95 protein-coding genes, 2 tRNA genes and 3 rRNA genes (2 of these 100 cut by a window edge) are annotated in these 115,343 nt (G+C 52.1%); 60 read left to right on the top strand and 40 right to left on the bottom strand.

The features are described from left to right. Positions 1-695: the 3' portion of a ZIP family metal transporter gene (locus ACH50O_RS17020; RefSeq protein WP_446808942.1), read on the top strand. 187 nt of this gene lie to the left of the window's left edge; the window shows 695 of its 882 coding nt (coding positions 188-882); the start codon falls outside the window, past its left edge; the stop codon is at positions 693-695. A gap of 429 nt (positions 696-1,124) precedes the next feature. On the opposite strand, the gene ACH50O_RS17015 is transcribed toward ACH50O_RS17020, so the two are convergent. Further along, entirely contained in the window at positions 1,125-2,591 is a 1,467-nt protein-coding gene (locus tag ACH50O_RS17015; protein WP_446808941.1) for a PEP-CTERM sorting domain-containing protein, read from the bottom strand. A 307-nt stretch (positions 2,592-2,898) separates the two neighbouring features. On the opposite strand from ACH50O_RS17015, the gene ACH50O_RS17010 reads away from it, so the two are divergent. From ACH50O_RS17010 to ACH50O_RS16960, 11 genes are all read left to right on the top strand, one after another. Then, a complete protein-coding gene (locus ACH50O_RS17010) occupies positions 2,899-5,067 on the top strand; it encodes a zeta toxin family protein (protein ID WP_446808940.1) in 2,169 nt (722 codons plus the stop codon). A gap of 116 nt (positions 5,068-5,183) precedes the next feature. Next, positions 5,184-6,953: a DUF1175 family protein gene (locus ACH50O_RS17005; RefSeq protein WP_446808939.1), complete on the top strand. Its 1,770-nt coding sequence runs from the start codon at positions 5,184-5,186 to the stop codon at positions 6,951-6,953. Beyond that, positions 6,923-8,602 carry a hypothetical protein gene (locus ACH50O_RS17000; protein WP_446808938.1) on the top strand — a complete coding sequence of 560 codons (1,680 nt, stop codon included), beginning with the start codon at positions 6,923-6,925 and terminating at the stop codon, positions 8,600-8,602. The genes ACH50O_RS17005 and ACH50O_RS17000 overlap by 31 nt, the downstream gene beginning before the upstream one ends. 637 nt (positions 8,603-9,239) lie before the next feature. Beyond that, positions 9,240-9,779 carry a hypothetical protein gene (locus tag ACH50O_RS16995; RefSeq protein WP_446808937.1) on the top strand — a complete coding sequence of 180 codons (540 nt, stop codon included), beginning with the start codon at positions 9,240-9,242 and terminating at the stop codon, positions 9,777-9,779. Continuing rightward, positions 9,772-10,332, top strand: a complete 561-nt coding sequence (locus tag ACH50O_RS16990; RefSeq protein WP_446808936.1) for a hypothetical protein — start codon at positions 9,772-9,774, stop codon at positions 10,330-10,332. Before ACH50O_RS16995 ends, ACH50O_RS16990 begins: the two co-directional genes overlap by 8 nt. Positions 10,333-11,275: 943 nt before the next feature. Then, complete coding sequence (locus ACH50O_RS16985; RefSeq protein ID WP_446808935.1) at positions 11,276-11,521, top strand: AbrB/MazE/SpoVT family DNA-binding domain-containing protein; 246 nt, start codon at positions 11,276-11,278, stop codon at positions 11,519-11,521. Positions 11,522-11,910: 389 nt separating this feature from the next. Next, positions 11,911-16,788 (top strand): MG2 domain-containing protein, encoded by a 4,878-nt coding sequence (locus ACH50O_RS16980; protein ID WP_446808934.1) that lies wholly within the window; start codon positions 11,911-11,913, stop codon positions 16,786-16,788. Positions 16,789-16,944: 156 nt separating this feature from the next. Next, positions 16,945-17,418, top strand: coding sequence for a DUF6932 family protein (locus ACH50O_RS16975; protein ID WP_446808933.1), 474 nt, complete (start codon positions 16,945-16,947; stop codon positions 17,416-17,418). After that, a complete protein-coding gene (locus tag ACH50O_RS16970; protein ID WP_446808932.1) occupies positions 17,363-18,382 on the top strand; it encodes a hypothetical protein in 1,020 nt (339 codons plus the stop codon). Before ACH50O_RS16975 ends, ACH50O_RS16970 begins: the two co-directional genes overlap by 56 nt. A gap of 186 nt (positions 18,383-18,568) precedes the next feature. Continuing rightward, a complete protein-coding gene (locus ACH50O_RS16965) occupies positions 18,569-19,819 on the top strand; it encodes a dicarboxylate/amino acid:cation symporter (RefSeq protein WP_446808931.1) in 1,251 nt (416 codons plus the stop codon). A gap of 336 nt (positions 19,820-20,155) precedes the next feature. Next, complete coding sequence (locus tag ACH50O_RS16960; RefSeq protein ID WP_446808930.1) at positions 20,156-21,388, top strand: PepSY-associated TM helix domain-containing protein; 1,233 nt, start codon at positions 20,156-20,158, stop codon at positions 21,386-21,388. Here ACH50O_RS16960 and ACH50O_RS16955 read toward each other — a convergent pair. Continuing rightward, positions 21,385-21,984, bottom strand: coding sequence for a Uma2 family endonuclease (locus ACH50O_RS16955; protein WP_446808929.1), 600 nt, complete (start codon positions 21,982-21,984; stop codon positions 21,385-21,387). The genes ACH50O_RS16960 and ACH50O_RS16955 overlap by 4 nt on opposite strands. 164 nt (positions 21,985-22,148) lie before the next feature. On the opposite strand from ACH50O_RS16955, the gene polA reads away from it, so the two are divergent. The 4 genes from polA to ACH50O_RS16935 all read left to right on the top strand — a co-directional run bounded on the left by polA (position 22,149) and on the right by ACH50O_RS16935 (position 27,807). Next, positions 22,149-24,887 (top strand): DNA polymerase I, encoded by a 2,739-nt coding sequence (polA, locus tag ACH50O_RS16950; RefSeq protein ID WP_446808928.1) that lies wholly within the window; start codon positions 22,149-22,151, stop codon positions 24,885-24,887. A gap of 22 nt (positions 24,888-24,909) precedes the next feature. Continuing rightward, positions 24,910-25,797 (top strand): MBL fold metallo-hydrolase, encoded by an 888-nt coding sequence (locus ACH50O_RS16945; RefSeq protein WP_446808927.1) that lies wholly within the window; start codon positions 24,910-24,912, stop codon positions 25,795-25,797. Between the two features lie 374 nt (positions 25,798-26,171). Continuing rightward, on the top strand, positions 26,172-27,215 hold the full coding sequence (locus ACH50O_RS16940; RefSeq protein ID WP_446808926.1) for a DUF262 domain-containing protein: 1,044 nt from the start codon (positions 26,172-26,174) through the stop codon (positions 27,213-27,215). Further along, positions 27,208-27,807: a HEPN domain-containing protein gene (locus tag ACH50O_RS16935; RefSeq protein ID WP_446808925.1), complete on the top strand. Its 600-nt coding sequence runs from the start codon at positions 27,208-27,210 to the stop codon at positions 27,805-27,807. The genes ACH50O_RS16940 and ACH50O_RS16935 overlap by 8 nt, the downstream gene beginning before the upstream one ends. Positions 27,808-28,147: 340 nt before the next feature. Here the strand turns inward: ACH50O_RS16935 and ACH50O_RS16930 are convergent, their stop codons facing one another. The 4 genes from ACH50O_RS16930 to ACH50O_RS16915 all read right to left on the bottom strand — a co-directional run bounded on the left by ACH50O_RS16930 (position 28,148) and on the right by ACH50O_RS16915 (position 32,948). Further along, complete coding sequence (locus tag ACH50O_RS16930; RefSeq protein WP_446808924.1) at positions 28,148-29,374, bottom strand: IS256 family transposase; 1,227 nt, start codon at positions 29,372-29,374, stop codon at positions 28,148-28,150. A 187-nt stretch (positions 29,375-29,561) separates the two neighbouring features. Next, the gene (gene mltB, locus ACH50O_RS16925) at positions 29,562-30,752 is read right to left on the bottom strand and encodes a lytic murein transglycosylase B (RefSeq protein ID WP_446808923.1); all 1,191 of its coding nucleotides are present in this window, start codon (positions 30,750-30,752) and stop codon (positions 29,562-29,564) included. A gap of 12 nt (positions 30,753-30,764) precedes the next feature. Then, the gene (locus ACH50O_RS16920) at positions 30,765-31,895 is read right to left on the bottom strand and encodes a PilT/PilU family type 4a pilus ATPase (protein WP_446808922.1); all 1,131 of its coding nucleotides are present in this window, start codon (positions 31,893-31,895) and stop codon (positions 30,765-30,767) included. A 15-nt stretch (positions 31,896-31,910) separates the two neighbouring features. Further along, positions 31,911-32,948, bottom strand: coding sequence for a type IV pilus twitching motility protein PilT (locus ACH50O_RS16915; RefSeq protein ID WP_446808921.1), 1,038 nt, complete (start codon positions 32,946-32,948; stop codon positions 31,911-31,913). 286 nt (positions 32,949-33,234) lie between these two features. Between ACH50O_RS16915 and ACH50O_RS16910 the strand changes: the two genes are divergently transcribed. After that, positions 33,235-34,644: an esterase-like activity of phytase family protein gene (locus tag ACH50O_RS16910; protein WP_446808920.1), complete on the top strand. Its 1,410-nt coding sequence runs from the start codon at positions 33,235-33,237 to the stop codon at positions 34,642-34,644. 120 nt (positions 34,645-34,764) lie between these two features. Here ACH50O_RS16910 and ACH50O_RS16905 read toward each other — a convergent pair whose 3' ends face one another. Next, positions 34,765-35,106, bottom strand: coding sequence for a TraR/DksA family transcriptional regulator (locus ACH50O_RS16905; RefSeq protein ID WP_446808919.1), 342 nt, complete (start codon positions 35,104-35,106; stop codon positions 34,765-34,767). A gap of 146 nt (positions 35,107-35,252) precedes the next feature. Here ACH50O_RS16905 and ACH50O_RS16900 point away from each other — a divergent pair, with 146 nt between their 5' ends. From ACH50O_RS16900 to ACH50O_RS16890, 3 genes are read left to right on the top strand one after another with little or no spacing between them, the layout of a single operon-like run. Further along, positions 35,253-36,158, top strand: a complete 906-nt coding sequence (locus ACH50O_RS16900; protein ID WP_446808918.1) for an AAA family ATPase — start codon at positions 35,253-35,255, stop codon at positions 36,156-36,158. Beyond that, positions 36,155-37,105, top strand: a complete 951-nt coding sequence (locus ACH50O_RS16895; protein ID WP_446808917.1) for a DUF58 domain-containing protein — start codon at positions 36,155-36,157, stop codon at positions 37,103-37,105. Before ACH50O_RS16900 ends, ACH50O_RS16895 begins: the two co-directional genes overlap by 4 nt. A gap of 38 nt (positions 37,106-37,143) precedes the next feature. Beyond that, a complete protein-coding gene (locus ACH50O_RS16890; protein WP_446808916.1) occupies positions 37,144-39,060 on the top strand; it encodes a transglutaminase TgpA family protein in 1,917 nt (638 codons plus the stop codon). Between the two features lie 167 nt (positions 39,061-39,227). Here the strand turns inward: ACH50O_RS16890 and ACH50O_RS16885 are convergent, their stop codons facing one another. Next, a complete protein-coding gene (locus tag ACH50O_RS16885; protein ID WP_446808915.1) occupies positions 39,228-39,491 on the bottom strand; it encodes a hypothetical protein in 264 nt (87 codons plus the stop codon). Positions 39,492-39,592: 101 nt separating this feature from the next. Here ACH50O_RS16885 and ACH50O_RS16880 point away from each other — a divergent pair, with 101 nt between their 5' ends. The 7 genes from ACH50O_RS16880 (at position 39,593) to ACH50O_RS16850 (ending at position 45,504) form a co-directional block, all read left to right on the top strand. Next, positions 39,593-40,513, top strand: coding sequence for an SPFH domain-containing protein (locus ACH50O_RS16880; RefSeq protein WP_446808914.1), 921 nt, complete (start codon positions 39,593-39,595; stop codon positions 40,511-40,513). Between the two features lie 2 nt (positions 40,514-40,515). Continuing rightward, positions 40,516-40,962, top strand: a complete 447-nt coding sequence (locus ACH50O_RS16875) for an NfeD family protein (RefSeq protein ID WP_446808913.1) — start codon at positions 40,516-40,518, stop codon at positions 40,960-40,962. Positions 40,963-41,012: 50 nt separating this feature from the next. Continuing rightward, positions 41,013-41,525: a hypothetical protein gene (locus tag ACH50O_RS16870; RefSeq protein WP_446808912.1), complete on the top strand. Its 513-nt coding sequence runs from the start codon at positions 41,013-41,015 to the stop codon at positions 41,523-41,525. Between the two features lie 725 nt (positions 41,526-42,250). Beyond that, positions 42,251-43,012, top strand: a complete 762-nt coding sequence (locus ACH50O_RS16865; protein WP_446808911.1) for a PEP-CTERM sorting domain-containing protein — start codon at positions 42,251-42,253, stop codon at positions 43,010-43,012. A 163-nt stretch (positions 43,013-43,175) separates the two neighbouring features. Next, a complete protein-coding gene (locus tag ACH50O_RS16860; protein WP_446808910.1) occupies positions 43,176-44,312 on the top strand; it encodes an efflux RND transporter periplasmic adaptor subunit in 1,137 nt (378 codons plus the stop codon). After that, positions 44,309-44,971 carry an ABC transporter ATP-binding protein gene (locus ACH50O_RS16855; RefSeq protein WP_446808909.1) on the top strand — a complete coding sequence of 221 codons (663 nt, stop codon included), beginning with the start codon at positions 44,309-44,311 and terminating at the stop codon, positions 44,969-44,971. The genes ACH50O_RS16860 and ACH50O_RS16855 overlap by 4 nt, the downstream gene beginning before the upstream one ends. Positions 44,972-45,096: 125 nt before the next feature. Continuing rightward, positions 45,097-45,504 carry a hypothetical protein gene (locus tag ACH50O_RS16850; protein ID WP_446808908.1) on the top strand — a complete coding sequence of 136 codons (408 nt, stop codon included), beginning with the start codon at positions 45,097-45,099 and terminating at the stop codon, positions 45,502-45,504. 11 nt (positions 45,505-45,515) lie between these two features. On the opposite strand, the gene ACH50O_RS16845 is transcribed toward ACH50O_RS16850, so the two are convergent. Next, entirely contained in the window at positions 45,516-46,265 is a 750-nt protein-coding gene (locus ACH50O_RS16845; RefSeq protein ID WP_446808907.1) for a hypothetical protein, read from the bottom strand. A 172-nt stretch (positions 46,266-46,437) separates the two neighbouring features. Then, positions 46,438-47,352, bottom strand: a complete 915-nt coding sequence (locus tag ACH50O_RS16840; protein ID WP_446808906.1) for a DMT family transporter — start codon at positions 47,350-47,352, stop codon at positions 46,438-46,440. A 302-nt stretch (positions 47,353-47,654) separates the two neighbouring features. Between ACH50O_RS16840 and ACH50O_RS16835 the strand changes: the two genes are divergently transcribed. The 5 genes from ACH50O_RS16835 (at position 47,655) to ACH50O_RS16815 (ending at position 51,829) form a co-directional block, all read left to right on the top strand. Further along, positions 47,655-48,860 (top strand): ABC transporter permease, encoded by a 1,206-nt coding sequence (locus tag ACH50O_RS16835; protein WP_446808905.1) that lies wholly within the window; start codon positions 47,655-47,657, stop codon positions 48,858-48,860. Between the two features lie 2 nt (positions 48,861-48,862). Then, the gene (locus tag ACH50O_RS16830) at positions 48,863-50,062 is read left to right on the top strand and encodes an ABC transporter permease (protein ID WP_446808904.1); all 1,200 of its coding nucleotides are present in this window, start codon (positions 48,863-48,865) and stop codon (positions 50,060-50,062) included. A 239-nt stretch (positions 50,063-50,301) separates the two neighbouring features. Further along, positions 50,302-51,168, top strand: coding sequence for a hypothetical protein (locus tag ACH50O_RS16825; protein ID WP_446808903.1), 867 nt, complete (start codon positions 50,302-50,304; stop codon positions 51,166-51,168). 124 nt (positions 51,169-51,292) lie between these two features. Beyond that, positions 51,293-51,568, top strand: coding sequence for a late competence development ComFB family protein (locus ACH50O_RS16820; protein ID WP_446808902.1), 276 nt, complete (start codon positions 51,293-51,295; stop codon positions 51,566-51,568). 60 nt (positions 51,569-51,628) lie between these two features. After that, entirely contained in the window at positions 51,629-51,829 is a 201-nt protein-coding gene (locus tag ACH50O_RS16815) for a hypothetical protein (protein ID WP_446808901.1), read from the top strand. 88 nt (positions 51,830-51,917) lie between these two features. Here the strand turns inward: ACH50O_RS16815 and ACH50O_RS16810 are convergent, their stop codons facing one another. From ACH50O_RS16810 to speE, 4 genes are all read right to left on the bottom strand, one after another. After that, on the bottom strand, positions 51,918-52,613 hold the full coding sequence (locus ACH50O_RS16810; protein WP_446808900.1) for an OmpA family protein: 696 nt from the start codon (positions 52,611-52,613) through the stop codon (positions 51,918-51,920). 35 nt (positions 52,614-52,648) lie between these two features. After that, positions 52,649-53,086, bottom strand: coding sequence for an exosortase system-associated protein, TIGR04073 family (locus ACH50O_RS16805; protein ID WP_446808899.1), 438 nt, complete (start codon positions 53,084-53,086; stop codon positions 52,649-52,651). Positions 53,087-53,258: 172 nt separating this feature from the next. Beyond that, complete coding sequence (locus tag ACH50O_RS16800; protein WP_446808898.1) at positions 53,259-54,173, bottom strand: diguanylate cyclase; 915 nt, start codon at positions 54,171-54,173, stop codon at positions 53,259-53,261. Between the two features lie 274 nt (positions 54,174-54,447). Beyond that, entirely contained in the window at positions 54,448-55,293 is an 846-nt protein-coding gene (gene speE, locus ACH50O_RS16795; RefSeq protein ID WP_446808897.1) for a polyamine aminopropyltransferase, read from the bottom strand. A gap of 83 nt (positions 55,294-55,376) precedes the next feature. Here speE and speA point away from each other — a divergent pair, with 83 nt between their 5' ends. From speA to ACH50O_RS16775, 4 genes are all read left to right on the top strand, one after another. After that, the gene (speA, locus tag ACH50O_RS16790) at positions 55,377-57,203 is read left to right on the top strand and encodes a biosynthetic arginine decarboxylase (RefSeq protein ID WP_446808896.1); all 1,827 of its coding nucleotides are present in this window, start codon (positions 55,377-55,379) and stop codon (positions 57,201-57,203) included. A gap of 119 nt (positions 57,204-57,322) precedes the next feature. Beyond that, positions 57,323-58,180, top strand: coding sequence for an NAD(P)-dependent oxidoreductase (locus tag ACH50O_RS16785; RefSeq protein ID WP_446808895.1), 858 nt, complete (start codon positions 57,323-57,325; stop codon positions 58,178-58,180). A gap of 23 nt (positions 58,181-58,203) precedes the next feature. Further along, positions 58,204-59,523 carry a UDP-glucose dehydrogenase family protein gene (locus ACH50O_RS16780; protein WP_446808894.1) on the top strand — a complete coding sequence of 440 codons (1,320 nt, stop codon included), beginning with the start codon at positions 58,204-58,206 and terminating at the stop codon, positions 59,521-59,523. A gap of 931 nt (positions 59,524-60,454) precedes the next feature. Beyond that, the gene (locus ACH50O_RS16775; protein ID WP_446808893.1) at positions 60,455-61,111 is read left to right on the top strand and encodes a DUF4145 domain-containing protein; all 657 of its coding nucleotides are present in this window, start codon (positions 60,455-60,457) and stop codon (positions 61,109-61,111) included. Between the two features lie 335 nt (positions 61,112-61,446). Here the strand turns inward: ACH50O_RS16775 and ACH50O_RS16770 are convergent, their stop codons facing one another. Together ACH50O_RS16770 and ACH50O_RS16765 are read right to left on the bottom strand one after the other, a co-directional pair. Continuing rightward, complete coding sequence (locus ACH50O_RS16770) at positions 61,447-62,841, bottom strand: amino acid permease (protein ID WP_446808892.1); 1,395 nt, start codon at positions 62,839-62,841, stop codon at positions 61,447-61,449. Between the two features lie 13 nt (positions 62,842-62,854). Next, on the bottom strand, positions 62,855-63,610 hold the full coding sequence (locus ACH50O_RS16765) for a pentapeptide repeat-containing protein (RefSeq protein ID WP_446808891.1): 756 nt from the start codon (positions 63,608-63,610) through the stop codon (positions 62,855-62,857). 301 nt (positions 63,611-63,911) lie between these two features. On the opposite strand from ACH50O_RS16765, the gene ACH50O_RS16760 reads away from it, so the two are divergent. From ACH50O_RS16760 to ACH50O_RS16745, 4 genes are read left to right on the top strand one after another with little or no spacing between them, the layout of a single operon-like run. Continuing rightward, the gene (locus ACH50O_RS16760; protein WP_446808890.1) at positions 63,912-65,351 is read left to right on the top strand and encodes a UbiA family prenyltransferase; all 1,440 of its coding nucleotides are present in this window, start codon (positions 63,912-63,914) and stop codon (positions 65,349-65,351) included. A 3-nt stretch (positions 65,352-65,354) separates the two neighbouring features. Beyond that, entirely contained in the window at positions 65,355-65,720 is a 366-nt protein-coding gene (locus ACH50O_RS16755; protein WP_446808889.1) for a hypothetical protein, read from the top strand. After that, positions 65,717-67,381: an ArnT family glycosyltransferase gene (locus tag ACH50O_RS16750; protein WP_446808888.1), complete on the top strand. Its 1,665-nt coding sequence runs from the start codon at positions 65,717-65,719 to the stop codon at positions 67,379-67,381. The genes ACH50O_RS16755 and ACH50O_RS16750 overlap by 4 nt, the downstream gene beginning before the upstream one ends. A 15-nt stretch (positions 67,382-67,396) precedes the next feature. Beyond that, entirely contained in the window at positions 67,397-67,861 is a 465-nt protein-coding gene (locus tag ACH50O_RS16745; protein WP_446808887.1) for a DciA family protein, read from the top strand. Positions 67,862-68,062: 201 nt separating this feature from the next. On the opposite strand, the gene lpxC is transcribed toward ACH50O_RS16745, so the two are convergent. The 21 genes from lpxC to ACH50O_RS16640 form a co-directional block, all read right to left on the bottom strand. Continuing rightward, entirely contained in the window at positions 68,063-68,989 is a 927-nt protein-coding gene (gene lpxC / locus ACH50O_RS16740) for a UDP-3-O-acyl-N-acetylglucosamine deacetylase (RefSeq protein WP_446808886.1), read from the bottom strand. 108 nt (positions 68,990-69,097) lie between these two features. Then, the gene (gene ftsZ, locus ACH50O_RS16735; RefSeq protein ID WP_020483770.1) at positions 69,098-70,258 is read right to left on the bottom strand and encodes a cell division protein FtsZ; all 1,161 of its coding nucleotides are present in this window, start codon (positions 70,256-70,258) and stop codon (positions 69,098-69,100) included. A gap of 23 nt (positions 70,259-70,281) precedes the next feature. Continuing rightward, positions 70,282-71,508, bottom strand: a complete 1,227-nt coding sequence (ftsA, locus tag ACH50O_RS16730; protein WP_020483769.1) for a cell division protein FtsA — start codon at positions 71,506-71,508, stop codon at positions 70,282-70,284. A 20-nt stretch (positions 71,509-71,528) separates the two neighbouring features. After that, entirely contained in the window at positions 71,529-72,272 is a 744-nt protein-coding gene (locus ACH50O_RS16725; RefSeq protein ID WP_446808885.1) for a cell division protein FtsQ/DivIB, read from the bottom strand. After that, the gene (locus ACH50O_RS16720) at positions 72,259-73,209 is read right to left on the bottom strand and encodes a D-alanine--D-alanine ligase (RefSeq protein ID WP_446808884.1); all 951 of its coding nucleotides are present in this window, start codon (positions 73,207-73,209) and stop codon (positions 72,259-72,261) included. The genes ACH50O_RS16725 and ACH50O_RS16720 overlap by 14 nt, the downstream gene beginning before the upstream one ends. Continuing rightward, a complete protein-coding gene (gene murB / locus ACH50O_RS16715; RefSeq protein WP_446812166.1) occupies positions 73,206-74,084 on the bottom strand; it encodes a UDP-N-acetylmuramate dehydrogenase in 879 nt (292 codons plus the stop codon). Before murB ends, ACH50O_RS16720 begins: the two co-directional genes overlap by 4 nt. After that, positions 74,084-75,511: a UDP-N-acetylmuramate--L-alanine ligase gene (murC, locus tag ACH50O_RS16710; RefSeq protein ID WP_446808883.1), complete on the bottom strand. Its 1,428-nt coding sequence runs from the start codon at positions 75,509-75,511 to the stop codon at positions 74,084-74,086. The genes murB and murC overlap by 1 nt, the downstream gene beginning before the upstream one ends. Next, entirely contained in the window at positions 75,508-76,572 is a 1,065-nt protein-coding gene (gene murG, locus ACH50O_RS16705) for an undecaprenyldiphospho-muramoylpentapeptide beta-N-acetylglucosaminyltransferase (protein WP_446808882.1), read from the bottom strand. The genes murC and murG overlap by 4 nt, the downstream gene beginning before the upstream one ends. Beyond that, positions 76,569-77,735: a putative lipid II flippase FtsW gene (ftsW, locus tag ACH50O_RS16700; protein ID WP_446808881.1), complete on the bottom strand. Its 1,167-nt coding sequence runs from the start codon at positions 77,733-77,735 to the stop codon at positions 76,569-76,571. Before ftsW ends, murG begins: the two co-directional genes overlap by 4 nt. After that, positions 77,729-79,099 carry a UDP-N-acetylmuramoyl-L-alanine--D-glutamate ligase gene (gene murD, locus ACH50O_RS16695; protein WP_446808880.1) on the bottom strand — a complete coding sequence of 457 codons (1,371 nt, stop codon included), beginning with the start codon at positions 79,097-79,099 and terminating at the stop codon, positions 77,729-77,731. Before murD ends, ftsW begins: the two co-directional genes overlap by 7 nt. A 2-nt stretch (positions 79,100-79,101) precedes the next feature. Then, a complete protein-coding gene (gene mraY, locus ACH50O_RS16690) occupies positions 79,102-80,184 on the bottom strand; it encodes a phospho-N-acetylmuramoyl-pentapeptide-transferase (RefSeq protein ID WP_446808879.1) in 1,083 nt (360 codons plus the stop codon). Then, complete coding sequence (locus ACH50O_RS16685; protein ID WP_446808878.1) at positions 80,184-81,545, bottom strand: UDP-N-acetylmuramoyl-tripeptide--D-alanyl-D-alanine ligase; 1,362 nt, start codon at positions 81,543-81,545, stop codon at positions 80,184-80,186. Before ACH50O_RS16685 ends, mraY begins: the two co-directional genes overlap by 1 nt. After that, the gene (locus tag ACH50O_RS16680; protein WP_446808877.1) at positions 81,542-83,002 is read right to left on the bottom strand and encodes a UDP-N-acetylmuramoyl-L-alanyl-D-glutamate--2,6-diaminopimelate ligase; all 1,461 of its coding nucleotides are present in this window, start codon (positions 83,000-83,002) and stop codon (positions 81,542-81,544) included. Before ACH50O_RS16680 ends, ACH50O_RS16685 begins: the two co-directional genes overlap by 4 nt. Then, positions 82,999-84,726, bottom strand: coding sequence for a peptidoglycan D,D-transpeptidase FtsI family protein (locus tag ACH50O_RS16675; RefSeq protein ID WP_446808876.1), 1,728 nt, complete (start codon positions 84,724-84,726; stop codon positions 82,999-83,001). The genes ACH50O_RS16680 and ACH50O_RS16675 overlap by 4 nt, the downstream gene beginning before the upstream one ends. Continuing rightward, positions 84,727-84,999, bottom strand: a complete 273-nt coding sequence (gene ftsL / locus ACH50O_RS16670) for a cell division protein FtsL (protein ID WP_446808875.1) — start codon at positions 84,997-84,999, stop codon at positions 84,727-84,729. Then, entirely contained in the window at positions 84,999-85,928 is a 930-nt protein-coding gene (gene rsmH, locus ACH50O_RS16665) for a 16S rRNA (cytosine(1402)-N(4))-methyltransferase RsmH (protein ID WP_446808874.1), read from the bottom strand. Before rsmH ends, ftsL begins: the two co-directional genes overlap by 1 nt. A gap of 5 nt (positions 85,929-85,933) precedes the next feature. Beyond that, a complete protein-coding gene (mraZ, locus tag ACH50O_RS16660; protein ID WP_446808873.1) occupies positions 85,934-86,401 on the bottom strand; it encodes a division/cell wall cluster transcriptional repressor MraZ in 468 nt (155 codons plus the stop codon). 369 nt (positions 86,402-86,770) lie between these two features. After that, complete coding sequence (gene gpsA / locus ACH50O_RS16655; RefSeq protein ID WP_446808872.1) at positions 86,771-87,772, bottom strand: NAD(P)H-dependent glycerol-3-phosphate dehydrogenase; 1,002 nt, start codon at positions 87,770-87,772, stop codon at positions 86,771-86,773. 5 nt (positions 87,773-87,777) lie between these two features. Continuing rightward, the gene (gene secB / locus ACH50O_RS16650; RefSeq protein ID WP_446808871.1) at positions 87,778-88,251 is read right to left on the bottom strand and encodes a protein-export chaperone SecB; all 474 of its coding nucleotides are present in this window, start codon (positions 88,249-88,251) and stop codon (positions 87,778-87,780) included. A gap of 27 nt (positions 88,252-88,278) precedes the next feature. After that, positions 88,279-88,719 (bottom strand): rhodanese-like domain-containing protein, encoded by a 441-nt coding sequence (locus ACH50O_RS16645; protein WP_446808870.1) that lies wholly within the window; start codon positions 88,717-88,719, stop codon positions 88,279-88,281. A 37-nt stretch (positions 88,720-88,756) separates the two neighbouring features. Further along, positions 88,757-89,068 (bottom strand): ArsR/SmtB family transcription factor, encoded by a 312-nt coding sequence (locus ACH50O_RS16640; protein ID WP_446808869.1) that lies wholly within the window; start codon positions 89,066-89,068, stop codon positions 88,757-88,759. Positions 89,069-89,474: 406 nt separating this feature from the next. Between ACH50O_RS16640 and ACH50O_RS16635 the strand changes: the two genes are divergently transcribed. Beyond that, positions 89,475-90,716 carry a murein hydrolase activator EnvC family protein gene (locus ACH50O_RS16635; RefSeq protein WP_446808868.1) on the top strand — a complete coding sequence of 414 codons (1,242 nt, stop codon included), beginning with the start codon at positions 89,475-89,477 and terminating at the stop codon, positions 90,714-90,716. A gap of 37 nt (positions 90,717-90,753) precedes the next feature. Continuing rightward, on the top strand, positions 90,754-92,118 hold the full coding sequence (locus ACH50O_RS16630) for a S41 family peptidase (protein WP_446808867.1): 1,365 nt from the start codon (positions 90,754-90,756) through the stop codon (positions 92,116-92,118). Positions 92,119-92,224: 106 nt separating this feature from the next. On the opposite strand, the gene ACH50O_RS16625 is transcribed toward ACH50O_RS16630, so the two are convergent. Further along, complete coding sequence (locus ACH50O_RS16625) at positions 92,225-92,680, bottom strand: DUF934 domain-containing protein (protein ID WP_446808866.1); 456 nt, start codon at positions 92,678-92,680, stop codon at positions 92,225-92,227. Continuing rightward, positions 92,667-94,319, bottom strand: coding sequence for a nitrite/sulfite reductase (locus ACH50O_RS16620; protein WP_446808865.1), 1,653 nt, complete (start codon positions 94,317-94,319; stop codon positions 92,667-92,669). Before ACH50O_RS16620 ends, ACH50O_RS16625 begins: the two co-directional genes overlap by 14 nt. A gap of 212 nt (positions 94,320-94,531) precedes the next feature. Here ACH50O_RS16620 and nhaD point away from each other — a divergent pair, with 212 nt between their 5' ends. The 3 genes from nhaD (at position 94,532) to rpmE (ending at position 98,031) form a co-directional block, all read left to right on the top strand. Further along, positions 94,532-95,839 (top strand): sodium:proton antiporter NhaD, encoded by a 1,308-nt coding sequence (nhaD, locus tag ACH50O_RS16615; protein WP_446812165.1) that lies wholly within the window; start codon positions 94,532-94,534, stop codon positions 95,837-95,839. 250 nt (positions 95,840-96,089) lie between these two features. Continuing rightward, the gene (locus ACH50O_RS16610) at positions 96,090-97,481 is read left to right on the top strand and encodes an AmpG family muropeptide MFS transporter (RefSeq protein ID WP_446808864.1); all 1,392 of its coding nucleotides are present in this window, start codon (positions 96,090-96,092) and stop codon (positions 97,479-97,481) included. Between the two features lie 349 nt (positions 97,482-97,830). After that, positions 97,831-98,031 (top strand): 50S ribosomal protein L31, encoded by a 201-nt coding sequence (gene rpmE / locus ACH50O_RS16605; RefSeq protein ID WP_081607938.1) that lies wholly within the window; start codon positions 97,831-97,833, stop codon positions 98,029-98,031. 69 nt (positions 98,032-98,100) lie between these two features. Here the strand turns inward: rpmE and ACH50O_RS16600 are convergent, their stop codons facing one another. Then, complete coding sequence (locus ACH50O_RS16600) at positions 98,101-100,464, bottom strand: penicillin-binding protein 1A (protein ID WP_446808863.1); 2,364 nt, start codon at positions 100,462-100,464, stop codon at positions 98,101-98,103. Between the two features lie 212 nt (positions 100,465-100,676). On the opposite strand from ACH50O_RS16600, the gene ACH50O_RS16595 reads away from it, so the two are divergent. From ACH50O_RS16595 to rrf, 15 genes are all read left to right on the top strand, one after another. After that, complete coding sequence (locus ACH50O_RS16595; RefSeq protein ID WP_446808862.1) at positions 100,677-101,738, top strand: pilus assembly protein PilM; 1,062 nt, start codon at positions 100,677-100,679, stop codon at positions 101,736-101,738. Beyond that, positions 101,738-102,310, top strand: a complete 573-nt coding sequence (locus tag ACH50O_RS16590; RefSeq protein ID WP_446808861.1) for a PilN domain-containing protein — start codon at positions 101,738-101,740, stop codon at positions 102,308-102,310. The genes ACH50O_RS16595 and ACH50O_RS16590 overlap by 1 nt, the downstream gene beginning before the upstream one ends. Further along, on the top strand, positions 102,307-102,933 hold the full coding sequence (locus ACH50O_RS16585; RefSeq protein WP_446808860.1) for a type 4a pilus biogenesis protein PilO: 627 nt from the start codon (positions 102,307-102,309) through the stop codon (positions 102,931-102,933). Before ACH50O_RS16590 ends, ACH50O_RS16585 begins: the two co-directional genes overlap by 4 nt. Then, a complete protein-coding gene (locus tag ACH50O_RS16580; protein ID WP_446808859.1) occupies positions 102,930-103,487 on the top strand; it encodes a pilus assembly protein PilP in 558 nt (185 codons plus the stop codon). The genes ACH50O_RS16585 and ACH50O_RS16580 overlap by 4 nt, the downstream gene beginning before the upstream one ends. Before the next feature lie 2 nt (positions 103,488-103,489). Next, positions 103,490-105,730 carry a type IV pilus secretin PilQ gene (gene pilQ, locus ACH50O_RS16575; RefSeq protein ID WP_446808858.1) on the top strand — a complete coding sequence of 747 codons (2,241 nt, stop codon included), beginning with the start codon at positions 103,490-103,492 and terminating at the stop codon, positions 105,728-105,730. 141 nt (positions 105,731-105,871) lie between these two features. Then, positions 105,872-105,997, top strand: a complete 126-nt coding sequence (gene lptM, locus ACH50O_RS16570; RefSeq protein ID WP_446812164.1) for an LPS translocon maturation chaperone LptM — start codon at positions 105,872-105,874, stop codon at positions 105,995-105,997. Positions 105,998-106,000: 3 nt separating this feature from the next. Continuing rightward, on the top strand, positions 106,001-107,248 hold the full coding sequence (lysA, locus tag ACH50O_RS16565) for a diaminopimelate decarboxylase (RefSeq protein WP_446808857.1): 1,248 nt from the start codon (positions 106,001-106,003) through the stop codon (positions 107,246-107,248). Between the two features lie 7 nt (positions 107,249-107,255). Further along, a complete protein-coding gene (gene dapF, locus ACH50O_RS16560) occupies positions 107,256-108,086 on the top strand; it encodes a diaminopimelate epimerase (RefSeq protein ID WP_446808856.1) in 831 nt (276 codons plus the stop codon). Next, positions 108,083-108,772, top strand: a complete 690-nt coding sequence (locus ACH50O_RS16555; protein ID WP_446808855.1) for a DUF484 family protein — start codon at positions 108,083-108,085, stop codon at positions 108,770-108,772. The genes dapF and ACH50O_RS16555 overlap by 4 nt, the downstream gene beginning before the upstream one ends. Before the next feature lie 5 nt (positions 108,773-108,777). Continuing rightward, on the top strand, positions 108,778-109,671 hold the full coding sequence (gene xerC, locus ACH50O_RS16550) for a tyrosine recombinase XerC (protein ID WP_446808854.1): 894 nt from the start codon (positions 108,778-108,780) through the stop codon (positions 109,669-109,671). A 400-nt stretch (positions 109,672-110,071) separates the two neighbouring features. Beyond that, positions 110,072-111,605: ribosomal RNA gene (locus ACH50O_RS16545) — 16S ribosomal RNA — on the top strand. 60 nt (positions 111,606-111,665) lie between these two features. Further along, a tRNA-Ile gene (locus tag ACH50O_RS16540) sits at positions 111,666-111,742 on the top strand. Positions 111,743-111,857: 115 nt separating this feature from the next. Further along, positions 111,858-111,933 (top strand) — tRNA-Ala (locus ACH50O_RS16535). A 320-nt stretch (positions 111,934-112,253) separates the two neighbouring features. Further along, positions 112,254-115,148, top strand: a 23S ribosomal RNA gene (locus tag ACH50O_RS16530). A gap of 148 nt (positions 115,149-115,296) precedes the next feature. Further along, positions 115,297-115,343, top strand: a 5S ribosomal RNA gene (gene rrf, locus ACH50O_RS16525) (it continues 69 nt past the right edge of the window). Together the 16S, 23S and 5S rRNA genes with 2 tRNA genes alongside form the textbook arrangement of a ribosomal RNA operon.

Genomic DNA, 115,343 nt, shown 5'->3' with positions numbered 1-115,343 from the left:
AAGTGCCGGTCGAAGACATGCCTACGCTGTCGGCCACCATCCTGGCCGGCATCCTGTTGTTTTTTGTATTGGAAAAACTGTTGGTCTGGCGGCACTGCCATTCCCACGCCTGCGAAGCCCACGGCGAAGAATCGCATAATGAACAACATCAGCACGCCCATGCACACGGCCATAGCCATTCAATCCAGCCGGCCGGTCATCGTCCCGCCGGCATGTTTATCATTCTTGGCGACAGCATCCACAACTTCGTCGATGGCGTATTGATCGGCGCGGCGTTTTTAACCGACGTGCAGTTGGGTATTGTCACCAGTTTGGCTGTGGCCGCGCATGAGATTCCGCAAGAAGTTGGCGACTTCGCCATTCTGCTGCATAGCGGTTACAAGCGCGGCGAAGCCTTGTTCTATAACATCCTCGCCAGTTTGAGTACGGTGGTTGGCGGGATATTGGCGTATTTCAGCCTCGGCGACCTCCACCATATCCTGCCGTATTTTTTAACCTTGGCGGCCTCCAGCTTTATCTATATCGCGGTTGCCGACTTGATCCCGTCACTGCACCAGAAGACAGACATCAAAACGTCGTTGCAGCAGATTGGTTTTATCCTGGCGGGGGTAGTGTTGATTTTGGTGATGCAGGGGGTCGCGCATCGGTTTGAAGGGCGTAGTGTTGAAATGATTGATCAATCGAATACGGTTTGAGCGTCGTCGGGTGGTGTTTAGTGTCCATGCGGTGAATTGCTTTTGATGTGTCGCTGGAGCGACGGGTGTTTAGAAGTCGGGTCTCGGCCCGACAGCCGAGATACTTTCTTTTGCACCGCCAAAAGAAAGTATCCAAAGAAAAGGCGGCCCGGATGCCGCTTAGCTCACGCGGCACATCCCTGTGCCTCGCCCTTCGGGTGCTGCGCATGCAAATCGGCAATCCTGCCGATTTACCCGTTCAAAAACTCCGGTGCTCGGCGCGGCATACGGGAGATACTCCGTCCCAAGTGTGCTGGAGTCGCTCCGGATAGCGAAGCGTATTCGGAGGAATGATGGATATTCCAAGCATCGCTTACTCCACTAGCAATAGCGATACGCCGAAAGATTTAATATGCGTCCGATTACGCTACCCTAATCGGCCCCAAGGCCCTAGAGCGCAGAACGTTTTCTAGATATTCCAAAGCCAACCAATGCCGACCCAAACAACCAAATTGCGCTTGGTAGCGGAACAGCCGTAACGGCAAATGGAGAAAGGCTATCTGTATAAACTGTAATGGTATGGTGGGTTGGATCGACTATGCCACCCAGATTTTCCCAGGTACCTTTGCTATCTTTCCAGTGGAATACTCTTAACAAAGATTCGTCTATATCGCTCAGCAGATTGTAGTCATAGCCGAAGGTCAATTTCAGCAAGCCTTGAAACTCGCCTTCAAAATCGACGTTGAAAAGCTGTAGTTTTCCTCCAAGTATTGGAAATGTTGGTGCGCCGATTTCGCCTTCGTTAACCAATGTCTGGATACTACTTGCGTCTTCCTGATGGTAGCTAATAAAAAACTGGCCATCACTGTGGGACCCCTGGAATTCGTAATCCAATCCGCCGATTTCGGTAGCTCCGCCGTTGCCGCTGCCGGAGTTATTGTTAGAATCCACTTGCCAGCCAGTCAAAAGGGTTAGCATTACAGTCAGAGACTTGGTTTCGCCTGGAGCGAGATTATTCAAGTCCCATCGTTCGGCGCCCGCCACCCAGCGATTTGCCGGCGCAAAATTGTCTTGATTATTAAGGTTGTTCGCCTCGATCGATAAATGGGTGCCGACGCTGGGTTTGCCGATAGCATGATCGTCGACACCCTCAATACCATAATGACCTATTTCGACGGCAGAAGGCGCCAATGTGCTGCTAAAGCCTATATAGTCACGCTGTCCACCGCTGCTGTTAGTGTCGACGCCATTCAGTGTAATGTCGTAACGATAGTCCGAATAAGCGCCGGCATAATTACGATTGTCGAAAACACCTGATTGGGATTCTAAGCCGTGCAATAGCTGGAAGAACTGTAAATTATTAATCGTGTCCGTCGTGGTGTTGGTAATGCTGTATGACTGGAGCAATACATAACGGTTTGATAACAATGATTGTCCACTGCCGCTGGATGCGGCACTGACGCCCATCGGCGTCCCGGTCACGGTATCCACCAGGCGGAAGGTCTGATCAATCTGTAGGTCGGAATTGGCAATCACGGATTTCGCTTCTATTGCTGAATTCAATCCGTCCGCACTATATGCTGTGATCGAAGTAGGTGTTTTTGTTGTAAAAGTCGAATTGGTTGTCCAATCAGGAAAACTGAAGTTTGGTTCCAACCAGTTTGGTGTCACAGTTGTGTTGCCTTTACTGTAGCCAATTGCCGCGCCCCACTCCCCGGAAAGGTATTCGCGTCCCACGAAGCCAGGGGTATGATCGAGCAAGTAATCAGAATAACCGGCATCCGTTAGCGAAATGTCCCAATTAGGATTGCTTAAAGTGGTCCAATTCCAGTCGGCATGGGCCGTCCCACCTAAACATACTGAGATTAAACTGGCTGCGAATAGTCTGTTTGGTATTTGCGTCAGGGAATGCACCATGGTTTTCTCCGGAAGAATAATTAGTCCTTATCAATTGTAAGGTTTAAGGTGATTATTATCAAATTTGTGAGGTATCTCTAGTTTTTACCTACTGAGATATAGCCAAAACACGACGGGACCCCCGGTCACTTCAGCGTCATTGTTTTCGTTGACTGTTGGCTCGATGGACGAAAACCAAGAATGGCTTTCGTGAACCGGCAATAAACCCAGTCGTTGTATCAACGACGCATAACCAATTCCCTCCTTCCCAATATCCAGTTAAGATCGCCCCATAAAACAATAACTATAAAAAATAAGAGGGTGGATCATGCAAAACCCCAGCCGGAACATTCCGGGTTATAAACCGCTAAAACGCCTGCGCACCGCGTTGGCCATCGCTCAAGGCGCGGGGTTGTTGTCTACTTTGCTGCAAGAGCTGGAAATCACCGTCTCCCACGACCAGACCAAGCGCGTCACTTACATGACTGGCTTGTACTCGCGCATTCATCGCGAGATGTTCAGCGATTGGAAGGAGCAGCCCACCGTCACTCACCGGCCCGGCACCATGCCGGATGCCGGCAAGCGCAAACAGTTTCGTGAGGCGATCGAGCGGCTGGTGCTGGATGGTGACAGCAATGCCGACAGCGCGATTTTCGATAATAACGGTTTTGTGATCCAGAGTGAGGACATCGCCGAGCGGCTGGCCAGCTTTTATCATTCCTTGCGGGTGATTCGGCCCTATGGTTACGGTAACCGTATGACCCTGGATTTTTTCATTTCCGCACTCGGCAACCTGCCGGCTTTCAAGGCTGTGTATGAACAAGGGATTGATTTTCGACGTTTAACCGCCGACGACGTTACAGTACTGCACGACCACAGCAGCCAACACCGGGCATTGAGCAGGGCGTTTGCTCATGCGCTGGATCCCAGACGGATTAAAAGCCTAAACAACCGGGCCAACCGCTACGGCAAATGGCCGGAGAACAAACGTTTTGTCCTGGGCATCCCGTTTCTGTCGCATATCACCGGTGACGGTGTGGAATGTCTAATCACCGTGACCGGCGGCCTGGTGCCGCTGAGCAGTATTACCGCCGAGCAACTGATTGCCGGCCAACATTTCGCCGACAATCCCTTAAGCGTGTCCGAGCATGTCATTGGCTACTTGCCGGGCACCGAAGATTTGCGCGCACCCGGCAAAAACGAGATCGACGCGATTCCCATCCGCGAAGACGGCGTTGCGCCCTTGTTTTGCTTGGACGTGAACATGCTGACCGGTTTGCGTTCCCCCAGCCAAGCCGAGTTGATCGATTTACTGAAACAATGCGCCGGCGAGCAGGCCAACTTGTTTTTATTAGGGGACAACCAAGCCCTAAAACAAAAAATGCTGATCGCTGCCCGCAGCGAAACCCGTTTGCGCCGTACCGTGGAAATTGCCTACGAGCGTTTAGGTAAGATCACTCGTATTTTATTGGCCGCCCGCGACGCGATTTTCGCCGGCAAAACCCCGGTCGATCAACCGCAGTTTTTGATGAGTATGGGCGGTGCCGGCGTCGGCAAAACCGCAATCGAGGAAATCGCCACCGCCCTCTGCGGCGACAATTTCGTCATTGCCTCCTTGGACGAATTTAGAAAACTTAGCGATTTGTACCGTCTGCTGACCGCCGCCAATCACCACAGCGACGACTACGTTTACGTCGAGCCTTTTGCGAACCGACTGCGCGACTTGGTAGCGCAGCATGCCCGCGAGCTGCGCATCAATATTTTGTACGACGGCACCGGCATCCCCTACTCTCCGCGTTATTCCAAAGCCATCAAGCATTTTAAGGCCGCCGGCTTTCGCACCCAAATTGCCGCCGTCGATGCGTTTTTGGTTAAGCCTATAGGCCGTGAACAAGAACTGTCGCGTTCCGGCGTCATCGGCAGCGTCAAATCGCGTTTTGCAGCCACCGGTCGGGCTTTGCCGTGGGTGGTCACCATCGATAAGCATATCCGCTCCCCTCAAGAATTTCTTAATGCCTTGGAGGATACCGCGCTGGCGAAAATCTCACTGTTCGCCAACGACGGCGAGCGCGACCGGCACTATTTGGTAGCGGAAAGTTTTTTGTGCAGCGATGCCGAATTGGAACAGTTACAACAACAGCAACTGGCTGGCGACTTGGTCGCACATTTACAGCAATTGATCCGTCTGCACCCGGATTCGGTATTGAAAAGCCTGGCCGGCAATTGCGACACCCAATTGACCGCGCTGATCGCCCGCAATCCGGACTTGAGCGAAGACAATGTCGGATATTTAATCTACAAAGGCAGCGAGGGCAATCGGGTATTGCTGATTTATCATCTGCGGCGTTTGATTGATTTTGTGGAAAAACGCCAGCTCAACCCTAACGCCTCCGGCGAAGACGGCTTGTTGCATAAACCGGTGGCGCTGGCGTTTCACATCGATCCACAAGCGAGAGATGCCTCGATTACCCGATTGCAGGGCAGCGTGGAGACGTAATACTTTGGTTCTTTACAATTAGGCTTTTCAGAAACCGTTCAGCAGATTTGCCGTTAGCCGATTTGCTTGCTACATTTCCAGCACTGATAAAATCCCATAGCCCGATGGAGGCCTCGATGCGGATACCTCATTTGTTCGATGCCCGCCGGCTGGGCCGCTTTGCCGCCACGCTGCTGGTTTTATCGACTCAAAGCTTCGCCGCGTCTAGCGACGATCCGGATATTCTGGCCCGGCGCGGTCAGCAACGGCCCATGGCCACAGGCCCCGCAGTAGCGCCAACCCTAACTTTAAGCAAGCCAGCCGGCGGTTGGACCAGCGGTCTGCAGATCACTGTGGCCGGCACCTGTTCCGACCCGACAGCCGATCCGATTGTGGTGAATATCAATGGCGTGCGCTATTACGTGCGCAACGCCAATGGCAGCTTCTCCCGCGCGTTTCCCGCCGCGAAGGGTAAAAATACCGTGATTACCGAATGCGCCAACAGCGCTGGTGTTGCCAAGGCTTCCACCACAGTCGATGCGGTAATTGCTTCGATTGGTTTAAAAGTGGTGCTCACCAGCGATAGCGACGGCGTGTATACCGATTTACATATCTATGAGCCGGACAGCAGCCATGTGTATTGGGCCGACACCAATTCCAACAGCGGCGGCATCTTCTTTTTAAATCAAAACGGCGACAACTTCGACCAACCCGGCTACGGGCCTTATTTATATGTGCATCCGGCGCCACCGCTTGGCGTGTTCCGCATCGACACCAATTACTGGCCGGGCGGCGCGGTGCAGCATACCTTGGCCAATCTGGATATTATTTTGGATGAAGGTTTACCCACGGAAAGCCGGCGCCGGGTGCAAAAACCCTTGGCCCGGCCCGGCGAAACCAAAACCCTGGCTTACGTCGTGATCCAAGGCAATCGCCAGCCCGCGAAAATCTATGTGCCTGGGCAGGATGCCGAGCGCGACATGCCGGTGGAAGTGCGGGAATACATCAAACACGAACCCAAGCGCGAAGGCGAGGCTGAGGACAGTTCGGAAGAATTGGGTTACCTGGAGCCGTCCGCATCAGGAAATAACGCAACTCCCTCTGCTGCAGAAGGACTTGCCGCACAAACTAAAACAGAACCCTCTCCCTCCGGGAGAGGGCAGGGTGAGGGTTTGCAAATAAAAGCCTTGCCTTATTTGATCCCCCTCACCCCAACCCTCTCCCTTGAGGAGAGGGAGTCGTCACAACAGCCCAAAGAGGGCGGTGGCGTGGGGCATGTAAACAGGCAAACCTACTTGCTACCGCAAGACGCCGATGCGTTGCGCCAAGTCGTCACCGACGTAGCCCTGCTGCAAGCCCGCAAACTCAGCCCGCTCTGGGAACCCAAACAACGCGACTGCGCCGGTCTGGTGAGATTTGCTTACCGCACCGCTTTAGAACCACGCGACGCCAGCCGCACCGCGAAACTCGGTGTGCCGCCTAAACTAAAATTGCCACCTTTATCCGAACAAGCCCGCAAAGCCATACCTGACTATCCGCAAATCTGGCAAACCGGCTTGCACAATGGTCAACCGCGCTATGGCCATTTCGCCGACGCAGAAACCCTGATCGGCTACAACTTTCGCTTGAAATCCCGCGACCTGGCAACAGCAAAAAGCGGCGATTTGCTGGTGTATCAAAAACCCTTAATTAATGACGAACCCTACCACCTGATGCTGTTCGCCGCCGGCCATCCGGAAAATTTGGCCGTCTACCACAACGGCGCACAAGGCGCAGACGCCCAAGTGCGCGTGGTCAGCGTCGCCGAATTATTGCAATCGCCCGATCCGGTGTGGGTCCCCCGCCCGGAAAATCCCTATTTCCTTGGAGTGTACGAATGGAACCGCTTAGCCCCGCAAAACGCCTGACCGTGATTGCCTCGGCGGCGGTGCTGACTGCCACCGCCGGCATCGTCGGCTATCAGGATTACTCCCGGCAACCTCTCAGCCGTTTGATGCGCGCCGGTCTGCCCTTGCTGGATTTGACCGTGAAATTGCGCGATTCGGCTAATAACGACGTGGATGCCGGCACCTCGCTGGTCGGCAGCAACGATGTTGTGCCGGCGGGCGACGATCATTGTCCCGCCTTGACCGGCGGCGATGTCGGCTCCGGTACCACGATGGACGCCACCGTAAAGCGCCCGGCCGATTGTCCGAAGCAGGCGACCTGGTATGTAAAAAAACATCCGGTGGCCTTTACCCTTAACTTTAATCAGGGCGAAGCGTTTTTAAACTGGTGGGATGCGCAGCCGCAAGTGCAAAGCTTGGTCGGCAATCGCTTCGTGCAAGGCCTGTTTTTCGGCTTGCTGCAAAGCCTGAAAGTGAAAGCCGAGCAACTCAACCTGGAAGGCCTGCAAGGCGAATTTCTGGCGCAGCTGCTGCGCGATGCCGTCGCCGCCAATGCCGAGCTGCATTACGACATGGCCCATGCCAGCCAGGGCTGGGTCATCAGCTACTCGCGTAGCGACAGCCAGTTTGCCGATCAAGCCATGCCGGCCTTGGCTGGCGTGTTGGCGACCAGCGGCTATCGTCTCAACAGACTGCCGGAACCGATCCTGGAAGCCCGTATCGGTTTGCAAAAACTGTTTTTCACCCAGTTCCGCGAACGGATTTATCTGGCGCAAAGCCTGGAAGCGTTATTGAACGTGATCGACAGCATCGCCCCGCAAAGCCGCCGCAGCGATGCGCCCTTAAGTTTGACGCTACGATCCGAAGCCTTTATCGATAATTTGCTGCCGGCGCTGACCGGCACACCGACCTATCCGCTGCAATGGGATTTTGCGTTAAAAGACGGCCAACTGGGCACGCTGAACCTGCCGGCGGCTGCCTGGCAAAACCAATTGCACGGACAATTGTTCGAAGGCGTTTTAGCCAGTATCCCGCATGATGCCTTTGCCGGCGTCGCCGCCAGCCTGGCGCTACCGCCCGATTTAACCTTAGAAGATTGGCAAACACTGGCGGCAAACGGCCCGTCTAGCAATCCTCCCAGCACCGAGCCGGCTGGCGTCGGCTTGGTTTGGGATTTCACCGCCGACAGTCCGACCGGCGCGATGGGCATCATCGTCGCCAATCCCCAGCAACCGCAAGCCAGTGCCGCTTACGCGCAATATTTGAAAACCCCGGACTTGGGCGCGGAATGCGCCGGCGGCAGTTTGTTCCTGGCTGCCAGCTCGGAAAGCTTGCTGACCCGGATGAAAGACGCTTGCAACAAACAATCTTTGAGTCCCCTGGATTGGCAACGCGGCATTGAAAAACAACGCTGGCAAGCCGCGCAATTGACTGCTTTCGTCAATCCCGGCGCGGCGGTGCGCGAACTGTTTTTGGCCGGCGGCGCAGGTAACGCGCAGGAAACCAATGAGTTTGCCCCGCGTTGGCAGCAAGACTATGAAGCCGCCAAGGCCGCGATGCGGCAGGAGGGGGATAAATTGTTTTATGGCTTGCCGATTTTGAGTTATGCGGGGCGGGTTGAGAATGCTTCTGCAGGGGCAAAGCTAGAAGGGAAGTTAGTATCCCAATAGAGTTGTTTCCGTAATATAGATCGTTAAGCTTCAGCCCAGTAAGGTTGTCGATAAATATTCAGGAAGAAAACTTTGAATGCCGGAAATAAGTCCGTATCAGGCCAAAACTTATCGGACGACTCTACTCGCAGCAAGGAGCGGCAAATAGCACGTAAAGGCGATTCCGTTGGGATGCCGATTTGGGCAAAACTGGGTTAAAAATAAAGTGAGGGTTGTACGGTCCAGGTGTGGAACTATGACCGAACGCTTTCGTGGCAAGTCTGATTGAAGGGGGATTATCGGCCCACAAGAGACAGTCGCTGTAATTTCACCAATGACTGCTCATTGGTTTGTAGCTGACATGATATAAGATGAGTATAGGCGATAGCCGAACCCCATCACGATAGCCGTAAATATAATAAACAAAGTTATGTTAAAAACTGCTATCAATATTTATGATGTATAGCAACATACATTGATGGGTTTCGGCTATCGCCTCTACCCATCCTGTGTGCTTGGCTCCGATGGTATAAGGAAGGAAAAATCATATGCCGGTCAAAATTGGCAAGACAACGTTTATTCACATGTAGGTATGCTGTTAACAGCTTGATAACATGTTATGCATACCTGAATAGTTACTAGATTAGAGTAGATACTGATGAGTAAAAAAGATTTTGAAGACTTATTGACAAAACATGAAATAAAATCTGAAGAAAAAGAGATTGACTGGCAATCAGAAAAAAGCGAGTGGCTTAAGTTTATAGGTCAGTTCTATGATTTGCTAGAGGAATGGTTATCCCCTTATCAAAAGCAGGGAAAGGTTTCGTATGCATATAAAGAACTTCAATTAACAGAAGATTACATCGGTACTTATACTGTAAAAGCAATGACGGTTGATTTTGCTGGACAAAAACTAACCTTTGAACCTATAGGTACGTTGTTAATTGGCACCAAAGGCAGAATTGACATGGAAGGTGTGAAGGGACGAGTTCAATTTATTCTGGCCGATAAAAACAGCAAAGGAATGAAGATTAGCGTGGCTATCTCTATTGATGGTGAAACGCCAAAAGGTAAAGAACCTCAAGAAATACCAGATTGGACTTGGAAAATAGTATTAAGAGAGTCCCGTAAAGTTTCGTTTGTAGATTTTAATGAAGAGAATTTCTTCAATGCCCTGATGGAAGTTGTAAATGGCTAGAAGGAAAAAGACTTCATTTACAAATAAGCATTCCACAATAGAAGATATTGAGAGGTACTACGTTGATAGTGAGGGCTCCTTAAATTCATATTATGACATTGATTTTGAATCAGGTGAAATATCCGCTAAGTTCATTGGATATTCTAAAGAGGAAGTATTTAATGAACTAAAGGAAAGAAAAGAAACGCTAGATAGAATGTGTTCCCTTGAATTGCTTGCAGCAATTGAAGCTAGAGTAAAGATTGATTACATTATTCGCGGCCAAGATAAACTAAGAGATGAATTTTCCAAGAAGATGAGGGTCATCTACGATAGTAAAGAAAATAGAGCGTCGCTGAAGGACGATATAATTGCTCTATGGCGCTCAGAACTACCTGAGCACAAAAAAAGGTTCGATAATTTAGCTCAAGCACTCGACTATAGAAATTGGTTGGCCCATGGCAGGTATTGGCAGCCGAAGAGAGCGCCCCATATACATAAATACGATTACCTATCAATATATTCTCTAGCCGAGGATGTTTTAGAAAATATAGCGCTACTGGAAAGTGCATAACCCGCGTAAGGCGGAACGCATCGCGGTTCCGCCGTATGGTGGCGTCTGATTGGCGGATCGCCTATCGGCATCCGCCCTACGGCCCTGGTTATGGCCGATAGTCGCGCAAGCCTGCTAACAATACATCGATCCATTGCATTCCGGTGTTGGTGGTATGCGGGGCCTGATTTTCTTGATGGGGATAGGGTTTTCCCCCTAGTTCGCACGCCTTGAAGCCTCGCGTTAATCGCATCGTGCTATTCGCGACTGCTTCGTTTCCTTGGGCTCAAACTCAATCGAGTTGCGCGCGAGGCATTTTGCCTCGCGGGCGAATCAATTTGCCTCGCCCGCAAGGCTTTTAGGTTTATCTGCGCGGCTTGGCAGGCTTGCGCGCAAACTAAAAAGTCTTGCGACGATAGCAAAAGACTTCGCGCGCGAGCTTAAACGTGTTGCGCGCAAGGCTTTTAGGTTTATCTGCGCGGCTTGGCAGGCTTGCGCACAAGCTAAAAAGTCTTGCGACGATAGCAAAAGACCTCGTGCGCGAGCTTAAACGCTTAAACGCTTAATGAGCTTTTGGTCGGACTCCGTGCACCATTGGCAGACACAGCCGGATGGAGCTGCCCGCTGGTTCCGCTCCCACACACCCATGCCGTGAAGTTAAGCCGTTCGTGGTCGACCGCATGGATGCAGACGTTGTGTACGCAGGAGAGTTGCCGAGAATCTGTCGAACCATGGTCGGCGTAAGCATTCACCCTTCGACACGTTCAGCAGCCTTAGGGCATCAAGGCGAATGGTTAAGCCTTAACTTAATGGTGTTGCCGGGAGGGCTAGAGTGAGCGAATCAATACACCGAAATTCGACGTGTATTAAAAGACATCGAACAGTAATGATCATTTTGGCGTTTGCGCTTTATGGCTGAAAACGCGAAAATCCATTTAATTCCATTTTTTCGAGAATAGCCGACATGCCAAGCTTATCCAGTCACGGCGACGTCAATATTCCGGACACCCTTATTCATGCTCTGGGACTAAAGCCCGGTGTTGAGTTGATCTTTGAGCGCCAAGGCGACGCCATTGTCATGCGACCAGTGAAAACCGCCACGCTTTCTTGGATTGAAGACGGCCCCAAAATCCTTGGCCATTCCGGGTCTACGGTCAGTCTGGAGGAAATGGAGGACGCTATAGCCAAAGGTGCGGTGCAGTCGTTGTGATGGCGGTTTTTGCACATTGGCAAGGGTTGCCGAATGTCATCATTGAAGATGCCGCCGCGTTACGAACGGCGATTACCTGGTGCCGGGCCGGGCTTGAATTTGCAGATGCGTGACATTTGGCGGCATCAACACAGTGCCATGCGTTTGTGACATTTGATGATCTTAAATTTGCCCGTCGCGCCCAACGGCTTAATTTGTTGCCCCTTTGCGAAATACCTAAATAGCGCGGCAAGCTGCGGTGTAGTGTATTCGTCCGGTCAGAACTGAGACGGGTATTCATTTTCGCCGATAAGCGGCTATTCTACAGCGAGCGACGAGCGCGATGAGCGTCTCGGGTGGTAAGCAAAAGAATCCAATACGTTAAAAGTCATTAGCCGGGAGACGGGCACATGCACAATTTTATGAAGGCACTCGCGCGCAAATCTTTGGCGGCGCACGCTCTTGGCTGCTTACTATTAATCACGCCATTTTGTGTCCTCGCCGGCAGCCCGTTTTACCTCACCGCCGAACGCAGCTTCACCAACACCGAAGCCCCCAACATCCGCCTGGATTACACCCTCACCGACCAGCCCATGCTGATCCGGGTGCTGAAAGCCAATAACCTGGAAACCTTTCTGGATGGCCAGTTCAACGTCAGCCGCAGTTACGAGCAGCCGGTCAGCGAGCTCAATCCCGGCCATTATTTCGCCAAAGGCCTGAACAATGCGCAATCGCCGTTAAAGTTGTTGCGCGGCATGCTGGATGTCGAGTTTCGCAAATCCTTAAAAGAAACCAACTTCAGCGGTTCGGTGCTGACCGTCACCGAAAAACCGTTGGTGTCGGTGCCGCAGCAGGTTTTAGTCGCGGCGCCGAAAGGGTTTACGGTGGTGAAAGAGAGTTATCTGGATTTGCTGCGCAACGGCCAACAAACCCACGACTTGGGCTGGTGGTTTAACGAAGATACCTGGAGCGAGCAGCGCTACAAGGTCCGCCAAGTCGCGCTCGACCCATTGCCGGACGGGATTTATTTGCTGCAAGCGGTGCAAGGCAAGAACGAGGCGCAATGTCTGATTCAGGTCAGCAGTCTGGCGGTGCAGGTCAAGCAATCCAGCGAGCAGTTGCTGGTGCGGGCGATGAACCGCGATTTACAGCCCCTGGCCGGTGCCAAAGTCAGTTACCGCGATGGCCGTGGCCACTGGCAAACCTTGCCGGCCAGCACCAACGCTGCCGGCGAACTGAGCTTTAACAATCCGGATGGCGTGTTGGACGGTAAGTTACTGGTGCGCGTGGACGCGTCGGCAGCTAAACCCGGCGAAGCGGCGCGTACCGCATTGACCGCTACCGATTTTCTGCCGACTCAAGCCAAGGACGACGCGGTATTCGTGATGACCGACCGGCCAATCTTCAAACCGGGCGAGACTTTTTTCTACAAAGGCATCGTCCGAAATTTGCAGGACGGCCAGTTGCGGATTCCGGCTTTTCAATCCAAACAAACCGACGTATCGTTGATTCGCGCGGACGGCAACGCTACCGGCTTGCAAGGCCAGACCCAGCTTACCGATTTTGGCTCGTTTTCCGGCAGCTTCGATCTCGATCCCAGCCAGACGCCGGGCTTGTATCGCTTACTGGCCGAGATAGACCACAAAGCCTACGGCGGCGAATTTCGGGTGCGCGATTACATCAAACCGACGTTTTACCTGGAATGGCTGGATCGCAGCCAGGTGGTGCAAGCAGGTCAACCGTTTAAGTTAAAATTCCGCGCCAAACGCTACAGCGGCGGCGTGCCGCAGAACGTCAAATTCGAAGTATTTCTGTACCGGAAAAAATTCGAAGCGCCGCAATTTGTCACCGAAGCCGGCGCGGGTTTAACCGCCGGCAACGACTATTTCGGCCAGGTTAAATCCGCCGCGCCATTGACCCAACCGCAACGACTGTACAGCTCGATCGAAGAACGCCAAGCTGTCGATGCCAGCAACCCTTGGGAAACCGCGGCCAAGCTGGATGAAAGCGGCGACGGCAGTTTCGAGTTCACCGTGCCGGCCTCGGATAAAGAAACGCCCGATCAGGAATGGATTTATTCCTTAATGGTGCGCGCCCAGGATGCGGCCGGCGGCAATGCGATTTTGACCGACAGCATTTACGCCACCTTGTCCGAAGCGCAACCGGCAGTGCGTTTTAACAAAACCGTGGCGGCGGTTGGCGATCAGGATTTGCAATTGCTGTTGCAATCCAGTTATGCCGATGGCAAACCAGCCGCCAAAGCCGGCGGCGTGGTTGATGTGATGCTGGAGCAACCCGGCAGCGACAAGCGCAGTCTGGTGAAACTGGATTTTGCGACCGACGAGCGCGGCCAGCAAAAATTGACCATTCCGGCTTTAAAAGAATTTGGCCGGCTCACCGCCGTGGCCCGCTTAGAAAGCCTGGATGGCCGGAACTTGAACCATCCGGCCAGCTCCCAACCCAGCACCTTAATCGTCGCCGGCAGCGGCGGCGAAGCGGTGGCTGATAATCCGGAACTGGAACTGTACACGCCCACCACCATCCTCAGCCCCGGCGAACAAGCCAAGGTATTTGCCTTATTGCCCAAGGCTTGGGGCAATAACGAAAGCGGCGCTATCTGGGAAACCGTGGCCGGCGCGCGTTTGTTTGATAGCCGCAGCGCGTCAGCTCAAGGCCGCAGCCGCTGGTTTGAAGTGACCGCCAAGCCCGAATACGGCACCGGTTTTTACCATACCGTGACCGTGCCGGTGGCCGGCGGCAAGTACAAGGAACAAACGCTGGGCTTTAGAATCGTGCCTTGGGAAAAGCGGTTGCAGATTGCCATCGAGCCGGAAAAAGCCGAAACCGAGCCGCTGAAACCCACCAAGATCAAGCTGCAAGTAAAACGTGCGGACGGCAGCCCGGCAGCGAACACCGAAATCGCGGTGTCCATCGTCGACCGCGCCGTGTATGCGGTGCAAGCCGAATTCCGACCGGGCATTTTCGACTTTTTCTATCCGCTGCAACGCAGCAATTTAGCGACTTTCTATTCAGACGATCTGCAAGGCTACGGTTACGCCGACTTGCTGCGCAAACCCAATTTCTCGCTCAGCGCCTTGAAGAGCCAAAGCAAGTTGGCGAAAAAAGCCATGCGCGATACCGCCGGTTGGTTTCCGCATGTTGTCACCGACGCCAAAGGCACTGCCACTATCGACGTAGACATGCCGGCGAATGTCACCGAATGGCTGGTCACGGCAGTAGCCAGCGACAAAGATGGCCGCATCGGCGAAACCACCGGCCAGTTCCGCAGCGTCACCGACGTGGCGGTGGATATGGTCGGCCCGCAATTTTTAAGGCAGGGCGACGAGGTGGACGTGGCAGTCAAACTGACTAATCACTTGGCCCAGCCGGTAAAACTGGCCGGCAGCATCAGTTTGCCTGACGTTTTGCCTTTGCAAAGCGGCGAAACCGCACCGCAAGCTGAACTGGCAGCCAAAGCCGAGCAATTATGGCCGTTACGTTTAAGCGCCAACGACCGGCAAGGTGCACCGGCATTGAAGGTGGCGTTGACTGCGCCGGCTGGTGTGCGAGTCGGTGGTGCCGAGGAATTTGAGATTCCGTTAAAAGCCGCCGCTCTGCCACAGGTTTACAGCAGTAGTCAGCAGGACAATCTGCTACGTATCGATTTGCCTGCACAATCTCAGCCTCGGCAAGTAACGGTACGGGTCAATTCCGGCCTGCTGGGCGCCGCCCTGCAAGCGGCGTCCATGCTGGTGCAATATCCTTACGGTTGCACCGAACAACTGGCGCACAGCACCGTGCCGAATCTGGTGTTACTGGATTTGATCGAGCGCGCCGGTCTGAAGCCCGAGCAATTAGGGCCGTTGGAAAAGACTTTGCAACGCGCCAAGCAAAACGCTGCCTTGGGAGTACGAAAGCTGATTCAAAACCAAAAATCGGATGGCGGCTTTGCCCTATGGCCCAGCGACAGCGAAGCCACCGTGCCGGTGACTTTGATTGCGCTGCAGACCCTGAAATACGCCAACGACCTGCAAGTGGAAGGCGTGAATAACGCCTACTTCAAAGCCATGGATTGGCTGAACAATCACGCCGAAAGCAATACGGTAGCGGATGGTTTTGTGTTGAGCGGCTTTGCGACGGTCGGTTATGCCTATAACGCACCGTGGCAACAGCAGGCCGATTTTGTCGAAAAAGTGCTTGCCAATTCTAAGGCTGGCGCGGGCGAATTGGTCGCCGCGCTGCGTATCGTCAAGGCTTACGAAAATCAAAACTGGCACAGCTTCAATCAGCAGTTTAAAGACCGGCCGCAGCTGAAAAACGATCTGATCAAACGCTTGCAACTGGCGCTAGATGTTTTTGATCCAGCCAATTATCAGCAGCAACGCGGCGAGCTGTATAACAGCTTGGGCTTTGGCTTTGGTACGCCCAGCTTGATCTCCGCTGGCCTGGGCGCGTTAAACGATGCCCAGGCCTTGCCGCCGGCGCTCGAAACCAAGCTGAAACGCTTGCTATTGCAAATCCAGCAAAACGGCTACTGGCAATCGACTTACGATACCGCGCAAGTAATCTTCAACAGCCGCGAATTGTTAACTAAGGAAGCGGCGGCAGCGGCCAAGCAGAGCGCCCGCAGCATTTTGGTCAGCAGCAAGGACGGCTTTGCTTTCGGTACGTTGCAACGCATCCCCGGCGGCTATCTGGGCAACTTCAACCGCTTTGGCGATAGCCCGGACCTAAGTGAGCTTCATCTCGCCGAGCTGAATGCCGACGAAATCGCCAACGCCACCGTCAGTGTCGAAGTGCCCTATCCAGCCGTCGCTGCCCGCGCCGTCGGTCTGGAGGTGCAACGCAACTTCCGCCGCATTACCGCCAAGGGCAGCGAATTGATTGACATGAGCCAGACCTTGAAACCCGGCGATGTGGTGGTCAGCGAAGTGCGCGTCAAACGCAGCGCCGACGCTGGCCTGCCGGCACCCGGCAGCGAGTTTGTGGTGATCGAAGACGGCATCCCCAGCTTAGCGGAAGGCCAGGAAAACGATGAAACCTATCTGGCAGACGCCAAAATCCAGCCCAAAGACGACAGTTACTGGGCCAACATCAAGGAAACCCAACGCTACCCGGACCGCATCGTCCGCGTCGCCAAACTACAAGCCGGTGGCGAGTTGACGGTGTATCAAGTTTGGCGCGTCGCCAGGGCCGGCAGTGCCGCGATTCCGCCGGCTAGCGGGTTTGATATGTATAACGAGGCGGTGCAGGGGAATAGTTTGGCGGGGCGGGTGAGCGTCAGGTAGGGCGGATGCAGTTAGTTGGGGGCGATCCGCCAATTTACTAACATTATTCGGTAGACTCTCTAGCGCGCTCCACCATACGAAAGTAAATTCCCCCCGGGTTACGCTGAATTTTACCGTGCTACAATCGTTTCGATTAAATCACTACAGGGATTCGTAATGACAATTCCCGCTTTAGATGCCAGAGGATTGCTACCAGAAGGTATACACGACTCCACGTTTAAGGATGTCCAAATTGCTTTTTGTTTTAATGCCTACCGAGAGCAGCTATGGCATGATGTGATGAACGGACTTAACCAAGAAAAGATTCCGCAGTCGAATGCGTTTCCTCTTTTCATTGCCGGCAGTTTTTTATCAGATAAGCCGACCCCTAGCGATATTGAAATGGCTATTCAGTTAAATTCCGAAAATTTCAACCTTCCAGGAGCCTCTAGACTTTTTCAATTGAATGAAGCCGAGCACCATAGACTTAAAATAGGTTACAGGTTGGACTTTTACGCTTATATTGGAGGGATAGGTAATGATTTCAGTCTATTCTTCCAGTACGTTGGAGAGAAAACAGCCGAATCCAAAAAAATTGAACCCAAAGATAAACGCGGAATTATCAGGATTAGATATGACAACATGGGTTGATAATGTGCACAGCAAAGCCTACTTGGTGCATGAACAAATCATGGCCGCTAAGGAAGCGGAACGCTTGTCGGGAATCGACACATCCGGTATGCAACAACGTTATTGGGTGTTGTTGGAAAAATTGTTTTCAGATGATTTGCCGCTGGCAAACCTGATGGATAAGTCGGACATTCTGCTTCATGCGGAAGGCCCAGCGGCCACCGATGCGCTTCCTACTTTGCAGGCCGTCAATTGGCTGTGCCATACCGCCGAAAAACAATTGCGTGCACTGGCTAAAGCCACATTCGATTTAGCCAACGTTCATGTTGGAAACCTTGCAAATAAAATCGACCTTCGCTTGACTGGCTTAGCGCCGGGCAGTGTATATGTAGGCTTTAAAGTTCAAGCCGACGAAACGTCAGACCTGATCGACGGCGCTTCCGAACCGGTCTTCAAGCTAATCCGGGATACCATTTCCCAATTACCCGACATTCCCGGCTTTATTGGCGATGAATTCATAAATTCAGGTATTAATGAAGCCATTCCAGATTCAGCCATACGGGATGCCATGTTGAATGCCGCATTGCATTTAGCTCCGACTGGACGTATAGGTATTCATACGCTGGAGTTGTCCTCGCCACTCAGCCACAGACCAAGTGCCGAACTCTCTCAACGCGAACGAGTAGTTATTCGCGAGGCGTTACGCCGGCCCAAGCTCATATCTCCAAAACCTGGTACCTTTGTTGGCGAGATTCGCGAAATCGACCTTGACGCTAAACGATTTCACTTGCGTAACGTCAAGGATTACGGCACGTTGCGCTGCATCTTGCCGGATCATTATCAGGATACTGATTACAAAGGTATCCTGGGTGATACCACCAAAGTGACAGGACATTACGAAACCGACAAAAACGGACGCCCCCGTTTGTTGCTCGTTGAACATATACAACGCATTGATCAACCGCTTCAGCGCGATTGGGTTTAAACGCTAAATTTTCGCCTTAAGCCTGAAAGCATATTACTCCCCATTTAATTTGGCGTAATAAGGTTATCGTCTATTGCACCCTATGCATCAGCAACCGATGAATAAAGCCTAGCGGCGATAAATCAAGCAAAATCCCCGCAAAACCCATAAGATCAAGCCATCCCGGCTGACTTGTTCAATAACTCCATGAAAAATCATCACAAATTACTACTGAGTTTAGTGCTCGGCGCTTGCGCCGGCTTGATCTGCCATGGCTTTGCCGACAACGAAGCATTGCAGATTTTCAACCGCTATTTGATGGAGCCCATCGGCCAAGTCTTCTTGCGGCTGATTTTCATGATCGTGGTGCCGATGGTGATGAGCGGTTTAATGCTGGGGGTGTATCAACTCAGCAATCATCACGGTTTGGCGCGGGTGGCCAGGCGCACTTTGTTTTTTACCTTGTTGGCCAGTTCGGCGTCGGTAGCGGTGGGCATTTCGCTGGTCAATCTGGCGCAGCCAGGGGTGGGGCTGGATATTTCGCAGATGTTGGGGGATAACGCCGGCTTGAATAAAATCCAGCAAAACGCCGCCCAAGCCAAGCCGGTAGTGCAATCATTGTTGGAGATCATCCCGAAAAACCCGTTCGCCAGCGCCACCCAGGCGTTGGAAGGCGAGATGCTGTCTTTGATGTTCTTTTCCTTGGCCTTTGGCGCGGCGCTGGCGGCGACCAATGGCGACAAGCCGTCGCGCTGGGTCGGTTTATTGGAAGAAACCTATGCCGCTTGCCTGCTGGTCGTCGATACCGCGATGAAGCTGGCGCCGATTGCCGTGTTTGCGTTGGTGTTTCAATCGACTTTCAAATTCGGGCATCACATTTTGTTTTCCTTGGGGTTTTACGTGCTGGTGGTGGTCACCGGTTTACTGCTACAGCAAGTCGTGGTCTACAGCATGCTGTTGCGGTTTTTTACCCGTATCAAACCGCTGAGTTTTTTCCGGCAATGCCGGGATGTCTATTTGTATGCCTTTGCCACCGCCTCCTCCAATGCCACTCTGCCGCGCTCGCTGGAACTGGCTGAGCAGGAGTTGAAGCTTAGGCCGGAAGTAGCGCGCTTCGTGTTGACGATAGGCTCCACCGCCAATCAGAATGGCACGGCATTGTTCGAGGGCATTACCGTACTGTTCCTGGCTCAGGTCTACGGCGTGGATTTGTCGCTGGGGCAACAGGTACAGGTGGTGTTGATGTCGATATTGGCCGGCATCGGCACCGCCGGCGTTCCGGGCGGCTCCTTGCCCTTGATCATGATTTTGACCCAACAGGTGGGGATTCCGGCGGAAGGTATGGGTTTGATCTTGGGTGTGGACCGCTTTCTGGATATGTGCCGCACCACTTTAAATGTTAGCGGCGATTTGGTTATCGCGGCCTTGGTCGATCAGCCGGAACCTGAGCAGGCTTGAGGGTAAGCTACAGACTAAACGGCGTTATATCATGCAGAAAATTAGATTTTGTTGATGCCTCATCGAATCTAAAAAGCTATTGAGGCAAACCACAGTGTCCCCGCACAATTGATAGCCTTAGCCGGGACTAGATAGTGCTTGAGCTGCTAGCAAACATCCAACGGTATGCTGTGCCTTTACCAATCCCTCTAAAAGGTGGGAGCCCAATTTAACCAGCGAATAACTTGTAAATCACCGGTTTTCTGTCTACCTGTGGTGGGGATTTTACTGTCTCATACGTCTTATCCGATGATGGCAGGCACTTTGCCGGCTTGAAATGGAAATCCTGGAGTCGCTATGAAAAATCGCCCCTTTTGGGTAGTTGTACATCGTTACGCCGGTCTGGCGATGACGGTTTTTTTAATCATCATCGGCCTGACCGGCAGTCTGCTGGCGTTTTACAGCGAATTGGAACACTGGATCAGCCCACAGTTATCCGCGCCGGCCTCGGCTTTACCGCGTTTGAGTCCGCCGTTATTGAAGGCTCGGGCCGAACTTTTGGTGCCGCAAGGCAAAATTAATTCGGTCTGGCTGGAACACGATGCCGCGCATATCGATGTGACACCGCAGACCGACCCGGCTACGGGTAAGCCTTACGAACTCGGTTTTACCCAGCTGATTCTCAACCCCTATACCGGCGAAGAACTGGGTCGCCGCAGTTGGGGCGCGATTTCCGAAGGCTTAATCAACCTGATGCCTTTCATCTACAAGCTGCACTATTCGTTGGCGCTGGATGAAATTGGCGGTTGGATTTTAGGCATTACCGCGCTGGTGTGGACGCTGGATTGTTTTGTGGGTTTTTATCTGACGCTGCCGGCAGCGAAAAAAACCAAAACTGTCGCGGTTGCCGGCGAATCCCGTTCGTTTTGGCAGCGCTGGGCAGCGGCCTGGAAAATTAAATGGCAGGGGGCGAACTATCGAATCAACTTCGATCTGCATCGGGCCGGCGGCTTGTGGCTGTGGGTTATGTTGTTGCTATTCGCCTGGTCCAGCGTAATGATGAATCTGTCCGACGCAGTTTACGCGCCGGTGACGCGGGCGGTGTTCACCGACTATCACGAACCCTGGATCGATTTTCCCGATCTTGAAAAACCGCTGGAACAACCGGCGGTTGCCTGGACCGATGCATACCGTATTGCGGTTGAGTTGATGGAACAGGCGTCCAGGCAACAGGGGTTTGTGATCGAGGTGCAGCAGGGGTTTCGCTACAATCCAGCCAAGGGCTTTTATGTGTATAACGTGCGCAGCAGCGCGGATGTCGAGGAGAAGCACGGCAGCACCCGCATGGTAATAGATGCGAATACCGGCACCCAAAAAATGTTGTTGCTGCCCACCGGCCAGTATGCCGGCAACACCGTCACCAACTGGCTGGCGGCCTTGCACATGGCCGATGTGTTTGGGATGCCTTACCGGATATTCGTTTGTCTGCTGGGATTAGCGATAGTGATGCTTTCGGTAACAGGCGTGGTGATCTGGCTGAAAAAACGTCGGGCCAGACTGCACAGCGCAGCTTTGCGGGTAGGCGCTTAAGAGGCCGTTTGCGAGGCGTCTTGCGGTTTTTGTTGCAAATAACTCAGGACATCTTCGTTGTCGACGCGCTCGTAAATCTCTTCGACGGCGATGCTGATGTCTAAGGATGTAAAGCTAATCCGGTCGCCGAGATAATAGTAAAACGATTGCCAGTTGTGAGCCCGGCTAAACACTTGAATCTCGCCTTTGTCTTGTTCTATCAGAACATATTCCTGCAGGCTTGGAATGTTCTGGCAGCGCAGGCGCTTCAGGGATTGGTCGAATTTGCGGGTGGTTTTGGACAGTACCTCGATGAGGATAGTAGGCGCGGTTTTATAATAAGGATCTACATTATCCTCGTTGCAAACCACCATCACGTCGGGATAGAAAAAATCGTCGGCCACGCGTAGCTTAATGTCGGATATCAGCGTTCTACATGGCGTGCCTTTTAGCTGTTGTTTCAGTTCGCACGCAATATTGCCAGCTATCAAATTATGATTGGAGCTGACATCAGGCATTCGATGAGGTTTCCCGTCTATTAGCTGGTGCTTGATGTCGGCCAGTAATTCGCTCCGAAGATATGCTTCAGGGCTAATGCGGTGCTGGGGAAATACCATAGCTGAACTCAAGGGGAAATCGGGTTGAAAGTACTGGCGCAACATAGTCGATTGCCGGCATGCCAGTCAAGCATCCGCGCCGCGGACTGGTAATATCGCACTTGCAGACGTTAGCTTGGCCCTGTATCTTTGCGACAACCCTACTTGTTGTTTGTTGACTCTACATGTCCGATTCCGCCCCTAACAAATTGATCCTGGTCGACGGCTCGTCGTTTCTGTTTCGCGCCTTCCACGCGGTACCACCGCTGACCAATGCCCAGGGCGAGCCGACCAATGCGGTCTATGGTGTGTCCAATATGCTGCGCAAACTAATCAACGATTACAACACGCCCTATATCACGGTGGTGTTCGATGCGCCGGGCAAGACCTTTAGGCATGATTTATACGATCAATACAAAGCTCATCGACCGCCGATGCCGGACGATTTGCGGGTGCAGATTGCGCCCTTGCACGACTTGATCCGCTCACTGGGTTTGCCGCTGATTATCGAACACGGCGTGGAAGCCGACGACGTGCTAGGTAGTCTGGCGCAAAATGCCGCGCGCCAGGGTTTTGAGGTGATTATTTCCACTGGCGACAAGGACATGGCGCAGCTGGTGAACCAGCAAATCACCCTGGAAAACACCATGACCAACACCCGCATGGATATTCAGGGGGTGCAGGACAAATTCGGCGTGAAGCCGGAGCAAATCATTGATTATCTGGCGCTAATGGGCGATGCGGTGGATAACATCCCCGGTGTGCCGAAAGTCGGGCCGAAAACCGCCGCCAAGTGGTTGCAGGAATACGAGACGCTGGACAATCTGATCGCTCGCGCCGACGAGATCAAGGGCAAGATCGGCGACAATTTGCGTGAGGCCTTGGGCCAGTTACCGCTGTCTCGCGAACTAACCACCATCAAATGCGACGTGGCTTTGCATTACAGCCTGGACGATTTGAAGCGTAAGGAGCCGGACATGGCCGCGCTGAAAAACCAGCTGGGCCATTTGGGTTTTAGCAGCTGGCTAAAAACTTTGAATGGCGATACGGCGCCATCCTCGGTAGCACCGACAACAGCGGAAAAGCCGCTTGAAGTGGTAGAACCAGCACCGGTCAGCAAGGACTACCAAACCATCCTCAGCCAAGCCGATTTCGATACCTGGCTGGAAAAGCTGCAAAAAGCCAAGCTGTTTGCCTTCGACACAGAAACCACCAGCCTTAATTACAGTGACGCGCAAATCGTCGGCGTGTCGTTTGCGGTCGATGCCGGCCAGGCCGCCTATCTGCCGGTGGCGCATGACTATCCCGATGCGCCAGCTCAGTTGGATCGGCAAGCCGTTTTGGACGCCTTGAAACCCTTGCTGGAAGACCCGAACAAAGCCAAGCTGGGGCAAAATCTGAAATACGATAGCCACGTGTTGGTCAATCACGGCATCGCGCTACGCGGCATCCAACACGACACGATGCTGGAATCGTATGTGTTGAACAGCACCGCGACAAAGCACAATATGGACGATCTGGCCAAGCATTACTTGGGCGTGGACACCATTCATTTCGAAGATGTGGCCGGCAAGGGCGCCAAGCAGATCGGCTTTGCCGAAGTGGCTATCGAACAGGCCAGCGAATACGCCGCCGAGGATGCCGACATCACCCTGCGCCTGCATCAAACCCTGTCCGCACAATTACAGCAGCATCCCAGTTTGTGGGCCTTGTATAACGAGATCGAAGTGCCGCTGATCAGCGTATTGGCGCGTATCGAGGAAAACGGTGTGCTGATTGATAGCGCGATGCTGGCGCAGCAAAGCTTGGAGCTGGCGAACCGGATGATAGGCATCGAACAACAAGCGCACGATGTCGCCGGCTCGGCGTTTAATCTCGGCTCACCCAAGCAGATTCAGGAAATCTTGTACGACCGTTTAAATTTGCCGGTGCTGAAGAAAACCCCAAAAGGCCAGCCCTCCACCGACGAATCGGTGTTACAGGAACTGGCGGTGGATTACCCCTTGCCGAAGCTGATTCTGGATTTTCGCAGCATGAGCAAACTCAAATCCACATATACCGACAAGCTGCCGCAACAGATCAACGACCGCACCGGTCGTGTACATACGTCGTATCATCAAGCGGTGGCTGCCACCGGGCGCTTGTCGTCGTCCGACCCCAATCTGCAAAACATCCCGATTCGTAGCGAGGAGGGTCGCAAGATTCGTCAGGCCTTCATCGCTCCGCCCGGTTATAAAATCGTCGCCGCCGACTATTCGCAGATTGAGTTGCGGATCATGGCCCATCTATCCGGCGATGCCGGCCTGCTGGCGGCGTTTTCGCAAGGCGTGGATGTGCATAGTGCCACGGCGGCGGAAGTGTTTGAAGTAGAACTGGAGCAAGTCACCCACGATTTGCGCCGCTCCGCCAAGGCCATCAATTTTGGTCTGATCTACGGCATGTCGGCGTTTGGTTTGGCGCAGCAACTGGGCCTGCCGCGCAATCAAGCCCAGGCTTATATCGACCTGTACTTCAGTCGTTACCCCGGCGTAAAACAGTATATGGACAACACCCGCGAACTGGCCAAGCAGCAAGGCTATGTGGAAACCATTTTCGGCCGCCGTCTGTATTTGCCGGAGATTAATTCCCGCAACGCGGCGATGCGCCAGTACGCCGAGCGCACCGCCATCAACGCGCCGATGCAAGGCACCGCCGCCGACATCATCAAACGGGCGATGCTGGCTTGCGATGCTTGGGTAGTAGCGGATAACCCGGACGTGAAAATGATCATGCAAGTTCACGACGAACTGGTATTCGAAGTGGCGGAAGCACGCTTGGCGGAACATATGGAAACCATCCGCCGCATCATGTCCGGCGCTGCCGAGCTGCATGTACCGTTGCTGGTGGAAATCGGCAGCGGCGAGAATTGGGACGAAGCGCATTGAGCGTTGCGGAGGCTGTTAGGCCATGAAATTCAAGTTTTGGGGCGTGCGCGGCTCCATCGCCACGCCGGGGCCGAGCACGGTCAAATATGGCGGCAACACCACTTGCATCGAAGTGACCAGCAGCGCTGGTGATCTCATCATTCTAGATGCCGGCACCGGTATCCACGCGCTGGCGCAGAGCTTGCCCAAACAAGCACTGACCGCGCACATCCTGATTACCCATACCCATTGGGACCATATTCAAGGTTTGCCGTTTTTTCTGCCGATGTTCAAGTCCGGCAATATCATCAACATCTACGGCGGCCTGGAACCCTTGACCCGTCAAGGCATAGAGCGTGCGATGCACGTGCAATTGCAGCACAGCTATTTTCCGATCAGCGAAGCGCAGTTAAATGCCGAGGTGCGGTATTTCACGCTGAAGGCTAATGCGCCGATTAACGTAGGTAGCGTGCGCGTGACGCCGACCGTGCTGAATCACCCGGTTTACAACTTTGGCTATCGCCTCGACGATGTCGATGGCAGTTCCCTGTTTTTTACCGGCGATTACGAACCGCAACTCAATCCTTATCAGCCGGACCACCCGGGCTACCCGGCCATGCAGGAACTGATCGAGCAAAAGCACGAGGAAGTGATTGCGGCGATGGCTGGCGTCGATGTCTTGATCATGGACAGTTCCTACACAGACGCCGAATATGCCGACCGACATGGTTGGGGCCACGGCACTTACCGCTCGGCGATGAATTTCGCGGCACAGGCTGGCGCTAAAAGATTGTTTTTGACGCATCATGAACCGACGCGGAGCGATGCTGATTTGGAGGCGATTTTTGCATCGCTTTTACAGGCTGGTGAGAGTGAGGTTTCGGTTTGTTTGGCGAGGGAGGGGGATTCGTATGATTTGCCGTTTGGGTAAGATTGGGTTTTGTGTCGCTGGCGCGACGGGTTATTTGTAAGTCGGGTCTCGGCCCGACAACCGAGTAACTTTTCTTTGTTTGGCCAAAGAAAAGTCACCAAAAGAAAAGCCACCCGGATGCCGCTTTTATCCTGCGCGCCGAAGCTTTTATCGAGGGTCGGCAGAAGGGGCTTCCCAGCCCCTCCGCCGACGCGCCGCATCCTTGCGGCGCCCCTTCGGGCTGTTCTCAATAAAAGCTCCGGTGCTCGGCGCGGCATACGGGATGACACACTCCAACGGATGGTTTGTTTTCATGAAGTTTATTTTGGTAGACTGGACAAAGCAAAGCCCTTACTACATTAGTATCGTAATTCAAGAAAGAAATAGGAATAATCATGACAGAGCAGAATGGACATAAAACCCTAAATTTATATCCAATAGATTATCCTTTTGAGACGTTATACAACCGAATAACCGCAGAAAAACCGAAACTATTACTTGACCCCGATTTTCAAAGAAAATTTAAATGGGATAAGGATGGTTGGGAGAGATCATCTAAATTTATTGAATCATGCCTAATGAGGATTCCTTTACCTTCCTGCTATTTTGCTGAGGACGAAGAGGGCAGGCATATAGTAATCGATGGCGTTCAACGATTGACAACAATAGTTCGGTTTTTTGACGATAAATTTGCCTTAGAAGGACTTACCATGTTCAAGGAACTGGAGGGCAAAAAATACTCAGAACTTGGCGAATATCAAACTGAACTTGAAGCAACAACAATTAGATGCATTGTACTTAGAAGAGAAAACCCGAAACATCTAATAAGAGAAATATTTTCAAGACTTAATCAAGGTGCAGTAAGGCTATCCGATCAAGAAATAAGACATGCATTATACAATGGCTCTTTCAACGACTTATTGACAGAATTAGCTAAAAACCCTGTAATAAAAAATTTTGGACTTGGCGAAACAGGTGTCGCGCCTAAAGATAATCTTGAAGCAGAAGAACAAGTACTCAGATACTTCGCGCTTAAAGGAGACCTAGAAAACTATCAAGATAAACTAGCAAAGTACCTTGATTCATTTATGAGTCAGAATCAATATTGCTCAAATGAGAACATCTCTAGCTACAGAACTGACTTTGAGTCAACTTTAGAAAAATGCGTTTTAATTTTTGGCGAGGATGTATTTAAAGATACCTCAAAGAGAAAAAAGCGTCAGAGCATGGTTTATTACGATCTTTTGATGTACAGCCTTGGGCAAGTTGATCTAGAAACACTTCGAAACAAAAAAGTAGAAGTAAAAGAAAAGTTTTCTGAATTATGTAAACTATCCGGATTCCAAAGAACCTTATCGGCAGGGTTGCAAAATAAGGCATCCATTCTAAAGCGCAGAAAACTGTGGAGCGATTTGTTGTCAGAGGCGTTAAATGGATGAGCAACAAATTTACGAAAAATATGTAGATTTGCTTAACTCCTTAATGGATATTATCAACGAGTCTCAAAAGAGACTTCTTTCCGACAACCCAGACCCTCTATTTCAACAGCACCTGAATTTTTTCATAAAAGCTTATCTAATAACCATGTGTACTTATTTAGAGGCGTTTTTAACAGATATAGCTTTTATTCGAATTGAAAAAATCGCACATAAACTTCAAAGCACTTCGATCCCTCACAACATTGTGAAATGGAGCTTTTCTAATCTATCCAAAGATAGAATCGATGGACTGGAAGAGTTCAAAGACCTTAGCATATCCATTAAAAAGGACGATCTTAATGACCATCTCTCTGGAAATATTGATAAAACTATTAATACGTTTAAAAAAATTGGGCTGAACTTAATTTCTATACCAGGATTCGCAGACAATAAAGACCAAATAAATTCAATTGTCAGCAAAAGAAATAAGATAATTCATAAAAATGATGATGCATCCGATGTTTCAATGGTTGATTTAATTAATCACATCAACACTCTAATCAAGTACATGGATTCAATAAAAACAATAGTTAAGACAGAAAATTCCAAGTGAACGCAAAACCATAAAGCACAATTTGTAGGGCGCCAATCGGCGTTGCCGTATGCACCATATAATGGTCTCTATGCATGCGCCGCATTACGCTATTGTTAATGCGGCCTACAAAACTTCGTAAACGTTTAAGCTGTTTCAGATTTCACGCAGGGTTTTATCCCGTATGCCGCGCCGAGCACCGAAGCTTTCGTCGGGAATAGCCCGTAGGGGCGATGCAGGGATGCATCGCGTTGACGAAGGGGCAGGAAGCCCCTTTCGTCAACCCCCGACGAAAGCTTCGGAGCGCAGGAGATAAGCGGCATCCGGAGGGTGTCCTGAATTTTGTGTAAACGGGATTTAATTATCGATTGGGCATCCTGTCTTCAAACTGAATGCTAAACCGATTCAACGCGGCTTTCCAGTCATGCAAAGGCATGGTCCATTTTTTACTGATATTCATCAGGGCCAAATAGAACAATTTCGACAAGGCTTCATCACTGGGAAATGAACCGCGATTCTTGGTGATTTTCCGCAAACTCATGTTGACCGACTCAATGGCATTGGTGGTGTAAATGATGCGGCGTATCTCCGGCGGATAGTCGAAAAAGGGGATGATCCGATCCCAATTGCGTCGCCAAATTTGGGCAATCGGTGGATAGGCATCGTTCCACTGCACCTCGAACTCAGCCAGCTTCTGCTCCGCCTCGGCGACGGTGGCTGACTGGTAAATCTGTTTGAGATCGGCGGCGATCTGTTTGCGCATTTTCCAGCCGACATAGTTGAGGCTGTTGCGGACCAAATGCACGATGCACAGTTGAACGGCTGTGTGTGGATAGACGGTTTCAATCGCTTCGGGAAAGCCTTTCAAGCCATCGACACAGGCGATGAAGATGTCTTGGACGCCGCGGTTCTTGAGGTCGGTGACGACTTGCAACCAAAACTTGGCGCCCTCGGTTTGAGCTATCCATAAGCCCAGCACTTCCTTTTCGCCGTTCATATTGACGCCAATCGCCAGATAAACAGCCTTGACCCGCACTGCACCGGTATCACGCACTTTGACGTGGATGCAGTCGAGATAAACGATGGGGTAAATCGGATCGAGCGGTCGCGATTGCCAGGCTTTCACTTCCTCAATCACGGCGTCCGTCACTGAGGAAATCAAGCTCGACGACACTTCAGTGCCATACAGCTCTTCCAGGTGGCTCTGGATTTCCCTGACCGTCAGCCCTCGGGCATAAAGCGAAATAATCTTGTCGTCAAAGCCCGTCCAACGGGATTGGTGTTTGCCAATGATTTGCGGCTCGAACTGACCATGACGATCACGTGGAATCTCAATCGGCAATGCGCCAAAATCACCTTTCAGCGTTTTACGGCTTTTGCCGTTGCGCGTATTCCCCGTAGCATTACTGACAGACTCATGCTTGCCATGCCCCAGATGTTCGGTCATTTCAGCTTCTAAAGCCCGCTCCACCAGCGCCTTGGTGAGTTGTTTCAGCAGGCCATTTTCGCCCAGCAGGTCTTCCGGTTTTTGATAGCCGGACAATAAGGTATCGATTAGGTCAGTTGGGATAGATTGGGTTTCGGTCATGGTTACTCCTCAAAGTAAGGGCAGTGTCCTGCCTAATGACCGTTTACACAAAAATTCTTACACCCTCGGCATCCGGGCCGCCTTTTCTTTGGTTACTTTCTTTTGGCGGAGCAAAAGAAAGTATCTCGGCTGTCGGTCCGAGAACCGACATTAAATTAAGCCGTCGCGCCAGCGACACAAACACAAACTACCCAGCAATATCACGTCCCCCCGCCACCCTCTGATACCCCCTCTTAATCGCCAACGCCAACTCATGCACCGCCATCGCATAATGCGTGCTCTGGTTATACCGGGTAATCGCGTAAAAATTGGGGTGCCCCAGTAAATACTCGTCTTTACTTTGATGCCTAAGCAACAACAGCCGCAACGGATAATCGCAATTGCAAGTACCGTCCGGCTCTATGCCGGCTTTAACCAAGGTATCCAAAGGATAAGCATGGTCCGCGCCCGGCTCCAAACTGTCAATGCCCGCAAAGCTTCCGCGCGTCCGCGAGACGATGGGTTGGCCGGCTTGCCAACCGTGTTGCGCAAAATAATTCGCCACACTGCCGATCACGTCTTCCGGGTTCCACAGGTCGCGGCGGCCGTCGCCGTTAAAGTCTACCGCCCACTGCAGAAAGCTGCCGGGCATGAATTGGCCCAGGCCCATCGCACCGGCGAAGGAACCGACCGGTTTGCCGGGGTCCAGACCTTCAGTACGGCTCATCACTAGAAAGTTTTCCAGTTCGCTGCGGAAGTATTCGCCGCGCCGCTGATAGTCAAAGCCCAAGGTCGTCAGCGCGTCGATGACTCTATGATTGCCGACGAAGCTGCCGAAGGTGGTTTCCACCGCCATGATGCCGAGGATGTATTCGGCCGGTACGCCGTATTGCTGGCTGGCGCGTTGCAGCGTTGCGTGATGCTGTTGCCAGAAGCTGATGCCGGCGTTGATATGGCGGTCGTCCAGAAATTGTGCGCGATAGCGGGTCCAGCCGCCTTTGCTGGGTTTGCCTTTGATGCCTTGGTCGGATTTGGCCAGATAATCCAGCGTCCATTGTTTACGTTTGGCTTGCGAGAATAGGCCTTGCAGATACTCGCGGTTGAAACCGTGTTTCTGCACCATCTGTTCGATGAATTGGCTTAAAGCGGGGTAACCGGCGTAATCGCCGCTGACTGCCGTGGCATGGTAGCTGCCGACGCTGGCGAACGGCCGCAGGTCGGGCGTGGCTTGGCGCGACTGGTTGGGTGCGGTTTGTTGAGTAGGCGTGCGGACGTGATTATTGGTCTTATCGCCGGCCGGCGGCTGCGAGGCGCAGCCTGCCAGCGATAAAATTAACAGTGCCGAACCGGCGTTTTGTAGTGAAACTTTACAGGTACTAAAAGTATACAAGCGAGCCATATCCAGGGTTGTTTAATAAAGACTGCCTCCCTCTTCGTCGTTCTCGGCCAGGGTCATGCCGGCGGTTTCGAAATTGACGTTCTCGGCTCCCAGTTTGATCATCAGGCGTACCTCGTTACGGGAGTCGGCAGCGTGTAAGGCGTCATCGTAACCAATTTTACCGGCTGTATACAGATCGTAAAGCGCTTGGTCGAAAGTCTGCATGCCGTGCTCGCGCGAGCTTTTCATTAATTCTTTTAATTTATGCACTTCGCCCTTGCGGATCATGTCGGATGCCAAGGGGGTATTCAGCAAAATTTCGATGGCCGGGTAGCGGCCCTTGCCGTCGGCGCGTTGAATCAGCTGCTGGGCGACGATACCGCGCAAGTTCAGCGATAAGTCCATAAACAGTTGGCTGTGCATTTCTTCCGGGAAAAAATGCAGGATGCGGTCTATGGCTTGGTTGGCGTTATTGGCGTGCAAGGTGCAGACGCAGAGATGGCCGGTTTCGGCGAAGGTAATGGCGTGCTGCATGGTTTCGCGGGTTCTGACCTCGCCGATAAGAATCACATCCGGCGCTTGGCGCAGGGTGTTTTTTAACGCCACCTCGAAGGATTCGGTATCCAGTCCTACTTCGCGCTGGGTGATGATGCAACCCATGTGCGGATGGATGAATTCGATCGGGTCTTCGATGGAAATAATATGGCCGCTGCTGTTTTCGTTACGGTGCCGAATCAGCGCCGCCAACGAGGTGGATTTACCGGTGCCGGTGGCGCCGACGAACATTACCAAGCCGCGTTTGTACATGATCAGTTCTTTTAGCGCCGATGGCAGATGTAAGTCCTCCGCGCTGGGAATAGTCGTTTCGATGCGGCGCAATACCATGCCGGCCGAGTCGCGCTGGGTGAAAGCGCTGACCCGGAACCGTCCCAGGGCGTGGGCGCTTAACGCAAACTGGCATTCGCGGGTATTTTCAAATTCGTCGCGCTGGCGTTGCGACATGATGCTGAGCACCAGCATCATGGTTTGTTCGCTGTTTAATATGGTTTTGGATATTTCAACGACTTTGCCGTTGATTTTCATCGACGGCGGCCGGCCGGCGGTGATGAATAAGTCGGACGCTTTTTTTTCCACCATTAGGGCCAATAGGGCTTTAAAGTCCATGACGCCTCCTAAAATTTAACGGAACATGTCTTTGTTGACGGCTTTAACCATCGCGCCTTTCGCGGTAATCAGGCCTTTATCGACCAACTCCTTCAGATTTTGGTCCAGGGTCTGCATGCCGTCCTTGCGGCCGGTTTGGATCGCCGAATACATTTGCGCCACCTTGGCTTCGCGGATCAGGTTACGGATGGCCGGGGTGCCGACCATGATTTCGTGCGCGGCTATCCGGCCGCCGCCGACTTTTTTCAACAGGGTCTGCGAGATAACTGCCTGCAAGGATTCGGACAGCATGGCCCGGATCATGTCTTTTTCCGCTGCCGGGAACACGTCGATGATCCGGTCTATGGTTTTTGCCGCCGAGGTGGTATGCAGGGTGCCGAATACCAAGTGGCCGGTTTCCGCTGCGGTCAAGGCCAGGCGGATGGTTTCCAAATCCCGCATCTCGCCGACCAGGATGATGTCCGGGTCTTCCCGCAGCGCCGAGCGCAAGGCTTCGTTAAAACCCAGCGTATCCCGATGTACCTCGCGCTGGTTGATCAAGCATTTCTGGCTTTCGTGCACGAACTCGATAGGGTCCTCAACCGTCAGGATGTGCGCGTAATCGTTGGAATTAATGTGATTTACCATCGCCGCCAGCGTGGTGGATTTACCGGAACCGGTCGGGCCGGTCACTAGAATCAGGCCGCGCGGTTTGGTGCATAACTCCGCGAAAAACTTCGGCGCATCCAGTTCTTCCAACGTCAGCACCTTGGACGGAATAGTCCTGAATACCGCGCCGGCGCCTCTATCCTGATTGAAGGCATTGACCCGAAAACGGGCCACGCCGGGCAGCGCGAAGGAAAAGTCGGTTTCCAGAAACTCCTCGTAATCGCGGCGCTGTTTGTCGTTCATGATGTCGTATATCAGCGCGTGAACTTCCTTGTGATTTAAGGACGGAATATTGATGCGGCGGATATCGCCGTCCACCCGAATCATCGGCGGTAAGCCGGCGGAAAGATGCAAGTCGGAGGCTTTGTTTTTGACGGAAAATGTCAATAGTTCGGCGATATCCATGATTTATGTCCCGGCAATAAAAGGAATGATCGTCGGCAAGGATAGTACACAATTGGTAAACCGAGCGGTTTATTCGCCGATCCCGCAACGGCTCCGGAGCCGGCTATAACGACAGTGGCTTCTTGGTTATCCGCAAGACTGGTGGCGGTTGTAAGAATTGCGTAACAAATCACATTTATCATCGAATCGCAGCCGATGAATTGTCGGTGCGTCGGTGGGAAATCGCCTGATCTACAGCGATTTACTCAAAAAAACTCTATCGTCCACAAATTTTTTTAGCGCAATCATGAAAAAAACACTGCTTTCTTCGTTCATTTTAACTTGTTTGGCGGGGGCTGCTTCGGTGCAGGCCGCACCCACATTGTTAGCGGTCGGTACCTTAAGTAATCCAACCGATTTATCAGGCTTGAGCGGCACGCTGGAATCCGGCGACCCGGCGAATATCCTGGGCGGCATCGGTTCGGGGTTAGCTTATGCCGGCAACAACACCTTCCTGGCGTTGCCGGATCGCGGTCCGAATGCTACGGCTTGGGCCGGTGGCGCCAGTGTCGACAATACCACGTCCTATATTTCCCGCTTCCAAACCGTTGCCATGAATTTGGTGGCGACGCCTGGGACTTCGGCGTTTACGTTGACGCCAACCCTGACGCAAACTACCTTGTTGTATAGTCCGACGGCACTGAATTACGGTGCGGTGACGCCGTCGATTAACAGCAGCAATAAATACTATTTTGAGGGCCGTTCGGACAATTTCGCTGCCGGCTTGTCCACCAACCCCAACAATGCCCGCCTGGACCCAGAGGGCATTCGGGTTTCCAATGACGGCAGCAAAGTCTATATTTCCGACGAATACGGTCCTTATGTTTACGAGTTCGACCGCGCCACGGGGCAACGTACTCGCACCTTCAACTTGCCGGCGTCTTTTGCCGTCGGCAATCTGTCGTCGCAAGGTGCTGCCGAAATCAGCGGCAATACCAGCGGCCGTGTAGCCAATAAAGGCATGGAAGGTTTGGCGATTACGCCGGACGGTAAAACGTTGGTCGGGTTTGAACAAAGTCCATTGATACAGGACGGCGGTGACGGCGGCCGAACCAATCGTATCGTCACCATAGACATTGCGACGGGTAATACGACGCATCAATATGTTTACGACAACAAGGACGGTTCCAAAACCTACAATAGCAGCGAACTCCTGGCGATCAACGATCACGAGTTTCTGGTTCTGGAGCGCGACGGTAAAGGCTTGGGCGACGGCTCGTCCGCCGCGGAGAAAAAACTGTTCAAGATCGATCTGGGGAACGCCACCGATATCGGTCCGTTAGGCATCAGCGGCGAATCCAATCTATTGAGTTATGCGGTTGGTAAGTCTTTGTTCCTGGATATCAAGGCTGAGCTGGTCAACAAGGGCATTGCTGTCACCTCCATTCCAGCCAAACTGGAAAGCGCCAGTTTTGGCGACGACGTCATCAACGGCTTGGGCCAAAAACTGCATACCTTATGGATAGCTAACGATAACGATTTTGTGGCCGGTGTCGCCGGACCGAACAAATTCTTCGTCTTCGGCTTTACGGATGCCGATTTGGCCGGCAGCTCGCTGCAATTGCAACATGTCGCCGCAGTCCCCGTGCCCGGCGCGGTCTGGTTGTTTGGTAGCGCATTGCTCGGCATGATGGGTCTGCGCCGCAACAAGGCCTAAAACGCTTGGTCGGCGGCTTTGAATGCCGCCATGGCGATGAAAAGCCCGGTCCGGTACCGGGCTTTTTTGCGTTTTAAGAGGCCGGGCGAAATAGGCGGGGCGCTTGCTTCGCGGAAAAACTCAAGGCCGTTGCTTGTGTTCCGCGCAACGAACGCATAGATTCGCATAAGGCAGTACCGCCAAGCGTTCCTTTTTTATCGGTTCGCCGCAGCTCAGGCAAATCCCGTAAGTGCCGGCATCGATGCGGGACAGGGCTTGCTTGATTTTTTCGACTTCGTTCCGGGCGGCATTGCCCAGCGCATCCAAAACTTCGTCGTTTTCGGTTTCGGTAGCCTGTTCGGAAAAATCCTGATCCAACGGCTTGTCAATGTGCCTGACGTCGGCGGTAATTTTTCCCAGTCTATCGTCCAGTTCTTCCAGCATGTTCAGCAACTGGTCGCGAACTTCCTCATATTCTTTCATGGCACTCTCCGCAGCGGGGCTGCATGGTCTGTTAACCGGTCATAACGGGCCGGGCGGTTAATCTCTGGTTTATACAATGAAGCCGATGGCAGGTGCAACCAAGCTGATCTATACTCGAAGCATCGACATTTCTTGCCTTTTGCACAATGGACCTTGCTCTCGATCGTTTACTCGCGGCCGCCAATCAAATCATTCTCGGTAAACAACTACAAATTCGGCTGGCGGTCTGCTGTTTGCTGGCCAAGGGGCACTTGCTGATCGAAGATATACCCGGTGTCGGCAAAACTACCTTGTCGCACACTTTGGCGCGCTTGTTCGGTCTGGAGTATCAACGGATTCAATTTACCAGCGATATTTTACCGGCCGACATCGTCGGCTCCTCGGTATTTGATGTGCATCAGCAGCTTTTCAGTTTTCATCCCGGGCCGATATTCAAACAAATGATTCTGGCCGACGAAATCAACCGCGCCACGCCCAAGGCGCAAAGCGCGTTGTTGGAAGCGATGGAAGAGCGGCAGGTGACCGTGGAAGGCCGCACCTATCCCTTGCCGCAACCGTTTTTTGTCATCGCCACCCAAAATCCGGCCCATCAAATCGGCACCTTCCCGTTGCCGGAATCGCAAGTCGACCGGTTTTTGATGCGCATCGAATTGGGCTACCCCAGCCGTCAGGCCGAACGGGAGTTGCTGAGCGGTCAACCTCGGCATGTATTGATCGACGAATTGCCGGTGGCGTTACTGCCCGCGCAATTGGCCGGCTTGCAACAGGCCGCGGCCGAGGTGCATGTGGCACCGGCCTTGCTGGATTATCTGCAAGCCATTCTGGCTTTTAGCCGCCAATCCACCGATTTTACCAGCGGCCTATCGCCGCGCGCCGGCCTGGGCTTGTTGGCCGCCGCCAAGGCTTGGGCTTTTATCGACAAGCGCAATGCGGTGTTGCCGGAAGATCTGCAAGCTGTATTGCCGGCGGTGGCAGGGCATCGTTTGAATGTGGGTGCCAACGATTCGGCGGCCATCGTTGCCCCCATCCTGAAGCATGTGCCGGTGCTTTGAGCGAAGCGGCATTATCCTTAAAACAGCGCTTTAAACTGTCGCGCTTTTTTCGCGGCGAGGCGCCGGTCGCCGGGCCGATTGTGTTGACGCAGCGGCGGGTGTTTATTTTGCCGACGCAACGCGGTTTGGCTTTTGTACTACTGATTTTATTGCTGGTGCTGATTGGTTTTGTCTACAACAACAATCTGGCCTATTTACTGGGATTTTTATTGGCCAGCATTTTTTTCGTGACCATCCTGCACAGCTTCAAATCCTTGGCAGGCTTGACGATTCAACCCGCCCGGCAGCAAGCGGTGTTTGCCGGTCAGGCCGGGCCGTTTAGTTTCCAAATTAGCAATCCGGGTTCGCAGCCGCGTTTTGCTGTCGATCTGGCTTTGCAGTCCGAGCTGTCTATCAGCTTAGCCGCCGAGCAAAGCCAAACCGTTACGCTATATCAGCCCACCCGGCAGCGCGGCTGGCAACCGCCGGGTACGCTGACCATTTCCAGCACCTATCCCTTGGGATTGTTTCGGGCCTGGGCGCCCTTACGTTTCGATTGCCCCCTGTTGGTGTATCCCAAACCGGCCAGTCGGCAACTGCCGTTTCCGGAAAGCAGCGGCGGTCAGGATAAGCCCGGTCAAAACCGTCGCAGCGGCGACGAGTTTGATGGGGTAAGAGTCTATCAGCGCGGCGATGCGATTCGGCAAATCCATTGGAAAGCCTTCGCCAAAGGCCAGGGCGTGCACAGTAAATATTACAGCGGCGCCAGTGCCAGCGAATTGTGGCTGGATTATCAACAGACGCCTGGTCATCATTTGGAAGAACGCCTCAGCCAGCTGTGCCGTTGGCTGGTGGACGCCGAACAGGCCGGCTTGCGCTACGGATTGATGCTGCCTGGTTTGCGTCTGCCGCCGGACAACGGCGCCGCGCATTACCGTAACTGTCTGCAAGCCCTGGCGCTGTTTTGAGCATGGCGTTTCTGCCTTCCACGAGATTGATGTTGTTTATGCTGAGTTCGATCGGGCTGATCACGCTGCCGCATGCCTGGCATATCCCGCCGCTATTGTTCGGTTTTTTTACGCTGATGCTGTTGTGGCGCCTACTCGGCGTGTGGCGGCCAAATTATTTACCGAGTCGGCTTACAGTATTTTTATTGATGTTGGCGGGCATCGGTTCGCTTTACAGTCAGCAGCATTCGGTATTTGGTCGCGATGCCGGCACCGGTTTGTTCGTGGTGGCGCTGGGTTTGAAGTTGCTGGAAATTCACGGTAAGCGCGATGTGTATGTGATCGTTTATCTGGCTTTCATCGTTGCCGTCACGCAGTTTTTGTACGAAGAAAGTATCTTGATGGCGCTTTACATCCTGCTGGTGTGCGGGGTGTTGCTGGCTACTTTGATCACGCAAAACAGCCAGACGCCGCAAACCCTGGCGGCCTTAAAAACCTCGGCGGCAATTATTCTGCAAAGCTTGCCGCTGGCCCTGGTGTTGTTTGTGTTGTTTCCGCGCCTCGAGGCGCCGCACTGGAGTTGGCTGGACGATGATACCCATGCCAAAAGCGGACTGAGCAATACCTTGGAGCCAGGCTCGATTGCCGAACTGAGTCTGTCGCCGGAACTGGTGTTTCGGGTCAAATTCGACGGCGAATTGCCGCCGCCCGCCCAGCGCTATTGGCGCGGACCGGTTTATGCCAATACAGACGGTGTGCGCTGGCGGGCGCCGCCGGTGTTAGGCCGAGAGAATAATCCGGATCAAGCTGTTTTTACTGGCGCGACTTACGATTACACGCTAATGATGGAGCCGCAAAAACAGAGTTGGGTGTTTGCGCTGGAGATGCCCACGCAGTTTGCCGGGGGTTTGCGCCGCAATGGCTTATATCAGCTAATCACTAACAAAAATCCCGGTGACCGCGCAGAGTATCGGCTTAGCTCTTCCCCTGGCTATAACACCGGCGGTATCAGCAAAACCGAGCGCCTGGAGAATCTGCAATTACCCGGAAAACCGTCGGACAGAGTGGTCGAGTTGGTTAAGCAGTTACAAGGCAAGCAGGCCCGGCCGGAGGTATTCATCGGTAATTTGTTACAACATTTTCGCCAGGAAAATTTTCATTACACCTTAAGCCCGGAGCCCATGCCGGACCAACCTATTGAGACTTTTTTATTCGAACGCCGCGCCGGTTTTTGCAGCCATTACGCTACGGCCTTTGTGTATTTACTACGGGTGGCGGAGATTCCGGCGCGGGTAGTGGGCGGTTATCAAGGCGGGCAGATCAATGAGGTTGGCGGCTTTCTGGAGATCAGGCAAGCCGACGCCCATGCTTGGGCGGAAGCCTGGCTGGAAGGGCGCGGTTGGGTCAGATTCGATCCGACTGCCGCCATCGCCCCGGAACGCATCGAGCGCGGCGTGAATGTGGATTTACAAATCGCCAGTGGCGCGGTGAATTTCAGTCCGGTGCAACTCGATGCCGAGACTTTATCGTGGCTGCAACGTGGCCGGCAGCTTTGGCAAAGCGTCGACTACAACTGGCAACGCTGGGTCATCAATTACGACACCGTCAATCAGAAGGCGTTTTTACAGAGTTTGGGGATAGATAGTTTCGTCAAGCTTGGCTACTGGCTGTTGAGTAGCGTGGCTGGCATTGGCGGTTTAGTGGCCTGGCGCTTGCTGCGGCCTAACATGCGCCGCCAAGACCCTGCCCTGAGGTTATACCGGCAGTTTTGCGCCAAGTTGGGTAAAGCGGGGATTGAAGTCGATGTCGGCGATGGCCCCAAGACCCTGGCCGAACGTGCCGTGAACCGACGCCCGGATTTGGCGGAGTCTATAGAACGGATTACCGAGGTTTTTATTCGTTTGCGCTACCAAGCCGACAACAAAACCAGCGATTTGCAGGTTTTAAAAACGCTGGTCGCGAGCTTTCGGGTTTAACTATAACTTTCTCTCTCCAAATTTCGGCACATCTGCTCCCTCTCCCTCCGGGAGAGGGTTGGGGTGAGGGAATCAAAAAAGCGGAATTTGAAGTGCAATGACTATAGATCGAGTAGCTGCGAATTCATGCGCACTGAACATAGGTCGAATAAATTGGACCCTACGGACTAATGTAAATCCGGCACTTCTTCACCCGCTTTTTGCGCGGGTTGTTTGGCTGCGGCGGCGGCTTGTTCCTGTTGTTTTTGTTTATTGCCTTCGCCGAACATCACCGCACCGGCCATGAATATGGCGCCGGCGATGGCCATGATAGGCAGACGGCCGGGTTTATCCATCCACAGCAGTATCCACTTGGGTTTGATCATGCCGACGACCAATATAATCACCGCCAAAATCATTACGTTAAAACTGTAGTAGATCAAAGTATTCATGAATCGGAACCCTGTTTCCAGCAAGTTAAAGAGACATACATTATTATTAGCCGCGTGACCGTTGGCAATACACAATTCATTTTCACAACTTAGGAGGCGCTATGGGCGGCTTTGGTTTATTCGCAATAATGTTGTTGGTATTTGCGGTTTTGATGGTGTTCATGAGCGTTAAGTCCGTGCCGCAGGGCATGGAGTACACCGTCGAACGCTTCGGTAAATATACCGCGACTTTGACGCCCGGCTTGAATATCATCATGCCTATCATCGACCGCATCGGTCGCAAGCTTAACATGATGGAACAGGTGCTCGACGTGCCGTCGCAGGAAGTCATTACCAAGGACAACGCGATGGTGCGGGTTGATGGCGTGGTGTTTTACCAAATCATGGACGCCGCCAAGGCCGCTTACGAGATTACTTTCTTGGATATGGCCATCATCAATCTGGTGATGACCAATATCCGCACCGTGATGGGATCGATGGACCTGGACGAATTATTGTCGCGCCGCGACGAAATCAACGCCCGCCTGTTGAATGTGGTCGATGAGGCTACTTCGCCTTGGGGCATTAAAGTCACCCGCATCGAAATCAAAGACATCGCACCGCCCAAGGACTTGGTGGATTCCATGGCCCGGCAAATGAAGGCCGAGCGGGAAAAACGCGCGCAAATTTTGGAAGCGGAAGGCTTGCGGCAAGCGGAGATTTTGCGCGCCGAAGGTATGAAGCAGGGTGCGATTCTGGACGCCGAAGGCCGCAAGGAAGCCGCGTTCCGCGACGCCGAGGCTCGCGAACGGCTGGCGGAAGCCGAAGCCCGCGCCACGATGATGGTGTCCGAAGCCATTGCCAAGGGCGATGTGCAGGCCATCAATTACTTCGTGGCGCAAAAATACATCGAATCTTTGAAAGAAGTCGCCTCAGCCAACAACAGCAAGCTGATCTTCATGCCGCTGGAAGCATCCAGCGTCATCGGCGCGCTGGGCGGCATCGGCGAACTGGCTAAAGAAGCGCTGAATAAAAAGGCTTAATTATGTTGGAGCAAGACATCGTGTTTTGGTACTGGTGGGTGTTGGCGGTCGGCTTTTTGGCCCTGGAAATCGTTGTTACCGGTTTCTTTTTCCTGTGGCTGGCGGTGTCGGCGTTCATCGTCGGCGCGGTAGTGCTGTTAGTGCCGGCTACACCGTTCAACGTGCAACTACTGATGTTTTCCTTGCTGGCGGTGTTGTCGGTGCTGGCCTGGCGCAAATACGCTCGCACCCGCGCTGTCGAAGCCACCGATCATCCCTTGTTGAACCAGCGCGGGGCGCAGTACATCGGGCGGACTTTTTTTCTAATTGCACCTATCGAGAATGGTCAGGGCAAGATTAAGGCCGATGATACGGTTTGGAAGGTGCACGGGGAGGATTGCCCGATGGGGGCTAAGGTGAAAGTGGTGGCGGTTAAGGGGACGGTGTTTGAGGTGGAGGTTTGTGAGTGAATGACTGCAAAACAATTCCAAAAATAATTTCACTAACTTAAAGAACAGCAATGCAACTAAGATTTCCAATTTCTGAAGTACAGCAATGGGCGAACAAATACAGTTACCCAAGATTAGAGACGGAGTTAATGGGCATTGCACCAGCTATACAAGAAGCGGGATTTTTGACAAAAAACCAATTACAAGATGTCTGCACTTGGAAATCCCCAAGGAGTGCTGGGCACGTTGCCAACAACGATGAAGAGTTTGTAAAGGAAGTAACGGGATTTGCACTAAAAACGCCAAATATGAGAGCGGCTATTGAAACCCTTACTATTATCGACGGTGTTCGCTGGCCGACAGCCTCAGTAATTTTGCACTTATTTCATCGAGAAAATTACCCTATATTGGATTTCCGCGCACTTTGGTCAGTTAAAGAAGAGGTACCTAAGCAATATGATTTTGATTTTTGGCGTAAATTCTTTGAATATTCTAGGCAGTTGGCAAATGAGGCAAATGTAACCATGAGAGTTCTTGATCGCGCTTTGTGGCAGTATTCAAAATCAAATCAGCCAAGCAATTAATGATTCCAAAAGGTTGCTATTTTTGTAGCTAAGGAACCTCTGATTAATTCGCTATAGCGTATTTAGGGCTCAATTAAATCAATGACTTGTGCTGCTGTTTTTCTTGAAAAACTGAATTAATCAGAGGTTCCCTAAGCGAATTTGAAGTCTTGCAAAAATAATGTGTCGCTGACGCGAACGCTGAATTTAATGTCGGTTCTCGGACCGACAGCCGAGATACTTTTGCTACGAAAACCGTCCATGGTTTTCGCCCTGCGGGCCAGCCTGTCGGCTGTTCAAATTCGCTCCAGGCGAATTTGTGCGTCGCCAAAAGAAAGTATCCAAAGAAAAGGCGGCCCGGATGCCGCTTACTCCCTGCGTTCCTCGCTTTCGTCGGGGGCTGACGAAAGGGGCTTCCTGCCCCTTCGTCAACGCGCCGCATCCATGCGTCGCCCCTGCGGGCTAATCCCGCCGAAAGCTCCGATACTCGGCGCGGCATACGGGGGAAACCCCGTTCCACGGGACAGCTCTTCGAATTGATTTTGATGCTCAAACCCGCGTAGCGCCGATTAGCGATAGCGCAATTGAGGATATGTTTTTGGGGCATGGTGCCAATATTTTTTCTAAATCGAATTGGAAACGTTCGGCGGGCAGTTTTAATAAGGTGCAACCGATTGGATTAGTTAGCTAAAATGGTACCAGTGAGAATTATGTTAGAAGTTAATTTTATTTTTTGAGGAGGTGTCATGAAACATTGGGTGTTATTTGCTTTGGCGTCTGCGCTTATTGGTAATGCAGAGGCTTCGTCGTCAGTGGTTGGCAGCTGGTTCGGTCAGAATCTTGGGCAATCGCAAAGTACGATCGTGGCCACTTTTCTGCCGAATGGCGAGTTCTTTTTATTCAACCAAGGAAATAGTTTGCTTGATCCGGGCGGTCAGAGTGGATTGGAATATGGAACGTATAATTGGGATAGCGCGACCGGCTCATTTGGCGCCACGGACTCGATAAGTACGGTAGGCGGATGGATTTCGGCGCCGGATATTTCCAGTTTGTCGGTCGTCGGAAATATCTTATCGGTCAACAACGGCGCGGCTACTCTGAACAGTATTCCGAATGTTGATAATTCAATTTTTGGAAACTGGTATCTGGAAAATACCGGAAATATTCAAGGTTCGGCAGTTGTCTCGTTTCTTCCTAGCGGTGTTTTTTTTCTTGCCGAAGTGGGCGTTACTGACGCATTCGGACACAGCGGAATAGAAACAGGAACTTTCACATGGGATAGTTCGACCGGTGCTTTCGTTCCTACAGTGACATTGGATACCAATGGCGGTTGGGGCTTTTCCGATTCCGGTCAGATCACAGTCGCGGTAACCGGCAATCAAGCTCAATATACTAATTCCGACGGCGTGTTTAATGTCGCGCGCATTGCGCCGGTGCCGTTGCCCTCCGCCGCCTGGTTATTTATGTCCGGGTTGCTGGCGTTTTTCTGGCGTAGAGAGAAAGCGTAGCTTGGTCGTGTGGGTGCGTTTGTGCTCACACGGATTCTGCTTCATGGCGCCATGTGCTGCTATGGCGCTTCAAGATTCGTAAGCCGAGTTTCAGCGCACCGCTTGGCAATAGGCTGTTGTCGATGTAGGCTACCGATCTACTTCTTATTCGTTCAGCCGCTCCATGAACAGCAAAACTCTGATCGTTGCCGCCTTGCTGATAGTCATCGCTGCACTATTTTTCTACAGCCGCCGTCCGCAGCCGGTCGAGGTGGAAGCTTATACCTTGGCGGAAGGCGAGGTGCGGGCGACGGTGGCGAATACTCGGGTGGGGACCATTAAAGCGTGCCGGCGGGCGTATCTGGCACCGGCGACGGGCGGACAGGTGGCTGAGTTGCGGGTTAAGGAAGGCGATAAGGTCAAGCAAGGGCAGGTGTTGCTGGAAGTGTGGAACCAGGATTTGAAAGCCCAGGTGGTTTTGCAAAAAGCCCAAATCAATGCCAGCCGGGCCAGCGCCGAACAGGCTTGTCAGTTGGCGGGCGGTGCCGAGCGGGAAGCGGCACGGATGACCGAATTGCAAAAACACAAAAACGTGGTTTCGGTAGAGCAGGTGGATAAATCGGTAACGGGTGGTAAGTCGCAGCGCGCCGCGTGCAAAGCCGCGCTGCAAGCCATTGATGTGGCCGAGGCGCAATTGGACTTGGCGGAAGCGGCGGTGCAACGCACTTTGGTAAAAGCGCCGTTCGACGGCACGGTGGCTGAAGTCAATGCCGAATTGGGCGAGTTCGTCACGCCGTCGCCGCCGGGGATTCCGACCTTGCCGCCTATCGATTTGCTGGATGTCAGTTGTTTGACTGTCTCGGCACCTATTGACGAAGTGGATGCGGCAAGTATCAAGGCCGGCATGAGCGCGTGCGTGTCGCTGGATGCGTTTCCGGATAAGCGCTGTTCAGGTATCGTTACCCGCGTGGCGCCCTATGTGTTGGAAAAGGAAAAACAGGCGCGCACGGTGGAAGTGGAAGTGACTTTGCGCGACCCCAAGGATCTGGCGGAATTGTTGCCGGGTTACAGCGCCGACATCGAAGTGTTGCTTAGCCAAAAAGACCGCACGCTGCGCCTGCCGGCCGAGGCGATTCTGGAGAATCATCGCGTTTTGTTGATAGACGCAGACAATGTGCTACATGAGCAAAGCTTCCAGCCCGGCCTGTCCAACTGGAGTTTCACCGAAGTGCTGTCCGGGCTGAAGGCAGGAGACAGTGTGGTGACTTCGATCGGCAAGGAAGGCGTGGCGGCCGGCGTGATGGTCAGCGTCAAGCCATGATTCAACTGAGTGGTATTCGCCGGGAGTTTCAGGTGGGCGAGCAAACCGTGCAAGCCTTGAACGGCATAGACCTGTCCATCGGCCGTGGCGAGTATGTATCGGTGATGGGGCCGTCCGGGTCCGGCAAATCCACGCTGTTAAATATTGTCGCGTTGCTCGACCAGCCGTCGTCCGGCCAATATTTGTTAAACGGCACCGATGTCACCCGGCAAAGCGATGACGAACTGGCGCGGATTCGCCGCGACAATATCGGCTTTGTATTTCAGTTTTTTCATTTGATCCCCCGGCTCACCGCCGCTGAAAATATCGAAATGCCGATGATCCTGGCCGGCGTCGACAGTAAACAGCGCAAGCAGCGGGTGTTACAGGCGCTGGCCTCGGTGAATTTGCTTGATCGCGCCGAACACAAGCCCAATCAATTGTCCGGTGGCCAGTTGCAGCGGATAGCGATTGCCAGGGCGATGATCATGCAGCCCGGCATCCTGTTGGCCGACGAGCCTACCGGCAATCTGGACAGCAAGTCCGGGCAGGACATCATCGAATTGTTGGAAAATCTGAATCGGCAAGGCGTGACCTTGATCATCATCACCCACGATCAGAGCCTCGGCGGAAGGGCCACGCGGCAACTGCGTATCGTCGATGGGCGGCTGGCTAGCTGAAAAGGCAGATTTTTAACACTTTTGCGGGCGGAAAAGACTCAGAAAGCGTAACTTTGTCGTTAGTGTGTTTTATTGCTGTGCGATACTCTCGCCAAAGTAAGAGCGCCGGTAGGTCAGGAGGAAGCATGCAACGATACCGATTAAGTTTTTGTAACGCCATAAAGCTTGGCGACGATATAGCAGAGCTTATCGTTGACGAGGGCGTGGAATTCAATTTGGCCAGGGTTGACGAATATCATGCCTGGATTGCCGGGCATTTGCAGAGTCCTTATCTGTTGTTGGTGAACAAATTAAATGCCTATAACTACGATTTTGCCTCGCAAATAAGAATAGGCACTTTGCCAGGCATCAAAGCCGTGGGGTTTGTGGTGTATAGCAAAATCAGCAAGCTCGGTACCCAAGTCATGCTGTCCATGCCCAGAGACGCCAACTGGGTTTACCGGATCTTCGACAATCGCGACGAAGCGTTAAATTGGTTGGAAAGGCAGCGGGAAATCGTTATGCCGGCGCCGAAGACAACAGGCGTTTATTAGGTACATCCGGATTAATCGTTTGGTTCGGTTCTGTTTGACGGCCAATGCAGCGGTATCCACATCTGATACAGACTGAGTAAGACTTGAAAATTCAACGACAAACCCATTAACGCGCCGCTAATCACCAACAAATAAGCAAACGACGGGGTTTCCCGGGTTAAATACCAGGCAAAAATATCGGTCAGCATGCCGAGAAACGGCAGCCCGATAGTCAGTCGTTTTAACCATACCGGTATTTCGCACAGGACGAACAGTTTGCCTACCATGTACAAAATAAAGGCGATGCCGAACAGATGAATATGCGAGACGCGAATCAGGGAGGGAATAGACGCGCCGCGATCGGCTTCGGTTAATTTCACCACTTGCTCGTAGCTGGTTAGCGGCGGGACCCGCATGCCACTGGCCGGGGAATGGCAAATTTGACAATCGCGCTGCAGAATCGGCGCCACTTGGGCTTCGTAAATCGCGGGTTGTGCGCCGGATTCTATCCAGTCCAGAATAACGGTTTTGTCTGCCGCCGACTTGAGGTTGCCGGCCATGGGACCGTTAATGGCCGCCGCCAGCCGGGTTTGCTCGGGGCTACCGTGATAGGCGATGGCGATATCGGCGACCGAGATGCCGGGATTGCCGTCGCGGCCTTGATGGGAAAAATAAATTTGCCCCAGCGAAAACAAATAGCCGATGGCGATGCTGAGCAGAAAAAAACTGTTGAGTATGCGTTCCGAAATAGAAATGTCGCTGAAACGTTGGCAGCTGCGCATAAGACACCTCACCGCTTTCCCAAGATAAGCAAAACGCAGCAATATATATGCCTCGGCGTCAGCCCGTTAAGTACGCGGTTTAGGCGTGAAGCCGGGTGAAAATAGTCAGCCGCGATGGTGCAAGTTGCACCGCTGTAGCGCAAAGCCAACAAATTTATCCGGTTTGCACTGCTTAGCGCAAAAACGGCAACAACACCCCAAACAGCAGAATTAAGGCGGCGCCTAACAAGGCTGTTTGCCCGGGGATCTGATCGAACAAGGTAATACTCCACGCCAGACTCAACACAGGTGCTAAATAGCCGATGGAACTGACCAGGGCCGCCGGTGCCGACTGATACGCGCGGGTCATGTAATGCTGGGCGCCGCTGCCGAACAGGCCGACTAATAGTAACAAGCCCCAGCTTTCCGGGTTGCCCGGCATGCGATAGCCAAACCGGGAAAAATACAAAGCGTGGACGAACAGGCCGACCAGACAAAAATAAAAAATCACCGTTTGCGGCGTATTGCTGCGTCCGGCGCGCGCAACCATCAAATAGGCCAGAGCGGACAGCAAACCGGCCGATAAGGCCATAACTTGCCCCAGCAGGTTATGGCTGTTGTGGGTATCGAATAGTAAGGATACGCCGCCGAAAGACCCCAAAATGGCGAGCCAGACCAGTAGCGAGTTTTTCTGGCCCAGCACCAGCGGTCCCAACAGCATCACGAACACGCCGCTGCTGGCGGTGAGAAATGCACTTTCGCCGGGGCCGATGCGGGGGATGGCCGCAAACGACAGCATCAAGGCTGTACTACCGAACAAGCCGCGCAGCCACAGTGAAACGCGGCAATCGCCGAATAAGCCGATCAGCTTGCCGCCGAGCAAGGCGGGAACGGTCAGAATCAGCAAATTGGTCAGGATGCGGATACCGCTTACCATGCTGGACGGCAGCGCCGCGTCGAATAGGGAAATGGCGTAAGCGCTGGCATTCATCAGCGAAAACAGCAAGCAGGCAAACAGCATATATACCAAGCCGAAACGGTTGCTTGTGGGGGCGAGGGTTGGTTTGGCTGCCGGATCGGGTTGCGGCTGATCTGCGTTTGCGGGCACGGGTGTTTGGATGGGTTACGGTCGATTTATTGGGCCTTCATTAACGGTCGGGCCGAATTAATCGTGCCCGGCGCCGGCGGACTATCTTCTGCGGTGCCGCGCTTATAGTAAACCGTTATGCTCAGGATTTGTTTTTGGCGATTTATTAAACAGAACCGGAGCCGGAAAAATGTCCCGCGCCCCAGGCCGGCGGCTATTCAAGCATACCCCGGCTCGACATTTTTTTCCCGGCAGGCATTTCGGCGCTGGGTATTACAGCCGGTTCCGGCTAAACTGCCAGATAACCTTGATACCCAATCGCCATGCTCAGTCAAGATCTGCTCCTACAGGCCGGCAAAGCCATCCAGACCCAGCCCTTACGCGCCGCGCTGATTATTTTGGCGATGAGCATAGGCGTGGCCGCGGTCAATGTATTGACCGCATTAGGCGACAGCGCCCGCAATTATGTGGTGCACGAATTCGAATCGCTGGGCACGCATCTGGTCATCGTCCTGCCCGGCCGCACCGAAACCACCGGCGGCCATCCGCCGCTGTTCGGCGAAACCCCGCGCGATTTAACGCTGGACGATGCCGTCGCCTTATTTCGCAGTCCGCAGGTGGCTGCGATTGCCCCGGTCAGCATCGGCTCCGCGCCGGTGTCGGTCGGCGGCCTGGAGCGGGAAACCAATATCATGGGCTCCACGCACGCTTTGCTGCGCGTTAGGCATTTGGCGATGGCTCAAGGCCAATTTCTGCCGGAGGCCGATGCCGATAAGGAAATCTCGGTTTGCGTGATCGGTAAAAAAATCAGTGAAGATTTATTCGCGCATCAACAAGCGGTGGGTCAGTGGTTGCGCATCAATGACCGGCGGTTTCGGGTGATTGGCGTACTGGCAAAGGAAGGGCAATCGATAGGCACCGGGTTTGACGAATTGATTATCGTGCCGGTCGCCTCCGCGCAAGCCTTGTTCGACAGCCATTCGTTGTTTCGGATTTTAATTGAGGCGCACTCGGAAGCCGCGATGTATAAAGCTGTCGACGAAATCCGCAATATCATCAAGCTGCGGCATGAGGGTGAGGATGATGTGACGGTGATTACCCAGGACAGCGTCGTCAACACTTTCGATAAAATCCTCACTGCGCTGACCTTTACCGTGGCCGGCATTGCAGCGGTTAGTCTGGCGGTGGCCGGGGTGCTGGTGATGAACGTGATGTTGGTGAGCGTTAGTCAGCGTACTGCCGAGATTGGTTTGCTGAAAGCCTTGGGTGCGACACAAGGCCAGTTGCAACGCTGGTTTCTGTGCGAAGCGGCCTTGCTGTCCCTGGCCGGGGCGCTGGTTGGCAGCGTGATCGGCCAGTTCGGGATTTTAGTGTTGCAGTGGCTGTACCCCGGTTTTCCGGTCGCACTGCCGGTTTGGGCCAGACTGTCGGCCTTGGCCGTGGCTTTGGTAACCGGTTTGCTTTTCGGCGTGCTGCCGGCGCGCAAGGCGGCCCGGCTGGACCCTGTCGCGGCACTGGCGCGGCGCTGACGATGAACTGGCTGGACCTTTCCAAGCTGGCGCTGCGAAGTATTACCAGCCATAAACAGCGCTCCTTGCTGACCGCCCTGGGTTTGATCATCGGCATCGCCGCCGTGGTGATTCTGACCTCGATAGGCCGGGGTATTCATCGTTTCGTATTGGCGGAGTTTACTCAATTCGGCACGCATTTAATCGCGGTCTATCCCGGTAAAACCACTACCTTTGGCTTATCCGGCGCGACTATCAGCACGGTACGGCCCTTGTCCACTGCCGATGCCGCTAATCTGGAAAATCTGGACCATGTGCAGGCGGTGATGCCGATGGTGCAAGGTAACGCCCGCATCGAAGCCGGCAATAAACAGCGCCGCGCCAATGTGTTTGGGGTCGGCTCCGCTTTGCCGCTAGTTTGGCAGTTGAACGTCGCTAGCGGCCGATTTTTGCCCAACGAAGGGCCAGATAACCCCCGTGCCTTTGCGGTGTTGGGTAGTAAGATGCGCGCCGAGTTGTTCGGCAATCTCAGTCCCTTGGGCCAGCGCATCCGCATCGGTAGCGACCGCTTTCGAGTGATTGGCGTGATGCGGGCCAAAGGCCAGATGCTGGGTTTCGACCTGGACGATACCGTATTCATCGCCAGCGGCAAGGCGATGGAGATGTTCGATCGGCAGAGTCTGATGGAAATCGATCTGCTGTACAGCAACGAGACCAGCGCGGAAACCGTCGAGCAAGCCATCAAGCGCCGCTTGATAGCTCGGCACGGTAGCGAGGATTTTACCATCGTCACGCAGAACCAGATGTTGGAGAAAATGGACTCGGTATTGAGCGTGTTGACGCTGGCGGTGGCGGCACTGGGTAGTATTTCGTTGCTGGTCGGCTCGGTCGGTATCTTGACTATTATGACCATCGCTGTGTCGGAACGGGTGTCGGAGATCGGTTTACTGCGAGCCATCGGTGCCGAGCGCGGTGTGGTATTCAGGCTGTTTCTCGGCGAAGCCTTGCTGCTGAGCCTGGCCGGTGGGGCGGGCGGGGTGTTGCTGGGGGTGTTGCTGGTGCAATTGGCCGCCGCTTTTATCCCCGCGTTGCCGGTACAACTGGCCTGGAGCTATATCGCCGCCGCGTTCGCGATTTCCTTGTTTATCGGCGTTGCCGCCGGCGTGATCCCGGCCGTCAAGGCTGCCAGGCTGAATCCTTTGGAGGCCCTGAGGGCCGAATGAATTAGACGATTTATTCGTTATAAGCATGATTTCACCGCGCATTTCCAACTGTTCGCCACGTACGGTAGCGAGGGTAATCGTTTTTGTTTAATAATAGCCTCGAGACTCAGTGGCTCGGTTTGCTTTCAAGCTTGCCGTATCTTGCATATCGTCACAAGCTCACGGTAGACGGGACGCTCTCAATTGGAGAATCAACATATGTTTGATTTTAATATTTATAAATTTCAGGGATTTTGACTATGAAAAATTTTAAAAAATCTGTAGTGCTCGCCGGTGGTTTATTGTTGGCGATTAATGCGGAGGCCGCCTTTAGTTCAACCACACACGCAACGGCTTTGATCGATTGGAATTCGCTACAAATTCGCACGATAGGGGTGGATGGCGTCAATCCAAGCTACACGATATTCGGACAAAGCTCCAGTTCCAACACAAATACCAGCGATTGGCTGAATTGGTCCGCCGCAACCTCAACATCGGGCCGGAAATTTGGCGTCAGCATCAGCGGCGATGAGGTTGGTAACGGCTCCGCTTCGGCCAGCCGCAGCGCCAGTTTGTCGATTTCCGGCAATGGTTTTCTGATGATGTCCGCCAAATATTCCCTGGATGCGGCAATCGATGGTTTCAACAGCAGTTGTACGTGGTGGACATGTGATTCAAATGCCGCCAATGTGTCCGTTAGTTTCGATTTAACCAATTATACCAACGGCAACAATCAGCAATCGCATGTCCAGAAGCGTATCGATTTGGGGAATTCCTGGGTTTCGCCGCTAACAGCGGACAAAAAAACGGGCACCTTGTTGGTCGGCGTCGCGGTTAACGACGGCGATTTGTTAAATTTCTCCAGCAGTGTTTCCGCATATGCCAAGGAAGTTTTGAGCAACTCAGTCGATAATTCCGGTGGTGGCCTTGTGCTTAGCAGTGGTGGTGGAAACATTTCCATTGGCGGCTCGGTTGTTACCTTGGCTAATTTTGCCCATAACATTACAGTACTTCCCGTCAGCGCCGCCGTCACCGCAGTACCGCTCCCCGGAGCAGTCTGGATGTTCGGCTCGGCATTAGTGGGATTAGTGAGCTTTGGTCGGCAACGCCGGGCATTGCTTGCTTAGCCTTTAGTAAATGGTTGAGGCTATTGCCAAGCGGCAATAGCCTTACCGACGAGATTTAGCCGAATAGATAGGGTATTCTCGGCTATGCTTACCTGGCGATTTTAACCAACGCCAGGAGACCTTTATGCTGAATATTAGTAACTATTACGAGCGATTGGTTATAGACCAACTCTGGAAACTAGGCGAGCAGGCCGAAGAACCCTTCAGTCAGGCATTTCAGGAAGATGTGGCTTGTCTGGCGTTAAACCAATTGCCGCCCTGCTACGTGCGTAACGCGATCGATAAGGGTATACATGTTAGCGACAAGCAATATCAGGAGATGGTAGCGGCGGTGGATGCGGCGCTATCGCAGGCTATCCAACAAGTTTTGCGCCGGCCCAGAGAGCATAGGAATGACTGAGGTTTTGCAATACCTGTCTTGGAATTCGGAAACTTCCTCCAATCGTTTTTCGACTAAGTTATGAAAAATTCTTTGATACTGCTGCCGTTGCTTTGTGGTTTGATGGCCTGCGATTCTTCGCGGCCGCAGAATACCTCGGCCGACGATCAGCATAAGCAACTTTACAATGCTGTTAAGCAGCCTTTGGATCAGGCCAAGGACGCGGAGAAGCAGATTTTCGAAGGGGCGGACCGGCAAAAGAAGCAAGCCGAAGAGATGTAATGTTAGGCGAGGCTTGAATAAGCCAGTGTTCTTCAATCCTCGCCTAAAAACCTGCCCCCCATTGTCGGTGGCGGGACAGTCTATCGATTTACTTCAATTTTGGGCAATCCAGATAATCCGGATGCGCCGTGAGCACGACGGCAACCCGATTATTTTGATCGGCGGTGTTATCGGGGCCGGCGGCTTCGCCGGTTGCTTTCACAACCAGTTGAGAAGCTTTGGCGCCATGGTCGATCAGCAACTGGCTAACGGTTTTGGCCCTTCTTTCGGATAAGGCCTGATTAGCCGCCGGTTTGCCCACTGTGTCGGTGGAAGCGGTCACAGTGGCCGAGGCATCGGGATGTTCGTGCAAGAAATGACCGATGTGGCCTATGCTGTCTTCCTTGGTTTTAAACGGTATGTGGCTGCCGGTTTTGAAGTAGGCCACGGTTTCATGAATGGTTTCTGCGTGATGGTGATTATGTGAATGCACCTCTGTCAGCCATTGGCAATACTCTTTTTCTGAGGCCAAAACATGTGCCGCGGCTGATTTTGCGGCCTCTTGCGCTTTTAGACTCTCGTCAATGTTCCAGTAGTAATCGTTTTGCCAGTGTTTCAGCACATGGTTGGCCGATTTTAAGTCTTGTTCAGCCTTTGACGCGTGGAGCAAGGCTTGACCGTAATGGCCTTTGGATGCGGCATCAATTTCAGCGCTGAGTCCAGCCACATCTTTTTTCGGAGTGGAACAGGCGGTCAGCGATAGAGCCAGAACGGCAAGCGGGATGTATACGTATTTTTTTTTCATGATCTTATCCTCTAAATCGAGCGGTATCGTCCGCGTTACTTGCCATGATCCAGCGTGTCGGAATAGCCGTGATCCAACGGGCCGAAATGCGTCCAGTAGCCGGGGAAATGCAGGCCGAAGTAACGGGTATCTTCGCTAAAACGGTCCCAGACGTATGGCGGAGAGATAAATTCATCGGTGGGTATCGGCGAGGCAATCAGTTCCGCTACACCTATCAGGGTGCGGCTGACTGTGTGAGTCACGCCTCGGAGCAGACCCCAGGTCGAGCCAAGCAGGATGTTTTCGTCGTGAGTGATGTTGACGACGTTTTTAGGGATTTCGATAAAACTAAAGGTGGTGTTAGCGAAGCCTTGGCTAACTCTGGAAGTGAACCCTCCCAGATAACTCGGGTGGTTTTCGTCCGCATTTGCCGTTTGGCTTGCCAATAATGCACCAGACAACAAGCAGGTGGTAAGGAATTTGTTTTTATTCATGTTAGATACTCCCATTGTGTTGCAAATATAATTCCGCCTCGCCCGGTAAGCATAGCAGCGAAATGCCGATAACACTGGAAATCCGACAGTAACTCACGGTGCGGATAAATGCAAATACCATGTAAAGCTAGCGGTTTCGATTCCGCCAAGTTAATCAGGCTATGAATAGCGACTATCGAATGTCTATTTCAACCCGATTGCGGCCGTTTTTCTTGGCGCGGTACAAAGCGTTGTCGGCGGTCTGGATGATGGCTTCCAGCGAGGAGTCTGAGGCTATTTGATGCGAGCAGAGCCCTATGGAAATAGTGGTGGGGATGGTAAAGCTTTGATATTGAAATATGTGGTGCATTACCGTCAGTCGAATTCTTTCCGCCAATGCAGCGCAGGCGTCCGCCGAAGCGTCGCGTAGCAACATGATAAATTCTTCGCCGCCGTAGCGAGCCAGTAAATCTTCCTGCCGCATTTCCGCTTGCAGAATTTTGGCTAAATCTTTTAGAACCTGATCGCCGGCAAGGTGACCAAAATTGTCGTTGGTCAGTTTAAAGTGGTCAGCGTCGCACATCATCACTGTCAGCCGGGCTTGGTTGCGTTTACAAAAAGCCAGTTCCTGCTGAGCCCGTAAAATGAAGGCATTGCGGTTTAGCACATTAGTCATCGAGTCTATATTCGCCGCCTCGTAAAGCGCCTGTTCCAGCTTTGCCTCGCTGAATTTTTTATAATCGATTTTCAAATAGGTGTCGCCGATGCGGATCCGGTCGAGCAACTCGATTTTGTGTTTGACCACGCGTTTGCCGTTGACGTAAGTGCCGTTAGTGGAATTTAAGTCTTCCAGCAGGATATGGGTGCGATGCACGGACAGCATGCCGTGGCGCCTGGATATTTTGGGATCTCGAATCATAATGTCGGCGGCCGGTTCACGGCCGAACACATGCTGGCTACTATGCAATTTGAACTGTTTGCCTTGTTCGCTGCCGGTTAAAACGACCAGATACGGTTCAAGTTCCGTAGCGTCGCGACTGCTTTCCGATAACTTGCCCACCAAGGTATCGGCTAAGTTATGTTGAGTTTTGTCGGGAGGTGTCGTCATCGGCTTAGCTCTAATCGTCCCCTGTCGTTTGCCATTGAAATGAGATTGAGGATATCCGTTCCAATCCAATAGTTGGCTGCATTACGCGGAATGTAGGCTCGCTGCGGTAAAACTGTCGGCGAATCCTTGCCGGCCCTGCAGTGTCGCAGATAGCCGGAATGCTATCAAGCCGGCCACTGTCGAATCGCCCGTTCGGCCAAGCCATTTGCGGAGATGGCCGTGTTGGTGCGAGGAGAAAAGCCGAAGCATTCCAGCTTCGGCTTCACGATGAAATTTAAACGAAGGCTTTTTTGAAAAACTCAGGCATTGCCAGGCTGGCTTTGTGGATGTCGCTATTGTAATAAACCGTGTCAAAGCCCTTCTTGGCGGCATCCTGCTCGCGGAATTTAGACAGATCGGTTTTGCTGGCCATTGTGGCGCTCCACCAGCCCGACGGATAAATGCATTGCGGAAAGAATACAGTTTGGAAGTTTGCAAATCCGCCGGCTTTCATCTCCTCGCGCATTTCCTTCAGGATTTTCATATGCAGCAAAGCCGATTCGCTTTGTTGCACTACAATGCCGTTCTCGCTCAAGGCTCTGTAGCAATCTTTATAAAAATCGGCGCAGAACAAGCCTTCGGCGGGGCCGACCGGGTCGGTGCTATCGACGATAATGATGTCCACGCTGTTCGGCGCGGCGTCTTTCACCCATTTAATGCCGTCGATGAATTTCAGATCGGCGCGCGGATCGTTGTTGGACTCGCACAGTTCCGGAAAATAGATTTCCGCCAAGCGGGTGACGCGTTCGTCGATGTCGATTTGCACCGCTGATTCAACGCCGGGATGCTTCAACACTTCGCGGAGGGTGCCGCAGTCGCCGCCGCCGATAATCAACACGTTTTTTGGATTGGGATGGGTAAACAACACCGGGTGGCTGATCATCTCGTGATAAAAGAAATTATCGCGGGTGGAGACCATGGTGCAGCCGTCGATCACCATCAGATTACCGAATTGTTCGGTTTCGTAGATTTCCAGAAACTGAAATTCGGATTGCTCCTCGTGGAGTTTACGGGTGATTTTTAATGAAAAGGCGGTACCGGTAGCGGTTTGCGCTTCGCTGAACCATTGGTCGTCGAGCATGATGAAGTCCTGTAAAAAGTCATATAACGTTCATCATTATACTTTAGAATTTCTACCTCTTTATGACAGTCCGAGTAGAACGCGTGCCAATACAACCCTGGTCGATTGAACAGTCCAAACAGCTTTACGCTATCCAGCAATGGGGTAACGGTTATTTTTCGATTAACGACCAAGGCCATGTTTGCGTGAAACCGCAAGCCGATTGCGCCACCGAAATCGATCTGTTCGACATTGCCCAAGCCTTGCGGGACAAGGGTTTGAATTTTCCGGTGCTGGTGCGCTTTACCGATATTTTGCGCGACCGCATTAGGCAGTTGCAGCAGGCATTCGATCATGCGAGAGCCGCGTATTCTTACAGAGGGCATTACACGCCGGTTTATCCGATCAAGGTTAATCAGCAAGGCAATGTGGTGGAAAGCATCGTTGCCGCCGAGCATATCGGCCTGGAAGCCGGCAGCAAACCGGAATTGCTGGCGATTTTGGGTCTGGCAAAGCGCGGCGGCACCATCGTTTGTAACGGTTACAAAGACCGGTTTTATATCCGCATGGCCTTGATGGGGCAGTTGATGGGTCTGTCAGTGTTCATTGTCATCGAAAAACCGTCCGAGCTGGAGATGATCATCGAAGAAGCCGCTAAATTAAAGGTAACGCCTTTGATCGGTTTGCGGGTGCGGCTATCGACCATCAGCGCCGGCAAATGGCAAAACAGCGGCGGCGAAAAATCCAAATTTGGTTTGCACGCCAGCGAAGTCTTGCAACTGATCGCCCGCCTGAAGCAATTGGATATGCTGAATTGTTTGCAGCTGATGCATTTTCATATGGGCTCGCAGATCGCCAATATCCACGACATCAAATTGGCCTTGAAAGAAGCTGGCCAGTTTTATCTGCAATTGCATAAACTCGGCGCCAATATCACCACGGTGGATGCCGGCGGTGGCTTGGGTGTGGACTACGACGGCAGCGGTTCGCGGCGCGAATGCTCGATCAACTATAGCGTGAAGGAGTACGCGGAAAACATCGTTCGCGCCTTTGCGGAAGTGGCCCAGCAACACGGATTGCCGCAGCCCAATATCATTACCGAATCCGGCCGGGCCATCACCGCCCACCATGCGGTATTAATTACCAACGTCACCGAAGTGGAAAGCCTGCAAGGCGCTGCGGCGGCAGTGCAGATTAGCGGGCAGAATATCGCCGAGGCCTATCACAATGCCCAATTCAACATGGCCGAAGCCCGTGCCCAGTTCGTGCAAGGTGATTTGTCGCTGACCGAGTTGGCGGAAGCAGAAAAGCATTACGTGAGTTTATGTCAGCAAATTCAGCGCGAGTTGAACCTGGATAATCATCATCACCGGGAAATTTTGCAGGAATTGGACGAAAAGCTGGCCGACAAGGTGTTCTGCAATTTTTCCTTGTTTCAATCGATGCCGGACATTTGGGGTATAGATCAGATTTTTCCTATCATGCCCATCCATCAGCTGGAACAACAGCCCGGCCGGCGCGCGGTCCTGCAAGATTTAACCTGCGATTCCGACGGCCGTATCGATCAATATGTCGATCATCAAAATATCGCTAACACCATGCCGCTGCATAGCATTGCCGAAGATCAGGATTACCTGATCGGCTTTTTCATGGTGGGTGCTTATCAGGAGATTCTCGGCGATATGCATAATTTGTTCGGCGACACCCATTCGATCAATATCGAACTGGACGAACAGGGTTATCGTTTCGGCGATTTCATGGAGGGCGAGGATGTCAGCGAGTTGCTAGACTACGTGCATATCAATACTGAAGCCTTGAAAACGGCTTATCGGCAAAAGCTCGATGGCAGTGGCTTGTCGGTCGAGCAAAAGCAGGATTTCGAGCGGGAACTGCTGACCGGATTGAATGCTTATACCTACCTGGAAAAATAAGCGAGGCGATAGCAGATTCGGCATTGCAACAGCATGCAGCCCTGTAAACCGGCGGCACGGTCTGCCGTTGCCGGACTAAGGCGCTATAATTGCCGGGTTAACACTATGGGGGATGTGATATGCAGGTAGGATTGATCGGATTGGGGGCAATGGGCCAGGGTATGGCACGCAATCTTGCCAAGGCCGGATACTTGACTGCAGTTTACAATCGTACCCTGAGCAAAGCCGAGGCGTTAGCGGCGGAATTGCAAATCCAGGCACGCGAAAGTATCGAACAGCTGGCTACTGAAACAGACCTGCTCTTGATATGCGTGTCGGCAGACAAAGACGTGTTGATGGTGGTGGATGCTATCGCCAAAACTATCAGGCCGGGTTGTGCGGTGGTGGACATGTCCACGGTTAGCAGCGAGACTGCAACACTGGCGGCAGCCAAACTGAAAGAAAAACAAGCGGCTTTCCTCGATGCCCCGGTGTCGGGCGGCGTGGAAGGGGCCAACAAGGGCACGCTGGCGATGATGGTCGGAGGCGAAGCCGATGTGCTGGAACGAGTGCGTCCGGTACTGGCGGCGATGACAGCCCGTATCGAACATCTCGGTGGTGTCGGCGCTGGACAAGCTTGCAAGGCAGTGAACCAAATCATGTGCGCAGGGATTAACCAAGCAGTGACCGAAGCCTTGGCCTTTGCGGAGGCCCAGGGCTTGCCTATGGCGAAAGTAATAGAGATTATCGGCGGCGGTGCGGCCGGTAACTGGTTCTTGCAGCATCGCGGTAAGACCATGACCCAAAATCAATTTGCGCCGGGTTTTAAATTGGCGCTTCATCATAAAGACTTAAAAATTGCCCAGCATATGGCGCAGCATGCCGGCGTGGGTTGTCCGTTGACCGTCGCCACGCTGGCGGATTATGCCAAGCTGATGGCAAAAGGTTATGGCGACGAGGATATTTCCGCGTTGTATCGGTTGAAACAGAAACGATAATTCTTAGTTTACAAGGTGTAACAATGAAAATTACAGTGTTTGGCAGCGGTTATGTGGGATTGGTAACGGGCGCCTGTTTGGCCGAAGTGGGCAATCAAGTGCTGTGCATGGACGTCGATCAGCGCAAAATCGACCAACTCAAACAAGGCATTATCCCGATCTACGAGCCGGGTCTGGACGAGATGGTCAAGGACAACGTCGCCGCCGGCCGCTTGAGCTTTACTACCGATGTGAAGGAAGCCGTGGACTTCGGTTTGTTTCAATTCATCGCCGTCGGCACCCCGCCGGACGAAGACGGCTCCGCCGATTTGAAATACGTGCTGGCGGTGGCGAAAAGCATCGCCGAACATATGAACGATTACAAAATCGTGGTCGATAAGTCCACCGTACCGGTCGGCACCGCCGATAAAGTCAAACAGGCGATTAATGCCGTATTGACCGAGCGCAGTCAGGACTTGGAGTTCGACGTCGTCTCCAATCCGGAGTTTTTGAAAGAAGGCTCGGCGCTGGACGATTTTATGAAGCCGGACCGGATCATCATCGGTACCGACAATCCCAGAACCGCCGAGTTGTTGAAGGCGTTGTACGCGCCATTCAACCGCAGCCGGGAACGGGTAATCACGATGGACATTCGTTCCGCCGAGCTGACCAAATACGCCGCCAACGCGATGCTGGCCACCAAAATCAGCTTTATGAACGAACTGGCCAACTTGGCGGAAAGATTGGGCGCAGATATTGAAAACGTCCGCCACGGCATAGGCTCCGACAGCCGTATCGGTTACAGCTTTATCTATCCCGGCTGCGGCTATGGTGGTTCCTGCTTTCCAAAAGATGTCAAAGCCCTGGAACGCACCGCTCGCGATTACGGCTATCAAGCCGAACTGCTCAGCGCGGTGGAAAACGTCAACGACCGGCAAAAACATCGTTTGTTCGAAAAAGTCTCCGCACATTACCCAAGCGGCGTAAAAGGTAAAACCTTTGCGTTGTGGGGGTTGGCGTTTAAGCCCAACACCGACGACATGCGCGAAGCCCCCAGCCGGGTCTTGCTGGAAGCCCTGATCGATGCCGGCGCGACAGTGCGAGCCTACGACCCGGAAGCGATGGAAGAAGCGCAGCGCATCTACGGCGAGAAAGCCGGTCTGGTGTATTGCGCCAAGCAGGCCGACACCTTAAGCGATGTGGATGCGTTGATCATCGTCACCGAATGGAAACAGTTCCGCAGCCCGGATTTCGATGACTTGGGCCGCTTGTTGAAAGACAAGGTGATATTCGATGGGAGGAATATGTACGAGCCGAGGTTGGTGAGGCAGTTTGGGTTGCAGTATTACGCGATTGGGCGTTGATTAGTTTTTTATTGGATTCCGTTCGAGTTGAGTTTGTCGAAGGGCTATTGAGGTTAAGGTGTCGCTGGCGCGACGGCTTGATTTAATGTCGGGTCTCGGCCCGACAGCCGAGGTACTTTCTTTTGCTCCGCCAAAAGAAAGTACCCAAAGAAAAGGCGGCCCGAATGCCGCTTTTTTCCTGCGCTCCGAAGCTTTTATCGAGGGTCGGCAGAAGGGGCTTCCCGGCCCCTCCGCCGACGCACCGCATCCATGCGCTGCCCCTTCGGGCTGATCTCGATAAAAGCTTCGGTGCTCGGCGCGGCATACGGGAGTACTCCCGCTCCAAATTTGGCAGTTTGTTATTTACAAAGCTTGGTAGGGCGCATTAGCGATAGCGTAATGCGCCGGATGATTTAAGGTCAACATACGGCGCAATACGGCTACGCCTATTGACGCCCTACGAATTGCGCCTTACGGCCTTGGAGAGGGTTGGGGTGAGGAGTGTTAAAGGTGTCGCTGGCGCGACGGCTTTAATTTAATGTCGGGTCTCGGCCCGACAGCCTAGGTACTTTCTTTTGCTCCGCCAAAAGAAAGTACTCAAAGAAAAGGCGGCCCGGATGCCGCTTATTCCCTGCGCTCCGAAGCTTTCGCCGGGGGTTGACGAAAGGGGCTTCCTGCCCCTTCGTCAACGTGCGGCATCCCTGCCGCACCCCTTCGGGCGGTTCCCGTCGAAAGCTTCGGTGCTCGGCGCGGCATACGGGACAAAACCATCCATTGATTTGGCGGTTGTGTAGAATTGGAAGCTATAGGGTACATAGCGCCAACGTATTGCACCCATTTGAAGGCCAACATTCGGTGTCATACGGCTAACGCCTATCATATCCTATGCATTGAGGCTTATGCGGTTCCGCTTTTATTGCTTGTTCTTTTAACTAATTGTTAGCCATAAATTATGCTTAGAGAAACCTTTGCACGCCGTTTTACTGAATTGGAGGCGAGTTTTTCTTCCATCGTTTTCACGCCTTATGGCGCGGGAAGGTCTGACAGGCGGGTTGCAGACGGGCAATGGGAAAAATGGGCGACAAGCGCACAAAGCCTAATTCGTGCAGTATTTGGAGAGCTATCTCCTCACTATCAAAACTTTCTCAAGGCATATGGGAACTGCCGTGGAGCAGAACATAGTGTAAGAACTTTGAATGCACTATTTCTCAGCGCAAAAGAGGACTTTGAGGGCGGTTATGTATTCGATGTTGAGTTAAGGGTTTCCGGTGAGGTATTCGGCGATTTTATAGCGCTCGCCCGCAAATCTCTTACTGAAGGACACAAAGACGTTGCAGCCGTTCTTGCCTGTGCTGCACTCGAAGATGCCCTTAAGCGATTTGCTTATGCCAATGGACTTGTTGTCGGAGACAAGACCATGCAAGAAGTAGTAAATGCATTGAAGTCGGCAGGCCTTGTTATGGGTGCTCAGAAGACTCTGCTGGACGCGATGCCTAGAATTAGAAACCTTTCTATGCATGCTGAGTGGGACAAAATCGCCGAACCAGATGTAAGCAGCGTATTGGGTTTCGTGGAACAATTCCTGCTGTTAAAGTTCAGCCATGGCTAACGCAGCGTGGTTCTATCCCGTATGCCGCGCCGAGCACCGGAGCTTTTGAACGGATTAGCCCGTTAGGGGCGATGCATGGATGCATCGCGTTGCCGAAGGGGCAGGAAGCCCCTTTCGGCGACCCCGTTCAAAAGCTTCGGAGCGCAGGAGAGAAGCGGCATCCGGGCCGCCTTTTCTTTGGATACTTTCTTTTGGCGGAGCAAAAGAAAGTATCGCGGCCGTCGGTCCGCGAACCGACATTAAAACCAGCCGTCGCGCCAGCGACACATCACATTAGCCCTTCGACCAACTCAGCGTGAATGGACTAGAGTTGTAAGCCAGTCAGCCCAAAAAAGTTAGGAAGACCGAAGCTGACTATGCTTCACCCCATATCCAAAATAAATCAAAAACCCAATCAACAACCAAACAAACAACCTAATCCAAGTATCAGCCGGCAAACCCGCCATCAAACTCAAACACACTAAAATCCCGCCAATCGGCACATAAGGCACGGCCGGGCATTTGAAATGGCGCTCCATTTCCGGATGGCTGTTCCGCAAAATCCAGACGCCGCCGCAGACCAGTACGAACGCAAACAAAGTGCCGATACTGACCAATTCGCCGAGCTTTTCGATGGGCATAAAGCCTGCCAGCAAAGACACGGCGACGCCGACCAGAATGGTGGATAAATGCGGGGTTTGAAATTTGGGATGCACTTGGGCGAACAGCGGCGGCAGCAGTTGGTCTTTAGCCATTGAGAAGAAAATCCGGCTTTGGCCCATCAGCAGCACCAGCATGACCGAGGTCAGGCCGGCGATGGCGGCGATTTTAATGATGGGCGATAGCCAGCTCATGCCGACATGATCCACCGCCAGCGCAATCGGCGCCGGCACGTTTAATTGCGTGTAAGGAATTATGCCGGTCAATACGCCGGCTACCAGTATGTAAAGCAGGGTACAGACCGCCAGCGAGGCGATGATGCCGATGGGCACGTCGCGTTGCGGGTTGATGGCTTCCTGCGCGGCGGTGGAAACCGCGTCGAAGCCAATGTAAGCAAAGAAAATCACGCCGGCGCCGGTCAACACGCCGCCGAAACCGAAAGGGGTGAAATCGGCCCAGTTTTCGGTTTGGATATGCCCGGAGCCGGCGACGATGAAGACCACGATCACCGATAGCTTGATCAAGACCATCACGAAGTTGAAGATCGCCGACTGGCGGATGCCGATTACCAACAAGCCGGTCAGCAATAAAATGATGGTTACGGCCGGTAAGTTAATGAAGCCGGCTGCGGGATTGGCCAGATAGGCCATGGTCAGATAAGTGGGTAAATGTACGCCCAGGTTCTCCAGAAAACTGGTGAGGTAGCCGGCCCAGCCTATCGCGACGGTGCTGCTGGCGAGGGCGTATTCCAGTATCAAATCCCAGCCGATGATCCAGGCCATCAGCTCGCCCATCGTCGCGTAGGCGTAGCTGTAAGCACTGCCGGAAACCGGGATCATCGCCGCCAGTTCGCTATAACACATCGCAGCCAAGCCGCAGGCGATACCGGCCAATATGAACGATATGACGATAGCTGGTCCGGCGTATTTGGCGGCGGCGATGCCGGTCAGGACGAAGATGCCGGCGCCGATGACCGCGCCTATGCCCAGGATGGTTAAATCCTTGGCAGTGAGGGTTTGCTTTAGACCGTGTTCCACATCGGTCAAGGCCTCGACGGATTTGCGTTGCAGTAATTGCTTGGGGATTTGCATGGAGTGGTCTCGATTATTTGGAAGGGGTGGGCTTTACCGAATCGGGCAGGTTTTTCGCGCCGTCAAAATTGGTGCCGGTCGTGACGGCTTCGGTGAAAATCGCATCGTGCAGTTTGGCGTGCGAGAAATTGGCGTTGGTCAGGTTGGCGCCGGTCAGGTTTACACCATCCATCTCAGCGGAGTAAAAGTCGGCGTTTTGTAAATTGGCGTTATTCAGTTTGGCGTGTTTTAACATCGCGCGGCCGAGCTGGGCATTGCTGAGGTTAGCGCCGGTCAAGTTGGCGCCTTTCAGGCTGGCGCGCATTAGGCCCATCGATTGATTCTTCATGTCCGCCGCCCATTGCACATTGCTGAGATTGGAGTGGCTCAAATTGGCGCCGTCCATGATGGCGACCACGCGGCTGCCGCTCATGTCGGCATTGCTTAAATCGGCGTGCATCAGGCTGACGCCGAATATGCTGGTGTTAGCTAGATTGGCTGCGCTGAGCTTGATATTGGTCATGACCGTTAAATCCAGCGTCAGGCCTTGCAGATTGCTTTTGTTTAGATTGGATCGCCTCAGATCGGCGCCCCACAAATCGGCATTGCGAAAATCCAGATTGGATAAGTCCAGGTCGGTTAGGTCTTTACGGCGCAGGTCGGCCGGATGCTGTTTGTCGGCTTTGGCCAACAGTTGTTCTACTTGAGCGCGGGTGAGATCGGCGGCATAGACTAAGCTTTGGTTGGCAAGAACTAGCGCTAGTAATAATTTGATCGGTAAATTTGGCATAAAACCTCCGCAATATTGTCATCATTGGCTGGGAGAATTCGCTTGAATATTTTGCCGATAGTTCAAACGCATTTTCCGGTGCTTTATTGGATTTGCTGATAGTAACAGGGTGGCAGACAGACTCAACGAGAAAATGTAGCGGGAATCTTGGGAGGGATGGTTTGGATAAGAATCGGCTTGAGTTTGCTTGCGGACTCAGTTAAACGTAGCTAACGGAATTGCTGTTACATTACAATGCGTTCGAGGGGTCGGGTATCGCCGATTTGTCAGCCTTGCATCAATCACCTTATAGAAACATAACATGACGGAAACATTGCTTGCCCCATTGATCGTGGATTTGGACGGCACTCTGACGCTTACCGATACGTTGATCGAATCGGTAATAACGGTCTGTAAACGACAGCCGATGGCTATATTCAAGTTGCCTATTTGGTTATTAAAAGGGCGAGCCGCTTTTAAAGCTAGGGTTGCAAATACGGCGTCGTTGACGGTGGAAAGCCTGCCCTATCGCAGCGATTTACTGGAATATCTGCGGGCGGAAAAGCGTCGAGGTCGGCGGCTGGTATTGGCTACCGCGGCGCATATCGATATTGCCGATGCGGTAGCTCAACACCTGAATTTGTTCGACCAAGTGCTAGGTAGCGATGAAAATCTTAACCTAAAAGGCGCGAATAAGCTGGAGGCCATCCGGCAGGCTGTAGGGTCGAGTTTTGTCTATGCCGGTGACAGTAAGGCCGATCTGCCGATCTGGCAAGCCGCGCAAGCCGCAATACTGGTCAATACTTCAAAAGCGGTTGCCAAGACTGTCAGACAAAATACGCCTGTAGAACAAGAGTTCGCTGCCAAGACTAATCAACTTCGTTTGTGGCTCCGCGCTTTGCGGGTGCACCAATGGTTGAAAAATCTGTTGATATTTGTACCCTTGCTGACGGCTTTTTCGTTTCAGGACTTCGACAAATTAGAGGCGGCGATTCTGGGGTTTTTTGCGTTTTCGCTGGCGGCATCCGCGACTTACATGGGTAACGATTTGTGGGATCTGGACAGCGACCGAAACCACCCACGCAAGAAATTCAGGCCGTTTGCCAGTGCCGAATTGCCGATTCTGAAAGGTCTTGCCGCAGCTTGCGGTTTGTTAGCGTTGGGCTTGGTGGTGGCGTTTAACGTATCCCAGGCCTTTCTGGGAATGTTGTTGCTCTACCTGACGATAACAACCACCTATACTTGGTTGCTTAAGACGTATGTACTGGTCGACGTGATGGTGTTGTCGCTGTTATACACGTTGAGGATTATTGCCGGTTCCGTGGCTGCCGCCGTTAACACCAGTTCCTGGCTATTGGCGTTTTCGGTGTTTATCTTTTTTAGTCTGGCCTTGGTAAAGCGCTGTTCGGAATTAGTAGTGTTACAACAGAAGGGGCGCGACACCACCCACGGCCGCGACTACCGGACGGCGGATTTAGTGGTGCTTTGGCCGTTGGGCGTCAGTTCGGCGTTGAGTGCGGTGGTGGTATTCGGCTTGTTTATCAGCGCCGCCGAGACCCAGGCCCGCTATCTGAATCCGCAAATATTATGGTTTGTGGCGATAGGCTTGATTTATTGGCTGGCGCGCTTGTGGATAAAGACCGCGCGCGGCGAAATGCATGACGATCCGCTGGTGTTTGCAGTCCGCGACAACGGCAGCCGGATTACGATTCTGCTAATGCTGATAGCCGTGCTTGCGGCTCATTTTTTACATTTGGAATAAACCATGCAAATTCTTCTGATCGCTATTTTTAGCATCGTACTTTCGGTTGCCGCGCAGTTTATGTTGAAACTCGGCATGTCTAGTCTGGATGTCAAACAAGTCATGGCCGGACCAATAACGCCGCGTCTGCCGTGGATTGTGTTGACCAACAAATTTGTATTCGCCGGGTTTGCCCTATACGGTTTTGGTGCGGTGGTCTGGCTGAAAGTGTTGGCTTCCTGGGATGTTAGCAAGGCCTATCCTCTGGTTGGTTTGGGCTTCGCCCTGACCGTGCTGGTCGGCATGTTGCTCGGCGAGACGGTTACCGCCTTCCGGGTATTGGGCATCCTGTTGATTTGCGAAGGTGTTTGGCTGGTGGCAAATTCATGAGCGGGTTGCTCAACACGCTCTCGGGAAAGTTAATGCAATCCGGCAACGCAAAGCCACTGACATATTCCGTATTGGTAGTTATTTCCCTGCTAATAGCGGCGCATCTGTTTTACCGCTCACCCATATTTCCTTTTTCTCCGGATAGCGCCAGTTATATCGAGCAGGCAAGGAATCTGATTGAAAATGGAAACGCCTTAAATACCCCTTACGGATTGAGTCCGGCGGATAGCGATCAAGTTGAAAACAGGTTGTTTCCAATAGGTTATGCATTGGTGCTGGCTGTGATCTCCAGTTTGGGTTTAGACGCGAAATATTCGTCTGTTGCTCTTGCGTATTTGTCGGCGGCAATCCTGCCGTGGTTGCTGTTTTTCGGCTTCCGCAAGGCTTTAGGCTATGTGGGGGCGCTATTCCTGGTGGTATTGGTTCTGTCTTCTCCAGGGGTGTTGGGACAGGCTCCGATGGGGCTTACCGATGTTTTTTCATTGTCACTGGCGGTAGCGGCGATAGGGCTAATCCTGAACGCTAACAGGCTGTTGGCTTATTTTGCCGCGGGTGTGTTCGCGGGTGTGGCGTATGCGGTCAGAAACGTTCACTTGGCGCTGCTCGTGACGTTTGCACTGTATTTTTGCTATTGCTGGGTCGTGGCTGATAAGCGCGAGCGGGGATTAGTCGTCCGCCAGGCCGTTGGAACGTTCTCGGGAATCGGCATTGTCGTATTTCCGCTATTGATTAGAAATATTATTCTATTTGGGGCGGCAAATCCTTATCAAATGGAGCAAAGCACGATAGGTGTTGTCGAGAATGTGCGAACTTACATCGAAGCATTAACCAAGGATTTGTTGGCATGTGGAGAATGCGCGCGTTATTTCGCTTGGTCCATGCCCGGCTTATTCTTGCTCCTTGTAACGGCTTTAGTTATCTGCTGGTGGCTACGCAAGTATGTATGGCGTAATTTGAATAATTTGGAACGAAATACCTTAGTTATTTCCGCCGTTTACTTTATTGTCGGCTCATGCGTTGTGATTGCTGCCCGCAGCCGCTATCAATGGGGCGAACCAATTAATCTTCGTCATACATTGCAATATACGCCTTTTTTACTGGTCGTTTTACTGATGTCGACGTTCAGGCTGCCAAGGCAGTTACTCGATTATCGTAGTTCATCGGTCAGAAATATTCTGATGCTGATTTTATTTTGTTTTCATGTGGCTTATTCTTTGACGGCAGAGAATTTTCAACGTAAGGATAAAGCGTTTTACCCCAATTTATTAAGTGCATATGAGCTTGGAAAAGCTCATTTGTGTGCGCAAGAATCTAATGTTTTTTTAGTTTCAAACTGGGCCTATGTGTTCCGTATCGAATGTGGCGCGAAAGTCAGGCAAATAGAGGCCGTTAGTCATTACGGCGATAGTGCGAAAGGGTTGCAACCTTTGATGTCGCCGAAGGACGATCATGATTCGTTAATGAGGGTGATAAGCGTCATTAAGGAACAGACCGGGACACGGCCAATTCATGTCGGTTTTTTCCCCGGTTCCTTTGGCGTAAAAGCGCAGGATTTGCCAGTTTCAGACCCCATGCAAAAACAACTGCTGGATAACGGATGGTTAATTATTCGTAATGATCAACGCGGTTTGCTTTTAGAGCATCCGCAATCTGGATCGTAACGGAAAGCATTTTTTATGCGCACAAACGGCAAAGGGTACTTTAAAGCTGCCCTGGATCATGGAAATAATCAGCTGGCCTTATGTTTTGACAAAATCGCGGCGCAACAAGCCTTACTAGTCATCGTCAGGAGTGCCTTGCCTCGGGAAATTGCCGAGCATGCCGTGCATTGCGTGGCGTCGGGTTCGCAAATGCTGTTGTACAGCGATTCGGCGAATTGGGCTTCGCAAATACGCTTTTTCAATCGGGCCATTTTGGACAAGTTACATACTGCCGGTCAGCAATATATCGTGCGCTTACAGGTACGCATCGTGCCGCCGATGGCGGAAATGGCTAGGCCGAAACGTGGGCCGCGCTTGCCGTCAGCGGAAAATGTCGGTTTGATTTGCGATCAATCGCAACGGGGCGATGAGCAAGACGTGCTGGGTGCGGCGCTGGCGCGCTTGGGGGCGGCGCTTAGCAAGCGCTTGCGGGACGGTTAGTCCAGCAAGGTGAATCGCTCCAAAATCGCGATTTAGCCGTTCTTATCGGTTTTTGATGCTATTGGTTGGCCCAATGTCGGATCGGCTTTGCTCGGCCATTTCGGAAAGCATCGATTGGAATACGGTATTGAAAATACCGCAGTAGAATGGGGACGGGGAGGCAAGATGCCTCCGCCGTTAACCTGGAGCGAAAATAAGGTTTTAGCCTGTCGCTCTAACTGAAGTCTGAGCGGAATGCATGAAAGAAATCGGTGCTTCCTCGGCATTGTCGAAAGTCACCATTTCCCACGCGTCTTTATCGTTGAGCAGACTCAGCAACAATTTGTTGTTCAGCGCATGGCCCGATTTGAAGCCCTGATATTCGCCGATCAGGCTGTAGCCCAGCAAATACAAGTCACCGATGGCGTCGAGAATTTTGTGTTTCACAAATTCGTCTGCATAGCGCAAGCCGTCTTCGTTTAACACTTTATCGTCGTCCACCACGATGGCGTTATCCAGGCTGCCGCCCAGCGCCAGATTGTTCTCGCGTAAAAATTCAATGTCCTTCATAAAGCCGAAGGTGCGGGCCCGGCTGACTTCCTTCACAAACGTTGTCGAAGAGAAATCCATCACCGCTGTTTTCAAGTGCTCCGAAAACGCCGGATGTTCGAAATCGATGGTAAAGGTGACTTTAAAGCCATCGAACGGTTCGAATGCCGCCCATTTGTCGCCGTCTTCCACGCGGATTGCACGTTTGATGCGGATATATTGTTTGGGTACGTCCTGCTCGACCACGCCAGCCGATTGCAACAGAAACACAAACGGTCCGGCACTGCCGTCCATAATGGGTACTTCGGCGGCGCTGACGTCGACAATGGCGTTGTCTATGCCTAAACCGGCCAAAGCCGACAGCAAATGTTCGACGGTGGAAACCTTGACGCCGTCACGGACCAAAGTCGTGGACAACTTGGTTTCGCCGACATTCTCAGGGCGCGCGGCTATCATCACCGGCGTTTCCAGATCGACACGGCGAAAACGAATGCCGGTATCGGGTTCGGAAGGGTGCAGGGTCAGGTAGACCTTATCGCCGGTATGCAAACCGACGCCGGTGGCTCTGATGGTGTTTTTTAAAGTACGCTGTTTAATCATGAAATGCCGACAAATAGGTAAAACAAAGCCGGGGAGTCTATCACAGATTACGCGATAGCTCCCCCCGAACTTGGCTCAGCTGCCTCATAGACTTGCCGCAAGCGGCCCTTAGTCTGCTTGGCGTCTCAAGAAGGCCGGTACGTCCAAGTAATCCAGGTCCACATCGTTTCTAGGTTGCGCGCCGAAGCGAGATTCCCGAGCCGATTCCTGTTTTTGCTGGCGCACGATGGTCGGTTTGTCCAATTGATCGTAATTGATCTCACCGGCCGCGACTTTTTTCACCAAACTGATAGGCGAAGCGGCTTGTTTGGCTTTTTCACCCATACCGGTGGCGACGACGGTGACCTTAATTTCCTGGCCCATCGCTGGATTGACCGCCATACCGATTTTCATGTCGGCATCTTCGGACGCGAAAGCATGCATGATGCTGCCGATTTCGTCGAACTCGTTCAAGCCCAGATCGCCGTTGGAGGTGACGTTAACCAGAATGCCGCGCGCACCTTGCAGATTGTTGTCATCCAACAAAGGGCAGGCTATGGCTTTTTCCGCCGCCAAACGCGCGCGGTTTTCGCCGCTGGCAACACCGGTCCCCATGATCGCGCTGCCCATATTGGACATGACGGTTTTCACGTCGGCAAAGTCGACGTTCATCAGACCTGGGTGAGTAATCAGCTCGGTAATGCCTTGTACCGCATCGCGCAACACGTCGTTAGCCGCGCGGAAGGCTTCCACCAGCGATTTATTGTTGCCCAGAGTCGGCAGCAATTTTTGGTTCGGAATGATGATCAATGAATCGACCAGTTTTTCCAGTTCGCGCAAACCGGCATCGGCCACGCCCTTTTTCTTGGAGCCTTCAAAATCGAAAGGTTTGGATACGACGGCTACGGTCAGTACGCCCAGTTCTTTGGCGACTTCGGCGAACACAGCGATAGCACCAGTACCGGTACCGCCGCCCATGCCTGCGGTCAGGAACACCATGTCGGCGCCGGCGATGACTTCGCGGATGCGGTCGCGATTTTCTTCCGCTGCGGCTCTGCCTACTTCAGGACGAGTGCCTGCTCCCAGGCCTTTGGTTAGTTCTACACCCAATTGCACGATGGACTCTACGCTCATCTCCCGCAGCGCTTGGGCATCGGTGTTGGCGCAAATAAATTGCACGCCGTCGATACCGTCTTCCACCATGTGATTAACCGCGTTGCCGCCACCGCCACCTACGCCGATGACCTTGATAACCGCGGTGCCGCTACTATCCAATAATTCATATTTCATTTTCACACCCTCCAGACAAAAAATTAAAAATTTCCTTGAAACCAGCTTTTGATTTTTGATAACAGATCCGCGCCATCATCGTTCATGCCTAACGCCCGGCCGTGATGATCCTTGCCGTACAGCAACAAACCCACCGCGGTCGAATAAATCGGGTTTTCCGCTACATCGGTCAATCCGGATACATGTAGCGGTACCCCCATGCGAACCGGCATATGGAATATTTCCTCCGCCAACTCGACCAATCCCCTCACTTGCGAACTGCCGCCGGTAATTACCATGCCGGCCGCAATTAAATCTTCATACCCACTTCTTCTTAACTCTGCTTGTACCAACAACATCAATTCTTCATAACGCGGCTCGACAATTTCCGCCAGATTTTGCGCGGAGATTTTGCGGGGTTCGCGGTCGCCGATGCTGGGCACGGCGATGGTTTGTTGCGGGTCGGCCAATTGCGTCAACGCGCAAGCGTATTGGCGTTTGATTTCCTCCGCGTTTTTGGTCGGCGTCCGTAGCGCCACAGCAATGTCGTTGGTGACCTGATCCCCGGCGATGGGAATCACCGCCGTATGCTTGATGGCGCCTTCCGAGAAAATCGCAATATCGGTGGTGCCGCCGCCGATGTCGATCAGACACACGCCCAAGTCTTTCTCGTCGTCGGTCAAGACTGCCGCGCACGAGGCCAACTGCTCGAGCACGATATCGTCCACATCCAGCCCGCATTTACGGATGCATTTGACGATATTTTGTTCGGCACTGACGCTGCTGGTGACCATGTGCACTTTGGCTTCCAGGCGAATTCCGGACATGCCGATCGGCTCCTTGATGCCTTCCTGCTGATCGATCACAAACTCCTGCGGCAAGATATGCAGGATTTTCTGATCGGCCGGAATCGCCACCGCCCGCGCCGAATCGATCACGCGGTCGATGTCGTGTTGGGTGACTTCCTTTTCCTTAATCGCGACGATGCCGTGCGAATTCAGGCTTTTGATATGGCTGCCGGCAATGCCTGCAAACACCGATTTGATCTGGCAGCCCGCCATCAATTCGGCTTCTTCTATCGCGCGCTGAATGGAATGTACGGTCGATTCCAGATTGACCACGATGCCTTTTTTCAGGCCCTTGGACGGTGCGGTGCCGATACCGATCACTTCGATTTCGTCGCCACCCCGGTATTCACCGACGATGGCAGCGACTTTCGACGTGCCTATATCCAGCCCCACTAATAAATTTCGATCTGTCTTTTTGGCCATTGTTTATGCTCGGTAAGCGTTTAAATCAGGTTTTTGTTTTTTTCCACGATTGCTTTCCAATCGATGTTGGTGACTTCCGGTTTCCAGGTCACCGCAAAGCCGTTCGGGTAACGGGTATCCACGCTCGCTATCATGGCCTGCTGTTCCTCTCCCAATAAATCCATGGTTCTTAAAAAGCGCTGCATATTTTCCAGCGGCGCCTTTCTGCCCAACTGCATCTCCATGCCGCTGGCTAACTTGATCCGCCAGGCTCGTCGTTCGTTGACGTGAAACTCGGCGAGCTGCATCGATTTATCCTTCAAGACGATGTACACGCCTTTCATAATCTCCAGCAGCTTCTTTTCCTGGCCGTCCGGGCCGGTAATCAGCGGTAAATTTTTAAATTCGTCGATATTGTCCGGCACCAACAAATCGCCTTGCTTGTTCAGCAGCGCCGATTTGCCCCAGCGCACCACTGGCTTTTGCTCCGTAATCTTTATATGCACCGCATCCGGCCACACCCGCTTGACATCGACCTTGTCCACCAAGGGCAGCGCTTTAATCGCCTGATGAATCGCATCCATGTCGGCCTGGTAATAGCCTTGTTTCATTTGCGGCGCCAACACTTCTTTCAGCCTGTCCTTGCTGGTGTATTGGAATGCGCCCTCAATCTTTACGTAGCGGATCGGCTTGCTGCTCAGTGCGCTGGCGCCGAATTGCTGCCACGCCCACCAAGCGCCACCGATCAACAGCGCGGATATCAGGATGAATCTAAACCGGCTCACCTAGACCCGCCATGCTGGTTTCCAAAATGCGCCAGACCAATTCTTCGAAACTAATCCCTACCGCTTTGGCTGCCATCGGCACCAGACTGTGGTCTGTCATGCCCGGTACGGTATTGACTTCGATCAGTTGCGACCGGTCTTTGGTGTCGATAAATACATCCACGCGCGCCCAGCCTTTCACATCCAGTGCCTGGCAGGCTTGTACCGCCAAGGCTTGCAATTGTTGTTCGCGCTCTGCGCTCAAGCCGCAAGGGCAATGGTATTTCGTGGTATTCGCCCGATACTTGGCATCGAAATCGTAAAAGGTATTCGGTGTTTCCAATCTGATCGCCGGCAGCGCTTCGCCGTCCAGCACGCCGACGGTGTATTCCTGACCCTGCACCCACTGTTCGGCATAAACGTCGCATAGATACTGTTTGGCCAATTGCAGCGCGGTGACCAATTCGTCTCGATTGGTGGCTTTGCTCATGCCGATGCTGGAGCCTTCCTGCGCAGGCTTGACGATCACCGGAAAGCCCAGTTTGGCAATGCAGGCGTCAATATCAGTTTCGCTTTTCAGCACGAACCACAGTGGCGTGCTCAAGCCCAAACCCTGCCAGCACAGCTTGGTGCGCAATTTGTCCATGCTCAATGCCGAGGCCATCACGCCTGAACCGGTATACGGCAAACCCATTACTTGCAATACCGCTTGTAACACGCCGTCTTCACCGCCGCGGCCGTGGATTACATTGAATACTCTGTCAACTTTTACATCGGCTAAAGCCTCAATCGGGCTGCCGGTCACGTCTATCGCGACCGCATCGACGCCTTGCGCTTTCAAGGCTTGATTCACCGCATTGCCGCTGTTCAAGGATATTTCGCGCTCGGCAGCGGAGCCGCCCAGCAGGACGGCGACTTTGCCGAAATCGGCGGCATTTTTGATGCGTAATGGCTTCATGCTTTTTCACCTACCCGGCAGACCTCAGTGTGCAGACTGATGCCGAATTGCGTTTGTACTTGAGTTTGAATATGTTCGATCAAGGCTTCTATGTCTTCCGAGCTGGCGTTGCCCCGATTTTCAATAAAATTGGCGTGCTTTTCCGACACCACTGCACCACCTATTGCAAAGCCCTTCAGGCCGCAGGCTTCAATCAAGCGTGCCGCGTAATCGCCGGGCGGGTTCTTGAACACTGAGCCGCAAGTCGGCTTATTTGTCGGTTGCGAGGCGTTGCGTTTTTCCAGTAGTGCTTTGATATGTTGCTGGCTGGCTTCGCTATTGCCTTTGCTTAATTTCAGTTGAGCCGACAAGAACCATTCATCGGCCAAACCTTTTACCGAACGGTAGGCCACTTCGAATTCGTGGTGGTCCCGCTGGGTCACGTCACCGCGGGGGTTGATCATTTCCACTTTCTCGACGATGCTCCAGGTCTCGCCGCCAAAGGCGCCGGCATTCATTTTCAACGCGCCGCCCATCGTGCCGGGAATGCCGGCTAAAAATTCGGCGCCGGTCAAGCCTAAATCCGCGCAAAAGCGAGCGACATGGGCGCAAGGCACGCCGGCTTCCACGTAAACCCGTTCTGAGTCGGTCAGATACATTTCTTTCAAACGGCCGCGCGTGTTAATCACTGTGCCGCGAATGCCGCCGTCACGCACCAGTAAATTACTGCCCAAACCCATCCAGTACAGCGGTTCGCCGGCCGGCAGACCGGCGATAAATTCGATCAGGTCGGCTTTGTTTTCCGGGATATACAAATGCTGCGCCGGACCGCCAACCCGCCAACTGGTGTATTTCGCCAGCGGCTCGTTATTTAATAAAGTGCCTTTGATTGCCATCATTGCAAGGCCTCTGCCAGTTGTTGCGGCAATTCGGCGGCGATTTGGCCGACGTTGCCGGCTCCCATGGTCAATACCACGTCGTCTTTTTCGACGATGCCGGCGAGGATGGTCGCCAAGTCTTCGCGGTTTTGCACGAAGACAGGATCGACTTGACCGCGTACCCGAATTGAGCGGCTCAAGGCTTTGCCGTCGGCACCGGTAATCGGCGCTTCGCCGGCCGAATACACATCCAGCAAAATCAGCACATCAACGCTGGATAGCACTTCGACAAAATCTTCGAACAGGTCGCGGGTACGGGTATAGCGATGCGGTTGGAATACCACCACCTTGCGGCGGCTTGGCCAGGCTTGGCGCAAGGCTTCCAGCGTGGCAGCGAGTTCGCGCGGATGGTGGCCGTAATCGTCGACCAGCGTCAGCTTGCCGCCATTGAATTCAACGTCGCCGTTGATTTGGAACCGTCTACCGACGCCTTTGAATTCGGCCAAGCTCTTGATAATGGCGTCGTCGTCCACGCCCAGGGCGGTGGCTATGGTAGTAGCGGCCAAGGCATTCAGCATGTTGTGCCAGCCGGGCAGATTCAGCGTGACTTTAAGCGGCGGTTGTCCGCCCCAGCGCAACACGGTGAAATGGGTGCGCAAGCCGTCTTGTTTAATGTCTATCGCCCGCACGTCGGCTTCTTCGTTGACGCCGTAGGTTTTCACCGGTTTGGAAATATTCGGCAGAATTTCGCAGACGCCAGGGTCGTCGCTACACAACACGGCCAATCCGTAAAAAGGCAATTGGTGTAGGAATTTAATGAAGGTATCCTTCAAACGGCTGTAGCTGCCGCCGTAGGTTTCCATATGATCCTGGTCGATGTTGGTCACAATCGCCATCATCGGTTGCAGGTACAGAAACGATGCATCGCTCTCGTCGGCTTCGGCGACCAGATATTTACCCAAGCCCAATTTAGCGTTGGCGCCGGCGCTGTTCAAGCGGCCGCCGATCACAAAAGTCGGATCCAGGCCGCCTTCGGCCAGCATCATCGTGGTCAGACTGGTGGTAGTGGTCTTGCCATGGGTGCCGGCGACGGCGATGCCGAAACGAAAGCGCATCAATTCGGCCAACATTTCCGCGCGCGGAATCACCGGAATGCGATTCTCGTAGGCAGTGACGATTTCCGGGTTGGTTCTATCGACAGCGGTGGAGGTGACGACCACATCGACATCGGCGACATTGTCCGCATGATGGCCGAAATAGACTTTGACGCCCATGGCTTGCAAGCGGTCGGTAACCGCCGAGCCTCTGATATCCGAGCCGGATACGGTATAGCCCAAGTTTGACAACACTTCGGCGATACCGCTCATACCGGTGCCGCCGACACCGACGAAGTGGATTTTGTCGATGTCGCCCAGCGCTTGGTTTTCGATGTTGGGGCGGTTCATATTGCAGCCTCCGCCACGCAAATATCAGCCACGGTCTGAGTGGCGGCGAGTCTGGCCTTGGCTTTGGCGGCCCGGCTCATGGATGTTAATGATGTCATGGCTTGTTCTATGGCTTTACGCAGATTTGCGGCGTTGAGTTCGGGTTGCGGCAGCAGCAATGCGGCGCCGGCTTCGCTTAAATATTTGGCGTTGGCGGATTGGTGGTCGTCGATGGCGTGCAACAAGGGCACGAAAATCGCCGGCAAGCCGCAGGCCGCCACTTCGCTGACAGTCATTGCACCGGACCGGCAAATAATTAAATCGGCCCATTGGTAGGCGCCGGCCATATCTTCGATAAAGGCCAGGGCCTCGGCATTCAGGCCCAGCTTACGGTAGCGCTCGGCCACTTCGGCTTGCATCGCGCTGCCGGTTTGGTGTTTGATCTCAAGATTGGCGAGGTCGGTCAATGCGTCGGGCACGGTATCGTTTAGTACTTTGGCGCCTTGACTGCCGCCCAGTACCAGAATGCGTAAATTGCGTCCGGCTTGCGGATGCCACTCGGACTTCTCCGGCAGGCCGATAAATGCGTTCCGTAACGGGTTGCCGGTACAGGTTGCCCTTACCGATTGAGAAAAGCTGTCGGGAAACGCTTCCAGCACTTTGCGCGCGGCCAGTTTCACCAGCAAGCGGTTAGTGGTGCCGGGTACCCGGTTTTGTTCGTGGATTACCAGTGGGATGCCTAGCCATTTCGCCATCAAGCCGCCCGGTCCGGCGACGAAGCCGCCCATGCCCAATACCACGTTGGGTTGACGCTGCTTCAGTATGCGCCGTGCCTGCAGGCAGGCTTGAAGCAATTTAAAACCGGCGCCGAGTTTGGACAGTAAGCCCTTGCCGCGCACACCGGCTACCGCCAGCCAATCTATATCTATGTGGTTGGCCGGCACTACCCGGCTTTCCAAGCCTTTTTCGGTGCCCAGCCAGCTGACTTGCCAGCCGCGTGCGCGCATTTCTTGGGCGACCGCCAGCGCCGGAAACACGTGTCCGCCGGTGCCGCCCGCCATGATTACGATGCGGCCGCTCATGCGTGTTTCCCCTTAACGTTACTTTTATTGTGCTCGGTCACTTCGTAGTGAATCCGAAACAGCACCGCCATCGCGCAACACATGATAATCATACTGCCACCGCCGTAACTCATCAGCGGTAGGGTCAAGCCCTTGGTGGGCAGCATGCCCATGTTCACGCCCATATTGACGAAGGATTGGAAACCGAACCATATGCCCAGTCCATACGCGGTCAGGGCCGAAAATTTCAGATCGGCTTGTTCGGCCTGTTCGCCAATGGCAAAGGCGCGGACTACCAAGGCGGCGAATAGGCCGATAATCAGCAATACGCCGAGAAGGCCCAGTTCTTCACCCAATACCGAAAATAAAAAGTCGGTATGGGCTTCCGGCAGATAAAACAGTTTTTGTAGGCCGTTGCCCAGACCAACACCGAAAAACTCGCCGCGTCCGAACGAAATCAAGGCTTGAGTCAACTGAAAACCGGTATCTCGGGCGTCGGCCCAAGGATCCATAAAGCTGGTTACCCGCGCCAAGCGATATGGCGAGACAATGACCAACATCACCGCCAAACCGGCAACCAGCGCCATCAAAATAACGAATTGAGAAATCCGGGCGCCGCCGAGAAACATCATGCCCATCGCGATAATCAGGATCACCACCGAGGAACCGAAATCCGGCTCCAGCAGTAACAGCACGCAAGCTACCGAAAACAACATCAAGGGTTTGACCAAGCCAAACGCGGAGCGGCGCACATGTTCCGAGTGGCGGGTGACATAACCGGCCATATAGATCACAGATATAAACTTCACCACTTCCGAGACTTGAATCCGCAAGCCCAGGATCGACAGCCAACGGATACTGCCGTTAACCTTGATGCCGACGCCGGGAATCAATACCACCAGCAACAGGGCCAGACCGGCGATGAACAGGGTTTGGCCCATTTTCTCCCAGCTACTCATCGGCACGTTCAATATGATCGCGGAAAACCCTAGGCCAAAAGCGATATGAATTAGCTGTTTGAATGGGTAATGCGAAATGTCGTCGGCCATCTTCACGCCCAAATGCAGCGAGGAGGAGGTGACCATCATGAAGCCTATGCCCAACAAGCCGAAGCAGGCCAGCATTAATACCGGGTCGATATGCAATCGGTTTTGCACGCGCGCTCTGGGCGTGGTTTTCAACATGACGGCAGCTCCATCACGGCTTCGGCGAATTTATTGCCGCGGTCCACATAGCTGCGAAATTGATCCAAACTGGCGCATGCCGGCGAAAGTAATACTGTATCGCCTTCATTCGCGAAGCTGGCGGCGGCTTTTACCGCTTCTTTCATGCTGCCGGCAAATTGAGTCGGAACGCTGTTTTGTAAGGCATCCGCAATCAATTGCGCGTCTTTGCCTATTAAAACCACCGCCTTGGCCTTTGCCGTGACCGCCGGCAGCAGTTCCGCCATGTCCGCGCCCTTGGCTTCGCCGCCGGCAATCAGGATGACTTTGCGCTCGTAACCTTGCAACGCGGCGATGCAGGCGCCGATGTTGGTGGCTTTAGAATCGTTAACCCAATTGACGCCGCATTTTTCCGCGACTTTTTGCATCCGATGCGGCAAGCCTTTGAATTTTCTGAGCGCATCGCACATTTTGGTGATGCTTAGACCCGCCGCAGTGCCCAGAGCAAGGGCCGCCAGTGCGTTGGCAATATTATGCGTGCCTTCCAGACGCAACTTGCTAGCAGCCATCAGGGCTTGTTCGCCGTGCATCAAGGTGTCGCTTTCGCCTCGACGCAGATAAAAATCGGCTGGGCCTTGGGTAGAAAATGTCAGCGTTTTCCGGCCGGCTTCCCGCATCGCCATCACCATGGCATCGTCGGCATTCAAAACCATGGTGCCGTCGCCACGGAAGATACGCTGTTTTTCGGCGGCGTAGCCTTCCATGCCATCGTGGCGGTCCAGGTGGTCCGGGCTGACATTCAAGACAGTGGCGACCTTGGCGTTTAATGCGGTACTGCGTTCCAACTGGAAGCTGGAGAGTTCCAGTACATATAAATCGGCGTCTTGCTGCAATAAATCCAGGGCGGGCGTGCCGAGATTGCCACCGATAGCGGTTTTCACCCCGGCGGCATTGCCCATTTCGCCGAGCATGGTGGTGACGGTGCTTTTACCGTTGGAGCCGGTGATGCCGATAATGGGCTTGTTGGTGGCGCACGCGAATAGATCGATGTCGCTCAGAACGGTAACGCCGGCTTGCATGGCTTTGTGGATGGTGGTTTCGTGCAGCGACACGCCGGGGCTGACCAGTAAATGGGTGGCGACATCGAAGGCCGATTGATCGAATCCGCCGGAAAACACCGGTACGTCAGGCATTTGTTCGCGCAAATTATCGATCAGCGGCGGGGTTTTCCGGCTGTCGATCACCGCGAATTTAATTGGGGTTTTTTGTAAAAATTGCGCGGCCGAATAACCGGTGGCGCCCAAGCCGACGATTAACAAGCGGGCGCTGGCCGGATGCAGCTTGAAGTGGGTTTCCAGGTTGCTGAGTAGGGCGGATGTATCCATGATTATCTCAGTTTTAATGTGGCCAGGCCGATCAATACCAGGATGACCGAGATAATCCAAAAGCGCACGATAATGCGCGGTTCGGGCCAGCCTTTCAATTCATAGTGATGATGAATCGGCGCCATCAGAAACACCCGCTTTTTGCGGGTCTTGAACGAGGCAACCTGAATAATTACCGATATGGTTTCCATCACGAAGATACCGCCCATGATCACCAGTACGATTTCCTGTCTGACCAGCACCGCAACGATACCCAATGCGGCACCCAGGGCCAGCGCGCCGACATCGCCCATGAACACCATGGCCGGATAGGCGTTAAACCACAAAAAACCCAGGCCGGAACCGACCAGGGCGGCGCAAAAAACCACCAGCTCGCCGGCCTTGGGGATGTGCGGAATGGCCAGGTATTGCGAGAAATTCACGTGGCCGGACAAATACGCGAAGATCGCCAAGGCGGCGGCGATCATTACCGTCGGCATGATGGCCAAACCGTCCAAACCGTCGGTCAGGTTGACCGCGTTGCTGGAACCTACGATGACAAAATAGGTGAGCACCACATAGCCCCAGCCGATGTCGAGTGTTACGTTCTTGAAGAACGGCACGATGAATTGGGTTTCCGCCGCAACCTGGGCCGTGAAGTAAAGATAAAGTGCGGCACCCAGTGCCACCACCGATTGCCAGAAATATTTGGCTCTGGCGGACAGGCCGTCGCTATTACCGAGCAGGACTTTTTTGTAGTCGTCAATAAAACCAATGACGCCGTGCGCCAAGGTCACCAACAATACAACCCAGATATAGCGGTTGCTTAGGTCGGCGCAGAGCAGGGTGCTAATCGCCACCGCGAACAATATCATCGCTCCGCCCATGGTCGGGGTGCCGGATTTGGAAAAGTGGCTTTGCGGGCCGTCGTCGCGCACGCTTTGGCCGATTTTTTTACGAGTTAGTTTTTCGATCATCGCCGGACCAATCATTAGTGAGATGATCAATGCGGTCAGCACGCCCAAAATAGCGCGGAAGGTCAGGTAGTGCAGTACCCGGAAGCCGCTGTCGATATTGGTTAAAAAGTCTGCGAGTAAAAGTAACATTAGGCTGCTCTGAAATTGTTGACCATCGCCGCCACCACGTTTTCCATTTTCTGGGCGCGCGAGCCTTTAACTAATAAGGTTTCCTTACCTGTTACGGCTTTTGTCAGGGTCTCTATCAATTGTTCTTGATTGTCGAAAAACTCGCCGCCGGGGCCAAAGGCGGCGACGGCATGCCGGGCCAGTTCGCCGGTGGCGAACAAGCGTCTCACTGATTTTGCTTTGATCAATTCGCCCATTTGCGCATGGATAGCCGGACTGTCCGGGCCGAGTTCGCCGAACGCGCCCAAGGCCAGCCAGGCATCGCTGCCGCAATCGGTCAGCACGTCCAGCGCCGCTTGCAGCGAGTTCGGATTGGCGTTATAGGTATCGTCGATAACGATGTTGCCCTTGCTGCCCAATAAGGGTTGCATCCGGCCGGTGACCGGTTGGAGTTGCTCCAGGCCCTGTTTAATGTCTTGCAGGCTGATGCCGAATTGCAGCGCAACCGTAGCTGCCGCCAACGCATTTTTCACGTTATGGGCGCCGGCCAGATGGAGTTGTACCGGCAATTGTTCGGTCGCGGTTTTTAAGTCAAACCGGGTGGCAAAGCCCTGTGGCGTAAGGCTGGTATCGACATTGAGCGCGCACACGTCGCCGGCGTTCAAGCCGAAAGACACGCTTTGCCGTTTGCCGGCCAGTTTCCGCCAGAAATCGTAAAAGTCATCGTCGCGGTTCAATACGGCAATACCGGTTTCGCCGAGGCTTTCTATAATTTCGCCCTTGGTTTTGGCGACGCCGTTAATGTCGCCGAAGCCTTCGATATGCACGGCACCGACATTGGTGATAACACTGACGTCGGCCTGTGCGTAGCGGCTGGTGTAAGCAATTTCGCCTGGGTGATTGGCGCCCATTTCAATCACCGCGTAGCGATGGGAGTTGTCCAGTTTCAGCAGCGTCAGCGGCACGCCGATATCGTTGTTCAGATTGCCTTGAGTCGACAGCGTGCTGCCCTGGGTGGCAAAAATCGCCGCTATCATTTCCTTAACAGTGGTTTTACCGTTGCTGCCGGTGACGCCAGCCACTTTGACCGATAATGTTTTGCGCCAGTATCCGGCCAGTTCCGCCAATGCCAAATGCGTATCGGCAACGATAATTTGCGGCAAATCGCTTATTGCCGTCTGTTCCAGCAGTAATGCCCCGGCGCCGGCTTGTTCGGCGCTATCGATAAAACTATGGCCGTCGAAATTTTTGCCCTTAATGGCAATGTATAAGGCATCCGGGTGTAGCGTGCGGGTATCGATACCGACGGCGCCGATCTCCCGGTCTTTGCCGACCAACTTGCCGTTGACGGCTTGCGCGATCTCGCTAAGTTGCAGCTTCATGGTTTGCTCCACGCCGCCAATGCTTGTTCGACCACGCGTTGATCGCTAAACGGCTGCTTCACGCCGCCGATTTCTTGGTAGTCCTCGTGGCCCTTGCCGGCTATAACCACGCAATCGTCTGGGTCTGCTTGTCGTATCACTGTGTTTATGGCCGTGGTTCTATCGTTAATTACCGTTATTTTTTGGCTTTGGCAGCCGCTCAAAATGTCTTTAATAATCGCTGCCGATGCTTCGCTGCGCGGGTTATCGTCGGTAACGATGACGTGATCCGCCCACGTCTCGGCAATCCTGCCCATTTCCGGGCGCTTGCCCTTGTCGCGGTCGCCGCCGCAGCCGAATACCAGGCGCAGGCGGTTGCGGTTTTTTACGGCTTTCAGCACTTTTTCCAAAGCATCTGGACTGTGGGCATAATCTACGAATACTGTGGGCTTGCCGTTACCGCCGAATCTTTCCATGCGTCCGGCGATGGCCTTTAATTTAGCCAGTTGCGCGACTGCGACGTCGAATTCGCTGCCAGTCGCCAGTAACACACAAAGTACGGCCAGCACGTTATCTAAATTAAAACCGCCAACCAGCGTGGTTATCGCCCGGCGCCTCTGCTCACGCCATATGGCCTCAAACTCGATGCCGGCGGCACTGTGTTTTACTTGTTCCGCGCTTACCGCGTCCTTAGCGGTGCCAAGTTTGCCCATCGCGCTGTAAGTCCAGCTATGCACATCGGCGGGCAAACTTTGCAGTACTTCGGCACTGCTCGGATCGTCGAGGTTTACCACGGCAAATTGCAGGCCCGGCGTCTTAAACAGCTTCAGTTTGGCTTGCAGGTATTCGGCCATATTGCCGTGAAAGTCCAAATGGTCGCGGCTCAAATTGGTGAACACCGCGCCTTTGAACGCTATTGCGTTGACTCGGCCTTGTTGCAAGCCGTGCGAGGACACTTCCATTGCCACCGCGCGTTTTTTCTGTTTAACAAATTCATGCAGCATGGATTGCACGGCCAATGCGTCCGGCGTGGTGTTGGCGGTGGCTTGCATGTTGCCAACCTCGCCCCAGCCCAGCGTGCCGATAACGCCGCAAGCCGGCAAAGCCTGAGCGATCAACTGGCTGCAGGTGGTCTTGCCGTTGGTGCCGGTGATGCCGATGACATCGATCGCTTGCGACGGGTTGCCGTAAAATCTTGCAGCAATCTCGCTCAACTTTTGCGCTAAATCGGCTAGCGCAACGCTGGGTACGCTTAAGCTACCAATTGCCCGCGCATCCGCGCCAAGCGGGTCGTAAATCACAGCGATGGCGCCGTTGGCAATTGCTTGTTTTGCATGGCCGATGCCGTGCTGAACCGCACCGTTCAGTGCAATAAAAGCGTCCCCCGCTTCGGTCTGACGGCTGTCCAGGCTTAGGCCGAGGATTTCCTGGTTCATAGTACAGTCGGTAAATCCTTTGAGTAACTCGGCCAGTTTCATTGCTTGCTCAACAATAAATGCATGTTATCCATACCGTCCGGTTCGACGCCGTAAACTCTTAACGCGCCCGCCATAACTTTCGAGAAAGCCGGTGCCGCCACTAAGCCACCGTAATATTGGCCGGTGGTGGGTTCGTCGACCACAATCGCGATGATGAAGCGCGGATTGCTGGCTGGCGCCATGCCGACGAACACCGATAAATATTTGTCCTCGGAATAACCGCCGGCCGTGGCCTTTTTTACGGTACCGGTTTTGCCGGCCACCCGGTAACCTTCAACTCTGGCCTGATAGGCCGTGCCTTCTTTAGTGATGACGTGTTCCAGCATCTCCCTGACTTTGCGAGCCGTCTCGGGTTTGAATATACGTTGGGCGTCCGGGTCTTCGTCGCGCTTCAATAGAGTCACCGAGTGAATGATGCCGTCGTCGGCCAGCGCTGTGTAGGCTCTGGCCAATTGTAAAATCGAGGTGGATACCCCGTACCCGAACGATAAAATCGCTTGGTCGAATTCGTGCCAGCCCTGGTAGTCCAATAGCGAACCGCTGGCTTCGCCAGGGAAGCCGACGCCGGCGGAGGTGCCAAATCCCAGCTTGCTGTATATCCCCCAAAAATATTCCGGGGGCATGGTCATTGCAATTTGCGTAACAGCGATATTGCTGGACTTTTGCAACACATGCGTCAAATCCATGGTGCCGTAGTTATGCACGTCCTTGACGACATTGCGTCCCAGGTGATAGACGCCGTGGGTTTCTATCATCACGTTGGGCGAGATATAACCGCCATCCAGCGCCGCTGCCACCACAAAAGGTTTGACGGTCGAGCCGGGTTCGAAACTGTCTACCATGGCCCGGTTGCGGTAACGGTTGCTGCTCAACTCTTTCCGGTTGTTTGGGTTAAAGGCCGGTTGGCTGACGGTTGCCAATACGTCGCCGTTTTTGGCATCCAGCACCACCAGTGATGCGGAATGCGCTTTGTTCTGGATCATCGCATTCTGCAGTTCCCGGTAGGCTAGGTATTGCAGACGCTCGTCGATAGTCAATACCAGGTCGCGACCCGGGATGGCTTCTTCAATATTTTCCACATCCTTGATAATCTGGCCCTTGCCGTCCTTGATCACACGCTTTTTGCCGGGTTGGCCGCGCAGTATGTGCTCGTAGCCGTGCTCGATGCCTTCCTGGCCGATGTCGTCGATATTGGTAAAGCCCAACAAATGTCCGGATACCGCGCCGGCGGGGTAGTAACGCTTAAACTCCCGTTCGAAGTACACGCCGGTAATATCCAGGGCTTTGACTTTCTCGGCTATATCCGGGTTGATCTGTCTGCGCAAATACACGAAACGCTTATTGGCGTCTTTTTCCTTTTTCAACAGCGAGCGGAGTTCCTTTTCCGGAAAACCGAGGATTTTCGCCATCGGTGTTAGTTTGTCTTGTTCCGCATCCTTCAATTGGCGCGGATTGACCCAAATCGATTGTACCGGTGTGCTGATCGCTAGCGGTTCGCCGTTACGGTCTTTAATCTGTCCGCGATAAGCCGATACCGATACCACGCCGACATGCTGCATATCGCCTTTATCCTGCAGAAACTCCTTGTCGAGGATTTGCAGGTATACGGCGCGTCCGACAAGAGCCAACATGGCAAGCAACATTACCGAGAGCAGTAATCTGCGCCTGATCACAAAATCTGTACTATGGCGCGGTATGGTTCCCGCTCCGGAGGCAATTCGCATTTACGGCTTTATGTAAATAATTTTGTCTTGGGCCGGCAAGGTCAGCATCAGCCGTGTTCTTGCTTCAACTTCAACCCGGTTTTCTTCAGTCAGCGTGGTCAATTCCAGTTGCAAACGCCCCCATTCCACTTCGTAATCGTCGAGTTCTTTTTCCTTTTTTTGAATTTCGATAAACAGCAGGCGCGATTGGTATTTACTGTAAATCACGGCAATTCCCGAGATCATCAGTGTTGCGATTAACAGCGTCAGCAGGATGTTTCTTGCAATTGCCATCAACGTTTCTCCGCGACTCGCAGCACTGCGCTTCGCGCGCGTGGGTTTTGTTGCAATTCCTGTTGTTGTGCCCGTATCGATTTTCCTATTTTTCGAAACTGGCCTTGTTCTATGTCCCGCTCTTTAACCGGTAGCTTGCCCGGATTAGTCTTAGGGCCGGCTTGATCGCGGATAAAACGTTTGACTATCCGGTCTTCCAGTGAGTGGAAGGCGATTACGACTAAACGTCCGCCGGGAGCCAACACATCCGCAGCCTGTTTCAATCCGGTTTTAATCTGTTCGAGTTCCTGGTTAATCTCTATCCTGATCGCCTGAAAGCTGCGGGTGGCAGGATGTTTATGCTTATCGCGGAACGGCACACTGTTCTCGATCAATTTTGCCAACTGCAGCGTGGTTTGCAGCGGTTGTTGTTCGCGCTGGCTAATCACCGCGTTCGCAATTCTCCGGGCGAAGCGCTCTTCGCCATATTCAAACAGCACGCGAATCAACTCTTTTTCGTCGACTCGCGCCAAATATTCAGCGGCCGACAGGCCGTGGTTGCTATCCATGCGCATGTCCAGCGGCCCGTCGCGCAAGAAACTGAAGCCGCGTTCCGCATTGTCCAGTTGCGGGGACGACACGCCCAAATCCATCAGAATGCCGTCGACTTTGCCAATATAGCCATGCTGTTCGATAACGGCGCTCAGCTTTGCAAAGCTGGCGTGATGCAGGCTAAATCGGCTGTCTTCCGTTAGGCGCTTGGCTTCGTCGCTAGCAATTGCGTCCATGTCTCGGTCCAGCGACAATAATCTGCCGGAACTATTCAGTAACTTCAGAATGCCGCTGCTATGTCCGCCACGTCCGAAGGTGCAGTCTAGATAGATACCGTCAGGTTTTATGTTGAGTTGCTCTAGCGCCTCTTCGTACAAAACCGTTTGATGGGTGGGCATCGCTGTCAAAACGATAGCGAGCCAAGCTCTTCTAGGCCCTCTGTATCGTTACCGTCCATCCAATCTTGTTCTTTGGCTTTCCAGGCTGCTTCGTTCCATATTTCAAATTTATTCAATTGACCAACCAGCATGATGTGCTTTTCCATGCCGGCAAACTCTCGCAGAGTTTCCGGAAGCAGCAGACGGCCTTGGCTGTCCATTTCGCATTCCGAAGCGTTGCCGATCAAAAAACGCCGTAGTTTGCCGGCCATTTTGTTCAACGTTGGTAACTTGCTGATGGTCTGTTCGAGTTTTTCCCACTCAGGTAACGGGTAAAGCCACAGGCAGCCCGGCTCACCGACGCATTTGTCGTCAACCGCAACAGTCACAACCATTTGGCGGTCGCAGGAATCCTGTAACTCCTCCCGATAGCGGGTAGGAATTGCAATGCGCCCCTTCGCATCCAAACTGATTGAACTTATGCCTCGAAACAAGATGAACCTCAAAAATTCCAAAAAAATCCATTTCTAACCACTTTACATCACTTTGGCACCACTATAGTTTTCAAAAGAGGCTTAGTCAAGAGGCATTTAAATTAAATTCTTTCTTTTTCTACAAGGACTTACGCAGGGTTTGGGTGTGTTGGGTGGTAGAGTCAATGGTTTTGACTAAAAGTGATTTGGATCAAAAAGTTAATGAAAGTTTTTGATGTGGATTGCAATTATTGATTGCTAATCCTTAATTTTTACAGGTGATTTTTCTGTGGAAGCGGGATGGCCAGTTTTTTATTAGGCCGATTGTGCCCGGCAAAAAAGGGGCTGAAGTTGATGGTAGAGTTGATGCTGCAATATTGGCGGGAGGATCTAAAGGCTTTCGGATTTTTGATCCCGTGTTAACAGGTTTTGGACGGCCTGTTTCGGTGGGAGGTGCTCAAACAGCACTCTGTAGACTTGTTCGGTAATTGGCATTTCTACGCCATATTTTTGCGACAGGCGGTAAGCTTCTCTGGCGGCGGAAATACCCTCGACTTCCTGATCGATTTCGTTTAACGCCTGCTTCTGTTCCTTGCCTTGTCCTAAAGCCAGGCCAAATCGGCGATTTCTGGATTGATTGTCGGTGCAGGTTAAAATGAGATCGCCAAGCCCGGCCAGACCCATAAATGTATCGGCTTGGCCGCCAAGTTTGAGTCCGAGCCGCATAACTTCCGTTAGGCCGCGTGTAATTAACGCTGCCCTGGTATTGGCGCCAAAGCCCAAGCCGTCGGCGATGCCGGCCGCGATGGCCAAAACATTTTTGCTGGCTCCGCCTATCTGTACGCCGATAATGTCGCTGCTGGTATAAATTCTAAATCGCTGATTGTGGAGTCTTTCGCTAAGCTGGGCTGAAAAGTCTTCGGATCTGGAGGCGATGGTCAATGCGGTCGGTAGATCGGCGGCAACCTCTTGTGCAAAGGTGGGGCCGGAGAGCGCTGCGATTTCGATGTCGTCTCCCAATATTTGCGAGGCGACTTCACTTAATAGGGCGCCATCTTGGCAATCAAAGCCTTTAGTTGCCCAGGCGATTCTTTGCTTTTCGCAAAGTAGCGGCTTGATTTGCGCTAGCGTGACTCTAAAGGCGTGGCTGGGCACCGAAATAAGTAGGATCGGGCTGTAAACTACCGCTTCTTCGAGTTTGTCGGTTAGTTGCAGATTATCCGGGAAGCGGATGCCGGGCAAATAACGGCTGTTTTCGCCCGATTGCTTTAATGAGGCTATGTGCTTGGGATTATGGCCCCACAATAGGGTGTCGCAGCCATTTCTGGCTGCCTGTACCGCCAGAGCGGTTCCCCATGAGCCGGCGCCGAGGATGCTGATTGATGGCGGCATCCAGCTTAATTCAACGTTTTTGCTTCGGGTTCTTGTTGGGCCTGTGCTTGTTGCAAGTGTTGCATATACAAGGCGTCGAAATTGACTGGCGCCAAGATCAGTTGTGGAAAGCCGCCTTTGTTGACCAAGTCGGAAATAACTTCTCTCGCATACGGAAACAGAATATTAGGACAAAAACTGCCCAACATGGGGCCCATTTCCTGTTCGTTAAAGCCGGCAATCGAAAAAATGCCGGACTGGTTTACCTCCACTAGATAAGCGGTGCTGTCCGCCACTTTTACGGTGACAGTCAGGGTTAACGAAACTTCATACATCGAATTTTCGATGGGCTGCACGTGTGTGCCGAGATTAAGGTCCAGCGCGGGTTCCCATTTTTGGGTGAATATCTTTGGGGCGTTAGGTGTTTCAAAAGATATGTCTTTGGTATAGATCTTTTGAATTGCGAATTGCTTTTCGCTGGATGCGTTGATTTCGGCCATGATAGTTGCTGTTGGTTGGTGGATTAATTAATCTTTGCTTTTGCTGCTGACTTTAATGGGGAGTTTATTGTCTTCCCAAGATTGCATGCCGCCCGTCATGTTAAATACCTGTTCGAAACCGGCTTTAGTGAGCGTTTTGCACGCCGCTACCGAGCGGGCGCCGGTTTGGCAGGTAACGATCACCGGATGGGTTTTATGTTTTTCCAGAGCGCCAATTTGTTCTTCGACTTTACCTAGCGGAATGTTGATGGCATTTTCGATATGGCTTTTGACGAACTCGTTGGTTTCTCTAACATCGACTACAACGACGTCATCGCTGTTCATTTTGGTCACGGCAATCAGAGGGGAAATGCTTTCGTATTTATTAAAGGAGTTAGCGAATAAATCCTGAATCAGCAGGAAAATAACGCATACCAGCGAAAACGCCAGTAGATAATGGTTGGTGGCAAATTCGATATATTGATCCATCGCGGTGATTTATTTTTAGTAGTTTTGGAAATGCTGTTTATGTGCCGCAAAAAACGCTACGCATCATTTGAATTAAATGGATTACCCGTTCGTCGTCAATGAAGTAATAAACTCGGTTGGCTTCTTTTTTGTAGTCTAGAATCCCTTTGTCGCGCAATATTGCCAGATGTTGAGAGATATTACTTTGGCTGGTGCCGACTTGTTCGACGATGTCTTGCACACTGATCGAATTATTGCCAAGTACGCATAGAATTTTCAGGCGCAAGGGATGCGACATTGCTTTCAAGCAACGCGCGGCACGATTAATATCGGTGTCGTCATAGAGGATGTTATCGTTTTTGTCTTCCATTTAATAACGATGATCTTGGCAAAAGTTAAGAGCTGCGAGCGAGCAACGGCACTTTTCGAACTAAGACGACGACCTGTGCTGGTATAATGCCGCGATGCTGTAAGTGAGTTAAATTGCTTGCGTTGACGCAATAAAAGGTGAGCAAATCTAACAGAGTGGGCTTTATTGTTCAATACCCTCGGCTAGCGGCTTTGGAAAAATAGCTGAGCCTTCCGCAGCAGCTAAATGAGCTTGCCCGGATTTTACCGAGTGAATGCCAGCAAAACTAATGTGTGGAGTTTATAGCTAAATGATATGCCGACCAATGCCTTTATCGCCGATGATAAATGGCGTCAGAAGCGAGCTTCAGCGCAATTTGATTGCGCTGGCGGATGTCACGCGGCGGCGGTTGCCGGTTGCCTAGTCGATGCGAGTTGGCTGCTATTTTTTGGTGGGCTGGATTGCCGTATGGTTGGGCTTGCCCGCTGTTGCCGATACCGGAAAAATCCATAGTCTGGCCGAAGTGCAATCACAAATTCGGCAAGTCGGTGACGATGTTAAAAGTTTGGGAGCGGAAAAGTCGCAGTTGGTAGAACAATTGCAGAAGTTGGAGCGAAAATACGGCGAACTTGCGAATAGTCTGAGAGCCATTAAAGCGGAAATCAAACAGCAAGAGCAGGTGTTGCAGGACGTTCGTAATAAGAGCGTCGCTACCCAAAAAGATATGCGCAGTCAGGAGAAGGAGCTCGAAGGGTTGATCAAGTCGATTTATGCGATGGGCGGTGACAAGGAAGGCTTGAAAGTTATTCTAAATCAGCATAATCCGGCCGTATCCAGCCGCATGTTGGTTTACTATGATTACATAAGTAAAGCGCGCTTGCGGAAGCTCAACGCTATGGCGGAGGATTTCAAGGTTTTGCGGCAATTGGAAGCGCAAAAAGACACGGAAACCCAGCTATTGCAGGTGTCACTTGAAAAAAAGCAACAAGAAACCGAGGCGATGCAGGCGCTGAAAAAACAGCGAGAAGCATTGCTTGCCAACATCGAGCAAGACTATGCGTCGAAAAGCGCTCAGCTAGCTGGCTTGCTGCATGACGAGAAAAAATTGCAGGCCTTGGTAGCATCATTGCAGAAAACTGATGATAATGAAGTCCACGAGTCTGCGGTTGAGCCGGAGCGTGTGCCTGAGAAACACGAAAAACCAGTGGCGCAACCCGAACCATCCCCAAAAATCGAAGTCAATCTGGTTCGCGAACCAGTCGGCCGTTCTTTTGCCGAGCTGCAGGGGCAGCTGCCTTGGCCGGTGCAAGGCGCTATAAGCGATCGTTTCGGCAGTCGCCGTTACGAAACGACTTGGGATGGGGTGGTGATTAGCGCTCATGAAGGTGCCGACATTCATGCCATTACTGCCGGGACGGTTGTTTACGCCGATTGGTTGCGCGGCTACGGTTTGATGATTATTGTCGATCACGGCAAGGGCTATATGAGTTTGTATGCATTCAATCAAAGTTTGCATAAGAGCGTGGGAGAGCATGTTAGGGCTGGCGAGACGCTGGCTTCGGTTGGGCGCAGCGGTGGGCGTGCGGACGCTGCGTTGTATTTCGGTATAAGGAAAAAAGGTCGGCCCGTTGATCCAGAGCAATGGTGCCGCAAGCCGGCCAAGGGTTAATCATTTACAGGAACAGGTTGTTGGAGTTTTAAAACACATGCTAAAAAACAGAAATATTTTGATTTTAATGGTCGGTTTTATTTTGGGCGCCGCGCTGAGTTTGTGCAGCAGTGTCCTGGCTGAAAAGGAAGCGCCTGTTTCGACGAAAGTTGAAGATCTGCAAGCTTTGCCTTTCGATGAATTGCGAACTTTTACCGAGATTTTCGGGCGTATCAAGCAGGACTATGTCGAGCCTGTATCCGATAAAAAACTGTTGGAAGATGCGATTCGCGGCATGTTGTCCGGCCTGGATCCGCATTCTGCTTATCTGGCCAGCGAGGAATATAAAGAATTGCAGGAAGGCACTACCGGTCAGTTCGGTGGGCTGGGTATCGAAGTGGGTATGGAAAACGGTTTCGTGAAAGTGGTTTCGCCGATCGACGATACGCCTGCTCAGCGTGCCGGCATTAAGGCTGGCGATTTGATCGTGCGTCTCGACGATAAACCGGTCAAGGGTATGACGTTGGCCGACGCAGTAAAAATCATGCGCGGCGAACCGGGTAGCGACATTGTGCTGACCGTCGTTCGCGAAGGCGAAGAAGCGCCTCTGAAATTTACATTGACCCGCGACATTATCAAAGTCAAAAGTGTTAAAAATAAACTGTTGGAGAAAAATTACGGTTACTTGCGAATCAGTAGTTTTCAATCCGGTACCGGTCAAGGTTTGTTAGATGCGGTCGACGAGCTGAAAAAAGAAAACGAAGGTCCGTTGAAAGGTATTGTGTTGGATTTGCGTAACAACCCTGGCGGTGTGTTGAATGCTGCTGTCGATGTCAGTGATGCGTTTATCGAGTCCGGTTTGATCGTTTACACCGAAGGCAGGATCAAGAACTCCGAAATGCGTTTTAGCGCCACTCCGGACGATGTGATTAACGGTGCGCCGATTGTGGTGTTGATCAATGGCGGCTCGGCTTCGGCATCGGAAATTGTTGCCGGTGCGTTGCAGGATCACAAACGCGCTATCATCATGGGCGAGAAGTCTTTCGGGAAGGGCTCAGTGCAAACCATTCTGCCGACCAGCAATGGTGCGGCGGTCAAGCTAACGACGGCGCGTTACTTTACGCCTTCCGGTCGCTCTATCCAGGCGCAGGGCATCGAGCCGGATGTGACTTTGGCGAGAGTGAAGCTGGAGTCGTTGGATAAAGCCAAGATCGAATCGATAAAAGAAGCGGATCTGACTCACCACTTGACTAACGGTAACGCCAAGCCGGAGAAAAAGTCCGAGGAAGAGGATAAGGACGATGCGAAAGATAAGTCTGAAAAAGACGGCGATGCCGCCGAATCTTCAGAAGCCGAAATTCGCGATTATCCGTTACATGAAGCGTTGAATCTGCTGAAAGGTATCAGCATTATGAAAAAGTAGCCTGGATATTGGGCAAAGAAAAACCCGCTTGACGAGTGTCGTCAAGCGGGTTTTTTATTGTTAAGTTTGCGTAATTGTCGAGGGCTTAAAAAGCTTCCGACTCAACTTAGTTTGTCGAAGTCTGATAGCGTACCGAAAAATTATTCATGGCTACGAGAGCCTCATGGATGTGGTCCGGGTTGGTAAACTCAAATGCATTTACGCCCACTCGCGACAGATAAAATACTTGATCAGGCAGATAATCGCCAACCGCTCTAATTTCCCCTTGATAGCCGTCGCGGCTGCGTAGCAAGCGTGCTTGCGAAAAAAGCCTGCCATCGCCGAATATCGGAAAATTAAGTTCGATCACGCCAATTTTGCTCAGGTCGTCAGCGAGTGGTTCAATTTGATCGCTGGGGTTGAGGCGTACGCCGGTTTGGCCGGAACGTTTGAGCAATTGCTCTTTATCCGCCAGCCAGCGGCCAAATGTGACGGTAATGTCGCCGTCGTCCGGCAACTGACTGTCGTCGGCAATAAAAGTCCAGGTGTTTTCTACCAAGTGTCGATCTTTAATGATTTGCATAAACTCTTTCTTTAAATGGTTCCAAGCCAACGCGTTTGACGGTTGCTAAGAATGCTTCGTCTTCCAGGCGTTGCTTGACGTAAACGTCCAGTATCGTGGTGATGCTGGTGGTAATTTGGTCTTTGGGAACCGAAGGTCCTAAGCGTTCGCCTATCGCTGCTTCGTTTTCCGAAGAGCCGCCCAAGGTGATTTGATACCACTCCTCGCCATGCTTATCGACGCCGAGAATGCCGATATGGCCGACGCTTTGATGGGCGCAGCCATTCATGCAGCCGGACATATTGATTTTGATGTCGCCGATGTCGTGGATGTAGTCCAAATCATCCAATGCTTCGTTGATTTCTTTGGCGACGCCGATTGAGCCGGCATTGGCCAGCGAGCAAAAATCCAGGCCGGGGCAACAAATCATGTCGGTGACAGTGCCGATATTGGGTGTTGCCAGTTTGATGGCGTCGAGTTGTTGCCACACGGTAAATAGGTCTGCTTGCTTGACGTCAGCTAAAACTAAGTTTTGCCGATGGGTGCTTCTGATTTCGCCAAAACTGTATTGGTCGGCCAGATCGGCTACTGCTTCCAGTTGTTTGTCTGTCATGTCGCCGGGCGGCGAGTCAGGGGCTTTCAGTGACACGTAAACGCCACGATAGCCGGCGATTTTGTGTTCGACCGTATTGTATTTGACCCATTTCGCAAAAGCGGCATCGCCGGCTAAATGCGCATCGAAGGAACTACCGTTGTCTGCGGACTGATCGTAAGTCGGCGGTGCAAACTGTAGTTTCATCTCTTCGATGCGTTCATTGCTCAGCAGCATGTCATCCTTAATACGCCGCCACTCTTTTTCGACCATCGCGGTGAATTTCTCCAGGCCGGTTTCCTTGACCAAGATTTTGATGCGCGCTTTATATTTGTTGTCGCGTCTGCCGAACAGGTTGTAGACCCGCAGGATCGCTTCTAAATAAGACAGCAGATGTTGCTTTTCCAGGAAAGGTCTAACGGTTTGACCAATGATGGGCGTTCTGCCCAAGCCCCCGCCAGCTAGGATTCTGAAGCCGATTTCGCCTGCTTCGTTTTTAACCAAATATACGCCGATGTCGTGGAATTGTACGGCAGCCCGGTCGTGTGTGGCGCCGCTGACGGCAATTTTGAATTTGCGCGGTAAGAATGCAAATTCCGGATGCAATGTCGTCCATTGCCGAATGATCTCGCAATACGGGCGCGGATCTTCGATTTCGTCTTTGCAAATACCGGCCAAGTGGTCGGATGATGTGTTTCTCAGGCAGTTGCCGCTGGTTTGAATAGCGTGCATCTGCACCGTCGCCAATTCCGCAAGCAAGTCGGGTACTCGGTTAAGTTCCGGCCAGTTGAATTGCACGTTTTGCCGGGTTGTGAAATGGCAATAGCCCTTGTCATAGTCTCGGGCGACGGAGGCCAACTTGCGTAATTGGTTTGATGATAACAGGCCGTACGGAACTGCCACTCGGAGCATTGGGGCATGAGTCTGTACGTACAAACCGTTCATCAGCCGCAAGGCTCTGAATTGGTCCGGGCCGAGTTCTCCGCTTAAAAAACGTTGGGTTTGTCCGCGAAACTCACTAACGCGTTCTTCTATAAGTGTTTGATCTTGCTGGTTATATTGATACATTTAAAGGCGATGCTTAGTTTACATACTATTTTGCTAGGTATCTGAATAATATACTGGCCGGGATTAAATGACAAAGAATATTGTATGGTGATAACATGCCCGGTTAGTTTTTTCCGCTTTCAATAATGACTAAAACATAGAGGATAAAGGGGGCTATCTTGTTGCGCTTACTGTTAATTTTGGCCGGCTTGCTGTTTTTGCCGGAAATCGCCATGGCTGAAGAGTTCCACAATCTCGGCTTAACCGGAACCGAGAGGGGTATTTACACCGTTCTGATCTTTTTGGTGGCTTATGGTTTCGTGATGGCCGAAGAATTTACGCATTTGCGTAAATCCAAGCCGGTTATTTTTGCGGCAGCCGTGATTTGGGGGCATGTGGCGATATTGGCTCAGGAAGCCGGTGTTTCCGGTGAAGAGCTGCATAAGGCTTTCGAGCATGATTTGAAAGAATATGCCGAATTGATGCTGTTTTTGCTTGTGGCAATGACTTATATCAACTCCATGGCGGAACGTAATGTGTTTGAAGCATTGCGCTCTTGGTTGATCAGAAAGCAGTTTGGCTACAAACAGCTGTTTTGGATCACCGGTATCATTACATTTTTTCTGTCGGCGGTTGCCGACAACCTGACTTCCGCATTGTTGGTTGGTGCAGTGGTGATGGCTGTCGGTGCGGACAACGAGAAATTCGTGTCTATCGGTTTCGTTAACTTGGTCATCGCGGCCAATGCTGGCGGTGCATTTTGCCCGTTCGGCGACATCACTACCTTGATGGTGTGGCAAGCAGGGTACGCGGAGTTCTTTGATTTCTTCAAGCTGTTCATCCCGTCGGTTGTGAACTTCGTGGTGCCCGCGTTCTTTATGTCGCAAGCGATTCCAAGTGGTCAGCCGTTGGCTACCAATGAAGCGGCCGTACAATTGAAATCCGGTGGCTGGGTGGTTTGCGGATTATTCGGCGTTACCATTGGTTTGGCGGTCAGCTTTAAACAGTTTCTGCATTTGCCACCGTTCATGGGGATGATGGCCGGTTTGTCAATTTTGATGTTGTTCAGCTATTACTTAAAAGTTCGCTTCCCGGCTGAGGATGGCTCCCGTGTCGACGTATTTGACCGTGTTAAAGAAGCGGAGTGGGATACCTTGTTGTTCTTCTTCGGTGTGGTCTTCGCGGTAGGGGGCTTGGGTTATATTGGTTATCTGGAGTTGTTGTCCGGCGCTATGTATGACGGTTTGGGTCAAACCACCGCCAACATTCTGGTCGGTATCATCTCAGCGGTGGTCGATAATATTCCGGTGATGTTTGCGGTATTGAACATGAATCTGGACATGGATCTGTATCAGTGGTTGTTGGTTACTTTGACGGCCGGCGTTGGTGGGTCCTTGTTCTCTGTCGGTTCTGCGGCGGGTGTGGCTTTGATGGGGCAGTCGAATCACAAATACACCTTCTTCAGTCACTTGAAATGGACGCCGGTAATCGCTGCAGGCTATGCAGCGAGTATTTTGACGCATTACTTGATCAACGGTTAGTTCGCGGATTTTAATCTTACCGCAATAAAATGGGAAAGCGCGGACAAAGACTGTCAATAGTTGGCGTAGCGCTTTCTCTCTTCATACTCGGCACGGGGTGCTGAGTATGATTTTCTCGGCTTTTCGGCCGGTCTTCCTTCTCTCTTATGTAAACGATCTTGTCGGCTTGGCTGATGAGCAGGTGTCTCTTCCGTCGTCGGCTATTTTAGTTTGGTGGGCGTAACTTACTCGTTTGAAGTATTATTCCTGCATGAGCACACCAACGCATGGCGACCCTTCTTTGGATGATAATCCGTCGCTGGAACCCCAATCTATAACCGCTACCAACCCAGCCGCGCGCCGCAAACGCTCCGCGCTGGAGGTGCTGCGTGAGCTAAAACAACCCAAAGTCGCGGTGATGCTGGTGCTGGGTTTTGCTTCAGGTCTGCCCTTCCTGCTGACGGCCAATACCTTCGGCTACTGGCTGAGGGACGACGGCACGAGCCTAATTGCCATCGGATTCATCTCCTGGGTTGGCTTCGCCTACGCTTTCAAGGTGTACTGGTCGCCGCTGGTGGACCGTATCGATGTGCCGCTGTTGGGCCGTCTGGGACGGCGTCGCGGCTGGATGCTGCTGTGCCAGATTCTGGTCACCGCCGGGCTGCTCGGCATGGCCACTGTCGGGACAGCAGGCGGACTGGCGGCTATTGGTGTCTTCGCGTTGCTGACGGCCTTCGCGTCAGCAACGCAGGATATCGCCATCGACGCTTGGCGCATAGAATCTTCTTCTGACGATTCAGACGTGGGGTTGATGACTTCGGCTGCCCAGGTCGGATACCGTGTCGCCCTCCTCATTACCGACGCCTTGATCATTGCTGCGGCGGCCCGTATCGGGTGGAGCATGTCCTATGTTGCCATGGCGCTGATGATGGCTCTCTGTACTATGGCAACTCTGTTCGCCGCCGAGCCCATCCGCGCCGAGGTGGTGTTGCACCATAAGCCGTCGCTATGGACCTTGGACGGCCTTGTCGATGCGATCATCGGGCCGTTTATCGACTTCTTTGCCAACCACAAGGTGACCGGGCTGCTTATGCTGTTGATGGTGGCGCTCTATCGCCTGCCCGACTTCGTAATGGGGCCAATGTACAACCCGTACTATCACGATCTTGGACTCTCAAAAGACACGGTGGCCTGGGTGCGCGGTTCATTCGGGCTGGTTGCAACCTTTTTCGGTATTGCCGCGGCTGGTCTTAGTGCCGTGCGACTCGGCCTATTGCCAACACTGATTGCGGGGCTCGTACTCGAGGGCTTTGGTACGGCGGCATTCGCCTTGCTCAGCGTCAACGCCGACGCGGCGATTTTCGCCGCAGTCATGACGCTCGACGCTTTTGCTCAGTCCTTTGCCGGCGTCGCCCTGGTAATCTATATGTCCAGCCTAACAAGTTTAGGTTACACCGCCACTCAGTACGCCATGCTGTCGTCAACTTACGCCTTGCTCGGCAAGTTCCTGAAGGGATTCTCCGGGATTGCTGTCGAAATGCTCACGCCCATTTACGGGCTGCTCGGAGCCTATGCCGCCGCGTTTGTTGCCACTGGCTTGACTGCTGTTCCGCCGCTCTTGCTATTGCTGCTGCTCTGGCGCGTGCAGAATATCAAGCGATAGCCTTGTGAACAAAATATTGATAGCAATTGTGCGAAGTGTTTACTAGGCATTGTTGAGGCACGGAAGCGCTAACGTGTTCTATTAAGTTATTCTGGACACCGTTGTCGATACTACCGATGCTGTTTTTGGGGCGGATGCTAAAGCACAGGTGAAGCTGTATGAGGATTGGTTAATCAGGCATTGTCGGCTCTGGTGTTAATTATGTGATTGACGCTGGACGGGGGGCGGTGATGGGCTGAGACGCCGAGTTATTGTTTAGAACTGTTTTTGTGTTGCAGATTACCTGTCGAGATCGTATCATAAGCAGTTCTCTATCAAGTATGTAGCCCGGAACGGGTATGTGAGCGCTATGAAACCAGAAATACACCCAGAATATAAACAAATTACCGTAACTTGCGGGTGCGGCAATACTTTTCAAACCGGTTCTGTGTTGGCCTCAGATCTACACATCGAGGTGTGTTCATCTTGTCATCCGTTTTATACCGGTAAACAGCGCGTCGTTGATACGTCGGGCCGCGTAGATAAATTCCGTAAAAAATTCGGAAAATAACGATTTCCGAGAAGTTTTGCACGGCCGTCGAGCAGTTGGCGGCCAGATTCTTCTAAGTTCACAATTCCCTTAAAATAACGCTTCCTCCGCGAATTTTTCTTCCTCTGCGGACTCTTCCGATTTTGGCGCCGATGTTGCTGTCGGTACTGTCTCCTCGCTGAAATACTCCCAAATACCGCCTTTAGCTTGCTGATCGAGCAATAGTCCGTCCGCCGGATTGATATAGGCTTGGACGATGCCGGTAGGTTGTATCAATGGCTTTTCCGGGAAATATTGCTGAATGGATTTCATGAACTTGATCCACATTGGCAAAGCGGCTTTGCCGCCGGTTTCTCCGCGGCCCAAAGGCAGCGAATTATCGAAGCCCAACCATGCCGAAGCTACAATGTCGGTAGCAAATCCGTTGAACCAAGCGTCTCTTTGCTCGTTGGTGGTGCCGGTTTTTCCAGCTAAGTCGTTGCGGCCTAATTGCTTGGCTTGCGTCGCGGTTCCGCGTTGCACAACGTCGCGAAGCAAACTGTTCGCTAGAAAATTGATTTTTGCTGAAATTGCCCTGGGGGCTCGATTACTGGGCGCTGGCTCTTGTTCCGGGCAATCCGCGCAAGCAGTTGGTGGATCGGCTTGGAATAATAGCCGGCCTTGATGATCTTCTATTCTATCGATCAGATAAGGTTTTACCAGAAAGCCGCCATTGGCAAAAACGGCGTAAGCCGACGCCATTCTCAACGGAGAGGCGTAGCCGCTGCCTAGCGCCAGCGATAGCGTGCCGGGTAGTTGATCCTTGTCAAAGCCAAAACGTATTGCTGTGTCTATTGCTTGGGGGATACCGACTTCCTGCAATAAGCGAATAGAGACAAGGTTAATCGATTCTCGTAGCGCAACTCTCAGCGGCGTTGGTCCCAGAAACCGGCGATTGTAGTTTTCAGGTCGCCAATCGTTTTCCTGCGACGGGTCTTCGATCACGATTGGGGCATCGTTAATGATGCTGGCTGGCGTAAAGCCTTTTTCCAATGCGGCGGTATACACAATGGGTTTAAATCCGGAGCCTGGTTGGCGTTTGGACTGCGTCGCCCGGTTGTATTTGCTGTGATAAAAATCAAACCCGCCGCAAAGGGCTAGAATTGCGCCGTTGTTCGGGTTGAGGGCTACAAATGCCGCTTCCGCCTCGGGAATTTGTGTCAGCGCCCATTCTTGTTCCGGCAGTTGTCGGGTCCAAATTATGTCGTTTGGTTTTAGAAATGCGCTGCTAGTGCCGATGTTCTTATCCGGGTAAGGTCGTGCCCACTCTATGTTTTTCCAGGCGATGTTGATCGGAGTATTGTCATATAGTCTGGCGCTGACGCCGGATGCTGTCACCGCTATTACGAGTGCTTGGCGTGCATCGCCAATGACGCTGTCGGTAAGTCGGGCATTATTTTTTTGAGCGTTTTTATGGGGGAGGCCCCGATAGCCATGACGTTCGTCATATTCGTGTAGCGTTTGCTGCAATGCTTGGTCCGCCGCAATTTGTAGGTGGCTGGGGACTGTAGTGTAAATCTTTAGACCCAGGGTATATGCCGATTCTCCGTACTTCGACATGATTTCCTGTCTAACCATCTCGGCTAAGTAAGGTGCTTGCAGTTCGATATTTATCGGTTGAAGCGCGGCGTCGTCGGTAGCGTTTACTGCTGTTTCGTATTCGCTTTGGTTGATGTATTGTAAATCGAGCATTCTGCGTAACACGTAATTACGTCGTTCCATGGCGCGCTGCGGATTGGTTATCGGATTATAAATTGACGGCGCTTTGGGTAGGCCTGCAATCATCGCTTGTTGAGCTAGGTTTAGCGCCGAAATGTCTTTGCCGTAGTAGGTTTGGGCGGCGGCGGCAACACCGTAAGCGCGTTGGCCCATATAAATTTTGTTTAAATACAGATCCAAAATCTGATTTTTGGAGTATTGCCTTTCGATTTTTAGTGCCAGGAGGATTTCTTTAAGCTTGCGCAAGTAAGTTTTTTCGTTGCTAAGCAGAAAGTTGCGGGCGACCTGCATGGTGATGGTGCTACCGCCTTGTCTCTTCTTGCCGGTTAGTGCTAATTGCGTAACTGCGCGTAACAATCCCTTGAAGTCCACGCCGATGTGCTTGTAAAAGCGATCATCCTCCGCCGCGATGAAAGCTTTGATCTGTTTTTCCGGGACATGCTCGATAGTCAGCGGGATTCTACGTTTCTCGCCAAACTGCTCAATCAGTAGATTGTCTTGGCTATAAATACTCAACGGCATCTGATATTGAACGTTTTGTAACTGCGCGATATCCGGCAGTTCTTTGTCAAGTTCGGTAATGAAAAAATAACTGGCGAGCAGAAAGGTGCTTAAAAAAGCAAGAAAAAGTAAAGCCAGCCACTTAAAAAGTGTCTTAATCAGCGACTTTGGTTTTGGAGTTTTCTTGATGGGCACTGAAATTCAAATGCGCTGCTAAAATACAAATTGCCGGCCAAAATAACCCCTTTCGATATTGGGAACAACCTAAAGTTAAGTGTAAAGTGGTTTATCTAAGAGGATGAAAATAAAAAAACCTACTATACTGCTTTCCCATGTGGGTTCTGCAAGCCTGGTCTGAGCATGCGTGAGCTAAATTCAACTTTATTCGATCTAAAAAGGGTTCTTTCATGAGCTGGTTGAGCAGGAATCCGTCGGCTGTGCTGGGTGTGGATATTAGTACCGCTGCGGTTAAATTGTTGGAATTGAGTCGAATCGGCGCGCGTTACAAGGTAGAAAGTTATTCGGTGGCGCCTCTGCCGCAGGATGCTATAGTCGATAAGAATATCACTAATATCGAACAGATCGGTAGCGTGATAAAAGCGGCCGTGAAGCAATCCGGTACTCGTGCGAAACAGGCGAGTGTTGCCGTTGCCGGGTCGTCGGTGATGACCAAGATTATTTCCATGCCGGCGTCGCTGTCCGATCGGGATATGGAAGAGCAGATCATGGTAGAAGCTGATCAGTACATCCCTTATTCGTTGGACGAAGTTAATCTCGACTTTGAAGTTCAAGGAATCACTAAAAATAATCCGGATATGGTTGACGTGTTATTGGCTGCCTCTCGCCGGGAAAATATTGAGGATAGAGTTGCAGCTTTGGCCTATGCGGGGTTGAAGGCGGTAGTTGTGGATGTGGAAGCCTTTGCCATGGAAAACGCTTTTTCCTTGCTGGCCGATCAATTGCCCGAAGGTGCCGGCAATATGACGGTAGCGATTGCGGATGTCGGCGCAACGATGACGTCGTTGAACATCCTGCATGAAGGCAAAACTGTTTATACCCGTGAACAAGGTTTTGGCGGCAAACAGCTCACAGAGGAGATTCAGCGCCGTTACGGCCTATCCTACGAAGAAGCGGGCTTGGCGAAAAAACACGGCGGATTACCCGATAACTATGTGACCGATGTACTGGAGCCGTTTAAAAAAGCCATGCTGCAGCAAATCGCCAGATCGTTGCAGTTTTTCGTTTCGTCCAGCGCAAATCGCGGTGTGGATGCGTTGGTTCTCGCTGGAGGCTGTGCTTCGATTGCCGGTTTGGACAAATTGGTGGAGCGCGATCTAGGGATACCTTCTTATATCGCCAACCCTTTCATCAATATGGCGCTTTCCAATCGAGTTAAGCCCCAAAGCCTAAGCAACGATACACCTGCCATGATGATAGCGTGCGGTTTAGCGTTAAGGAGTTTCGATTAATGGCAAGAATTAATTTACTCCCTTGGCGTGAAGAGCTGCGTAAAAAAAAGCAGCAAGATTTTGTGGCGGGTATTGGTGCCGGGGTTTTGGTGACGGCGCTGATTTTGGTGGTGGTTTACATGTATATCGAAGGGATTAAAGAATACCAGACTCGCAGAAATACGCTTTTGCAAAACGAAATTGCAATATTGGATAAGCGTATCCAGGAAATCAAAGAGATCGAAGATAAGAAAAACAAGCTGCTGACTAAAATCGAAGTGATTCAAAAATTGCAAGAAAGCCGGCCGGAGGTGGTGCATTTATTTGACGAATTGGCGAAAACTACACCGGAAGGTATTTATCTGACCAAGTTTTCCCAAGCGGGAGCGGTTTTAACCCTGGATGGCAAAGCCGAGTCGAATGCCCGCGTGTCGGCCTATATGCGGGCAATCGATAGCTCTCCTTGGTTGAATACTTCCGTTCTTACGGTGATCAAGGGTGAAGGCAAGAAAGATGGACAGATGAACGACTTTACGATGACGGCCAAGCAAGGCAAGAAGGTTGATAAGAATCAACAGGGAGTCGGCAAATGAATTTGTCTGAAATAAATTGGGACATTAATTCGGCGGGCAGCTGGCCGACGCCGCTCAAGATTATCGTCATTCTGATTTTTTCGGTATTAACGGCGGCTGCAGGAGTTTATTTCATTACTGTGCCGCAGCTGGATGAGTTGGATGTACTTGAAAAACAAGAAGAAAGCCTGAAAAGTGCGTTTGAAGTTAAACAAAAAAAGGCCGTGAATCTGCAGGATTACCGCGATCAATTGGATCAAATTGAGGCATCGTTAGGCGAGATGTTGAAGCAGATGCCGACTAAAGCCGAGGTTGCCAGTCTGTTGGTCGACATTTCCCAAACCGGATTAGCAAGCGGCTTAGAGTTTAAATTGTTTCAACCCGGTGCGGAAATCAATAGAGAGTTCTATTCGGAATTGCCGATCGGTATTCAGGTTGTCGGCAAATATGAGGAATTGGGCTTGTTTGTCAGCGGACTGGCGTCCTTGCCGAGGATTGTAACCGTTCACGACGTAGTCATGTCGCCGCTGGGTAAAGAAGGCAAAGATGGTATGACGATGACTGCAACGATCAAAACCTACAACGAGGGTGAGTCGGCGCAAGTTGGGGGAGCTTCGGCGGCGAGAAAAAGGAGAGGGCAATGAGGTCTGGCGAATTTAAAATTGTTTCCGCGCTGCCCGCTCTCGGATTACTGCTGATCGGAGCAGTGGGTTGCGGCGGAGACGATGTTAGCGATCTGACCAAATATATTGCGGAAGTCAAGGCGCGTCCAAAAGCTGCTATAGAGCCATTGCCGGAAATCAAAGTAGTTGAGTCCTTTATTTTTAAACCCGAAGGTTTGCGAGACCCTTTTCGGTCGATAGAACGAAAAGATGACGATAGCAATATTGATGTTTCCGGCATTAACGGTATTAAGCCCGATGTTGAACGCCGTAAGGAAGAGCTGGAGGCTTATCCGCTCGACAGTCTGCGTATGGTCGGCACTCTACGCAATGACAAGGGATTCTGGGGATTGGTGAGGGCTAGGGATGGCACTATTCATCGCGTACAGGTCGGTCATCACATGGGGCAAAATTACGGCAAGATTCTGCGTATTCTTGACGACAAAATAGAGCTAATGGAAATCGTACCTGATAAGCCGGGCACTTGGCGCGAACAACAGTCTTCACTGGCATTGGCCGATGAAAAAGGGTTATAGAAATGAGTACTAAACAAAATAAAAATGGATGGAAAGCGGCCGGTTTCGGTTTCTGGTGTTCGGTGTTGCTGGGATTTTTTGCGCAAATTGCCGTTGTAAGTGCCGACGACGGAGCAATAACCAATCTGGAGTTTTCCACCTTAGCCGGCAACCAAGTGCAAGTTCTGCTGGAAATGGACAGTCCGGTGGCGACGCCAAAAATATTTCAAACCGATAATCCTTCCAGGATCGCGTTGGACTTTGTAGGTGTGAAAAGTAATTTGGCGAAAAAAAGCTTCCCTATTAATCAAGGCGCTGCCGGCACGGTGTATGTGGTGGAGGCGTCCGGACGTACTCGGGTCATTATTAATTTGATCGAAAAGGTACCCTACGAAACTAAGATTGATGGCAACAAGTTTTATGTGGTGTTGAAATCCACCGGCACCGTCGCCGCAGTAAATCATGCGGTGCAGCAAGCCCCCGCCGCTAAGGATTCTGTTATCAGTAAGTTTTTACCCGAACAAAACATCAAGAGCATCGATTTTAGACGTGGGCCGAATGGGGAGGGTCGATTATTGCTGGGATTGTCGGCGGCCAATACCGTGGTGGATGCCAAGCAAAATGCCGGCAAAGTGGTGCTGAGTTTCCTGAATACCAAGTTGCCTGAGTCCTTGGTCAAAAGTTTCGATGTCTCAGATTTTGCAACGCCGGTGCAAAAAATAGAGGCGTCTCCTAGAGGCGATAGCGTCAACATTGTGATTACGCCTAACAACGGCAATTACGATTACTCTTCCTATCAGTCAGATAATTTATTGACTGTCGAGTTTAGGCCTTTGACGCCGGCGGAAAAGGAAGCGCAACAAAAAGAAAAATTTCCTTATGTCGGCAACAAGCTGTCATTAAATTTCCAAGATATCGAAGTGCGCTCGGTACTGCAGATTCTGGCGGATTTTACCGAACTCAATATTATCGCTGCCGATACGGTAGGGGGAAATGTTACGCTCAGATTGAACGACGTGCCCTGGGACCAGGCTTTGGAATTGATTTTAAAATCCAAAGGACTGGCAAAAAGACAAAATGGCAACGTGGTGATGGTGGCGCCGGTTGCCGAGATTATGAAAATAGAGCAGGAAGAGCTGGATTCGAAAAAAATATTTGAAGAACTCGAACCCTTAAAAACCGAAAATATCCAGATTAATTATGCGAGAGCCAGTGAAATTTGCGGCGTATTGATAGGGATCGGTAATAACTCGCAAGGGGGGCAGTCCGGTGCCGGAGGCTCTGGGGGGGGCGGCGGTGGATGTGGCGGCGGTAGTAGTGGTGGTGGTCAGCAGGCGGGTGTCGGTGGTGCGTCCGGCCAAACAGGAGCAGGCGGTAGTATGAGATTGCTTTCGCCGCGCGGTACTGCGATCCAGGATGCTCGGACAAACACCTTAATTATTAAAGATACGGCAAAAGCAATGGAAGATATCCGTAAAATGATCAAATTGCTGGACGTGCCGGTTAGGCAGGTATTAATCGAGTCAAGGATAGTGATCGCCGATACCTCGTTTGCGCAGAATTTGGGAACTAAATTTGGGGTCGCGCACAAGGCCGATGTGAATAGCGGTACGCAATATGGAATGACCGGTAGTGGAGTGGACACTAGTGAAAATTCGCAAATTTTACAAGATTTGGGTTCCGCGCTGGCGGCTTCTAGCGGTGGCGCTTTGGCGTTGACTTTAGCCAGAGGTGCGGACTATCTGTTAAACCTTGAAATTAACGCTTTGCAGGATGATGGTAAGGGCGAGTTGGTATCCAACCCGCGCGTGATGACCAGTGATAGGGTGCAAGCATCAATTAAGCAAGGTGTGCAGATTCCATACCAAACGCAGAGTCAGTCAACCGGGCCGGTCACTCAATTGGTGGATGCGGTGTTGGAGTTGAATGTCACGCCGCAAATTACGCCCAGCGGCAGCGTGATTATGCAACTGGATATCAAAAAGGACTCTCCGGGAACGCCGTTGGCGACTGGCGGCAATGCCACTGTGCCTATCGATACCAGGCAATTGAAAACCAAAGTTCAGGTCGAAGATGGTGAGACAGTGGTTTTGGGTGGGATTTATGAGTCAACTGTTCAGGACTCTTATAATACCGTCCCTTGGGTATCCGATTTGCCGGTGATAGGCTGGATGTTTAAGAAAAGTATCAAGACAGATAATAAAAAGGAGTTGTTGGTATTTATAACCCCTAAAGTGGTAAAAGAATCCCTAACGGCCAAGTGATTTTCGGATTCTTCGATTAAAAAAGGGGCTTTACGCCCCTTTTTTGTGGGTATGAGATTTGTTCCGTCAGAGTCTGCTGCTCGTTCTTTTACGCGCTGGCTATGCTATATTCCTCGCTCGTTACCCTGAGTTTTTTTGAATATGTCTACAAACAAGCTTTTGATTCTAGTGTTCTGGGCATTGCTGTTGCAGGCCTGCGGTCAAACCGGGCCTTTATATATGCCGGATAGTCCGCCGCCAATCTACGTACCTAAACAAGACCAATAATCCATGGATTTTTTTAATTACCGGCAACAAGTATTGTTTGCCGAAGGCATTTCTGTCGATGAAATTGCCGTTAACTACGGCACGCCGTGTTATGTTTATTCGCGAGCTACGCTTGAGAGGCATTGGCAAGCTTTCGATCAATCTTTCGGAGGGCGCCGGCATCTGATTTGCTATGCAGTAAAGGCAAACTCCAATATCGCGATTTTGAACGTTTTGGCTCGCTTGGGATCCGGATTTGACATCGTGTCGCAGGGAGAAATGCGTCGAGTGTTGGCGGCTGGCGGTGATCCGAACAAAATCGTATTTTCCGGTGTTGGTAAGCGCGAAGAAGAAATTTTGGCGGCATTGCAAGTTGGGATACGCTGTTTTAACGTCGAAGTCAGTGGCGAGCTTGATCGAATCAATCGTTTGGCCGGCCAATTGGGCGTGGTGGCCCCGGTGTCATTTCGCGTCAATCCCGATGTCGACGCTAAAACCCATCCCTATATTTCTACCGGTCTGAAAGAGAACAAATTCGGGGTCGATATTGAGCTGGCAATCCAAGAATACCGGCGTGCCGCAAGCATGCCCAATATTAAAGTCGTTGGTATCGATTGCCACATTGGCTCGCAATTAACGGAAACGACTCCATTTTTGGATGCTTTGGATCGAGTTTTAGCGTTGGTCGATTTGTTGCGGGCCGAGGGCATCGAACTCCACCACCTCGATTTAGGCGGTGGGTTGGGGATTTGCTATCGGGATGAGCAGCCGCCGCAGCCCTCCGAATATATCCAGAGGATATTGGAGCGTCTTGGCGATCGTGACTATGAAATTCTATTGGAGCCGGGTAGGGCAATTGTCGGGAATGCGGGAATATTGCTCACCAGGGTGGAATACCTTAAGCCCACCGCCCATAAAAACTTTGCTATTGTCGATGCGGCGATGAACGATTTAGTGAGGCCGGCGTTATACGGTGCGTGGCAGGACATTATCCCTGCGAAGCTTGGAGACCAGGAGCCGGCGATTGAGTGGGATATTGTCGGGCCCGTCTGTGAAACCGGCGATTTTCTGGGTAAAAATAGGTCGCTAAACCTAGCGCAAGGCGATCTTTTAGCGGTGCGGTCGGCGGGGGCTTATGGGTTTACCATGAGTTCCAATTATAACTCTAGGCCCAGAGCTGCCGAGGTTATGGTTGATGGCGACAAAATCCACCTAATTAGAGCCAGGGAAAACCTGGAGCAATTATGGGTTGGCGAACAGCTTTTGCCCTGAGGTTTTTATGAAGATTAATTTCACCAAAATGCACGGTCTTGGTAATGACTTTGTGGTGATCGATGGCATCAATCAGCAAATTCATTTAACGGCCGAGCAGATTCGATTTCTATCCGATCGTCATTTTGGTGTGGGGTGCGATCAGTTGTTGTTGGTGGAAAAGCCGATTAGCGATAATGCGGAATTTAAATACCGGATCTTCAATGCCGATGGTGGCGAAGTCGCGCAGTGCGGCAATGGTGCGCGTTGCTTTGCCCGTTTCGTGCGCGAGAAGGGGCTAAGCAGTAGCGATGAAATTGTAGTAGATACCGACGCGGGGCAGTTGGTGCTGCAGTTTGATAGAGACGGTTCGATTACCGTCAATATGGGGGTGCCTAAACATCAGCCCGCCCAAATACCGTTGAATGTGGATGAGCAAGCTAGTCGGTACAAAGCGAAATTAATGGAAACAGAAATTGAGTTTTCAGCCGTTTCTATGGGCAATCCGCATGCGGTAATCCGGGTCGATGATGTTGCCTCTGCTCCAGTCGCGTCTGTTGGGGCGCAGTTGGAGCGGCACGGGCTATTTCCCGAGAGGGCGAATATCGGTTTCATGCAAGTCGTTAATCGGCAGCAAGTCAAATTGCGTGTTTACGAACGCGGAGCCGCGGAGACTTTGGCGTGCGGTAGCGGTGCGTGCGCGGCTGTTGTAGCCGGAATCGAACTCGGTTTGTTGGAGCACGATGTCCAGGTTAGCCTACCTGGTGGTGAATTAAAGATTAATTGGTTGGGGCGTGGGCATCCCGTACTGATGACGGGGCCGGCTACCTCGGTATACGAAGGACAAATACAGTTATGAGCGATGAGCAGCAGGCGGCATTAACCGAAGCACAAGTTAAGGTTTATTTGCGTGAGCATCCTGAGTTTTTCCAAAATCATCTCGACTTATTGGAAACCATGCATATTCCACACCCCAGTGGTAACGCTATTTCGTTAATTTCGAAGCAATTGGAACTTTTCAGGGTTAAGCATCAGGAGCAGGAGAACCAATTGACTGCATTGATCGATATTGCCAGGGAAAATGATGCATCATTCAATCGAATGCATGAGCTGACATTGGCTATGTTGGAAGCAAACTCCTTGGAGGATGCGGTCGCAAATTTGAGCGAAGTTTTGGCCGAATGCTTTTTAACCGATTTTGTCGCCATTAAGATCGTAAAGGAACGGCCGTTGTCGCCAATCAGTAATCTATTTGTTGGTGCGGATGACGCTAATTTAAAGCACTTTTCAAATGAATTGGCGACTAATCAACCGAAATGCGGTCGGCCTACTTTGGCTCAAGCGCGATTTTTATTTGGGGATGTAGCGGCCGAGGTTCGGTCATGCGCGATCATCCCTATGGTGTTTACACAACTTGATGGACTATTGGCTATTGGCAGCCGAGATGACTCGAGATTTCATTACAGTATGGGAAGCATATTTCTCACCCAGATGAGCGAGATAGTCGGGACGCGTTTGATTTCACTATTGCAGCAGATGGATTGAATTTGATGCATACGGATGCCGACCGAGCTTTAGATTTGTTTTTCAACCATTTGATTTCGGAAAGACGAGTTGCCGAACATACATCGACTAATTATCGGCGTGATTTGACACGATTTATGAGGTTTTGCGATACGCAAAAACTTAAGTGTTGGCAGGATGTGCAGGTAGGGAGCATACGGAGATATATTGCCGGGCGTCACCAAGCTGGGATTGCCGGTAAAACAATTCAACGGGAATTAGCTGCATTACGCAGCTTTTATCGATTTTTGTTAAAAACTCATCAGGTAGAGCACAACCCCGCTCAGCATGTGCTCGCGCCAAAAATATCTAAAAGGCTTCCCAGTGTGTTGGATGTCGACCAGATGGCGGGAATGCTGAGCGTCACGCCGGATTCGGTGCTTGAAATCCGGGATTTGGCGATGTTCGAATTATTTTATTCATCGGGATTGCGGTTGAGTGAGTTAGTGATGCTTGATCTATCGGACATCGACTTTTCGGCTGGATTTTTGAAGGTGCGATTTGGTAAAGGTGGTAAGCAAAGACAGTTGCCTGTCGGTGAAAAGGCGCTCGGTGCGATTAAGGTTTGGCTAGGGTGTCGGCCAGATGTTGGCGAGGATGCGGTTTTTGTTTCTTTACGAGGACGCCGGTTAAGTCAAAGAAGCGTGCAGCTAAGATTGGATCGCTGGGGTAAAAAAAACGGTATAGCCGAGCATCTTCATCCACATATGTTGAGGCATTCTTTTGCCAGTCATCTGCTTGAAGCTAGTCAGGACATAAGGGCTATTCAAGAATTATTGGGGCACAGTGATATTTCCACCACCCAAATATACACACATTTGGATTTTCAGCACCTTGCTGCTGTATACGATCAGGCGCATCCGCGGTCAAAGAAACTTTAAAAGCTATTTTAGAAAAAGGGCTTGACGAGTAGTGATTGTATGATTAAAATGCACGGCTCTTCACTGCTCTGGCTTTTAAGTTTTAGCAGCGAGGCGGTCGGCATGGTTCGGCGGGTTTAAGGTTGTTGATTGGCAGGTTCGTTTTTGGTATTTCGGTTTTTTGAAATGGCTTAAAAATAAATTTGACAGAAACTGAAAACGCTGTAGAATATGTCGGCTCAACAGGGCGAAATGCTCTGGCTCTTTAACAAACTAAATCGAAATAATTTGTGTGGGTATGTGTAGCGACTATGTGCTGTTAGAAATAGTCGACACAGAAACCACGTCAATTCGCAAGAAAAGATGTTCTGTAGTCGAGCCAAGATTGGTCACTAATCTTATTTAGTGACAAGTTAAAATTAAACTGAAGAGTTTGATCATGGCTCAGATTGAACGCTGGCGGTATGCTTAACACATGCAAGTCGAACGGTAGCAGGCCTTCGGGCGCTGACGAGTGGCGGACGGGTGAGTAATGCATAGGAATCTGCCTATTAGTGGGGGACAACGTGGGGAAACTCACGCTAATACCGCATACGCCCTACGGGGGAAAGCTGGGGATCTTCGGACCTGGCGCTAATAGATGAGCCTATGTTGGATTAGCTAGTTGGTAGGGTAATGGCCTACCAAGGCGACGATCCATAGCTGGTCTGAGAGGATGATCAGCCACACTGGGACTGAGACACGGCCCAGACTCCTACGGGAGGCAGCAGTGGGGAATATTGGACAATGGGCGAAAGCCTGATCCAGCAATACCGCGTGTGTGAAGAAGGCCTGAGGGTTGTAAAGCACTTTCAATAGGAAGGAATACCTGCCGGTTAATACCCGGTAGACTGACATTACCTATACAAGAAGCACCGGCTAACTCCGTGCCAGCAGCCGCGGTAATACGGAGGGTGCAAGCGTTAATCGGAATTACTGGGCGTAAAGCGTGCGTAGGCGGTTGTTTAAGTCAGATGTGAAAGCCCTGGGCTTAACCTGGGAACTGCATTTGATACTGGGCAACTAGAGTTTAGTAGAGGGGAGTGGAATTTCAGGTGTAGCGGTGAAATGCGTAGAGATCTGAAGGAACACCAGTGGCGAAGGCGGCTCCCTGGACTAAAACTGACGCTGAGGTACGAAAGCGTGGGTAGCAAACAGGATTAGATACCCTGGTAGTCCACGCCGTAAACGATGTCAACTAACTGTTGGGTTCTTAAAGAACTTAGTAGTGGAGCTAACGTATTAAGTTGACCGCCTGGGGAGTACGGCCGCAAGGCTAAAACTCAAATGAATTGACGGGGGCCCGCACAAGCGGTGGAGCATGTGGTTTAATTCGATGCAACGCGAAGAACCTTACCTACCCTTGACATCCAGAGAATCTGTTAGAGATAGCGGAGTGCCTTCGGGAGCTCTGAGACAGGTGCTGCATGGCTGTCGTCAGCTCGTGTTGTGAAATGTTGGGTTAAGTCCCGTAACGAGCGCAACCCTTATCCTTAGTTGCCAGCGAGTCATGTCGGGAACTCTAGGGAGACTGCCGGTGATAAACCGGAGGAAGGTGGGGACGACGTCAAGTCATCATGGCCCTTATGGGTAGGGCTACACACGTGCTACAATGGCCGGTACAGAGGGCTGCGAACTCGCGAGAGTAAGCTAATCCCAAAAAGCCGGTCCCAGTCCGGATCGCAGTCTGCAACTCGACTGCGTGAAGTCGGAATCGCTAGTAATCGCGGATCAGAATGCCGCGGTGAATACGTTCCCGGGCCTTGTACACACCGCCCGTCACACCATGGGAGTGGGTTGCAAAAGAAGTAGGTAGTTTAACCTTCGGGAGGGCGCTTACCACTTTGTGATTCATGACTGGGGTGAAGTCGTAACAAGGTAGCCCTAGGGGAACCTGGGGCTGGATCACCTCCTTACAAAGACGGCACACCGTTACACGTACTCACAACAAATTATTTCGATTGAAAGACGCACCTGGGTCTGTAGCTCAGTTGGTTAGAGCGCACCCCTGATAAGGGTGAGGTCGGAGGTTCAACTCCTCCCAGACCCACCAACGCATAAAAGGCGAAAGCGACAAGGCGGAAAATGATCAGACAACAATTCTGGGTAGACTGGAACGTTGAATGGATTCGGATTTCGGCTTGAGTCTTGGTCTTTAGTCTGTTTTAGGGGCCATAGCTCAGCTGGGAGAGCGCCTGCCTTGCACGCAGGAGGTCGGGAGTTCGATCCTCCCTGGCTCCACCATTACGCTGAACGCTGAGGGTAACCAGTTCGTCAAATGTAAGCACTTGGATGTGGACATCAGCGCTATACAGTTTTATCCCAAAATAGAGATAAAGACTTTATAGCATTGGTATTCCTACCAATAGCTCTTTAACAATATGGAAATCTGTAACTATAGTAACGATCGGAAACGATCGAAACTGAAACGAGTTGCGGTTTGAATGATGTCAATGTCGAAAGATAAAGACAGCAAGCAAACAGCATGTCGTTCTCAAGCAGAAAAAATCAGCGAAAATGTCAGCTGACAGTATAACCAAAGTACAGACGTATTCGGGTTATATGGTCAAGTGAATAAGCGCATACGGTGAATGCCTAGGCAGTAAGAGGCGATGAAGGACGTTGTAGCATGCGAAAAGCTTTGGGGAGCCTGCAAACCGGCTGTGATCCAGAGATGTCCGAATGGGGAAACCCGGCGTGCATAAGCACGTCATCTTTGAGTGAATACATAGCTCACTGAAGCGAACCCGGAGAACTGAAACATCTAAGTACCCGGAGGAAAAGAAATCAACCGAGATTCCCTAAGTAGTGGCGAGCGAACGGGGACTAGCCCTTAAGCTAGGATAAGGTTAGTGGAACGGTCTGGAAAGTCCGGCGATACAGGGTGATAGCCCCGTACACGAAAACCTTTTTTTAGTGAAATCGAGTAGGTCGGAGCACGTGAAACTTTGACTGAATATGGGGGGACCATCCTCCAAGGCTAAATACTCCTTACTGACCGATAGTGAACTAGTACCGTGAGGGAAAGGCGAAAAGAACCGCGGAGAGCGGAGTGAAATAGAACCTGAAACCGTATGCGTACAAGCAGTGGGAGCCCCTTCGTGGGGTGACTGCGTACCTTTTGTATAATGGGTCAGCGACTTACATTTTGTGGCAAGCTTAACCGAATAGGGGAGGCGTAGCGAAAGCGAGTCTTAATAGGGCGTTTAGTCGCAAGGTGTAGACCCGAAACCGGGCGATCTATCCATGGCCAGGCTGAAGGTTGGGTAATACTAACTGGAGGGCCGAACCCACGTCTGTTGAAAAAGACGGGGATGAGCTGTGGATCGGAGTGAAAGGCTAATCAAGCTCGGAGATAGCTGGTTCTCCTCGAAAGCTATTTAGGTAGCGCCTCGTGTATCACTGCTGGGGGTAGAGCACTGTTTCGGCTAGGGGGTCATCCCGACTTACCAACCCGATGCAAACTCCGAATACCAGCAAGTGCAAGCACGGGAGACACACGGCGGGTGATAAGGTCCGTCGTGAAAAGGGAAACAGCCCAGACCGTCAGCTAAGGTCCCCAAATCTATGCTCAGTGGGAAACGATGTGGAAAGGCACAGACAGCCAGGAGGTTGGCTTAGAAGCAGCCATCCTTTAAAGAAAGCGTAATAGCTCACTGGTCGAGTCGGTCTGCGCGGAAGATTTACCGGGGCTAAGCATAGTACCGAAGCTACGGATTTACACGTAAGTGTGAGTGGTAGAGGAGCGTTCCGTACGCCTGCGAAGGTGCATTGAGAAGTGTGCTGGAGGTATCGGAAGTGCGAATGCTGACATAAGTAACGATAAAGGGGGTGAAAAACCCCCTCGCCGAAAACCCAAGGTTTCCTGCGCAACGTTAATCGACGCAGGGTTAGTCGGCACCTAAGGCGAGGCTGAAAAGCGTAGTCGATGGAAAACAGGTTAATATTCCTGTACCAGTAGTAACTGCGATGGGGTGACGGAGAAGGCTATATCAGCTGTCGGTTGGAAGTGGCAGTTTAAGCAGGTAGGCATGCATCTTAGGCAAATCCGGGGTGCTCTATGCTGAGACGTGATGACGAGCGGTTCGAAAGAACAGCGAAGTGATAGATGCCCTGCTTCCAGGAAAAACCTCTAAGCTTCAGGTTACTAGTGGCCGTACCCTAAACCGACACAGGTGGGTGGGATGAAAATTCTAAGGCGCTTGAGAGAACCCAGGTGAAGGAACTAGGCAAAATGATACCGTAACTTCGGGAGAAGGTATGCCGTTGATAAGTGAAGTCCCTCGCGGATGGAGCGTAAGGCGGTTGCAAAAAATCGGTGGCTGCGACTGTTTAGCAAAAACATAGCACTCTGCAAACACGAAAGTGGACGTATAGGGTGTGACGCCTGCCCGGTGCTGGAAGGTTAATTGATGGGGTTATCTTCGGAGAAGCTCTTGATCGAAGCCCCAGTAAACGGCGGCCGTAACTATAACGGTCCTAAGGTAGCGAAATTCCTTGTCGGGTAAGTTCCGACCTGCACGAATGGCGTAACGATGGCCACACTGTCTCCACCTGGGACTCAGTGAAATTGAAATCGCTGTGAAGATGCAGTGTACCCGCGGCTAGACGGAAAGACCCCGTGCACCTTTACTATAGCTTGACACTGGACTTTGAACCTACTTGTGTAGGATAGGTGGGAGGCTTTGAAGCGGGAACGCCAGTTCTCGTGGAGCCAACCTTGAAATACCACCCTGGTATGTTTGGAGTTCTAACCTCGACCCGTTATCCGGGTTAGGGACAGTGTCTGGTGGGTAGTTTGACTGGGGCGGTCTCCTCCTAAAGAGTAACGGAGGAGCACGAAGGTACCCTCAGCCTGGTCGGAAATCAGGCAATGAGTGCAAAGGCATAAGGGTGCTTGACTGCGAGACGGACAAGTCGAGCAGGTACGAAAGTAGGTCTTAGTGATCCGGTGGTTCTGTATGGAAGGGCCATCGCTCAACGGATAAAAGGTACGCCGGGGATAACAGGCTGATACCGCCCAAGAGTTCATATCGACGGCGGTGTTTGGCACCTCGATGTCGGCTCATCACATCCTGGGGCTGAAGCAGGTCCCAAGGGTATGGCTGTTCGCCATTTAAAGTGGTACGCGAGCTGGGTTCAGAACGTCGTGAGACAGTTCGGTCCCTATCTGCCGTGGGCGTTTGAGATTTGAGGGAAGCTGCTCCTAGTACGAGAGGACCGGAGTGGACGAACCTCTGGTGTTCCGGTTGTCATGCCAATGGCATTGCCGGGTAGCCACGTTCGGACAGGATAACCGCTGAAAGCATCTAAGCGGGAAGCCCCTCCCAAGATGAGATCTCACTGGGACTTTAAGTCCCCTGAAGGGCCGTCGGAGACTACGACGTTGATAGGCACGGTGTGGAAGCGCAGTAATGTGTGAAGCTAACGTGTACTAATTGCCCGTGAGGCTTGACCATATAACACCCAATGCGTTTGGGTCAGGTCAGATGACAAGCTGATAACCAACTGAGAATGACAAACTCGATACAGATTTCCATGAAGGCAGGTCAAAGCGAAATGCTTAGGACCTGTGCATGACGGCTGCAAAACAGCCTAACCAGTTTGCTTGGTGAACATAGCGAGCGTGAACCACCCGATCCCATCCCGAACTC

This window comes from Methylomonas sp. 2BW1-5-20 (genome assembly GCF_052474515.1).
This window is presented reverse-complemented; position numbering and strand designations above follow the sequence as displayed.

Bases quoted from the DNA above. Each gene is read 5' to 3' on its own strand.
- ACH50O_RS17015 (WP_446808941.1), bottom strand. From the start codon at position 2,591: ATGGTGCATTCCCTGACGCAAATACCAAACAGACTATTCGCAGCCAGT.
- ACH50O_RS17010 (WP_446808940.1), top strand. From the start codon at position 2,899: ATGCAAAACCCCAGCCGGAACATTCCGGGTTATAAACCGCTAAAACGC.
- ACH50O_RS17005 (WP_446808939.1), top strand. From the start codon at position 5,184: ATGCGGATACCTCATTTGTTCGATGCCCGCCGGCTGGGCCGCTTTGCC.
- ACH50O_RS17000 (WP_446808938.1), top strand. From the start codon at position 6,923: ATGGAACCGCTTAGCCCCGCAAAACGCCTGACCGTGATTGCCTCGGCG.
- ACH50O_RS16995 (WP_446808937.1), top strand. From the start codon at position 9,240: ATGAGTAAAAAAGATTTTGAAGACTTATTGACAAAACATGAAATAAAA.
- ACH50O_RS16990 (WP_446808936.1), top strand. From the start codon at position 9,772: ATGGCTAGAAGGAAAAAGACTTCATTTACAAATAAGCATTCCACAATA.
- ACH50O_RS16985 (WP_446808935.1), top strand. From the start codon at position 11,276: ATGCCAAGCTTATCCAGTCACGGCGACGTCAATATTCCGGACACCCTT.
- ACH50O_RS16980 (WP_446808934.1), top strand. From the start codon at position 11,911: ATGCACAATTTTATGAAGGCACTCGCGCGCAAATCTTTGGCGGCGCAC.
- ACH50O_RS16975 (WP_446808933.1), top strand. From the start codon at position 16,945: ATGACAATTCCCGCTTTAGATGCCAGAGGATTGCTACCAGAAGGTATA.
- ACH50O_RS16965 (WP_446808931.1), top strand. From the start codon at position 18,569: ATGAAAAATCATCACAAATTACTACTGAGTTTAGTGCTCGGCGCTTGC.
- ACH50O_RS16960 (WP_446808930.1), top strand. From the start codon at position 20,156: ATGAAAAATCGCCCCTTTTGGGTAGTTGTACATCGTTACGCCGGTCTG.
- ACH50O_RS16955 (WP_446808929.1), bottom strand. From the start codon at position 21,984: ATGGTATTTCCCCAGCACCGCATTAGCCCTGAAGCATATCTTCGGAGC.
- polA (WP_446808928.1), top strand. From the start codon at position 22,149: ATGTCCGATTCCGCCCCTAACAAATTGATCCTGGTCGACGGCTCGTCG.
- ACH50O_RS16945 (WP_446808927.1), top strand. From the start codon at position 24,910: ATGAAATTCAAGTTTTGGGGCGTGCGCGGCTCCATCGCCACGCCGGGG.
- ACH50O_RS16940 (WP_446808926.1), top strand. From the start codon at position 26,172: ATGACAGAGCAGAATGGACATAAAACCCTAAATTTATATCCAATAGAT.
- ACH50O_RS16935 (WP_446808925.1), top strand. From the start codon at position 27,208: ATGGATGAGCAACAAATTTACGAAAAATATGTAGATTTGCTTAACTCC.
- ACH50O_RS16930 (WP_446808924.1), bottom strand. From the start codon at position 29,374: ATGACCGAAACCCAATCTATCCCAACTGACCTAATCGATACCTTATTG.
- mltB (WP_446808923.1), bottom strand. From the start codon at position 30,752: ATGGCTCGCTTGTATACTTTTAGTACCTGTAAAGTTTCACTACAAAAC.
- ACH50O_RS16920 (WP_446808922.1), bottom strand. From the start codon at position 31,895: ATGGACTTTAAAGCCCTATTGGCCCTAATGGTGGAAAAAAAAGCGTCC.
- ACH50O_RS16915 (WP_446808921.1), bottom strand. From the start codon at position 32,948: ATGGATATCGCCGAACTATTGACATTTTCCGTCAAAAACAAAGCCTCC.
- ACH50O_RS16910 (WP_446808920.1), top strand. From the start codon at position 33,235: ATGAAAAAAACACTGCTTTCTTCGTTCATTTTAACTTGTTTGGCGGGG.
- ACH50O_RS16905 (WP_446808919.1), bottom strand. From the start codon at position 35,106: ATGAAAGAATATGAGGAAGTTCGCGACCAGTTGCTGAACATGCTGGAA.
- ACH50O_RS16900 (WP_446808918.1), top strand. From the start codon at position 35,253: ATGGACCTTGCTCTCGATCGTTTACTCGCGGCCGCCAATCAAATCATT.
- ACH50O_RS16890 (WP_446808916.1), top strand. From the start codon at position 37,144: ATGCTGAGTTCGATCGGGCTGATCACGCTGCCGCATGCCTGGCATATC.
- ACH50O_RS16885 (WP_446808915.1), bottom strand. From the start codon at position 39,491: ATGAATACTTTGATCTACTACAGTTTTAACGTAATGATTTTGGCGGTG.
- ACH50O_RS16880 (WP_446808914.1), top strand. From the start codon at position 39,593: ATGGGCGGCTTTGGTTTATTCGCAATAATGTTGTTGGTATTTGCGGTT.
- ACH50O_RS16875 (WP_446808913.1), top strand. From the start codon at position 40,516: ATGTTGGAGCAAGACATCGTGTTTTGGTACTGGTGGGTGTTGGCGGTC.
- ACH50O_RS16870 (WP_446808912.1), top strand. From the start codon at position 41,013: ATGCAACTAAGATTTCCAATTTCTGAAGTACAGCAATGGGCGAACAAA.
- ACH50O_RS16865 (WP_446808911.1), top strand. From the start codon at position 42,251: ATGAAACATTGGGTGTTATTTGCTTTGGCGTCTGCGCTTATTGGTAAT.
- ACH50O_RS16860 (WP_446808910.1), top strand. From the start codon at position 43,176: ATGAACAGCAAAACTCTGATCGTTGCCGCCTTGCTGATAGTCATCGCT.
- ACH50O_RS16855 (WP_446808909.1), top strand. From the start codon at position 44,309: ATGATTCAACTGAGTGGTATTCGCCGGGAGTTTCAGGTGGGCGAGCAA.
- ACH50O_RS16850 (WP_446808908.1), top strand. From the start codon at position 45,097: ATGCAACGATACCGATTAAGTTTTTGTAACGCCATAAAGCTTGGCGAC.
- ACH50O_RS16845 (WP_446808907.1), bottom strand. From the start codon at position 46,265: ATGCGCAGCTGCCAACGTTTCAGCGACATTTCTATTTCGGAACGCATA.
- ACH50O_RS16835 (WP_446808905.1), top strand. From the start codon at position 47,655: ATGCTCAGTCAAGATCTGCTCCTACAGGCCGGCAAAGCCATCCAGACC.
- ACH50O_RS16830 (WP_446808904.1), top strand. From the start codon at position 48,863: ATGAACTGGCTGGACCTTTCCAAGCTGGCGCTGCGAAGTATTACCAGC.
- ACH50O_RS16825 (WP_446808903.1), top strand. From the start codon at position 50,302: ATGAAAAATTTTAAAAAATCTGTAGTGCTCGCCGGTGGTTTATTGTTG.
- ACH50O_RS16820 (WP_446808902.1), top strand. From the start codon at position 51,293: ATGCTGAATATTAGTAACTATTACGAGCGATTGGTTATAGACCAACTC.
- ACH50O_RS16815 (WP_446808901.1), top strand. From the start codon at position 51,629: ATGAAAAATTCTTTGATACTGCTGCCGTTGCTTTGTGGTTTGATGGCC.
- ACH50O_RS16810 (WP_446808900.1), bottom strand. From the start codon at position 52,613: ATGAAAAAAAAATACGTATACATCCCGCTTGCCGTTCTGGCTCTATCG.
- ACH50O_RS16805 (WP_446808899.1), bottom strand. From the start codon at position 53,086: ATGAATAAAAACAAATTCCTTACCACCTGCTTGTTGTCTGGTGCATTA.
- ACH50O_RS16800 (WP_446808898.1), bottom strand. From the start codon at position 54,173: ATGACGACACCTCCCGACAAAACTCAACATAACTTAGCCGATACCTTG.
- speE (WP_446808897.1), bottom strand. From the start codon at position 55,293: ATGCTCGACGACCAATGGTTCAGCGAAGCGCAAACCGCTACCGGTACC.
- ACH50O_RS16785 (WP_446808895.1), top strand. From the start codon at position 57,323: ATGCAGGTAGGATTGATCGGATTGGGGGCAATGGGCCAGGGTATGGCA.
- ACH50O_RS16780 (WP_446808894.1), top strand. From the start codon at position 58,204: ATGAAAATTACAGTGTTTGGCAGCGGTTATGTGGGATTGGTAACGGGC.
- ACH50O_RS16775 (WP_446808893.1), top strand. From the start codon at position 60,455: ATGCTTAGAGAAACCTTTGCACGCCGTTTTACTGAATTGGAGGCGAGT.
- ACH50O_RS16770 (WP_446808892.1), bottom strand. From the start codon at position 62,841: ATGCAAATCCCCAAGCAATTACTGCAACGCAAATCCGTCGAGGCCTTG.
- ACH50O_RS16765 (WP_446808891.1), bottom strand. From the start codon at position 63,610: ATGCCAAATTTACCGATCAAATTATTACTAGCGCTAGTTCTTGCCAAC.
- ACH50O_RS16760 (WP_446808890.1), top strand. From the start codon at position 63,912: ATGACGGAAACATTGCTTGCCCCATTGATCGTGGATTTGGACGGCACT.
- ACH50O_RS16755 (WP_446808889.1), top strand. From the start codon at position 65,355: ATGCAAATTCTTCTGATCGCTATTTTTAGCATCGTACTTTCGGTTGCC.
- ACH50O_RS16750 (WP_446808888.1), top strand. From the start codon at position 65,717: ATGAGCGGGTTGCTCAACACGCTCTCGGGAAAGTTAATGCAATCCGGC.
- ACH50O_RS16745 (WP_446808887.1), top strand. From the start codon at position 67,397: ATGCGCACAAACGGCAAAGGGTACTTTAAAGCTGCCCTGGATCATGGA.
- lpxC (WP_446808886.1), bottom strand. From the start codon at position 68,989: ATGATTAAACAGCGTACTTTAAAAAACACCATCAGAGCCACCGGCGTC.
- ftsZ (WP_020483770.1), bottom strand. From the start codon at position 70,258: ATGAAATATGAATTATTGGATAGTAGCGGCACCGCGGTTATCAAGGTC.
- ftsA (WP_020483769.1), bottom strand. From the start codon at position 71,508: ATGGCCAAAAAGACAGATCGAAATTTATTAGTGGGGCTGGATATAGGC.
- ACH50O_RS16720 (WP_446808884.1), bottom strand. From the start codon at position 73,209: ATGAAGCCATTACGCATCAAAAATGCCGCCGATTTCGGCAAAGTCGCC.
- murB (WP_446812166.1), bottom strand. From the start codon at position 74,084: ATGGCAATCAAAGGCACTTTATTAAATAACGAGCCGCTGGCGAAATAC.
- murC (WP_446808883.1), bottom strand. From the start codon at position 75,511: ATGAACCGCCCCAACATCGAAAACCAAGCGCTGGGCGACATCGACAAA.
- murG (WP_446808882.1), bottom strand. From the start codon at position 76,572: ATGAGCGGCCGCATCGTAATCATGGCGGGCGGCACCGGCGGACACGTG.
- ftsW (WP_446808881.1), bottom strand. From the start codon at position 77,735: ATGTTGAAAACCACGCCCAGAGCGCGCGTGCAAAACCGATTGCATATC.
- murD (WP_446808880.1), bottom strand. From the start codon at position 79,099: ATGGATACATCCGCCCTACTCAGCAACCTGGAAACCCACTTCAAGCTG.
- mraY (WP_446808879.1), bottom strand. From the start codon at position 80,184: ATGTTACTTTTACTCGCAGACTTTTTAACCAATATCGACAGCGGCTTC.
- ACH50O_RS16685 (WP_446808878.1), bottom strand. From the start codon at position 81,545: ATGAAGCTGCAACTTAGCGAGATCGCGCAAGCCGTCAACGGCAAGTTG.
- ACH50O_RS16680 (WP_446808877.1), bottom strand. From the start codon at position 83,002: ATGAAACTGGCCGAGTTACTCAAAGGATTTACCGACTGTACTATGAAC.
- ACH50O_RS16675 (WP_446808876.1), bottom strand. From the start codon at position 84,726: ATGCGAATTGCCTCCGGAGCGGGAACCATACCGCGCCATAGTACAGAT.
- ftsL (WP_446808875.1), bottom strand. From the start codon at position 84,999: ATGGCAATTGCAAGAAACATCCTGCTGACGCTGTTAATCGCAACACTG.
- rsmH (WP_446808874.1), bottom strand. From the start codon at position 85,928: ATGCCCACCCATCAAACGGTTTTGTACGAAGAGGCGCTAGAGCAACTC.
- gpsA (WP_446808872.1), bottom strand. From the start codon at position 87,772: ATGCCGCCATCAATCAGCATCCTCGGCGCCGGCTCATGGGGAACCGCT.
- secB (WP_446808871.1), bottom strand. From the start codon at position 88,251: ATGGCCGAAATCAACGCATCCAGCGAAAAGCAATTCGCAATTCAAAAG.
- ACH50O_RS16645 (WP_446808870.1), bottom strand. From the start codon at position 88,719: ATGGATCAATATATCGAATTTGCCACCAACCATTATCTACTGGCGTTT.
- ACH50O_RS16640 (WP_446808869.1), bottom strand. From the start codon at position 89,068: ATGGAAGACAAAAACGATAACATCCTCTATGACGACACCGATATTAAT.
- ACH50O_RS16635 (WP_446808868.1), top strand. From the start codon at position 89,475: ATGCGAGTTGGCTGCTATTTTTTGGTGGGCTGGATTGCCGTATGGTTG.
- ACH50O_RS16630 (WP_446808867.1), top strand. From the start codon at position 90,754: ATGCTAAAAAACAGAAATATTTTGATTTTAATGGTCGGTTTTATTTTG.
- ACH50O_RS16625 (WP_446808866.1), bottom strand. From the start codon at position 92,680: ATGCAAATCATTAAAGATCGACACTTGGTAGAAAACACCTGGACTTTT.
- ACH50O_RS16620 (WP_446808865.1), bottom strand. From the start codon at position 94,319: ATGTATCAATATAACCAGCAAGATCAAACACTTATAGAAGAACGCGTT.
- nhaD (WP_446812165.1), top strand. From the start codon at position 94,532: ATGGCTGAAGAGTTCCACAATCTCGGCTTAACCGGAACCGAGAGGGGT.
- ACH50O_RS16610 (WP_446808864.1), top strand. From the start codon at position 96,090: ATGAGCACACCAACGCATGGCGACCCTTCTTTGGATGATAATCCGTCG.
- rpmE (WP_081607938.1), top strand. From the start codon at position 97,831: ATGAAACCAGAAATACACCCAGAATATAAACAAATTACCGTAACTTGC.
- ACH50O_RS16595 (WP_446808862.1), top strand. From the start codon at position 100,677: ATGAGCTGGTTGAGCAGGAATCCGTCGGCTGTGCTGGGTGTGGATATT.
- ACH50O_RS16590 (WP_446808861.1), top strand. From the start codon at position 101,738: ATGGCAAGAATTAATTTACTCCCTTGGCGTGAAGAGCTGCGTAAAAAA.
- ACH50O_RS16585 (WP_446808860.1), top strand. From the start codon at position 102,307: ATGAATTTGTCTGAAATAAATTGGGACATTAATTCGGCGGGCAGCTGG.
- ACH50O_RS16580 (WP_446808859.1), top strand. From the start codon at position 102,930: ATGAGGTCTGGCGAATTTAAAATTGTTTCCGCGCTGCCCGCTCTCGGA.
- pilQ (WP_446808858.1), top strand. From the start codon at position 103,490: ATGAGTACTAAACAAAATAAAAATGGATGGAAAGCGGCCGGTTTCGGT.
- lptM (WP_446812164.1), top strand. From the start codon at position 105,872: ATGTCTACAAACAAGCTTTTGATTCTAGTGTTCTGGGCATTGCTGTTG.
- lysA (WP_446808857.1), top strand. From the start codon at position 106,001: ATGGATTTTTTTAATTACCGGCAACAAGTATTGTTTGCCGAAGGCATT.
- dapF (WP_446808856.1), top strand. From the start codon at position 107,256: ATGAAGATTAATTTCACCAAAATGCACGGTCTTGGTAATGACTTTGTG.
- ACH50O_RS16555 (WP_446808855.1), top strand. From the start codon at position 108,083: ATGAGCGATGAGCAGCAGGCGGCATTAACCGAAGCACAAGTTAAGGTT.
- xerC (WP_446808854.1), top strand. From the start codon at position 108,778: ATGCATACGGATGCCGACCGAGCTTTAGATTTGTTTTTCAACCATTTG.